Annotated in this window: 127 protein-coding genes, 4 tRNA genes and 1 pseudogene (1 of these 132 running past the window's edge); 80 read left to right on the top strand and 52 right to left on the bottom strand. The window is 43.6% G+C overall.

Annotation, left to right across the window (positions count from 1 at the left end; translation table 11 throughout):
* The first annotated feature begins 55 nt into the window (after window positions 1–55).
* From MsAc7_RS08900 to MsAc7_RS08880, 5 genes are all read left to right on the top strand, one after another.
* Window positions 56–337 (top strand): ferredoxin-thioredoxin reductase catalytic domain-containing protein, encoded by a 282-nt coding sequence (locus MsAc7_RS08900; RefSeq protein ID WP_338102559.1) that lies wholly within the window; start codon window positions 56–58, stop codon window positions 335–337.
* Window positions 338–452: 115 nt separating this feature from the next.
* Entirely contained in the window at window positions 453–650 is a 198-nt protein-coding gene (locus MsAc7_RS08895; protein ID WP_338102558.1) for a hypothetical protein, read from the top strand.
* Window positions 651–826: 176 nt separating this feature from the next.
* Window positions 827–898: transfer RNA gene (locus MsAc7_RS08890), tRNA-His, on the top strand.
* 342 nt (window positions 899–1,240) lie between these two features.
* Window positions 1,241–1,696 (top strand): universal stress protein, encoded by a 456-nt coding sequence (locus MsAc7_RS08885; protein WP_338102557.1) that lies wholly within the window; start codon window positions 1,241–1,243, stop codon window positions 1,694–1,696.
* Window positions 1,697–2,185: 489 nt separating this feature from the next.
* A complete protein-coding gene (locus MsAc7_RS08880; RefSeq protein ID WP_338102556.1) occupies window positions 2,186–2,443 on the top strand; it encodes a TfoX/Sxy family protein in 258 nt (85 codons plus the stop codon).
* A gap of 137 nt (window positions 2,444–2,580) precedes the next feature.
* On the opposite strand, the gene MsAc7_RS08875 is transcribed toward MsAc7_RS08880, so the two are convergent.
* The 5 genes from MsAc7_RS08875 to MsAc7_RS08855 all read right to left on the bottom strand — a co-directional run bounded on the left by MsAc7_RS08875 (window position 2,581) and on the right by MsAc7_RS08855 (window position 9,806).
* Window positions 2,581–4,962, bottom strand: coding sequence for an arylsulfatase (locus tag MsAc7_RS08875; RefSeq protein WP_338102555.1), 2,382 nt, complete (start codon window positions 4,960–4,962; stop codon window positions 2,581–2,583).
* 430 nt (window positions 4,963–5,392) lie between these two features.
* Complete coding sequence (locus tag MsAc7_RS08870) at window positions 5,393–7,141, bottom strand: ABC transporter ATP-binding protein (RefSeq protein WP_338102554.1); 1,749 nt, start codon at window positions 7,139–7,141, stop codon at window positions 5,393–5,395.
* The gene (locus tag MsAc7_RS08865; protein WP_338102553.1) at window positions 7,141–8,988 is read right to left on the bottom strand and encodes an ABC transporter ATP-binding protein; all 1,848 of its coding nucleotides are present in this window, start codon (window positions 8,986–8,988) and stop codon (window positions 7,141–7,143) included. Before MsAc7_RS08865 ends, MsAc7_RS08870 begins: the two co-directional genes overlap by 1 nt.
* 226 nt (window positions 8,989–9,214) lie before the next feature.
* Window positions 9,215–9,286: transfer RNA gene (locus tag MsAc7_RS08860), tRNA-Thr, on the bottom strand.
* A gap of 202 nt (window positions 9,287–9,488) precedes the next feature.
* Entirely contained in the window at window positions 9,489–9,806 is a 318-nt protein-coding gene (locus tag MsAc7_RS08855; RefSeq protein WP_338102552.1) for a DUF5611 family protein, read from the bottom strand.
* Between the two features lie 295 nt (window positions 9,807–10,101).
* Between MsAc7_RS08855 and MsAc7_RS08850 the strand changes: the two genes are divergently transcribed.
* From MsAc7_RS08850 to MsAc7_RS08830, 5 genes are all read left to right on the top strand, one after another.
* On the top strand, window positions 10,102–10,920 hold the full coding sequence (locus tag MsAc7_RS08850) for a hypothetical protein (RefSeq protein ID WP_338102551.1): 819 nt from the start codon (window positions 10,102–10,104) through the stop codon (window positions 10,918–10,920).
* A gap of 293 nt (window positions 10,921–11,213) precedes the next feature.
* Entirely contained in the window at window positions 11,214–12,506 is a 1,293-nt protein-coding gene (locus MsAc7_RS08845; protein WP_338102550.1) for an amidohydrolase family protein, read from the top strand.
* Between the two features lie 440 nt (window positions 12,507–12,946).
* Entirely contained in the window at window positions 12,947–14,401 is a 1,455-nt protein-coding gene (locus MsAc7_RS08840; protein ID WP_338102549.1) for a TIGR00297 family protein, read from the top strand.
* Between the two features lie 136 nt (window positions 14,402–14,537).
* A tRNA-Leu gene (locus tag MsAc7_RS08835) sits at window positions 14,538–14,620 on the top strand.
* A gap of 345 nt (window positions 14,621–14,965) precedes the next feature.
* Complete coding sequence (locus MsAc7_RS08830) at window positions 14,966–15,478, top strand: Panacea domain-containing protein (protein WP_338102548.1); 513 nt, start codon at window positions 14,966–14,968, stop codon at window positions 15,476–15,478.
* A gap of 724 nt (window positions 15,479–16,202) precedes the next feature.
* Here the strand turns inward: MsAc7_RS08830 and MsAc7_RS08825 are convergent.
* Window positions 16,203–17,246, bottom strand: coding sequence for a tyrosine-type recombinase/integrase (locus tag MsAc7_RS08825; RefSeq protein ID WP_338102547.1), 1,044 nt, complete (start codon window positions 17,244–17,246; stop codon window positions 16,203–16,205).
* A gap of 395 nt (window positions 17,247–17,641) precedes the next feature.
* On the opposite strand from MsAc7_RS08825, the gene MsAc7_RS08820 reads away from it, so the two are divergent.
* The 16 genes and pseudogenes from MsAc7_RS08820 (at window position 17,642) to MsAc7_RS08745 (ending at window position 28,229) form a co-directional block, all read left to right on the top strand.
* The gene (locus MsAc7_RS08820) at window positions 17,642–18,163 is read left to right on the top strand and encodes a hypothetical protein (RefSeq protein WP_338102546.1); all 522 of its coding nucleotides are present in this window, start codon (window positions 17,642–17,644) and stop codon (window positions 18,161–18,163) included.
* A gap of 12 nt (window positions 18,164–18,175) precedes the next feature.
* The gene (locus tag MsAc7_RS08815) at window positions 18,176–18,574 is read left to right on the top strand and encodes an AAA family ATPase (protein WP_338102545.1); all 399 of its coding nucleotides are present in this window, start codon (window positions 18,176–18,178) and stop codon (window positions 18,572–18,574) included.
* A gap of 300 nt (window positions 18,575–18,874) precedes the next feature.
* Window positions 18,875–19,243: a hypothetical protein gene (locus MsAc7_RS08810; RefSeq protein WP_338102544.1), complete on the top strand. Its 369-nt coding sequence runs from the start codon at window positions 18,875–18,877 to the stop codon at window positions 19,241–19,243.
* Entirely contained in the window at window positions 19,183–19,428 is a 246-nt protein-coding gene (locus MsAc7_RS08805) for a hypothetical protein (RefSeq protein ID WP_338102543.1), read from the top strand. Before MsAc7_RS08810 ends, MsAc7_RS08805 begins: the two co-directional genes overlap by 61 nt.
* A gap of 3 nt (window positions 19,429–19,431) precedes the next feature.
* The gene (locus tag MsAc7_RS08800) at window positions 19,432–19,734 is read left to right on the top strand and encodes a hypothetical protein (RefSeq protein WP_338102542.1); all 303 of its coding nucleotides are present in this window, start codon (window positions 19,432–19,434) and stop codon (window positions 19,732–19,734) included.
* Window positions 19,735–19,766: 32 nt separating this feature from the next.
* On the top strand, window positions 19,767–20,051 hold the full coding sequence (locus MsAc7_RS08795) for a hypothetical protein (RefSeq protein WP_338102541.1): 285 nt from the start codon (window positions 19,767–19,769) through the stop codon (window positions 20,049–20,051).
* A complete protein-coding gene (locus tag MsAc7_RS08790; protein ID WP_338102540.1) occupies window positions 20,035–20,586 on the top strand; it encodes a hypothetical protein in 552 nt (183 codons plus the stop codon). Before MsAc7_RS08795 ends, MsAc7_RS08790 begins: the two co-directional genes overlap by 17 nt.
* Window positions 20,587–20,671: 85 nt before the next feature.
* A complete protein-coding gene (locus tag MsAc7_RS08785; protein ID WP_338102539.1) occupies window positions 20,672–21,241 on the top strand; it encodes a hypothetical protein in 570 nt (189 codons plus the stop codon).
* Window positions 21,225–21,683 carry a hypothetical protein gene (locus MsAc7_RS08780; protein ID WP_338102538.1) on the top strand — a complete coding sequence of 153 codons (459 nt, stop codon included), beginning with the start codon at window positions 21,225–21,227 and terminating at the stop codon, window positions 21,681–21,683. The genes MsAc7_RS08785 and MsAc7_RS08780 overlap by 17 nt, the downstream gene beginning before the upstream one ends.
* 103 nt (window positions 21,684–21,786) lie before the next feature.
* Window positions 21,787–22,074: a hypothetical protein gene (locus tag MsAc7_RS08775; RefSeq protein ID WP_338102537.1), complete on the top strand. Its 288-nt coding sequence runs from the start codon at window positions 21,787–21,789 to the stop codon at window positions 22,072–22,074.
* Between the two features lie 241 nt (window positions 22,075–22,315).
* On the top strand, window positions 22,316–22,855 hold the full coding sequence (locus MsAc7_RS08770; protein ID WP_338102536.1) for a terminase small subunit: 540 nt from the start codon (window positions 22,316–22,318) through the stop codon (window positions 22,853–22,855).
* Between the two features lie 6 nt (window positions 22,856–22,861).
* Window positions 22,862–24,196: pseudogene (locus MsAc7_RS08765) on the top strand (PBSX family phage terminase large subunit).
* A 66-nt stretch (window positions 24,197–24,262) separates the two neighbouring features.
* A complete protein-coding gene (locus MsAc7_RS08760) occupies window positions 24,263–24,547 on the top strand; it encodes a hypothetical protein (RefSeq protein ID WP_338102535.1) in 285 nt (94 codons plus the stop codon).
* Between the two features lie 81 nt (window positions 24,548–24,628).
* A complete protein-coding gene (locus MsAc7_RS08755; RefSeq protein WP_338102534.1) occupies window positions 24,629–26,080 on the top strand; it encodes a phage portal protein in 1,452 nt (483 codons plus the stop codon).
* 14 nt (window positions 26,081–26,094) lie between these two features.
* On the top strand, window positions 26,095–28,029 hold the full coding sequence (locus tag MsAc7_RS08750; RefSeq protein ID WP_338102533.1) for a minor capsid protein: 1,935 nt from the start codon (window positions 26,095–26,097) through the stop codon (window positions 28,027–28,029).
* Window positions 28,026–28,229, top strand: coding sequence for a hypothetical protein (locus tag MsAc7_RS08745; RefSeq protein WP_338102532.1), 204 nt, complete (start codon window positions 28,026–28,028; stop codon window positions 28,227–28,229). The genes MsAc7_RS08750 and MsAc7_RS08745 overlap by 4 nt, the downstream gene beginning before the upstream one ends.
* Window positions 28,230–28,259: 30 nt before the next feature.
* Here MsAc7_RS08745 and MsAc7_RS08740 read toward each other — a convergent pair whose 3' ends face one another.
* Genes MsAc7_RS08740 through MsAc7_RS08730 form a run of 3 tightly spaced genes read right to left on the bottom strand, consistent with a single transcriptional unit; the run spans window position 28,260 to window position 30,237 of the window.
* Window positions 28,260–29,309 carry a tyrosine-type recombinase/integrase gene (locus MsAc7_RS08740; protein WP_338102531.1) on the bottom strand — a complete coding sequence of 350 codons (1,050 nt, stop codon included), beginning with the start codon at window positions 29,307–29,309 and terminating at the stop codon, window positions 28,260–28,262.
* A 50-nt stretch (window positions 29,310–29,359) separates the two neighbouring features.
* On the bottom strand, window positions 29,360–29,764 hold the full coding sequence (locus MsAc7_RS08735; RefSeq protein ID WP_338102530.1) for a hypothetical protein: 405 nt from the start codon (window positions 29,762–29,764) through the stop codon (window positions 29,360–29,362).
* A gap of 29 nt (window positions 29,765–29,793) precedes the next feature.
* The gene (locus tag MsAc7_RS08730; protein ID WP_338102529.1) at window positions 29,794–30,237 is read right to left on the bottom strand and encodes a hypothetical protein; all 444 of its coding nucleotides are present in this window, start codon (window positions 30,235–30,237) and stop codon (window positions 29,794–29,796) included.
* A gap of 291 nt (window positions 30,238–30,528) precedes the next feature.
* Here MsAc7_RS08730 and MsAc7_RS08725 point away from each other — a divergent pair, with 291 nt between their 5' ends.
* The 22 genes from MsAc7_RS08725 (at window position 30,529) to MsAc7_RS08620 (ending at window position 48,197) form a co-directional block, all read left to right on the top strand.
* Window positions 30,529–31,143, top strand: a complete 615-nt coding sequence (locus tag MsAc7_RS08725; RefSeq protein WP_338102528.1) for a phage scaffolding protein — start codon at window positions 30,529–30,531, stop codon at window positions 31,141–31,143.
* Window positions 31,144–31,183: 40 nt separating this feature from the next.
* A complete protein-coding gene (locus MsAc7_RS08720) occupies window positions 31,184–31,552 on the top strand; it encodes a hypothetical protein (protein WP_338102527.1) in 369 nt (122 codons plus the stop codon).
* A 16-nt stretch (window positions 31,553–31,568) separates the two neighbouring features.
* Complete coding sequence (locus tag MsAc7_RS08715) at window positions 31,569–32,921, top strand: major capsid protein (protein ID WP_338102526.1); 1,353 nt, start codon at window positions 31,569–31,571, stop codon at window positions 32,919–32,921.
* Window positions 32,922–32,991: 70 nt separating this feature from the next.
* Window positions 32,992–33,405, top strand: a complete 414-nt coding sequence (locus MsAc7_RS08710) for a hypothetical protein (RefSeq protein ID WP_338102525.1) — start codon at window positions 32,992–32,994, stop codon at window positions 33,403–33,405.
* A complete protein-coding gene (locus MsAc7_RS08705) occupies window positions 33,390–33,767 on the top strand; it encodes a hypothetical protein (protein ID WP_338102524.1) in 378 nt (125 codons plus the stop codon). The genes MsAc7_RS08710 and MsAc7_RS08705 overlap by 16 nt, the downstream gene beginning before the upstream one ends.
* Before the next feature lie 5 nt (window positions 33,768–33,772).
* Complete coding sequence (locus tag MsAc7_RS08700; protein WP_338102523.1) at window positions 33,773–34,279, top strand: HK97 gp10 family phage protein; 507 nt, start codon at window positions 33,773–33,775, stop codon at window positions 34,277–34,279.
* 21 nt (window positions 34,280–34,300) lie between these two features.
* Entirely contained in the window at window positions 34,301–34,843 is a 543-nt protein-coding gene (locus MsAc7_RS08695) for a phage tail terminator family protein (protein ID WP_338102522.1), read from the top strand.
* 4 nt (window positions 34,844–34,847) lie between these two features.
* Window positions 34,848–35,060, top strand: coding sequence for a hypothetical protein (locus MsAc7_RS08690; RefSeq protein ID WP_338102521.1), 213 nt, complete (start codon window positions 34,848–34,850; stop codon window positions 35,058–35,060).
* Between the two features lie 107 nt (window positions 35,061–35,167).
* The gene (locus tag MsAc7_RS08685; RefSeq protein WP_338102520.1) at window positions 35,168–36,577 is read left to right on the top strand and encodes a phage tail sheath subtilisin-like domain-containing protein; all 1,410 of its coding nucleotides are present in this window, start codon (window positions 35,168–35,170) and stop codon (window positions 36,575–36,577) included.
* Between the two features lie 14 nt (window positions 36,578–36,591).
* Window positions 36,592–37,056 carry a phage tail tube protein gene (locus MsAc7_RS08680; RefSeq protein ID WP_338102519.1) on the top strand — a complete coding sequence of 155 codons (465 nt, stop codon included), beginning with the start codon at window positions 36,592–36,594 and terminating at the stop codon, window positions 37,054–37,056.
* A gap of 56 nt (window positions 37,057–37,112) precedes the next feature.
* Entirely contained in the window at window positions 37,113–37,529 is a 417-nt protein-coding gene (locus tag MsAc7_RS08675; RefSeq protein WP_338103487.1) for a phage tail assembly chaperone, read from the top strand.
* A 193-nt stretch (window positions 37,530–37,722) separates the two neighbouring features.
* A complete protein-coding gene (locus tag MsAc7_RS08670) occupies window positions 37,723–40,020 on the top strand; it encodes a tape measure protein (protein WP_338102518.1) in 2,298 nt (765 codons plus the stop codon).
* Window position 40,021: 1 nt separating this feature from the next.
* Window positions 40,022–40,705: a LysM peptidoglycan-binding domain-containing protein gene (locus MsAc7_RS08665; RefSeq protein WP_338102517.1), complete on the top strand. Its 684-nt coding sequence runs from the start codon at window positions 40,022–40,024 to the stop codon at window positions 40,703–40,705.
* Window positions 40,706–41,674 (top strand): XkdQ/YqbQ family protein, encoded by a 969-nt coding sequence (locus MsAc7_RS08660; RefSeq protein WP_338102516.1) that lies wholly within the window; start codon window positions 40,706–40,708, stop codon window positions 41,672–41,674.
* Window positions 41,671–42,051: a DUF2577 domain-containing protein gene (locus tag MsAc7_RS08655; RefSeq protein WP_338102515.1), complete on the top strand. Its 381-nt coding sequence runs from the start codon at window positions 41,671–41,673 to the stop codon at window positions 42,049–42,051. Before MsAc7_RS08660 ends, MsAc7_RS08655 begins: the two co-directional genes overlap by 4 nt.
* On the top strand, window positions 42,048–42,458 hold the full coding sequence (locus tag MsAc7_RS08650) for a DUF2634 domain-containing protein (RefSeq protein WP_338102514.1): 411 nt from the start codon (window positions 42,048–42,050) through the stop codon (window positions 42,456–42,458). The genes MsAc7_RS08655 and MsAc7_RS08650 overlap by 4 nt, the downstream gene beginning before the upstream one ends.
* Window positions 42,455–43,552, top strand: a complete 1,098-nt coding sequence (locus MsAc7_RS08645; RefSeq protein ID WP_338102513.1) for a baseplate J/gp47 family protein — start codon at window positions 42,455–42,457, stop codon at window positions 43,550–43,552. Before MsAc7_RS08650 ends, MsAc7_RS08645 begins: the two co-directional genes overlap by 4 nt.
* Before the next feature lie 11 nt (window positions 43,553–43,563).
* Window positions 43,564–44,118 (top strand): putative phage tail protein, encoded by a 555-nt coding sequence (locus MsAc7_RS08640; RefSeq protein WP_338102512.1) that lies wholly within the window; start codon window positions 43,564–43,566, stop codon window positions 44,116–44,118.
* Window positions 44,119–44,146: 28 nt separating this feature from the next.
* Complete coding sequence (locus MsAc7_RS08635; protein WP_338102511.1) at window positions 44,147–45,349, top strand: hypothetical protein; 1,203 nt, start codon at window positions 44,147–44,149, stop codon at window positions 45,347–45,349.
* A 4-nt stretch (window positions 45,350–45,353) separates the two neighbouring features.
* The gene (locus MsAc7_RS08630) at window positions 45,354–47,312 is read left to right on the top strand and encodes a hypothetical protein (RefSeq protein ID WP_338102510.1); all 1,959 of its coding nucleotides are present in this window, start codon (window positions 45,354–45,356) and stop codon (window positions 47,310–47,312) included.
* 112 nt (window positions 47,313–47,424) lie between these two features.
* On the top strand, window positions 47,425–47,868 hold the full coding sequence (locus tag MsAc7_RS08625) for a phage holin family protein (protein ID WP_338102509.1): 444 nt from the start codon (window positions 47,425–47,427) through the stop codon (window positions 47,866–47,868).
* Entirely contained in the window at window positions 47,865–48,197 is a 333-nt protein-coding gene (locus tag MsAc7_RS08620) for a hypothetical protein (protein WP_338102508.1), read from the top strand. Before MsAc7_RS08625 ends, MsAc7_RS08620 begins: the two co-directional genes overlap by 4 nt.
* A 720-nt stretch (window positions 48,198–48,917) precedes the next feature.
* On the opposite strand, the gene MsAc7_RS08615 is transcribed toward MsAc7_RS08620, so the two are convergent.
* The 27 genes from MsAc7_RS08615 to MsAc7_RS08485 form a co-directional block, all read right to left on the bottom strand.
* Window positions 48,918–49,520: a hypothetical protein gene (locus tag MsAc7_RS08615; protein ID WP_338102507.1), complete on the bottom strand. Its 603-nt coding sequence runs from the start codon at window positions 49,518–49,520 to the stop codon at window positions 48,918–48,920.
* A 267-nt stretch (window positions 49,521–49,787) separates the two neighbouring features.
* The gene (locus tag MsAc7_RS08610) at window positions 49,788–50,003 is read right to left on the bottom strand and encodes a hypothetical protein (protein ID WP_338102506.1); all 216 of its coding nucleotides are present in this window, start codon (window positions 50,001–50,003) and stop codon (window positions 49,788–49,790) included.
* Between the two features lie 41 nt (window positions 50,004–50,044).
* Window positions 50,045–50,443 carry a hypothetical protein gene (locus tag MsAc7_RS08605; RefSeq protein WP_338102505.1) on the bottom strand — a complete coding sequence of 133 codons (399 nt, stop codon included), beginning with the start codon at window positions 50,441–50,443 and terminating at the stop codon, window positions 50,045–50,047.
* A 170-nt stretch (window positions 50,444–50,613) separates the two neighbouring features.
* Window positions 50,614–50,937: a hypothetical protein gene (locus MsAc7_RS08600; protein ID WP_338102504.1), complete on the bottom strand. Its 324-nt coding sequence runs from the start codon at window positions 50,935–50,937 to the stop codon at window positions 50,614–50,616.
* A 17-nt stretch (window positions 50,938–50,954) separates the two neighbouring features.
* A complete protein-coding gene (locus MsAc7_RS08595; RefSeq protein ID WP_338102503.1) occupies window positions 50,955–51,182 on the bottom strand; it encodes a hypothetical protein in 228 nt (75 codons plus the stop codon).
* Window positions 51,183–51,203: 21 nt separating this feature from the next.
* Window positions 51,204–51,401 carry a hypothetical protein gene (locus MsAc7_RS08590; protein WP_338102502.1) on the bottom strand — a complete coding sequence of 66 codons (198 nt, stop codon included), beginning with the start codon at window positions 51,399–51,401 and terminating at the stop codon, window positions 51,204–51,206.
* Between the two features lie 194 nt (window positions 51,402–51,595).
* Window positions 51,596–51,808 (bottom strand): hypothetical protein, encoded by a 213-nt coding sequence (locus MsAc7_RS08585; RefSeq protein WP_338102501.1) that lies wholly within the window; start codon window positions 51,806–51,808, stop codon window positions 51,596–51,598.
* Between the two features lie 5 nt (window positions 51,809–51,813).
* A complete protein-coding gene (locus MsAc7_RS08580) occupies window positions 51,814–52,149 on the bottom strand; it encodes a hypothetical protein (RefSeq protein WP_338102500.1) in 336 nt (111 codons plus the stop codon).
* A gap of 140 nt (window positions 52,150–52,289) precedes the next feature.
* Window positions 52,290–52,511, bottom strand: a complete 222-nt coding sequence (locus MsAc7_RS08575) for a hypothetical protein (RefSeq protein WP_338102499.1) — start codon at window positions 52,509–52,511, stop codon at window positions 52,290–52,292.
* A complete protein-coding gene (locus MsAc7_RS08570; protein WP_338102498.1) occupies window positions 52,511–53,590 on the bottom strand; it encodes a hypothetical protein in 1,080 nt (359 codons plus the stop codon). Before MsAc7_RS08570 ends, MsAc7_RS08575 begins: the two co-directional genes overlap by 1 nt.
* Window positions 53,568–54,392, bottom strand: coding sequence for a hypothetical protein (locus MsAc7_RS08565; RefSeq protein WP_338102497.1), 825 nt, complete (start codon window positions 54,390–54,392; stop codon window positions 53,568–53,570). Before MsAc7_RS08565 ends, MsAc7_RS08570 begins: the two co-directional genes overlap by 23 nt.
* Window positions 54,389–54,961 carry a pentapeptide repeat-containing protein gene (locus MsAc7_RS08560; protein ID WP_338102496.1) on the bottom strand — a complete coding sequence of 191 codons (573 nt, stop codon included), beginning with the start codon at window positions 54,959–54,961 and terminating at the stop codon, window positions 54,389–54,391. The genes MsAc7_RS08565 and MsAc7_RS08560 overlap by 4 nt, the downstream gene beginning before the upstream one ends.
* 50 nt (window positions 54,962–55,011) lie before the next feature.
* Window positions 55,012–56,226, bottom strand: coding sequence for a DNA cytosine methyltransferase (locus MsAc7_RS08555; protein ID WP_338102495.1), 1,215 nt, complete (start codon window positions 56,224–56,226; stop codon window positions 55,012–55,014).
* A 30-nt stretch (window positions 56,227–56,256) separates the two neighbouring features.
* A complete protein-coding gene (locus MsAc7_RS08550; protein ID WP_338102494.1) occupies window positions 56,257–56,505 on the bottom strand; it encodes a DUF7736 domain-containing protein in 249 nt (82 codons plus the stop codon).
* A gap of 13 nt (window positions 56,506–56,518) precedes the next feature.
* Window positions 56,519–57,373 carry a DNA adenine methylase gene (locus tag MsAc7_RS08545; RefSeq protein WP_338102493.1) on the bottom strand — a complete coding sequence of 285 codons (855 nt, stop codon included), beginning with the start codon at window positions 57,371–57,373 and terminating at the stop codon, window positions 56,519–56,521.
* Complete coding sequence (locus MsAc7_RS08540) at window positions 57,331–57,936, bottom strand: hypothetical protein (RefSeq protein WP_338102492.1); 606 nt, start codon at window positions 57,934–57,936, stop codon at window positions 57,331–57,333. The genes MsAc7_RS08545 and MsAc7_RS08540 overlap by 43 nt, the downstream gene beginning before the upstream one ends.
* An 11-nt stretch (window positions 57,937–57,947) precedes the next feature.
* Window positions 57,948–58,187, bottom strand: coding sequence for a hypothetical protein (locus MsAc7_RS08535; protein ID WP_338102491.1), 240 nt, complete (start codon window positions 58,185–58,187; stop codon window positions 57,948–57,950).
* A gap of 4 nt (window positions 58,188–58,191) precedes the next feature.
* Window positions 58,192–58,671, bottom strand: a complete 480-nt coding sequence (locus MsAc7_RS08530) for a hypothetical protein (RefSeq protein ID WP_338102490.1) — start codon at window positions 58,669–58,671, stop codon at window positions 58,192–58,194.
* Window positions 58,668–58,850, bottom strand: coding sequence for a hypothetical protein (locus tag MsAc7_RS08525; RefSeq protein WP_338102489.1), 183 nt, complete (start codon window positions 58,848–58,850; stop codon window positions 58,668–58,670). Before MsAc7_RS08525 ends, MsAc7_RS08530 begins: the two co-directional genes overlap by 4 nt.
* Before the next feature lie 3 nt (window positions 58,851–58,853).
* A complete protein-coding gene (locus MsAc7_RS08520; RefSeq protein WP_338102488.1) occupies window positions 58,854–59,453 on the bottom strand; it encodes a Sak single strand annealing protein in 600 nt (199 codons plus the stop codon).
* 79 nt (window positions 59,454–59,532) lie between these two features.
* Window positions 59,533–60,339: an N-6 DNA methylase gene (locus MsAc7_RS08515; RefSeq protein WP_338102487.1), complete on the bottom strand. Its 807-nt coding sequence runs from the start codon at window positions 60,337–60,339 to the stop codon at window positions 59,533–59,535.
* 400 nt (window positions 60,340–60,739) lie between these two features.
* Complete coding sequence (locus tag MsAc7_RS08510; RefSeq protein WP_338102486.1) at window positions 60,740–61,399, bottom strand: hypothetical protein; 660 nt, start codon at window positions 61,397–61,399, stop codon at window positions 60,740–60,742.
* Complete coding sequence (locus MsAc7_RS08505; protein ID WP_338102485.1) at window positions 61,396–61,689, bottom strand: hypothetical protein; 294 nt, start codon at window positions 61,687–61,689, stop codon at window positions 61,396–61,398. Before MsAc7_RS08505 ends, MsAc7_RS08510 begins: the two co-directional genes overlap by 4 nt.
* Window positions 61,682–62,173 carry a hypothetical protein gene (locus MsAc7_RS08500; protein WP_338102484.1) on the bottom strand — a complete coding sequence of 164 codons (492 nt, stop codon included), beginning with the start codon at window positions 62,171–62,173 and terminating at the stop codon, window positions 61,682–61,684. Before MsAc7_RS08500 ends, MsAc7_RS08505 begins: the two co-directional genes overlap by 8 nt.
* On the bottom strand, window positions 62,174–62,674 hold the full coding sequence (locus tag MsAc7_RS08495; protein WP_338102483.1) for a hypothetical protein: 501 nt from the start codon (window positions 62,672–62,674) through the stop codon (window positions 62,174–62,176).
* A 394-nt stretch (window positions 62,675–63,068) separates the two neighbouring features.
* Window positions 63,069–64,283 (bottom strand): hypothetical protein, encoded by a 1,215-nt coding sequence (locus tag MsAc7_RS08490; protein WP_338102482.1) that lies wholly within the window; start codon window positions 64,281–64,283, stop codon window positions 63,069–63,071.
* Window positions 64,267–64,755 carry a hypothetical protein gene (locus tag MsAc7_RS08485; RefSeq protein ID WP_338102481.1) on the bottom strand — a complete coding sequence of 163 codons (489 nt, stop codon included), beginning with the start codon at window positions 64,753–64,755 and terminating at the stop codon, window positions 64,267–64,269. Before MsAc7_RS08485 ends, MsAc7_RS08490 begins: the two co-directional genes overlap by 17 nt.
* Before the next feature lie 194 nt (window positions 64,756–64,949).
* Here MsAc7_RS08485 and MsAc7_RS08480 point away from each other — a divergent pair, with 194 nt between their 5' ends.
* The 4 genes from MsAc7_RS08480 (at window position 64,950) to MsAc7_RS08470 (ending at window position 67,093) form a co-directional block, all read left to right on the top strand.
* Window positions 64,950–65,654, top strand: coding sequence for an SHOCT domain-containing protein (locus MsAc7_RS08480; protein WP_338102480.1), 705 nt, complete (start codon window positions 64,950–64,952; stop codon window positions 65,652–65,654).
* Window positions 65,655–66,176: 522 nt separating this feature from the next.
* The gene (locus tag MsAc7_RS08475; protein ID WP_338102479.1) at window positions 66,177–66,509 is read left to right on the top strand and encodes a hypothetical protein; all 333 of its coding nucleotides are present in this window, start codon (window positions 66,177–66,179) and stop codon (window positions 66,507–66,509) included.
* Complete coding sequence (locus MsAc7_RS08980; RefSeq protein WP_420847453.1) at window positions 66,484–66,801, top strand: type II toxin-antitoxin system HicA family toxin; 318 nt, start codon at window positions 66,484–66,486, stop codon at window positions 66,799–66,801. Before MsAc7_RS08475 ends, MsAc7_RS08980 begins: the two co-directional genes overlap by 26 nt.
* 61 nt (window positions 66,802–66,862) lie before the next feature.
* Window positions 66,863–67,093, top strand: coding sequence for a hypothetical protein (locus MsAc7_RS08470; RefSeq protein ID WP_338102478.1), 231 nt, complete (start codon window positions 66,863–66,865; stop codon window positions 67,091–67,093).
* A gap of 63 nt (window positions 67,094–67,156) precedes the next feature.
* Here the strand turns inward: MsAc7_RS08470 and MsAc7_RS08465 are convergent, their stop codons facing one another.
* The 5 genes from MsAc7_RS08465 to MsAc7_RS08445 form a co-directional block, all read right to left on the bottom strand.
* Window positions 67,157–68,032 (bottom strand): beta/alpha barrel domain-containing protein, encoded by an 876-nt coding sequence (locus tag MsAc7_RS08465; RefSeq protein ID WP_338102477.1) that lies wholly within the window; start codon window positions 68,030–68,032, stop codon window positions 67,157–67,159.
* Between the two features lie 218 nt (window positions 68,033–68,250).
* The gene (gene gyrA, locus MsAc7_RS08460) at window positions 68,251–71,082 is read right to left on the bottom strand and encodes a DNA gyrase subunit A (protein WP_338102476.1); all 2,832 of its coding nucleotides are present in this window, start codon (window positions 71,080–71,082) and stop codon (window positions 68,251–68,253) included.
* Between the two features lie 10 nt (window positions 71,083–71,092).
* Complete coding sequence (gyrB, locus tag MsAc7_RS08455) at window positions 71,093–73,159, bottom strand: DNA topoisomerase (ATP-hydrolyzing) subunit B (protein ID WP_338102475.1); 2,067 nt, start codon at window positions 73,157–73,159, stop codon at window positions 71,093–71,095.
* Window positions 73,160–73,625: 466 nt separating this feature from the next.
* The gene (locus MsAc7_RS08450; protein ID WP_338102474.1) at window positions 73,626–75,281 is read right to left on the bottom strand and encodes a SulP family inorganic anion transporter; all 1,656 of its coding nucleotides are present in this window, start codon (window positions 75,279–75,281) and stop codon (window positions 73,626–73,628) included.
* A gap of 132 nt (window positions 75,282–75,413) precedes the next feature.
* Window positions 75,414–75,980: a DUF4256 domain-containing protein gene (locus tag MsAc7_RS08445; RefSeq protein WP_338102473.1), complete on the bottom strand. Its 567-nt coding sequence runs from the start codon at window positions 75,978–75,980 to the stop codon at window positions 75,414–75,416.
* 193 nt (window positions 75,981–76,173) lie between these two features.
* Between MsAc7_RS08445 and MsAc7_RS08440 the strand changes: the two genes are divergently transcribed.
* Window positions 76,174–76,323: a hypothetical protein gene (locus MsAc7_RS08440; protein ID WP_338102472.1), complete on the top strand. Its 150-nt coding sequence runs from the start codon at window positions 76,174–76,176 to the stop codon at window positions 76,321–76,323.
* Between the two features lie 195 nt (window positions 76,324–76,518).
* Complete coding sequence (locus MsAc7_RS08435; protein ID WP_338102471.1) at window positions 76,519–76,917, top strand: hypothetical protein; 399 nt, start codon at window positions 76,519–76,521, stop codon at window positions 76,915–76,917.
* A 157-nt stretch (window positions 76,918–77,074) separates the two neighbouring features.
* Here MsAc7_RS08435 and MsAc7_RS08430 read toward each other — a convergent pair whose 3' ends face one another.
* A complete protein-coding gene (locus MsAc7_RS08430; RefSeq protein ID WP_338102470.1) occupies window positions 77,075–78,085 on the bottom strand; it encodes a hypothetical protein in 1,011 nt (336 codons plus the stop codon).
* 44 nt (window positions 78,086–78,129) lie between these two features.
* Window positions 78,130–78,201 (bottom strand) — tRNA-Thr (locus tag MsAc7_RS08425).
* Between the two features lie 190 nt (window positions 78,202–78,391).
* Here MsAc7_RS08425 and MsAc7_RS08420 point away from each other — a divergent pair.
* From MsAc7_RS08420 to hisC, 3 genes are all read left to right on the top strand, one after another.
* Window positions 78,392–79,072 (top strand): flavin reductase family protein, encoded by a 681-nt coding sequence (locus MsAc7_RS08420; protein ID WP_338102469.1) that lies wholly within the window; start codon window positions 78,392–78,394, stop codon window positions 79,070–79,072.
* A gap of 117 nt (window positions 79,073–79,189) precedes the next feature.
* A complete protein-coding gene (locus MsAc7_RS08415) occupies window positions 79,190–80,365 on the top strand; it encodes an aspartate aminotransferase family protein (RefSeq protein ID WP_338102468.1) in 1,176 nt (391 codons plus the stop codon).
* A 17-nt stretch (window positions 80,366–80,382) separates the two neighbouring features.
* On the top strand, window positions 80,383–81,486 hold the full coding sequence (gene hisC / locus MsAc7_RS08410; RefSeq protein WP_338102467.1) for a histidinol-phosphate transaminase: 1,104 nt from the start codon (window positions 80,383–80,385) through the stop codon (window positions 81,484–81,486).
* A gap of 176 nt (window positions 81,487–81,662) precedes the next feature.
* Here hisC and MsAc7_RS08405 read toward each other — a convergent pair whose 3' ends face one another.
* From MsAc7_RS08405 to MsAc7_RS08395, 3 genes are read right to left on the bottom strand one after another with little or no spacing between them, the layout of a single operon-like run.
* Complete coding sequence (locus tag MsAc7_RS08405; RefSeq protein ID WP_338102466.1) at window positions 81,663–82,046, bottom strand: dihydroneopterin aldolase family protein; 384 nt, start codon at window positions 82,044–82,046, stop codon at window positions 81,663–81,665.
* Window positions 82,047–82,064: 18 nt separating this feature from the next.
* Complete coding sequence (gene pssA, locus MsAc7_RS08400; RefSeq protein ID WP_338102465.1) at window positions 82,065–82,781, bottom strand: CDP-diacylglycerol--serine O-phosphatidyltransferase; 717 nt, start codon at window positions 82,779–82,781, stop codon at window positions 82,065–82,067.
* A gap of 34 nt (window positions 82,782–82,815) precedes the next feature.
* A complete protein-coding gene (locus tag MsAc7_RS08395; protein WP_338102464.1) occupies window positions 82,816–83,469 on the bottom strand; it encodes a phosphatidylserine decarboxylase in 654 nt (217 codons plus the stop codon).
* 163 nt (window positions 83,470–83,632) lie between these two features.
* Between MsAc7_RS08395 and MsAc7_RS08390 the strand changes: the two genes are divergently transcribed.
* Window positions 83,633–84,205: a hypothetical protein gene (locus tag MsAc7_RS08390; RefSeq protein ID WP_338102463.1), complete on the top strand. Its 573-nt coding sequence runs from the start codon at window positions 83,633–83,635 to the stop codon at window positions 84,203–84,205.
* Between the two features lie 363 nt (window positions 84,206–84,568).
* Window positions 84,569–85,033: a hypothetical protein gene (locus tag MsAc7_RS08385; protein WP_338102462.1), complete on the top strand. Its 465-nt coding sequence runs from the start codon at window positions 84,569–84,571 to the stop codon at window positions 85,031–85,033.
* 133 nt (window positions 85,034–85,166) lie between these two features.
* On the opposite strand, the gene MsAc7_RS08380 is transcribed toward MsAc7_RS08385, so the two are convergent.
* Window positions 85,167–85,895, bottom strand: a complete 729-nt coding sequence (locus MsAc7_RS08380) for a bifunctional nuclease domain-containing protein (protein WP_338102461.1) — start codon at window positions 85,893–85,895, stop codon at window positions 85,167–85,169.
* Between the two features lie 189 nt (window positions 85,896–86,084).
* On the opposite strand from MsAc7_RS08380, the gene rnhB reads away from it, so the two are divergent.
* A complete protein-coding gene (gene rnhB, locus MsAc7_RS08375) occupies window positions 86,085–86,747 on the top strand; it encodes a ribonuclease HII (RefSeq protein ID WP_338102460.1) in 663 nt (220 codons plus the stop codon).
* Between the two features lie 25 nt (window positions 86,748–86,772).
* On the opposite strand, the gene MsAc7_RS08370 is transcribed toward rnhB, so the two are convergent.
* On the bottom strand, window positions 86,773–87,300 hold the full coding sequence (locus MsAc7_RS08370; RefSeq protein WP_338102459.1) for a GNAT family N-acetyltransferase: 528 nt from the start codon (window positions 87,298–87,300) through the stop codon (window positions 86,773–86,775).
* Between the two features lie 362 nt (window positions 87,301–87,662).
* Between MsAc7_RS08370 and MsAc7_RS08365 the strand changes: the two genes are divergently transcribed.
* The 5 genes from MsAc7_RS08365 (at window position 87,663) to MsAc7_RS08345 (ending at window position 94,658) form a co-directional block, all read left to right on the top strand.
* Window positions 87,663–89,003, top strand: coding sequence for a COG1361 S-layer family protein (locus MsAc7_RS08365; protein WP_338102458.1), 1,341 nt, complete (start codon window positions 87,663–87,665; stop codon window positions 89,001–89,003).
* A 136-nt stretch (window positions 89,004–89,139) separates the two neighbouring features.
* Window positions 89,140–90,333 (top strand): ABC transporter permease, encoded by a 1,194-nt coding sequence (locus MsAc7_RS08360; protein ID WP_338102457.1) that lies wholly within the window; start codon window positions 89,140–89,142, stop codon window positions 90,331–90,333.
* Between the two features lie 11 nt (window positions 90,334–90,344).
* A complete protein-coding gene (locus MsAc7_RS08355; RefSeq protein ID WP_338102456.1) occupies window positions 90,345–91,571 on the top strand; it encodes an ABC transporter permease in 1,227 nt (408 codons plus the stop codon).
* Between the two features lie 316 nt (window positions 91,572–91,887).
* Window positions 91,888–93,405: a COG1361 S-layer family protein gene (locus MsAc7_RS08350; RefSeq protein ID WP_338102455.1), complete on the top strand. Its 1,518-nt coding sequence runs from the start codon at window positions 91,888–91,890 to the stop codon at window positions 93,403–93,405.
* Between the two features lie 14 nt (window positions 93,406–93,419).
* Window positions 93,420–94,658: an ABC transporter permease gene (locus MsAc7_RS08345; protein ID WP_338102454.1), complete on the top strand. Its 1,239-nt coding sequence runs from the start codon at window positions 93,420–93,422 to the stop codon at window positions 94,656–94,658.
* Between the two features lie 137 nt (window positions 94,659–94,795).
* On the opposite strand, the gene MsAc7_RS08340 is transcribed toward MsAc7_RS08345, so the two are convergent.
* On the bottom strand, window positions 94,796–95,605 hold the full coding sequence (locus MsAc7_RS08340; protein ID WP_420847452.1) for an ABC transporter ATP-binding protein: 810 nt from the start codon (window positions 95,603–95,605) through the stop codon (window positions 94,796–94,798).
* A 259-nt stretch (window positions 95,606–95,864) separates the two neighbouring features.
* On the opposite strand from MsAc7_RS08340, the gene MsAc7_RS08335 reads away from it, so the two are divergent.
* The 3 genes from MsAc7_RS08335 to MsAc7_RS08325 all read left to right on the top strand — a co-directional run bounded on the left by MsAc7_RS08335 (window position 95,865) and on the right by MsAc7_RS08325 (window position 99,467).
* Window positions 95,865–97,493 (top strand): COG1361 S-layer family protein, encoded by a 1,629-nt coding sequence (locus MsAc7_RS08335; RefSeq protein WP_338102453.1) that lies wholly within the window; start codon window positions 95,865–95,867, stop codon window positions 97,491–97,493.
* A gap of 15 nt (window positions 97,494–97,508) precedes the next feature.
* Window positions 97,509–98,762 carry an ABC transporter permease gene (locus MsAc7_RS08330; RefSeq protein WP_338102452.1) on the top strand — a complete coding sequence of 418 codons (1,254 nt, stop codon included), beginning with the start codon at window positions 97,509–97,511 and terminating at the stop codon, window positions 98,760–98,762.
* Between the two features lie 213 nt (window positions 98,763–98,975).
* Window positions 98,976–99,467 carry a ferritin gene (locus MsAc7_RS08325; protein WP_338102451.1) on the top strand — a complete coding sequence of 164 codons (492 nt, stop codon included), beginning with the start codon at window positions 98,976–98,978 and terminating at the stop codon, window positions 99,465–99,467.
* Window positions 99,468–99,569: 102 nt separating this feature from the next.
* Here MsAc7_RS08325 and MsAc7_RS08320 read toward each other — a convergent pair whose 3' ends face one another.
* Window positions 99,570–100,133 carry a nitroreductase family protein gene (locus MsAc7_RS08320; RefSeq protein WP_338102450.1) on the bottom strand — a complete coding sequence of 188 codons (564 nt, stop codon included), beginning with the start codon at window positions 100,131–100,133 and terminating at the stop codon, window positions 99,570–99,572.
* A 202-nt stretch (window positions 100,134–100,335) separates the two neighbouring features.
* On the opposite strand from MsAc7_RS08320, the gene MsAc7_RS08315 reads away from it, so the two are divergent.
* Window positions 100,336–100,935, top strand: a complete 600-nt coding sequence (locus tag MsAc7_RS08315) for a zinc-ribbon domain-containing protein (protein WP_338102449.1) — start codon at window positions 100,336–100,338, stop codon at window positions 100,933–100,935.
* Window positions 100,936–101,016: 81 nt separating this feature from the next.
* On the top strand, window positions 101,017–101,529 hold the full coding sequence (locus tag MsAc7_RS08310; RefSeq protein ID WP_338102448.1) for a zinc-ribbon domain-containing protein: 513 nt from the start codon (window positions 101,017–101,019) through the stop codon (window positions 101,527–101,529).
* Window positions 101,530–101,763: 234 nt separating this feature from the next.
* Here MsAc7_RS08310 and MsAc7_RS08305 read toward each other — a convergent pair whose 3' ends face one another.
* Window positions 101,764–102,537: a phosphoglycolate phosphatase gene (locus tag MsAc7_RS08305; protein WP_338102447.1), complete on the bottom strand. Its 774-nt coding sequence runs from the start codon at window positions 102,535–102,537 to the stop codon at window positions 101,764–101,766.
* Window positions 102,538–102,764: 227 nt separating this feature from the next.
* Between MsAc7_RS08305 and cobD the strand changes: the two genes are divergently transcribed.
* The 6 genes from cobD (at window position 102,765) to thpR (ending at window position 108,149) form a co-directional block, all read left to right on the top strand.
* Window positions 102,765–104,342, top strand: coding sequence for a threonine-phosphate decarboxylase CobD (gene cobD / locus MsAc7_RS08300; RefSeq protein ID WP_338102446.1), 1,578 nt, complete (start codon window positions 102,765–102,767; stop codon window positions 104,340–104,342).
* 106 nt (window positions 104,343–104,448) lie between these two features.
* Window positions 104,449–105,477, top strand: a complete 1,029-nt coding sequence (locus MsAc7_RS08295; protein ID WP_338102445.1) for a cobalamin biosynthesis protein — start codon at window positions 104,449–104,451, stop codon at window positions 105,475–105,477.
* 42 nt (window positions 105,478–105,519) lie between these two features.
* On the top strand, window positions 105,520–106,095 hold the full coding sequence (locus MsAc7_RS08290) for a phosphatidylglycerophosphatase A family protein (RefSeq protein ID WP_338102444.1): 576 nt from the start codon (window positions 105,520–105,522) through the stop codon (window positions 106,093–106,095).
* Window positions 106,092–106,991: an adenosylcobinamide-GDP ribazoletransferase gene (locus tag MsAc7_RS08285; RefSeq protein WP_338102443.1), complete on the top strand. Its 900-nt coding sequence runs from the start codon at window positions 106,092–106,094 to the stop codon at window positions 106,989–106,991. The genes MsAc7_RS08290 and MsAc7_RS08285 overlap by 4 nt, the downstream gene beginning before the upstream one ends.
* The gene (locus MsAc7_RS08280) at window positions 106,979–107,632 is read left to right on the top strand and encodes an NTP transferase domain-containing protein (protein WP_338102442.1); all 654 of its coding nucleotides are present in this window, start codon (window positions 106,979–106,981) and stop codon (window positions 107,630–107,632) included. The genes MsAc7_RS08285 and MsAc7_RS08280 overlap by 13 nt, the downstream gene beginning before the upstream one ends.
* Window positions 107,598–108,149 (top strand): RNA 2',3'-cyclic phosphodiesterase, encoded by a 552-nt coding sequence (gene thpR, locus MsAc7_RS08275; protein WP_338102441.1) that lies wholly within the window; start codon window positions 107,598–107,600, stop codon window positions 108,147–108,149. The genes MsAc7_RS08280 and thpR overlap by 35 nt, the downstream gene beginning before the upstream one ends.
* Before the next feature lie 179 nt (window positions 108,150–108,328).
* Here thpR and MsAc7_RS08270 read toward each other — a convergent pair whose 3' ends face one another.
* Window positions 108,329–109,015: a helix-turn-helix transcriptional regulator gene (locus tag MsAc7_RS08270; protein WP_338102440.1), complete on the bottom strand. Its 687-nt coding sequence runs from the start codon at window positions 109,013–109,015 to the stop codon at window positions 108,329–108,331.
* 817 nt (window positions 109,016–109,832) lie between these two features.
* Here MsAc7_RS08270 and dapA point away from each other — a divergent pair.
* The 4 genes from dapA to MsAc7_RS08250 form a co-directional block, all read left to right on the top strand.
* The gene (gene dapA / locus MsAc7_RS08265; RefSeq protein WP_338102439.1) at window positions 109,833–110,714 is read left to right on the top strand and encodes a 4-hydroxy-tetrahydrodipicolinate synthase; all 882 of its coding nucleotides are present in this window, start codon (window positions 109,833–109,835) and stop codon (window positions 110,712–110,714) included.
* Window positions 110,715–111,518, top strand: a complete 804-nt coding sequence (gene dapB / locus MsAc7_RS08260) for a 4-hydroxy-tetrahydrodipicolinate reductase (protein ID WP_338102438.1) — start codon at window positions 110,715–110,717, stop codon at window positions 111,516–111,518.
* Between the two features lie 117 nt (window positions 111,519–111,635).
* Entirely contained in the window at window positions 111,636–112,532 is an 897-nt protein-coding gene (gene pheA / locus MsAc7_RS08255) for a prephenate dehydratase (RefSeq protein ID WP_338102437.1), read from the top strand.
* A 94-nt stretch (window positions 112,533–112,626) separates the two neighbouring features.
* On the top strand, window positions 112,627–113,165 hold the beginning of the coding sequence (locus MsAc7_RS08250) for a phosphoglycerate kinase (RefSeq protein WP_338102436.1). 685 nt of this gene lie beyond the right edge of the window; only the first 539 of its 1,224 coding nucleotides appear in the window; it begins with the start codon at window positions 112,627–112,629; its stop codon lies beyond the right edge, outside the window.

The raw sequence follows: 113,165 nt of genomic DNA, 5'->3' as shown, positions 1-113,165 counted from the left end.
TTTAAATAAAACAAACCCAATGAAGGCTTAATTAATTTTTCAAAAAGGTGGAAAAATGACTCTTGAAGAAACGAAAGAAAAAGTCAGGTCCTACGCCGAAAAATATGCGGCGAAAAGAGGTTTTCGTTTGAACCCGGATCCGGACGAATTGGATTTGGTCATTGAGGGATTGGCCAAACGGCGGGAACAATACGGCGTTCAATACTGTCCGTGCCGGATCATTTACGGAGACAAAACGGAAGACCGAAAAATCATCTGCCCGTGTATTTACCATGAAGATGAAATTAAAAATGATGGTGCATGCCACTGTGCTCTGTTTTTTAAAGGCGACGAATAATTTTCGAAATCTTCATTATTATTTTACCTATTTTTCCTGATTGTAAAACAATGAAACGGCGGGAAGATTCAAATAATTCAAAACCATTATCAGAAACAATTTGTGAGGGGAAAAAATGGACGAAAAAGAAAAACACTTGCTTTTACTTCAAGACAAAATGGAAAAAATGAATGAAGACGACCTCTATAAATTTGTATCCGAGAACTACCCGGAAGCCGGATGGTGCGGAAAAAAGAAATTGGTTGTCCGAAAAATATTGACATTTGAGCGGGCGCGCATTTACGGCGACAAAAGTCCGTTGTCACCGGAATAAATATCTGTTTTTGAAATATTTTTGCAGAATCCTTTGTTTTGTATTGAGTCGGTTGATTCATTCATACAAAACAAATGCGGATTTGTCGAAACATTTATATGAAAAAAACGGATTTATGGCATGCTTTAAGAAACAAAACCGCTTTTTTGACCGTTTCTTGGCGTTATTACATCGTGGCCGGGGTGGGGTAAAGGTTATCCTGAAGCCCTGTGGAGGCTTTGACCCGAGTTCGATTCTCGGTCCCGGCCCTTAAAAATAAAAACAAATAATAAATAAAAACAGATAAATGTTCGGAGAGATTCTCTCCAAACACCCCTCCCAACTCATTTTCGGTACATTCTGATTTGATCGGAAAACTCAGCCGCCGTATTTTTCGGAGCATTCAACAAATGAAAATTTGTCTTTTTGCCGTCTTTTGTTGTAATATGAATGCAGGCGCCCGGAACAGCGAAATAGCGGTAGAGGAAATCAAATGCAAAGCGTTTCGTTAAAGCGCATGTTGATGAGATGCTTATTTAAATCATGAATCCAATATTTATTTGATTTTTAAATTTGAAGTCAGTGATAAATCGAAATGGATGTGTCATGAAATGGACGAGAAGCTTTACCAAAAAATTATTGTGGCAACTGATGGAACAGACTATGTCAAAAAGGCAATCAATACCGCCATTTCCTTGTCAAAATTAACCGGCGCCGAACTGTACGCCGTTTACGTGGCCGATGTGTCAAACATCACGCCAACCAGTGCCGAATGGGTTTTAGTTTCTGAAAACATCAAAAAAGAATCGGATGCCGCTCTCGAATATTTCAAAATGGAAGCGGAAAAGGCCGGCGTCAAATATCAAACGATCAGCCTTTCCGGGTCCGCGCCGGGCGAAATTGTCCAATATGCCAACCAAATTAACGCAGACCTCATTATCGTGGGCGCTACCGGTAAAAAGACGCTGGAGAGAATTCTTCTCGGAAGTGTTTCGGAAAAGATTGTCCGAACCGCCAAGCAGCAGGTTCTTATTGTCCGGTATGACACGGCGGAAAACAAAAACTGATTTTCATCTTTTCTTTTTTCCCTTTTCTATTTTTGCGGCGAGCGGTTGCGCGCGCGTTATGGTGACACATTTTCTTTTGGATTCAACAAAAAGGGCGGTTTTTTGAAAACTCAAGTAAAGACAGCATCGATTTTATAATTGATGTCAAGCAAACCGTCCCGATTCAATCAGACGCAAGTTGCGTCTGATTGAATCGGATTTCATTCGAAAGATTGGGTACAGCAGTGGCAGATGCAATCTGAAACTGTAAATAGCAGGTGCAATCTGAAACTGTAACCGGCAGATGCAATCTGAAACTATAAACAGCAGGTGCAATCTGAAACTGTAACCGGCAGATGCAATCTGAAACTGTAACAGGTACAATCTGAAACTGTCAGCAGCAGGTGCAAATCGGAACAGTTAATAGCAGATGCAAATCCGAAATAAAAACTAAAATGGATCGGTACAAACAATAAAATAGAAAAGTGTCCAGATTTAAGTGTGGTCAATATGAGTCAGTCGGATTTGGAAAAATTACCGAACATCGGAAAAGTCGTTGCTGAAAAGTTGGTTGACGCCGGCATCAATACGCCGGAGGAGCTTCGAAAAACAGGAGCCAAGAACGCGTTTTTAAAACTTCGTCTTCGAGATCCGACGGCTTGCTTGAGCATGCTTTACGGATTGGAAGGCGCTGTCGAAGGAATCCGATGGCATTCTTTGAGCGATGAAAAAAAGAAGCAATTGAAAGAGTTTTATCAATCTCTTTGAAATATGTTTTTAAAAATTAAGAACGGAAATGAAAATTAAAAAAGGAAATGAAAAACCATGCCGGTTTTTCAATCCTTGTCTTTTATTTTTTCATTTGTTGTTGATTTGCGTATTCATTTTGTTTTTATTAATTATTTTTATTTCTTTTGTTTGCTCTGGTTCTTATCCGGTTTGGCGGTTTTATCCGTCTTCTGATCCTGATTCTTGCCGTCATCAATCAATTTGATATTGACAGAGTAGATTTTTCCTTTAAACATGCTGTCGGCAACGGTGTACTCTTCCGTGACCGGCGTTGCACGCTGGCAACCGACGTTTGCGGTTTCATCAAAAGAATAGAAGTAACCCATGGTGTTCTCAACCCGTCCTTCCCCTACTTTTTCATTGTTGACGTAAATCGTCGCCGTTCCGCCTTTTCCGACTCCGCCGTCATATTTGAAATCCAATTTGATTTGGTTTCTTCCATCGGCAAGCGGTTTATTGGAACGGGCATAGTAATGCTCCATGCTCACGAAGTTGTAACAGAAATTCGGCTTTCCGTCTTTGACATATAATGAATATCCTCCGAAACGGCCGCCCTGACTGAAAATCACACCATCCGTGAATCCTTTTTTCGTTTCAACTTCGGCGGTGATTGTATAGGATGTATTTTTCATGTTGAGGAAACAATTTTCCTTCAGGCCACCCATGCCGGGGCCCAAGGTGATTTCTTTTCGATCGCCCATTAAGGTCGGACGGTTGGCAAATTTGGCATTGAGAAGGCTTTGTCCACGATCATCCAATGGCAAAACGTTGTATTTTTCGGCTTCTTCAAAGTAGACCTTTTGCATTTCTTTTAATTTTTCCGGATACTTTTTGGCGATGTTGTTTGAGCAGCTGTAATCTTTTTCAATGTCGTAAAGTTCCCACTCGATATTTTCCATCCATTTCTTCAGGTCGAAACCACGTTCCCAAGGCGCGTTTGAAATCACGCCCGCAAACCATCCTTCATGGTAAACGCCGTAGTGCAGATCGATCGTGAAATATTGTGTTTTTCTTTGGTCCTTTGCCTTTTTGTCTTTTAAAGCGTAAACCATACTGACGCCTTCGATCGGTTTTTGCTCAACGCCATCCACTATTTTCGGCTGCGGAATTCCGCAAATGTCCAAAATTGTCGGTGCGACGTCAATCACATGGTGGAATTGGGAACGAACTTCCGTGTTGTCTTTGAATTTTTTCGGGTAATGGAAGATGAATCCGTTTCTGGTTCCGCCGAAGTTGGAAGCGATTGTTTTCGTCCACGTAAACGGTGTGTCCAGAGCAACGGCCCAACCGGCAGCATAGTGGTTGTTGGACATATCTGTTCCGAGTTCGTCTTTCCGGCTTAACACATAATCAAATGATTCCGGCACCATGTTCATTGTTGAAATCTCATTAAAAACGCCATGCAAATCGCCTTCCGGACTGGCGCCGTTGTCTCCCAAAATGTAGATGATAACGGTATTGTCCATGATGCCCAATTCTTCGACGGTGTCAATGACGCGGCCGATTTGGTCATCAACGTGGCGGGCATATCCCGCATAAATTTCCATCTGGCGGCGGTAGAGTTCCTTTTCTTTTTGAGGAAGGTCTGCCCACGTTTGGATGCCGCGCGGTTTGGGCGCCAGTTTCGTTCCTTTCGGAATAATACCCATTTCAATCATTCTGTCGTGTGTTTTTTCACGCAAAACGTCCCAGCCTTCATCGAATTGGCCTTTGAACATGTTTCGGTATTTTTCAGGCGCTTGGTGCGGCGCGTGTGTGGCGCCCGGCGCCAAATAAATGAAGAACGGTTTGTCGGGCGTCAACGTTTTTTGGAATTTCATCCATTCCAAACATTTGTCCGCCAAATCTTCGGATAAATGGTAATCCGGATCAGTCGGCGTATCAACCAATACAGTTCCATCAATAAGCTCGGGATTGAATTGGTTTGTTTCCGCGGATAAGAATCCGTAGAATTTGTCAAAACCGGAATATATCGGCCAGTGGTCAAACGGTCCGGAGATGCTGGTTTCCCAGGTCGGTGTTTCATGGCATTTTCCGAATTGAGCGGTGGAATAACCGTTGTCGCGCAGGACTCTGGCCAGCGGTGTGACGGATTTCGGACGCGTGCTGGTATTTCCGGGATAAGCAGTTCCGACTTCCGTAATTTGTCCCATGTTGCAGGAGTGATGGTTGTAACCGGAAAGGAGTGCGGCGCGGGTGGGCGCGCAGATGGATGTGGTGTGGAACCGGTTGAATTTAATTCCTTTTTTGGCCAGCCGCTCGGCGGTCGGCATCGGAATCGGTCCGCCAAAAGCGGACGAGGCGCCAAATCCCATGTCATCGAGAAGAACGAGAAGCACGTTTGGCGCGCCTTTGGGCGGCGTCACCGTAAAACGCGGCGGCGCTTCGGGAGCGTCTTCAAGGTATTTTGCTTTGATCGGTTTATATTTCGGCTCATGAATCGGTAAAACCGTTCTGTCTGGAATGAATGGCTCTTTCGGGTCTTGATATTTTGCCAATATGATTCCTCCTGGAATAATATAAAAATCATGGAATACAACGAATCAAACTTATTTATAAATTTCTATTTTATTATTTTTCATTTATATTTTAAACTTAATGAATATCATTTGAAATTGGAATGATGGTTGTAGCGATTTCAAAAAATAATCCGTGGTTTTTCCAGACTCGGATCCAAAACCGAATGCTGTAACATGTGCGTCGGCGACATCGCAAAAAAAGAAAAAAGAAAATGAAAAGAATGAATGCAAAATGAAACAAAGCTAAAATTAGAATAGTTGGAATTGGAATAAAGCTAAAATTAGAATAGTTGGAATTGGAATAAAGTTTAAATGAATAAAATGCAGGATTCCTGCATTTTATTGTTTTAAATCAATAGGTGTTCATTGATTTAATATCCGTTTTTCATATTTTATCTTCATTTCGTTTTCAATGATTTCCGGCTGACCACCCCAAACTTTCCTGCTGAATCCGGTACAGTTTTGAAAACAGACCGTTTTCAGCCAGCAGCTTTTCTCCTGTTCCTTCCTCTAAAATTCGTCCGTTATCCAAAACAATAATCTTGTCGGCGTCCAAAACGGTTCGAAGGCGGTGGGCGATGACGATGACCGTTTTATTTTGGATCAAGGCCGAAATCGCTTCCTGAATTTGCATTTCATTCTCGGGGTCAAGCGACGCGGTCGCTTCGTCCAAAAGAACGATCGGCGCGTCTTTTAAAAGCGCTCGGGCAATGGAAATTCTTTGGCGTTCACCGCCGGAAAGTGTATTTCCGTTTTCACCGATAACCGTGTTGTATCCGTCCGGCATGGCCCGGATAAACTCCTCACAGCGGGCTGCTTTTGCAGCCGCTACCACTTCGTCATCTGTCGCACCTTGTCGTCCGATCTTGATGTTGTTCATCACGGTGTCGTTGAACAAAACCACATCCTGAAAGACGAAACTCATATAATTCATCAGTCTCTCCGGATCGATTTCCCGAATGTTTTTACCGCCGACATAAATAGCGCCGCCGTTCACATCCCAAAACCGGGCGATCAGCCGGGAAATTGTACTTTTCCCGCTTCCGGACGGACCGACCAAGGCGGTTACACCATTTTCGGGAATTTCCAGATTTATATTTTTGAAAACGGCTTCCTCGTTATAGGCAAACGTGACGTCTTTAAATTGGATGTCATAGTTCGTCAAAACCGTATTTTCATCTCCGTCCATGAGCGGCTCTTTTCGAAGGGTTTGCATCCGCTTTGTTGAAACCATCATGTAAAGAAGTTCCGGCCAAAGCGTCAAAATCACGACAAGCGGCGTGTAAATTTTTGCGCTGATCATGACGAACGTCAAAAATGTCATCGCATCCAAGCTTCCAGCGGTGATTAAATTCACACCGACCCATACCACCAGTCCGATTCCGACTTGCAGCACCATGATTGCAAGCACAATGAAAACGCCGACGGCGCCTTCGAAAATAATAGCTTCTTTCATCATTGTCCGAAGTGATTTCTCAAGGGCTATTGATTTTTCGCCGGCAAGTCCGAACGCTTTAACGACTTTGATGCCGTCCAAATACTCTTGAACTTGTCCGGAAACGTTTAATTTTGCTTTAACATGCCGTTCTCCGTATTTTTTCTGAATTCCAAGGCTTAATGCGACAATTCCGATGGAAATCGGAAGGATGCAAAACATAGCGAGGGACATGCGCCAATCATAAAATGACAGCATAATACAGGCGATGACGACTGTAATGACAGTGGCAATCATATCCGGAACGACGTGGCTCATGACATGTTCGATGGACGCGCAGTCCGCCATCATATTGGTGGTGAGTTCCGATAAGTCCTTTTTATTGAAAAAGCTCAGCGGGAGGCGGCGGATATGTTCCGCAACGTCCAGCCGGATATTTTCCGATTCTGCATAGGCGACTGTAAATGTTTTTTGGTATTCGTATTTGTAAGCCAAAGCATAAAGAATGGCCGAAAAAATACCGCCGGCCAGAAGCATCCACAGTCGATTTGTATCCAAATCTCTGCCGGTCACAAGTGGGATGATTAAAGTCGTTATGACTTGAATGATGACCACAAACGGAAGCAGCAACGTCAAATTTGCAATCACGCAGGCAAAAACGGCTTTTTTCAAATCTTTGTAACCCTGATCGGAAAGGCCCAATCTCTCTTGAATGTACGGCATTAGTTCACCTCCGGTTTAGAGGCCAGCGTCCAACGCAGGGACCTTGTGTATTGTCCCCACATGCGGCTGTATCGTCCGCCGGCTTTGACAAGCGTTTCATGAACGCCTTCTTCCGCGACCTTTCCGCTGTCGATCACAACGATTTTGTCGGCGCCTCGGACGGTTGAAAGCCGGTGGGCGATGATAATCACGGTTTTGTCTTTCATGAGTTCTTCAAAGGCGCGCTGGATCTTGTATTCATTTTCAGGATCTGCAAATGCCGTCGCTTCGTCAAGCACGATAATCGGCGCGTCTTTTAAAATCGCACGCGCAATCACAATTCGTTGCCGTTCTCCGCCGGACAAATGAATGTTTTGGGTTCCGATGACGGTATCGTATCCGTTCGGCAATTTTTCAATGAATTCATGGCATTGGGCAGCTTTTGCGGCGCGAATGATGTCTTCTTTGGTTGCCTCTTTGTTGCCAATGAGAATGTTGTCGTAAACGCTTTGTTTAAACAAAAAGACGTCTTGGAACACGAAACTGACGATTGACATCAGATAATCGTCCGACATGTCCCGAATGTCAACGCCGCCGATTTTGACAGCGCCCGAATTGACGTCGTAAAAACGCGGAATCAAATGGGCAAGTGTACTTTTTCCGCTGCCGGACGGCCCGACCAAAGCGGTAATTTCCCCCTGCTTCGCGGTAAAAGACACATCAGAAAGGGCCATATTTTTTCCGTCTCTTTCTTTCCCGTTTCCTTCGTAGGAAAAAACGACATGTTCATAAGAAATATCGTAATTTTTCGTGGTTTTCGGGTTTGCGGTTTGGGGAAGGGTCGGTACATCCAGTATTTTGTCCATCCGTCCGATTCCGTCGGCGATTTGCCGTCCTGTTTGAGAAACGTACATGAGTTTCGTAAACGATGCCGGAATAGCAAGGGAGAAGATTAAGTAAAAGATGCAGGCCAACGTGAAATCTGAATAGTTCGTTACATTTCCGGAAAGCAGAATGATGACCGGAATCAAAAACAGGTAAATGTTGTTGATCATGACCATGAACAGCGTCATAATATTTTCAAAGGCTTCCGTGTATGAAAAAACGAATTTGCCGTAGTTTTTGATGGCGGCGTGAAATTTTCGAAATGAAAAGACGGTTTGATTGAACGCTTTGACAACTGATATTCCGCGGACATATTCAACGGCGGCGTTGTTCATTTCTTCCAGCGAATCTTGATAGGTTTTGAGGAAATATTGCGCGTCTTTTCCGGAAAATCCGGCCATTTGAACGCCGTAAGCCAAAACAACCGGCACAAGGCTGGCCAGTCCGAGACGCCAATCGAAAACGAACAAAATGACCAGAACCACGATCGGCGCCGCAAACGACCCGGCGATATCGGGAAGCTGATGGGCGATGAACCCTTCCAGTTTTTCGATGTTTTCATCGACGATTTTTCGGAGTTTTCCGGTGGAGTTTTCCGTATGAAATCCGAGCGGAAGGGACGCAATGTGTTCCGTAAATTCCAATTTCAGACGGTACATTGTTTTAAAAGCCGCGACGTGGGAACACATGAGTGCGCAAAAGTTCAAAAAGAGCGCCAACAGAGCCCCGCCGCCAGCAATCCAACCCAATCGGATCATGTATTCGGAATCCAGTCCGCTGAGGTTGGTAATGTGAGCCAAAAGCTCCTGAATAATGTAATAAATGGCAATGAAGGGTGAAAATGAAATAATGATGCTGATCACGGCCAGAATACAGGCGGCGATGACGAGTCCTTTTTGCATGAAGGCTAGTTCCCACAGGCGTTTCATACCTTTTTTTCGGACCGGTTGGTTGGTGTTTGAAAAGTCAGATTGATGATTCATTCAGCGTTTTCTCCTTTATTTTTAAGATAAACGCTTGTGTTATTAATTTTCATATATTTAAAATTATTCGGATAAACGAAATATATTTTATATAGCGAAATATAGATTTGTGAACTGATGTTGGAGTTATGTAGAAATTAGAACCGTAATGAACCGTCAGAAACAGTACCGTCTGCGGAACAGCAACAGAATCGGAACAGATTATCAAAATAGTTAATAAGAAAAAAGCCTTGACCGGGATTTGAACCCGGGACCTCTTCCTTACCAAGGAAGTGCTATACCGCTAAGCCATCAAGGCAAACAACCAATAAAACCGCTCAAAACGGCTGAGTAAAAACGTTTAGCTTTGGAAAGCAGACTCCAAAAAGGAATACTTCAAATATTAATCTTTTGGTGTTTTTTCGATTCCGGAGTCTTTAATTTATAAAAATGAAAACTTTTGAAAAACAAGGATAATTTTGTTGATTCTTTGTTTCATCTTTTTTATTTTATTCTTTGGATTAATCTTCGCCGCCAACTTCTTTTTTGGCGTTTTTCACGCGGTCTTTGGAAGAGTAACCGGTGGCTTTGTCCAAAAAGGTTCGAAAACGTTTATTGGTGTCTAAAACAGAATTGTCAGACGCGCCGGCGTTATCGGAAACGGTGTCCACGCAGAGTTTTTTGTTGTCAATCCAAACGGTGATTTTTTTCAAAACGCCGTAAGACGTCACTAATTTTTTGTTTTCCTCTTTGATTTCAGACCCGAAACATTCGGTGAGTAAACTTCTCATGCGTTCGATGTCCGGCGTAAATCCGCGTTTTAATTTGTATTCTTGCATAAATTTTCCCCAATGATTTGAAAAAGAGTGGATTCTCATTTGTTGTCTTTCATAAATATAGTTTTCCGAATCAAAAAATCAGGTCAAAAACGAATCAAACCCAGTCAAAACCAATCAACAAATCAAAAACCAAAAAAGGTCCGAATAGCCTTTAAAAATGTTTCGATTTTCCCAAAATCAGAACGTATATGAACATTCATGTTTGATGGTTTTGTTGCTCCCTTCTCATTTGCCGTTATATAGTCGATATTTCACAAAAATCAATTATCACAGACAGATAACAGGAGCGAATAGTATGCGTGAAAATCATTGTTTTAAAAAATCGGTTAAGTCCGTTCATCTTTTTTTGTTATTGACAATCATCAGCTGCGCCGTTTTTATATGCGGCGCCGCTGCGGCTGAAAATGAAATTGTGGTTCAAGACTCCGTTTCGCCGCTCAAACTCGATCTTCAGCTGGATTATTCAAACTCAACCGGCAGTACAACCGGCAGCACAATCGGAAATACGGTTTCAAAAACCGTTTATATCCGAAATACAGGCGATACGTCTTTAAATTACATTTTTTATCTGGATCAATCCGAAAAAACAGGAGTTTTGCCGCTGTTTTCATTGTCCGAATCTTCTGTCTCATTAGAGCCCGGGCAGAGTTATTCGTTGACGGTTTCTGTTCAAACGAATCCGGTAAAATCAGAATCGGATTTCTCGGACGTGAAATTAAAAATCATTCGAAATCCGGAATCAACAACGCCGGTCGGATATGTCGTTCCGATTCATATCACCACAACCGAGGAGAACAGTACCGGAAACGGTTCCGGCAACAGTGGAAGCGGCAGCAACAGCACAAACAGGACAAACAGTAATAACAACACAAAAAATACAAGCAGTAACAGCACTAATAGCACCAACAGCAACATTATCCATAACAGCAGTGGCAGTTCAAACAACACAGACAGTATAAACATGGCAAACGGCCATGATTCGACGGAGTCATCCGATATATTCCAAAATCCCAAAAGATCGGTGATGATCTTCTCGATATCGCTTATTTTATCTTTTTTGATTTCCGCTTGTTTTATGTTTATCGTTTACAGGAGGTATTTCCCGAAAAAGTAAACCTTTGGAAATGTAATCGGCAATCCAAATAAACAAAATGGTTAATATCAAAATTAAGTGCTGTCGCCCTTCACTAACGCCAAAGAATCATTCTTTCCGGTGATCCTTAGAGTCTTCTTCGGTTTCCCTCGTAAAGGGCAGTTGCGCACGGTTTTGTACCGCATTGGGGTTGTCTGAATCAATCACAGACGGATAATTCCGATTCTCATGCCAGGACCTATACAATGCGACGGGATAAATCTTGGGTAAAGGAATAAATAATTTGTCCTCCCTTTTAAAGGCGGAGACTCCAAATGTCCGGGTTTAATGAATCCGATTTTGACCGTGTCAACCGGCTGATTGAAAAAAATAAAAATCTTTCAAAAAGCGGCGGCTTTGGATCTTTGAATTCTTCGGATTGTTTTTCTTCTTCCGTTTCGTCTCCAAATTCCGTTTCCTCAGATTTGTCTTTGCGAAAAGATTTTGTTTATGACCGCGTCGTTTCCGGAACCATATTTTTAGGCGAAAATCCGGACATTATTTCCGGAAACATCTATATTGAAAACGGAATCATCGTTGATATTGAAGAGCGTCCGGTGAAATCCGATAATTGGATTGCGCCCCGGTTTGTGAATACGCATACGCACATCGGCGATTCTCTTCTGAAAGATCCGCCGCTTGGAAACGAACACGGATTTTGTATTGAAAAGGATTTGGACGCGCTTGTTAAGCCGCCAAACGGACTCAAACACAAATTTTTGTCTCAGATTGGCTTTGACGAATCCGTCGATGCGATGGAATCGGCCGTTTGGGAACTCTTTTTAAACGGTGTCGGGGTTTTTGCCGATTTTCGGGAAGGCGGGCTTGAGGGAACCGTCGCGCTTTTGAAAGCCGTTTCAAACACCGGTAAAGATATTTTTCCGTTTGTCTTCGGACGTCCCGGACATGTTTACGGAATCGGTTCGAATGATCATCCGAATATGGATTTTTTGGAAGAAGTGCGTGACATTTTAGAAGTTGCCGACGGAATCGGGCTCAGCGGCGCAAACGATTTAGATGATTATGTTCTGACCAAAATCACATCCAAGACCCACCTCAAACGGAAAAAGTTGGCGATTCATGCCGGTGAAAAAGATCGAAGCGACATAAAAGAAGCGCTTGCACTTTCTCCGGATCTTTTAATTCACATGACACATGCGAATGATTTGGATTTAAAAAAAGCAGCTGATCTGCAGATCCCGGTGAGTGTTTGCGTTCGTTCCAATTTAACCACCGGTGTCGGTCTCCCTCCGGTTTTGAAAATGCTGAAAAGCGGCATTTCCGTCAGCATCGGGACCGATAATATGATGCTCAATTCGCCGGATATGTTTGAGGAGATGCATTTCATTTCCCGTTTATATGGGCTTTCCGATCATCATGTTTTTAAAATGGCGACATCAAACGGCGCAAAAACGCTTGGTTGCGGATTTACAGGGTCGATTGATATCGGAAAAAAAGCCGACTTGATTGTTTTGAATTCCAAATCTTTGAATTTGAAAAATGTCCAAGATCCGCTGGCCGGTTTTGTCAGAAGGGCTTGCAAAGATGACATTTTGGGAATCGTATAAGTCTTTCAATTATGAATTCCGATTGGCGGTTGATGCATTCTATTTTCAGTTTCCGATTTGCACCTGCTGTTTACAGTTTCAGATTGCACCTGCTGTTTACAGTTTCAGATTGCATCTGCCACTGCTGTACCCAATCTTTCGAATGAAATCCGATTCAATCAGACGCAACTTGCGTCTGATTGAATCGGGACGGTTTGCTTGACATCAATGATAAAATCGCTGCTATCTTTACTTGAGTTTTCAAAAAACTGATTTTTGTGTTTATGGATTCCAAAAGAAAATGTGTCGCCATAACGCGCGCGCAACCGCTCGCCGCAAAAACCGAATCAAAAAAATAACCGAAAAACTTCAAATTCTTGGCAACACTATAAATAGGAAAAACGGAATGTGAATATCTTATTTAACAAAACGATAAACAGAAAAATCAAAATTCGGGTCAAATGATGAATGAAGCCAATGTTTCCGGCAGCGACATTGCCGCATGCAAACTATTTTATTTGACCAAATATGCGCTCGGTATTTTTGTGATCTTTTTGGCGCCGTTTTTAAACATGGGAAGCTTTGTTCTTCTATTTGTTTTGCTCTCGGTTTTGTCGCTCACGCCGGTCATGGAATTTGTGTCCAAAGCATTCGGTTTGACCAATGAAGCGAAAATCAAAAAAATTCGAAGCGATTTTCAATCCGCTGTCATCGTTCTAACGTTTGCATTTTTAGCGGTGGCCCTTCTGAATTATTTCAACTTTGTCTTTGAAAATTATATTTTGTTTCAAGGATTTGCCGTGATGATGTTTAGTTCTTACTCTTTGTATTCCATCACCCACAAAGTCACTCTTTTTGACGACTTAAACGACAAAGCGTCGTTTCAAAATGCGTCCCTGATTCATGAATTTATTTTGGTAGCTCTCCGAACCGCCGCCGCCTTTTTGACCGGCTGGTGGATCCTCTATATGACGCAAAGCACCGGAACTGAAAACTGGATGCTTGCGCCCGATCTTTTGAATCAATTAATTTTCATTTCGCTCATCGGCGCTTTCATCGGCAGCCTGTTTGAATCCATCCCGTCCGCCACCGACAAAAACATCTCCGTCTTTTTAGGATCCGCGCTTTCCATGTGGCTTTTGTATTTGTTCGGTTACCAAACGCCTTGGAACCAAACGCTGATCGCCGCCGCTTTTTCCATCTTTTTGGCCTTTTTGGCGTACCGTTATAAGATTGCGGACCTCTCCGCCCTTTTCAGCGCGGCCGTTCTCGGAATCTTAATCATTCTGTTCAGCGGTATCGAATGGTACATCCTTCTTGTTGCGTTTTTTATTCTCGGCGGCGGTTTTACGAAATATAAAATCAAATACAAGGCATCGATCGGTCTTGCCGAATCTAAAAACGGAATCCGCAGTTATGAAAATGTATTTGCGAACAGCATTTTCGCCATGGCACTTGCCGTCATGTTCGGCATCACTACCCAATATACAAATTATGCCTGGCTTTCCGTCCCGATTACTTTTGCATACGTCGGCGCGGTCGCCACCGCCACCGGAGATACAATGGCGAGCGAAATCGGAACCACCGCTAAAGGACCAACCTTTATGATTACCACATTCAAACGCGCAAAACCGGGACAAGACGGCGGTGTAAGCCTTCTCGGCGAATGCGCGGCGCTGCTCGGCTCCATCATCATCGGCCTGATGGCATTCTTTTTCGGCATGATTGATTCGCTGCCGTTGTCTTTGTTGATTGCGATTGCCGGCGGATTTTTAGGAACCAATATTGACAGTCTTCTCGGCGCAACACTTCAAAAGAAAGGTATTTTGACAAACAGCAGCGTCAATCTGGTTTCAACCATCATTGGCGGACTGATTTCAGGAATTTTGTATTTCATCATCCGGTTTTTGATATAAACCAAGGACAAAACAAGAGGAAAGAAGAATAGCTTGAAAAAGCCGATAGTTCATCATAACTTATTTATATTAAAAATCGGTTTTTAACCTGCAATTGGGTTGCCTTTTCTAAAAAATAAAATTAGATTCTTCATTTGCGGGGGTAACCAAGTGGTCAACGGTGATAGACTCAAGATCTATTCGCGTAGGCGTTCAGGGGTTCGACTCCCTTCCCCCGCACTGTTTTTCAAAGAAGAATAATGTTTAGAAGTTCGGTCTTGCTCCACTCGTCCTTACTTTTTTTAAATAAGAGCTTTGAGCGATTGAAACGCACATCATTTTCGTGACGTCACGAAAATGATTTTAAATCAGACCTTTCAGATATTGAAATTTTTATAAAATATAGAATATAGTCAGAACTCTATCCAAAATAAGAGTCAGCAAACTCTGTCAAAACTGCGGGACACTGATAAACTTCATATATTAATCAAACCTATTACAAATTGTATCAAAAGAGAAACTCTTTTATATTAGTTCTGTTTTTGGACACGAAAAACGGCATCAAAACACACTTGGAGTGATTAAATGACGCCACACGGAGAAGAAATTGTCCCGGTGCAAGCAAGAGCCGGTTCAGATTTAGATGTTGACATTTTCGATGTCGCTAACTGGTTTTTGAGCAAAGACTCGTTGCAACACAAAAAGCTTCAAAAGCTTTGCTATTATGCTGTGGCTTGGAGTTATGCTTTACTTGAAAGACCTGTTTGTAAAAACGATTTATTTGAAGCATGGGTTCATGGACCCGTTAATTCGGATTTGTTTACAAAATATAGAACCAATGGGTGGCTTCCAATACAAAAACTATCACAAGCGGCAGCCTCAAAATTCGATCCATTGTCTGAAGAGGTGTTGGAATTTGTATGGGAATCATATGGAGACTTGACTCAATTTCAATTGGAGAATCTATCTCATTCGGAAATACCTTGGCAGAAGGCAAGAGGTGGCATTCCGGAAACAGAACGTTCAAATGAGATTATAAACCCAGAAGATATGAAGAGATTCTACCGTGAGCTCTTCGAAGAAAATCAGAACGACTGATTAAAATGACATCCACGGGGAGAAAATTTAATCCTGGGAAGAATTCATCGCCGTTGTCCGGTGGTACCCAGGACGTCTCAAAAAAAGCTCCAAAACTTGCCCCGAATCAACATCTTTTGGTCAAAGAGATTGATGATAAGCGTTATATCCAATTCAGATTTCACGACATCGGAAGTTGTTGTATTGCTCACGAATGTGTTTGTAAACAAGAAAAAAGCTTAAAGATTGCATTAGATGATTTCTTTTCCAGGTCGTTCGGTTGTCCGGTTCTAGAATTTAAAAAAATGTAGCTTAATGACAGTTCAGGGAGAAAATCCGAATCTTTCATTGATCCTGAACATCCGGACCGTGGTAGATTCGATATAGAACATGTAAGAGTCAATGATTTATACAGAATACATGGATACTATACTGGAAACATATTCAACATAGTTTCTCTTGATCCATATCACATGGTTAATAAAACACAAAAATCTTAAAAACGGTTTACAATTATCGATTTTCTGTCTTTTCACTATACAATTCGTTGAAACGATTGTGACAACGATTTTCTGTCTTTTCACTATACAATTCGTTGAAACGATTGTGACAACGATTTTCTGTCTTTTCACTATACAATTCGTTGAAACGATTGTGACAACGATTTTCTGTCTTTTCACTATACAATTCGTTTTCGGGGGAAACGTTCATTCTGAACGTTTCCCCCGAAAACGGTTTTTCTCACTTAAACCCTCAACTCCGGAACCGCAACGGAATGCGCCTCACAAAGCCGGTATGTCGGAATGTGGTGATACCGGCCTTTCGACCCGGACCTTTTATCGCCGCGCAGCTCTTCCACATAAGAGTCCTTAATTGGGGATTCCTCTATTTCTGTTGTAAACCAGTGCCGGAGACAATGTGGGGAAAAGCGCTCATTCAACCGGCCTCCGGGTTTGTGAATTCCCATCGGAACCGCGCATTTTTGAAGATATTGACGAATCCGCTCTCCGTTGATCCGCTCCTTAAATCCCCCGCCCAAAAACGCCGGCGAATCCAATGTCAGGACTTCCCCCCGACGAACACGAATTTTCCAATACTCGAGAACCAATACAACCATCTGTTTATCAAGGGGGACTCTGCAATTCGTCCGCTTGGCATGAGAATTAATATTTAAAACTCCTCCGGAAAATTCAAACGTCGAAATATCCAAATCCTTCAAATTATCAAGCTTGAACCCGACGATATCAAAATTTGAGATATTCAGAGCCGGCAGCTCTTCGCGGCGCATTCCGCTTTTCGAATAATAGACAAAAACACATTTCCAAAGCGCACTTTTGTCGGCGTCATACTTCCCATTCCGACGGTCGACAAACGTCCCGGCCCAAGTAATGATATCCTCAAGAGTTGGCGTGTCAACAATTTGGCGTTCCTCCTGGACAATTTTGTAGGGGCAACGGTACCTTTTCTGAAATGTCACTACCGGATTCTCTGAGACGATGCCTTCTTCCATGAGGTACAAGAAAAAGGAATTCAGACCACCGAGGTATTTTCCCCAGGTTTGGGCTGAAATTTTGCAAACGTTTTTGCATATGTCGAGATACCTAAGCAGATGCGGCCTATAATCTTGATATTTCCATTCATACTCCGTTTTTGAAACGCTTAATACCCATACCCAAAGCCGGGCCATCCGAACATATTTGTGCGCCGTTTTTGGATTACACATTGCAGAACAATCATCTTCAAACCCATTAAGAACTTGATAATCCGATGGTAGCGTTTCCGTAATCATTTTTATGAGGAGGTCTCTCTACTCCGGATTATTTTTAAGAGACGGGATACACTTCAACTCTTCAAGTCTGTCATTCATTTTGTCTTCTAAAATCATTGAAATTTCTCCTTTCTTTAATAAAAATATTAAGATTGTCGTGTGTGGTTTTTGAGCCTATTCTAAATGATTATAAACATTTTATATTTTCTCAAATAGCGCTATTTTAAGATTGTCAATTTTAACAAGATAGTCAAAATATTTCTTTTTTTTGGTTTACATTATATTTTATTAAAATAAAAGAAGAAAGAATAAATATTAATATTACCTTTTAAAATTGACAACTTTAAAAGAGGTCAGAAGATATGGAAAATAAAGAAACCCAAGAATTTGAATGGAGCGCTGGATTCATTCCTGGAATGGAAGGGACACCTGATTGGCTAATGGACGCATTCCTCGGCGGAATGATCAACGTCGACATCGAAGGTACCGGCTTCAAAGAAAAATCAAAGCGTGCAACAATCCGGGACATCGGGGGCATTAATTGTGGGCTTGAATGGCCCATTTGTGAAAGGGATACACTCCGAAATTATGAAAAATACATTTTACTCGTCGGGTACGATCCTCGCCGACTTGGAGTTTTTTTTAAACACGGGGCATCACTCGAATTACTGAATCATGACGATATCACTGCACTAAAAAAGCTCCCCGACGAGCAATGCAGAGGACTTAAAGAAAAATTGGAAACCACAGACAACTGGGCTGGCCGCAAAACAGGAATGGTCTGCAAAACGTGCGTCTTTTACGTTCCGAAAAAAGATTCTCAAGGAACCGAAAAACTTGGTCGCTGCCGCGCATCGCCGCCGACGATGAGGGGATTTCCGGTCGTTTATCCGACAGATTGGTGTGGCGGACACCGAATCGACGAAAACAAAATTTGAGGGGTTGAAACAATGATCATTACAATCAGCGGTTTACCCGGCACCGGGACAACAACAATCTCAAAAAAACTTCTCAAAAGCAAAACATGCACTCAAATGATCTCCGCCGGCGAAATTTTCAGAAATATGGCAAAAGAGAGGAATATGTCACTTGAGGATTTCGGAAAGACCGCCGATTTCGACCTGTCGATTGACCAAGAACTGGAAGAACGGATGAAACAATCCGCAAAATGTCACTCTGATGACAATTTTATTCTTCTTGAAGGACGCCTTGCGGCAATGGCGGTAGAACATTTCCCACATGGAGACGTTCTGAGAGTAAAATTGACAGCCGAGGACATGACCCGTTATAAAAGAATTCAACACCGAGAAGGCGGAATATTAGAAGTTCTGATTTTAACTATAAATTGAGGAGTGAGCGGAATGACTAAAACAACATATGAAGGATGTCAAAACTGCGGATGTGAATCCGAAATTTTAATAGACCGTGTCGGAATTTGTGAGCATTGTGGAGAAGAAATCTTTCCGTGTTCGGAATGCCCAGATATGGAAAATAAATCAAGCCCTTATTGTTCTTGGGACTCTGAAACGTTTGCTTGCTTACATTTTTGTCATTCAGACGAACATGTGAAAAATCAAAAAAGGTCTATTAAATGAGGAGTGAGAGGAATGAGTGGAATGATATTTCAATATCTCTAAGGGATTGACACAATGACAGAATATTTGCCTTTATACAGTCTTTGCAGCAGTGATGAAGAGCTTTTAAAAAACGATACTCGTTTTTACGGGCATGTTTCTGCGGAAAAATTCTCGGAAGAAACCGGAATTAGTCAAAAAAAAGTTATCGAAATAATGGACAGAATCAATTCAGAAACAGGTTCATCATATCATTACGTTGTTTGGAATGGCGTTCCGCATCTTTTTTACTGCACGGAATGTGAACTCCAAAAACACGAAATTCCGGGAAGTGATGAGGAGTTCTGGAAATCCCGAGCGGAAGAGGAAATTATGATGGCCAAATGGCACAAAAAGAATGGGACGTTGCAGTACGACTCAATTTCCAAGAATGGGGGCAGATGATTATGTCGGATTTAAGTAAACTGTCAACAGAACGGATCTTGGAGTTAAAAAACTCAAGGACACGAAGAATTGCCGAGATGAAAAAACAAGATCCATGCGGGTGGTCCTCTCAAAACAGAATTCGTTCTTATGAAGACCACATCAAATCTTATGACGAAGAACTGGCCAGAAGAGGAGTTGTTTAAAAAATGGAAAACTCAATGCGGTCTCAAAAAGAAATATGGGATGAACTTAAAGACTTGGAGATAGAACAGAGGGTTCGGAATAGCACAATCCAGTCTAGTCAAAACGTTGCTAATGGGATCGAAATGGTTATTGGTATTCTGGGTTCCGAACTATCTGATCATAAAAGAACTGCGAAAGAATCCGCAGAGCGGTCAATAGAACTCGACAAACAAATTCAAGCCCTTATGAAAGAAGGTGCTGAGGCAGAAAAAAGAGAAGTTCTTGAGGGGAAACGGTTCAATATGGCGACCGGAGAATACGAGTGAATTAAGGAGGGATAAAAATTCATAGTTTAAACATGCAGGTCGATTTAAGAGAAAAACTCACAAAATCTATTGAAAAGGCAACAGAAGACGCCCATGATTATGTTCTTGAAAATGTTTTCACGCCGGGAGACGCGATTGAAATGTTGGCCTACGCAAAATTTCTCATGTTTTCCGGCATGAAAATTTTAGAGGACACAGGAATGGGGAAAGATTCAATAAAAGAGATTTCAGACAAAATGGATGAAACTATTGAACCAATCGCGAGGGACTTGATTGAGTTTGAAATAAGGGGCGTTAAAAATGGATCAACAGTTTGAATTCAAAATCGATGGAATAAGATTCAAAAAGGGAATGAATCTGCCACATCTTTATGCTGTTCTCGAACTCGAACCTCTCTTAGATTTCATGGCCGGCGATTATTTCCAAGACGACCGAGATTTTATCCAAGTCTACCCGCCAACAGCAATAAGAGGTGCGTTTGAAATGTGTAAATTCGAAGGTGAAACAAAACAATATTTCGAAGAAATTCTGTTCGCGGACCCGGAAAATCCCTACACAATTGGCCGAGATATAACCGAATCCGAATATTTCGACATGCTCGAAGAGTGGGGAATATTCGAGAAAAATATCAAAAAAGCAGTCATCAACCAACTGAAATGCAGGATAAACGGGGCGTGTGAAATGCTTCTGGACAACATTGGAGTTCTTATTTTAAAAGAACTCGAATTGGATGGAATGAAATGCGAAATGTACGGAGCCGAATATGATGTAGATGTTGAGATCATCGAAGCACCTAAACTCCGTATAAGGTTCAATCGCTCTCCAAGACGACTGAATACGATTGATTCATAAATTATTTATATCATCGACCACTTTTAAAATTGACAATCTTATTTAGGAGGAGTTAAAAATAGACACTGATTTTTTATTTGATAAGATGAAGGAACACGGAGACACAGTCGATAGTCTCGGCGAGGTTTTTGACATCGGCCCAAAAACCGTCCGGCTGAAGCTGGGCGGCCACATTTCATTCAGTCCGGCGGAGTTAGACTATCTCATCACGAAGTACAAATTGTCTGACGAGGAGATTAAACGCGCGTTTATCGGAGATTCTGACGAGTTCCTCTTAAAAAAAATGAAGGAACACGGAGATACAGTCAAATCAGTCTCGGACGAACTGAACATGACGGAAGAAAAATTCAAAAACAAACTCTCCCATAAAGAAAAGTTTACAGAGGACGAAGTTTACTTTTTGATAAATAAGTATCATCTCAGCGTCAAAGATAGCAGACGCGCCTTCTCAAGTCATATCAAAATGCTCCGGACTCAAAAGCGGATTTACGCGAAAAATGAAAAAACCGGCGAAGAAAAGATTTTTGTAACGGTCGCTGCAGCCGCAGATTTTTTTATGATATCGCCCACAATAATTCCGACGTATATCAAAAACAGCAAACGACTCCCCGGAAAAGGAAAAGACTGGGAGGTTCGGTATGGCGAAGAAGACTAATTTAGCAAGTCAAAATCCGCCTGAAAAAAACGAAAAGAAAAAAACAAAACGGGAAGGACGAAAAGAGCTTCAGAGCGAAATCGAACTAATGAGTTCAAGAGACATTTCCTCTGAAGATAAAATAAAAATCTCTCTTCTTGTAAACGAAATAAAATATCTCCGCGATGAAAAAAATGCAATAATGAAAGCGGAAAACGAAAAGAAAAGAGAATTAATGGAACTTTTCAAGAGAAACAATCTAAAACAGTATGGTAAAGGAACGATTGAGGTCGAGTATGTCGAATCTACGATTGAAGCGGTCATCGACTCCGAAGCTTTGCAACAAGAGGCACCGGATTTGTTCTTGGCATACATGAAAACAATTCAGAGAAGAGAACATTTCGTTATCCGCGACCTTCCGGAATCTGACGACAAAGAAGCAAAATATTGGTTTGGATTGTGAAGTCAACTAAATTTGAAAAACGAGCGTAAAAATTGACGTTTCTCCCGTTCAATTTTTGCAAGTGGATAACTCAACTAAAATTTATAAGAAGGGAAAATAGAAAATGACAAATGAACGAATATCCGAACTGATTAATGATTTGCAGATGATCGTCCGGGAAAAGAACGATTTGGAAGAGTCTGAAAAGGCAATCCGATCTGAACTGTTCGACCTGTTCGGCGAGAATCAAATTGAAAAAATGACCGCCCACGGGGCGACTGTCAGTGTCATTCCGGAAAAAATCTACCGGAAAGTGGATTCGAATAGGCTTAAAGAGGAGTTGCCGGACGTTTATGAAAAATACTCTTATGAGGCGACGACGGCGGCGCATTTGAACGTTCGGGTTAAGTGAAAAGGTGAAAACGTATGTGTGAAAAATCAAAACGGGAGCAAGTGGAGTTAGAATGGATACGGGAGATGCAAGACCGCCACTCAAAAAGATACCCCATCGAGTATATGGGCAAATGGGGGGACAACGACACGAAAAAGAACGAAGAAGAAGCTCCGCCAAAAAAGTGAAGATATGTGTGAACAATGCGAAGCAGTTCGTAGGAAGTGCACTGGCTTAAGTAACGACTTGACGGAGCAAATCGTTGAGGCTGACAGCCAAAGAATTCACCGGAAAGAACTCAATATACCCGCCGGCACTTACCTACCCACTGGGTGGGAAATATACTACTCAAGCTTATAATTTACTATTTTTAAAAAACGGCTCCACACCACAGGAGCAGGAGTTGACCTTCATGGCCAACGTGGGAGAAAAAATAACGGAAAAACAAAAAAAATTTGCAGAGTATTACGTCAAAGATGGAAACGCTACGCAGGCCTACAAAATGGCTGGTTACCGTTCCAAAAATGACCAAACTGCGGGTAGTTGTGCTGCAAAATTGCTTAAAAAACCCCTAATTTTGCATGAAATTGACAAAATTCGTCAGGAAATTCGCAAAAACAGGATAGCAACCGCAATCGAGCTACAGGAATTTTGGACGGAAAAAATGAAATATGCTGAAGACCCACGGGATCAGCTCAAAGCGTCTGAACTGCTAGCCAAAGCTCTCGGAATGTTCCGCGACAACGAACCCCACGCATCGCCCCCGATCATCGTCATCGACGTTGGCAATATGAAAGAATAATCCTGAATGCGGATATTAGCTCTCCGGATTTTACTTTTTTTAGTAATGGTCGTGAGAGCGCATGCTCCGTCCGCAAATAGTGTGGTTACGGCCAGCGCAACGAAACTTTCTGAAATCGTCGGCGGTGGGTATAAGGACTTCTGGGAGTTCAAGGGCAGGTATAGAGTCGTCAAGGGGTCGCGTGCATCTAAGAAGAGCAAAACGACCGCTCTCTATTACATTTCAATGATGATGCTCTATCCGGACGCCAACCTCCTCGTCGTCCGGCAAGTGTTCGAAACACTCCGAGACAGCTGCTATGCAGACCTGTAGTGGGCCATTAACCGCCTCCACGTCGCACCGTACTGGCACTGCGGCAAATCCCCGTTAGAGATGCAGTACAAACCAACCGGCCAGAAAATCCTTTTCCGCGGGTTTAACAATCCCCTTGGGATTACATCCATCTCCGTGACCGTGGGCGTCCTCTGTTGGGTCTGGATTGAAGAGGCGTACCAAATCACCAAAGAAGCGGATTTCAACGTCCTGGATGAGTCTATACGAGGCGTCGTGCCGCCGGGACTTTGGAAACAGATCACACTCATCTTCAACCCGTGGTCGGACCAGATTTGGATTAAACCACGTTTTTTTGATGCACCGCCGGACCCGGACGTTTTCACAAAAACGGTCACATATCACTGTAACGAGTGGCTGGATGAGTCTGACAAACGAATGTTTGAGCGGATGCGCATCAACAACCCAAGACGGTATCAGGTTGCCGGCATGGGGGAATGGGGAGTCATCGACGGGCTGGTTTTCGAGAACTGGGAAGTCAAAGAGTTCGACGTCGATGAAATCCGGAAAAAGAAAGGAATTAAAGCGCTGTTCGGGCTTGACTTCGGTTATACGGTTCACCCATCCGCGTTCGTTGCCCTTTTTGTTGACGAAATCAATTACATAATTTACGTTTTTGACGGATTTTATGAACACGGGCTATCCAACAAACGCATCGCAGAGATTCTTCACGAGAAAGGATATCAGAAAGAGCGGATCCGTGCGGACAGTGCTGAGCCGAAAAGCATTGACAATCTCCGCGACGATTTTGGAATTCGAAGGATCGTACCGGCGGATAAGGGCCCAGATTCTGTGAGGCACGGTATTGACAAAATGCAGGATTTTCACATTGTAATTCATCCACGATGTCCCGGATTTATTCAAGAAATTTCGCTTTATCAGTGGGCGGAAGACAAATTTGGAAAAAAGACCGGGAAGCCAATTGATGAGCATAACCATGCCATCGACGCCACCCGGTATGCCTTGGAGGATTTGGGCAAGGGACGGCGTTTCGGGTGGAAGAAAAAATAACGCGCCGAGGTTTCATTTATATAGTTATATCAAACAGATTACAAAAACACAATTGAGCGATACAAAATGACTCTTGTTTTAGCAATACGTGACCCAGAGACAAAATCCTGCTGGGTGGGAACAGATAGCAGGATTTTGTATCAAAACTGGTTTGTCGAAACGACTACAAGGTCTACTGAAAAAATAATGAAAAGAGATTCTTGTATTATTGGCCATTCCGGTCATCTCCGCGATGGAAATCTCATAGATGAGAACTGGTTCCCCCCACTAGAAATTCTTTTAAAACACCGGGGCGAAGTTCAAGATTTTTTACAAAATCAACTAAATTTGAAAAACGAATGTAAAAATTGACGGTTCGCCTGTTCAATTTTTACGAATGGACAACTCAACTAAAATTTACTTTAAAAACCAAAAACGGAATAGTGAAAAGCGATGGTACAGTTAGACGCGACGTCAAACGACTACACAAACGAAGAATTTATCAGAAACCAAATCACATCGTGGAAAAGCAGCCAAAGGCGCCATGACATGGTCGAATCGCAGGAATATTTTGCCGGGAATCAAAAAATTCTCACCAAAGCGAGAACCATGTCCGGCGAAAACGGCAAACAAATGCCGCTTCCGAATCTGCCGAACAACATCCTAACAGATAACATGTACGGGCGCCTTGTCCGACAAAAAACAAATTATCTTGTCGGAAAACCAATTTCATTCAAATCCGACAACAAAAAATATGAACAAGAACTCACGCGAACGTTCGACCGCAAATTCAAGAAAACACTTTCCGGAATCACAAACGACGCGTGGAATTGTGGAATCGGTTGGTTGTTTCTTTATTATGACGATATCGACAAGAGTGTCAAATTCAAACGCTTAAACCCGGTCGAAATCATTCCGTTTTGGGCCGACGACGAACACACCGAACTCGAATTCGCAATCCGCGTTTATGAAACAAACATAATCGAAAACAACTTCATCAAAGTGATTGAACGCGTCGAGGTGTACTCGCCAAACGGGGTCACCACATACGATTACACAAACTCGTCGTTGGTAAATAAAAAATCAGTCGGATATGCGAATCTCACCACCGCTGATGGAATCATTCCGTACACATGGCGAAATAAAATACCTCTCCTTGCATTCAAATCAAACTCTTCCGAAAACACGCTTTTGAGCCGCGTCAAATGTTTCCAGGATGCGCTGAACCACTTGTATTCCATTTGGAAAGACAACATGGACGAGGATGCTTGGACCACAATGCTTGTTTTGAAAAATTATGAAGGAGAAGACTTCGCAACGTTCAGAAACACGCTCCGGAATTACGGCGTCATTCCGGTGGCATCGGTGGACGGTGTTGAGGGTGGCGTTGAAAAGCTTACGCTAGAGGTCAATGCGTCAAATTACGACATCCTCCTCCGCGCAATGAAATTGACAATCCTTGAAAACGGCGGCGGGTACGATGCGAAGAGCGCAAACTCAGGATCCGACCCGAATGAAATGAATTTGAAATCCATGTATGTTGACATCGATTTGGATGCCGACGACATGGAAACGGAATACCAATCGTCACTTGTTGACGTTATGGATTTCGTAAACTCGACGATTCCAGGAATTACCGATGACGTAAAAACGGATTTGAAAATCATCTTCAACCGAGACACTGTCGTCAACACTGCTGAAATAATGTCATATCTCATCGCGTCCGGTGTCAAAATCTCAAACGAGACGCTTCTGTCGCAGGTTCCGTTTGTCGATGACGTAAAGGCGGAAATGGAACGGATCGGAAAAGAGGAAGAGGAATTAAGAAAACTCAATGATCCATACGCCGGCGTTTTCGACGAGGATGAACACGACCACACCGTCGATGACGAAACAGAAGAATGAGGAGGTAACCGCAAATGGCCATCTCCTCGCAAAGCGAAGAATATTGGACTCGCCGATTTGAAAATCTCGAAAAAGCGCAACAGAAGAAGGGCGCCCAATATTATCGTCGTCTTGAAACCGAATATCAGAAAGCGGATAGAGCCCTCCAAGCCGAAATTTCAGATTGGTACGCCCGGTTTGCAAAGAACAACAACATGACTATTCAGGAAGCACGAAAGCTCCTCAACGCCGGCGAGCTTGCGGAATTTAAATGGACCGTGGACGATTACATCAAATACGGCCAGGAAAACGCACTCGATCAGAAATGGATGAAAGAGTTGGAGAACGCCTCGGCAAAGGTTCACATATCGCGTCTTGAAGCGCTGCAACTGTCCATGCAGCAAGAAGTCGAGAAGCTCTATAAAAGCGAACTGGACGGGATGACGCGTCTTCTTGGGGACGAATATGTCGACGGAAAATATCAAAATGCGTGGATCGTTCAGACCGGGACGGGTGTCGGCTCTCCATTCCCAAAGGTCAAAAAATCAGAAGTCGAGAAAGTTCTGTCCAGGCCGTGGACAGCAGACGGAAAAACATTCAGTGACAGGGTTTGGGCTGACCAAAATAAGCTGGTAAATGAGCTCCAATCCGAAATGTCGCAGATGATTCAGCGCGGCGCCGCGCCGGACGAGGCAATCAAAAATATATCTGAAAGAATGAATGTTTCAAAATCTTCCGCCGGCCGGTTGGTCATGACCGAATCGGCGTATTTTTCATCAGAATCACAAAAAGAGACATTCAAAGAACTCGGCGTGCAGGAATACGAATTTATCGCCACGCTAGATGAAAAGACATGTAAAAGATGCGGGCCTCTTGACAAAAAGGTCGCTCCGATGTCATTCTTCAAAGCCGGCGGGACGGCACCCCCAGTTCACCCGAATTGCAGGTGCACCACCATCCCACATTTTGACGATATGGGTGATTGGGGCGCCACGCGGGCCGCACGGGACCAAGAAGGCAAGTATTACGAAGTCCCGTCCGGTATGTCTTTTGAAGAGTGGAAGAAAGAGTTTGTCGAGAAAAAAGAACCGGACAAAACGTTTAAGCACGTCGATTTGTCGAAAGCAGAGAAAGACGTTCCTGAATACGTTTCCAATATTAGGAGAATATATCAAGAGTGGGATGGGGAATACATATCCGAATATGCCATGCCGGCAATGAAAGAACTCGGAATTGAAGCGCCTCTCTTTGTTCGGGAAATCGAAGACATATCTTCCACGCAAGCAGTCTCAGGCAGGAGTAATTTCGAAGACATTGACTCAACGCATCAAAAAATTCAACTTGTTGAACTAAACCCCGCAGATCCACGTTCGGCGGCCCAGAGGGCAGAAGTAGCAAACCACGAATTTTTTCATGCAAAATCATCCATGCTTGAGCATGATATGCTTGAAATGGGGGTTGATGAATGGACGGAGGTCGAAGAGACGATGTGTGAAACAGCGGCATTATATACTTCGCGGGCCGCAGGGTTCGGGGAATTATATCCCTCTTACAACGGATTTATTAACAAAAACGTTCCCTTAATCGTTTCGTCTATTCCGGAATTTGCCGGCTGCAAAACAATAACGGATTTTGGAAAAATAGCAGCAGAATATCGTTTCGGAAGTGCCGCCACAGCAAAGTGGTTGCCATTCAAAAAAATACTTTCTGCCAATTTCGATTACAAAGAATATTATAAAAATTATATTCCATACTTAAATAATAATAAAGATTATATCATAAGTGTTCTCGAAAAAGAAAATCCGAGAACATCGCGGGCACGGATTGTGTCCTTGCTGGATTCGGTGTTGGACGATTTCAAAGGTGGAGCGGTTCCGGCCAGGTCGTTCACACCTTCCGAAGAATACATTTTACAAAAAACGCTTTCGATAGCCATTCAAAATGAAGGAATTAAAAAGGTGACGCTATGATGATGTTAATCCCCGACTCGCTTTTCGTTGATTTAAAAAACGAGAATCGGGTCTATGAGATTTTAGATGAATCTCCTTGCACAGATATGGTTTTTGAGAGAGACAGAGAAAAAAACAAAGAGCGGGCAGAAAAACAGAAAAAAGAACTCACAGATCTCGGAGAGTATAAAATCAGAGATTACTTTTTTGGAAAAGAGTAATTGCAGAGCATGTAAGACTTACTTACATGCTCAAACGTTTTTACAAAACAAGCACTCGCCGTCGAACTTTGGAATCATTTTCTTACATTTATCACACTCTCGGATTGTATAGTTCATAATATTTTCTTCCGGGATTGGAATTCCGTGTATTTTAAACATTGTCATGTCAATATTTCGCATGCACAAATGAACATATGTTGCAGCCATGGGAGACCTTTTCGACCATCCGAAAAAATCGCGCATTTGCGATTCGGTCATGACTGCCGCAACGTGGGTGCACCGGCTGTGACGGAATAGATGGCAATGGATTTTTTTCTGCAGTCCTACTGCGGCTTTCGCCTTTCGGACGATTTTTACAAAATCTCCGTACATGAGTTGCCGACCGGTTCGGTCTACCCACAACGGCGCCTCCGATTGGCCGGCGAACGGATGAAGTCTCAGATATGCACTCAAATACATTTTCGAAACAATCAGCCTGACCCATCTGACGCCTGTTTTTCCATCAACTGGCAGAACAGCGCCGACCGCAACGTCATGATATGCCATCAGCTTCCACATTCCAATTTCTCCGACGCGGAACCCGCCCTCATACAAAGACGAAAGGAACGCCATGTCCCGATATTTTTCAAAATCGTTTTCATTGGATGTTTTCGAAGACAGAATTAAATTAATGACTTCAGATTCCTCTAAAATTTCCTCCGGCATTTTCTGTTTTGATTTTGTGCGGACGGGTGCCACCAATTTCATTTGTTTCTTCCGCGCGGTGAACTCCAAAAGTCGTTTCAATGCTATTTGGTATTTGTACTTCGTATTTTGGCAATTATCCATGCCATTGATAAATTGCAATATCACTCGCACATCCGATTTTTTCATTTTTGAAAAGTCGCATAGGTTATTTCTTGCAAGAACGTACGAATTACACATATAATTGCAAACTGTACTGGTAGATACTTGTGACGCCTCAATATGTTTTTGGAAATCAAAAAGTATTGCCTTCGTCGACTCGGAGAGATTTGGATTGTTCGTGATGTTTCTCATCACGGTTTCCAAATCGCCTTCGATGTTGTGTATTTTTTTCATAGTGTCCACTATCCGATTTAAAAAATGGAACTTTTTAGTATGAAATGACTTTAATCATCATCAAAAAAATCATCCCAATTAATCGGTTCATGAATGTAACCGATATCAAAACCAGCCAGGATGGCTTTTTTTGGATTTGCAAATCTTTCTTTTCTCAATCTTTTTTTCTTTTCATGTCCGTTGTTTCTATTTTCATACCATCCGTCGCAGTGACATTTGTAGAAACTTTTGTCACCACAATATTTACAAGAGAAAAAATCTCCCGTCCTGGCTTTTTCGAATGAAACTCTTTTAACAGTCTCATTAAACATTTTTATACTTTTTCTCAACAATAGAGGAGCAGGAGTGTGTAATACTTCCGCCCCTTTCCGATACTCAATTAAATCATAATAGGAAGGGTTGTATGCCACTTCCAAAGATCGGTCTTTTAAAAAATTGGTTAATTTATTGCTCATATTTCTTCCTCCCATTTATATTAAAAAATTTAATAATTGTGGCTCCATTTCGTTTCGACATTGCCGGCTGCATCGATATAAGTTTCAAACGAGACTATATCTCCCTCACCGTCTCCCGCCAACGGTGACATGTTTTCGGGCATGCTACCGCGGTTAATCAACTGCGGTTTTCCAGTTTCAACGGCTTTCTGAATAGCGGACGCGTATCCGATTTTTCTTTTGTCAGCATGAACGTCTTTCAGAACGGAATCCGGCAATCGAAATCCGGAAATTTTCGCGCTGTTAAAGTTTACATCGTTCTCGAATTCGAAAATCCAAAATTCTTTGTTGATTTTCTTTCCGTCCGTATCCGGCATAATTCGGATAATCGGAATGATTTGTCCGTCGGGGAAAACTATACTTCCCTTTTTCCCGTCAGGGACAATTTCGAATTCATAATCAGTGCCGTTTATCTTTTTTGTAAATTTAGTCATGCTCATTTCTCCGCTCTAATTAAGGTTGTCAATTTTAACAATACATTCAAATTATAAATAGTATTCGGTTTACAATATATTCAATTCCACCAAGGCAGAATTAAAAAATAAAGTCATCCGATTATGTTTTTATTTTCAAATGTCGAGGCGAACCAAAGTCGGTCGACGGTATATTTATATATCACTCTTTCAGAAAAATTACCATTCTGCTAATTCTGAACTCCAGATGGCGAAATCGCCGCTTTCGCGGACGTCACCCGCGATAAAAAACGCAAGCGGAGAGGAAAAACGATGTTCAAAAAAACGAAATTGATTGAATTGGGGGCCGATGAGGCCGTTGCTGAAAAAATCGAAAAAGCTCTTGATGAAGAAGTCAAGCAGTGGATTCCGAAACACAGATTTGACGAAATTGCTGAAGAGAAAAAGAAACTCGAAGCAAGCGTGAAAGAACGCGACTCTCAACTTGAACAACTCAAAAAAACGAGCGGTTCAAACGAGGAGTTAAAAAAGCAAATCGAAACGCTTCAGGAAGAAAACAAAACGAAAACAGAACAGCACAAAAAAGAAATCGCTGCGAAAGAAGCCGAAGCGCGAAAGCTCCGTCGGCAACACATCGATGAAAATGTGCTTCGTGATGCGAAAGCCAAAAATGTGACTGCTACACGCGCGCTTCTCGAAACTATCGACGACGATGAACTCGACGATGAAAAATACGAGAAAAAACGCGTTGATGCTGTCAAAAAACTAGCCGAAGCAGAAGATACAAAATTCCTGTTTGGCGACGGCTCTTCCCCAAAAATCGATCCATTCGTTCCAGGCGGCGGCAAAGCTCCGCCGAACCCGACACTCGGGCAATCATATGCCGCGGAACTGAACAAACAAAACGGATTCATGCCGCCGAAATAACGGCACAAAATTACACTTTTTAAAAACGGAAGTGACAAACGTGTCTTCTTATCCAGAAACCAAAAAAACGTCTGTCAGACCCAATTTCCTCTCCAGTGAAACAGGTCTGATTCAAAAAACATACACCATTCCAAAACCCGATCCTGCAACCCCCGATGAAAACGGCCGCATTATCGTTGCCGGTGGCTCTCTCTACAAGGACGAGGGCGGAAGCCCCATCGGAATCGTCTTCGAAGATGTCGACGTGACGCTCGGCGACGATATGGGAAGCGTCATTGTCCAAGGCCGGGTCCTCATTGATCGCCTCGACTCTGCTGTTTACACGACAGAGGTTCAGGCGGCGCTGAACAAAACAGGAATTTACTTCGACAACCAGCCCGAAGTCGTCAGACCGTCTCAGGTTGTCTAAAAACGGAAGTGAAAAAATGGATATTACTGAACTTATCTCTGACGCAGAGCTTCTTGCGTTTAACCAAACACTCCAAATCAAACAACAACCCCTCTCAGGACGGCTTTTCCCAGGACGTAAAACGAAAACTCTCGAAGCAGAATTCTACCGCATGTCTGAGGGTTACAACGTCCCGACAATGGCTCTTGTCCACGCATTCGACACGGAAACCCACATCGGTACCAGAAAACCGCTCGAGAAAATCAAGTTCGAGAAATTCCTTGTCAAGGAAAAACTTGACCAATCGGAACGGATTCAACAGTGGCAAAACTCCGGTGCCGGAGACGACACACTTGTGAAGTGGGCGTTTGACGACTTTTACCACCTTTCCCAAAATGTCCAAACCCGCATCGACGTTGAGAACTTCGAAGTCCTCACCACAGGTGCTCTCACAATCAAGGAAAACAACGTCGACATCACAATCGACTATGGCGTTCCGGCCGCAAACAAACCGACGTACGACTGGTCAAACCCGGACCATGACATCCTTGCTGATATTGATGCGATGTACAAAATCGCGCAACTTTCCGGCCACGACGTGACAAAAGTATACACATCTCCGCAAATGCTTTCCCTCCTTCAAAAGAACAACGGTATCAAAACCGCATTGAACGGAAATTCAAATGCCGGGATGTTCGTATCCCAGTCCCGGATTAACGAAATGTTGGGAACACAGTATGGTTTCACCATCGAGACTGTCACAGGCGTTTACAACTACCCGACCCCGGGCGGCGCAATGGCACAAGCGAATTTTTTTGATCCGACCAAATTCGTCATGACCTCCGCAAGTCCGAGCGGTGCAATCGGTACCGGACTTTGGGGTGTAACTCCGGACGAGCTCGCGAAGAAAGTTGATTGGAACACCGCGCAGAACATGTTCATTTTCATGTCTCAATGGTGGGAAAACGACCCTGTCGCTAAATGGTCCCGCGCAAGCGGCGTTTACGTTCCGGTTCTCCCAGATCCGTCCGGACTCGTCATCGGTACCATTGCCGGCGTGACCGGTGGTGCCGGCGTGACCGGTAGTGCCGGCGTGACCGGTACTCTTGGAACTTTGACCGTTGGCTCCGTACAGGGCGCAAACAGTGGCGAAACCGACATTTCGGTTTCCGGAAATACCGGCGCTTTGAAATACAAAACTGCTGCCACGCCTACACCTGTCACCTATGGGCAGACAATTTCAAACGGATATACTGACCTTACCGGCACGTCTCCGTTCACTTTGACCGAACAAGCTGCCGCCAACGGAAAGAAAATCTACGTCGTTGAAATCGATTCGAACAGCAAAGCCGTGAAGGCCGGACAAGCCGTCCTTGATGTGAAACCGTAATCTCTTAAATTGATATGCAGGTGCCTGACCTCACACCTGCTTATCTTTTTCTAAAAAACGTGTGGATGAAATGACAATAATTGACGACGTCAAAATGAGACTCAAGCAGTTTGGTTACGCCGCTGATGATTCCGATAACGATGAAATCACGTGGTGTAAAAACAAAATCGAACGAAAGATTCTCGACTTCTGTCACATTCCAAAAGTCCCTTCCGGACTTTATTATGTTGAAGTCGACATGATCTGCGGTGAGTTCTTATTCGAAAAGAAATCGACCGGCGATGTGAGCAAGTTTGAGAATATCGACTTGAAAAAACCCATTACGCAATCAATCACGGAAGGGAACACAAGCGTCGTTTTCACAACTCCGACGTCAACCCCATCGTCTCGATTGGATTCGTTTATCCAAGCATTACGAAATGGCGGCCCGGGCGCAATGTCTCAATTAGTCAGACACAGGCGCCTTGCGTGGAAGGGACAATAATGCCGATTTACCCGAACGTGAAAGAGGAACTCGAACTTCTTTACGATGGGCGCTGCACCGTTTATTCTTCTGAATCCGTTCCGGACAAGAATGGAGGAGAAACGTTTACGGAAAAACTTCTGTATGAAAATATAGCATGCAGGCGCTCCTCAAGAAGTGTCGTTCAAGCCGGCGACGGGACAACCGCGTCCGTTCAGCAGGTTATTCTCTTGCTGATCGGGGCGGAATATAACATTCCACCGGGTTCAAAAATCGTCATTACACAATTTGGAAAAACAGAAACGTTTACGAATTCGGGAGAGCCGGATTTCCATCAGTCTCATCAGGAAATTGTCTTACAACTGATTGATACGAAGGCGTGATTACCATGTCAAAAGATGTCGAAATCAATATTGACGATTTGATTGAGTTCCGAGACGAACTCAAAAAACTCGTCGATGTTGAACTGAAAGAGTTTTTCGAAGCCGTCGCGAAGGAGCTCGCCGCACGGTTTCTGGCCTTGGTAGTCCCTGCGACGCCGACCGGAATATACCCAAACGGATCCGGAAAAGTCGGAGGAACTCTAAAACGCGGATGGACGGCAGGGGAAGAAAAAAACGCATATGCTTTTGCAAAATCCATTGATATAAAAAATACAGGGGATAAGTATTCAATCGTCATTTCAAACCCGGTCGAATATGCATCATATGTCGAATATGGACATCGAACGGTGACGGCGTCGCGGTTGGATTTGACAAAAGAAGAGGCACAGGACAAAAAAATGTGGGTAAGAGGCAAGTTCATGATGACACGAACGGAGCTGATCTTGAATCAGAAATCACCTGAGGTTATTGAACGATATCTAACGGAATTTCTGATGTACATATTCGGATAAATGAAGCGGAAGGCAAAAAAAATGGCAGATGATTGGCTGAATGCGATTATAGGGGATTACTCAAAAGAGGTTCTCGACGAATATTATTCAGACGACACTCCGGAAAACCCGAAACCGAAACTCGGGATTGCCGGCCGGATCCGCGAAACATTTCCGGATACGGATGAAAAGAAATACAAGATTTATTTCCGTGACGATGTCACCCAGGGACTCGAAGAACCGTGTTTCTTTATCATGCGCCTGTTAAGCGCCACGCGTGAAGTCGTTTACCCCCGATTCAGTCTCAACACGTCGTTTGATGTTCATTATTTCCCAACGCCGAATACAAAAACACGATTCACAGAAACCGCAACAGTAGAGATGATGTTGCAGGACATTCTTGAATTTATCATAGTTATTGACCCCGAAACAATGCAAACGTTTCAGATACATGGTACCGGAATCAGGGCCGAGATGCATGATGACGTTTTACACTGTTTCGTTAATTACAACACCCACTTCATAAAGCCCGTTCCGAAAGAGCCGGCGATGGAGGAGGTTGAACTTACACAAAAAGTGAAGTGACAACATGGCAAAATCAAAAACGGTTACAGATGAGGAAGCCCCCCCGGCTAAATTCACACCACCTGAACAGAGCTTTTCAAAAGAACAGTTTTTGAAAAGCCCAAAATATCGTTCAAAGCGAGACGTTTTGAACGCCATTCTTGAAAACGACAAAAAATACACAAAAACAGAAGTTGAGAATGCGATCAAAAGATTCTCTTCGCAGAAAATCAACTAAACTTGAAAACAGAACGTAAAAATTGACAGTTCGCCTGTTCAATTTTTATGTGTGGACAACTCAACCAAAATTTACTATCTGATTAAAACAAAAACGGAGATAAAATAATGGCAGCAGGCGGAGGAACATTCCTCACACAAAACAAAAAACTGCCGGGCGCATACATCAACTTTGTATCTGCCCAAGCTGTTTCTCAGGCGCTTTCCGACCGTGGAATTGTCGCTTTCGCAACCAACCTCGATTGGGGACCCGAACACGTTGTCATGAATGTGACAAACACGGACTTCCAACGTGATTGCATGAAAATCTTCGGCTATCCCGCGACCAGCCCGAAAATGAAAGGACTTGCCGACCTTTTCCAAAACGCAATTCGAGGCTACATCTTCCGTCTTAATCCGCCGACCGGAACAAAGGCGGCCATCGAATACATCACCGATGACAGCGAAACCATCCTTGTCGGGACGGCACGGTACACCGGCGCACGCGGGAATGACATTTCCGTCAGGATCGAATTAAACATCGATTCCCCGGACACACCAACCCCGGAAGAGCCGGCTCTTTACGATGTGACGACTTACGTCGGAGACACCGTCGTTGACAGCCAGACAAAAATCACAGCGATGTCTCAGATCATCGACAAGGAGTTCGTCGTCTGGAACAAAGCCGGAACGATCATGGAGCTCATCGCAACAGCAACCGGCGGGACAACCGCGCAATCCACCAACGCCGACATCGAAGATGCGATGGCCAAGTTCGAACCCTACCAATACAACATCTTCTCGACAGACGTTGTGCCGTCCGCCTCCTTGGTTGCATATATCAAATCGTATGTGACACGAGTCCGCGAACAGACGGGTGCCAAAATGCAGGCGGTCATCTATGCCCCGACTGACATCGGCACGTCCGTCGACTATGAGGGAATCATCTCCGTTCAGAACAACGCAATCGTCGATGCGACCACGTTGAAAACGGAAGATGGGTTCTCCAAAGCAGCTCCCTGCTTTTGGATTGCGGGGGCGGAGGCCGGGTGCGCTGTTAACAAATCGCTTACAAACGCGGTTTACAATGGATCGTTCCTTGTCAACCTCGATTTCTCTCAAGACGATTTGGTGTCATTTATCGACAACGGCCGCTTTGTCCTTTACAGGGATGGAGACGACGTCCGCGTTTTGACTGATATCAACGGTCTTACCACCTACACGCTTGAGAAAAACGCCGATTTCAGCAACAACCAAACAATCCGTGTCCTCGACCAAATTGCCATCGAAACGGGAATTCTATTTTCGGAAACGTTCCTCGGCAAAGTTCCGAACGACGAAGACGGCCGCATTTCGTTCAAAGATCAGCTGGCTGACATTTTCAATCAGCTGCAGGATTTGCGCGCGATTCAAAATTTTGATTACGACGAGGACATCAGCGTTTGGAAGGGTATCACAAAAACGTCCGTCGTCGTCGACACGGCGGTTGAACCGACGAACGTCATGGAGAAACTCTACATGACTGTCCGTGTCGGATGAGGAGGTGAAAAACAATGACAATGAAATCAGAAGACGCAATTTCCGGATCACTCGGAAAATGTTACATTGTTCTTGACGGAAACCGCTACGACTGCATCAATTTGATTAAAATCGAAGCGAAGAGCGAAAAAAAGAAAGTCGAAGTTCCGATTCTCGGGAAGCCGGGTAAAGGAAACAAAGCCGCTGGATGGAACGGTACAGGTTCCCTGTCGTTCCACTACAACAGTTCGATGTTCCGCGAACAAGTCCATGAGTATATCAAGACCGGGAAGGATTTTTACTTCGACATCGAAGTCCTGAACGAAGACCCCACGTCCTCCGTCGGCCGCCAGTATGCAATTCTCAAGAACTGCAACCTCGACAACGCAACACTCGCGTTGATCGACTCCACTGCGGAATACCTTGAGGACCCGTACGATTTCACGTTCGACGACTACGAGTTGCCGGAGAAATTCACAACGCTTGAAGGAATGCTCTGATTTAATCAGAGCTTTTCTATTTTTAAAAATTTTTAAAATTATAAGGAGGAGTAACAATTACCGGATTAAAATCATTTTTCAAAAACAAATCATCGCCCGAACCTGTAGAGTATGCCGCATCAAATCGCTTCACGGACGAAGAAGGAAATCCACTGAAATGGGTTATTCGACCCCTTAACTCTGAAGATTATGACAATATTATTGAAGGGTCTACAAAAGCAATCGGAAAAGGGCGAGAACGCGCCATGAAGACTGACATCAATGCATTCAGCAAAGGCGTCGTGACACGTGGCGTGATTCATCCAAATTTGCTCGACGCCGAGTTACAAAACAGCTATGGCGTTCATACACCCGGAGATTTACTCAACAAAATGCTCACCGCGGGCGAGTTCATAAAACTCCAACAGAAAATTTTGGAAATTTCAGGATTGGATACCACTATCGAAGATGATATCGAAGAAGCGGAAAACTGATTCGGTCGGATGGAATTTCTGCATATGCGCACGTTGCGCTTCAGAAACTCCACATCCGACCACTTGAATTTTTAAAAATGGAACAAAAAGAGCAGGCTTTTGTCATTGCATCAATCAACATCCGGCAAAAGGATGAAGAAGCGGAAGCAAAGAAGCTCAAAAGTAAAACTAAAAAATAAAAACGGATGAGAGAATGGGAACTATAGAAACGTCTATCGTAATGAACGATTACGTGTCAAACACGATTGCAGGAATCCTCCGCACAGTTGACATGGCAATCCGGTCATTTGAAATGGCGGATGCCGCCACCAATAAGATGGCAGAAGCCGCCGTTCGGTCAGCCCATGATTACGATTTAGTTACCCAATCAATCGATAACACAGCAGCAGCTCTTGAAGCAGTTGAATCTGCTGCCGGTGCGGTAGAGTTGAACAATTTGGTGGCAGATACCGCTCAAGCGGCGCAGAACGTGAATGACCTCGCCAACAATGCTCAAAAAACGGTTGGTCTTAACCAGCGGATGGCGGAGATGTTCCAGAGGGTCAAGGGCGGAATTAACGAGTCCGCCCGCGCCCAATCCCAACTGAATGATCAGATCCGGCGGGGAGAACAAGACGCCAACAATCTGATTGGGACTGTAAAACGTCTTGCTGTAACTCTTGGAAGCATTTACACTCTTAAACAAAGTCTCGCCTTATCGGACTACATCGTCGGGTCGAACGTCCGTCTCGGATTAATCAACGACGGGAATCAGTCCGTTCGGGAATTGCAAGACATGATTTACAATTCTGCAAACTCGGCCCGCGCAGGCTATAGTCAAACCATTGAGTATGTTTTTGATTTGGGGATAAATGCCGGCAACCAGTTCGAAACAAATTCCGAGATGATCGGCTTCATTGAAATTTTAAGCAAACAATTCGATTTAGCGGAAGCGAGCGCGTCCGAAGCCGACATGGCCATGCGAACGTTGACGCAGGCGATGGCAAACGGACAGTTGCAAGGAGAATTCAAATCAATTGCCAAAAACGCTCCTCTGCTTGCCAATGCGCTTGAAGAATCGCTTGGCGTGTCACGTGAACAACTCAAAGAAATGGCAACGGAAGGAAGAATCACTGCAGAGATGATTAAAAGCGCCGTCTTCTCAATTGAAGATTCTTTGAATGCTCAATTAGCTAACAATCCGAAAAAGTGGTCGGATTACTGGAAGACGTTTAAAAATGACGCTCTTCATTCATTCCAGCGTGTTTCTTCTCAGTTGTCATATCTCGCAAACACCGACGCAATCAAAAAAATGGTTCAGACTACAACCGACATGGTTGACCGCCTCCTCAACCAGATTGCGCACGGCATACAGAACATCACGGCGATCGCCGAGACTCTTTCACAGAAAGCGGGTTTTGACCAATTCATTTCCGACGTGACGGCGGGGATTTCTCTTGTTACCGAACTTGTTTTGATTTCGTTTGATTTGATTGGGCGCGGGGCAATGTGGGTTGCGGATAATTGGGAATGGTTACGGTATGTCGTTTTTGGAGTTGCAGGGGCGTTTCTTGTTTATAAAACAGCGGCGCTTGGTGTTTGGGCTGTGCAAAAAACTCTTGCTATTGGAACAACTATGTTAACTATACTGAAATCAATTGATACAACGGTCACATATGCACTAGCAACGGCCGAGGAGAGAGAAGCAATGGCAGCAGGTATTGCTGCATTAAGTAACTTATTGTTAGCAGGCTCCATCTATCTTATTTTAGGTGCTATTATTCTCATCATTGCTATCATCTACGCGGTCGTCTATGCGTTTAACAAGTGGACAGACTCAACAGTCTCCGCAACAGGAATCATAGCCGGTGCAATAAACGTCATGGTGACGGCGATTACGAATAACATCAAGTACCTCTACAACATCTTCCAATCCTTCGCCGAATTCTTTGAAAACGTATTCAAACACCCCGTTTATTCAGTTCAGCGCTTGTTTGTTAATTTGTTCTTGAACATTTTCGATTACATCCTCTCTTTCGACCCAACAGGAATGCTCCAAAAAACGTTCGGCGGAATGAGGGACATGATTGAAAACAACATGAACACGATGATGCCTGACGATTACATCGTTCGCACAAGAGCGGAATATGCAAACGTAGCAGACTCGTACAATTCCGGTTACGCTTGGGGGCAGGGCGCCGAAGAATCACTGATGATGGCGATGGACGGGCAGATGTTAGCCCTCAATGCGGAAGAACAGGTTTCCTTGTTAAACAACATCAACAAGAACACCGCATCTTCCGCAAACTCTCTCAAATTGGATGACAACACACACGCGAAACTCCGCGAATTCGCCAAGAACGAATTCGTAAACAGATTCACGACTGCTGAAATAGTCATCCAAATGGAGAATAATAACACATTCAACAATCAAACTGATGTCGACGGTTTCATGTCTGCACTGACAGCGGCCGTGAAAGAATCCGTCGATACCACAAAAGAGGGGGTGTGAGATGGCCGGCTACACAGGCTATGATTTCTATCTCGACGGGGTCCTCCTACCCGTTACCCCCTCCTCTCTCACAATCAAAACACCGGGTCAGAGCACAACGTTTGACGTCATCAACTACTCTGAAATCAGCGAGCTCAAGAGTCCCGGACTTCGAGAAATCTCATTTGAATTTTCGCTTCCGAACAATCCGGAAAACCTCCCGTTTGCAAAAAGCGGCGCGCAGCCTCCGAGATACTATATTGAGAAAATTGAACAACTCAACCACGGGAAACGGACATTCCAATTTATCATCAATCGGAAAACACCGCAGGGGGTGCGTTTGGACGATACGAACATCACAGTGTCAATATGGGATTTCCAAACAAAAGAGGATGCAGAAGACGGAAACGATTTCAAGGCATCAATCGTTCTAAAAGAATTTCCCAAACACACGACGCAATTTATTACCGTCACGAACGGAACGACATCCGTCAAAAAAACGACGGATGACAACAGATGGGCAACAACCGGCGTCCCGAAAACATATACAATCAAAACCGGGGATACGCTCTACAATATCGGTAGGACGTATTACAACAACGGAAACGCATGGAAAAAAATCGCGCAGATGAACGGTATTACCGACCAATACAACATAAAAGTCGGAACCGTCCTCTCAATGCCTGAATATTTCGGGGTGCTTTAAATGGTTACAATCGACCTGAAAATTGCGTCGGGGAATAAAATCTACACCCCGATTGTCGAAAACAACGTCGAGGTGCATCTTGAGAAGAGGGGCGCACCGGGGACGCTCACATTCGTTTGCCTGAATGACGGGTCTGCCGTGTTTGACCTTGGGTCTGCCGTCACGCTGAGAATCAACGGCGTAAACATGTTTTACGGATTCATTTTTACAAAAACGAGTGATAAAAGCAATCACGTATCCGTTACGGCATACAACCAACTCCGTTACTTAAAAAACAAATTCACATACGTTTTCGAAGACAAGCGCGCGGATGAGATCCTAAAAATGATTGCAGACGACTACGGCCTCCAAACGGGAGTTCTCGCCAACACAGAGTACATGCTTCCGTCCTACGTCTGTGAAGGAAAAACGCTGTTTGACATCATCGAAACGGCTCTCGACTACACATTTGACGAGACCGGAACGGAATGGGTGCTGTACGACGATTTCGGAAAAATGACGCTTGGAAATCCGGGGACGATGAATTACGGACTGTTAATCAATTCTGAAACGGCAGAGGATTTCGGGTACGAAACAACAATCGAGGACATGTATAACGACATTTTCCTCGCAAAAATCGACAAAAACAAAAACGTTGTCGAAACCGTTCAAAAAACGGATGCAGAGAATGTCCGGAAATATGGTTTGTTGAGATATTATGAAAACGTGACAGACGAAACGAAAACACTCCAAACAAGAGCGGACGCTCTTTTGGAAATCTACAACCGAGTTACAAAAAACCTGTCAATTGCGGACGCAGTCGGAGACCCGCGCGTTATTCCGGGAAGTCTCGTATATTGCAGTCTGCAACTCGAAGATTCAGTTTTAATCCTCAACAAAGCTCTCAAAGTCAACACTGTAACCCACAAATTCACAAATGAGAGTCACAAAATGGATTTGATTCTCGAAGGCGGTGAGTTCACAGCATGACCGGGTCCGCAAACGCATTGACGGCTCTTGTAAAACAAGCGGCAGTTGAAGCCGTTGCCGCCGGCAATCCGGCGGAAATCCGAAAAGGAGAGGTTATCTCTGTCAATCCGCTGCAAATCAAAACAGACGAGTTTCTGACTCTCTCGGAAAAGCAGCTGATTCTCACGGAGGCGATCAAAGATACGATCGTTGAGGTGTCAATCCAATGGACGACCGAAGAGGCCGCCTTGCATACGCATGGCGTTCGGGGGAAGAAAGGAATGGTCGTTTACAGAGCACTTGAAGTCGGAGATATTGTCCTTCTTTTAAGAATGCAGGGCGGACAGCAATTCATCGTCATCGATGCAATCAAAAGAATCAGGGAGCGGACGTTATGAGCAATTTACTTCCGACGCCGGAAATCGACATCAACGATTTTGAGGTCGTCGATGAGCCCTCAAAAACATATCGGATGCTTATCCATCAAAACCGCGTTGTCGGGTTCACAGACGGCCGTGAAGCAGTTGAACAGATGGTCTACAAGCGCTTGTTGACTGAAAAATACATTTATGCAATTTATGACTGGGATTGGGGTCTTCAGACGAACGATTTGTACGGCAGACAAGTCGATTATGTGGCCTCCGAACTCAAACGGCGGATTCCGGACGAACTCTACAAAGACGAACGGATTACGAATGTTTACAATTTCAAATTTGAAAATACAAAAACGAATGTGCACGTCACGTTTAACGTAGATTCAATTTACGGAGAATTTGAAGCACAGCTGGACGTGATTTACGCATGACTGAGCAAGCACTTACAGTAAAATATACTTTCCAAAACCTTCTTGATTCATACACCTCCGGATTTCCGGCCGTCGACAAACGGCAGGGCTCAATCGTCTATGATTCCGGCTCTGCGTTTCTTTTAGAGCTTACACAGTATTACATCGAGCTTGAAAAAATTGAAAACAATCAATATCCGGACACGGCTGACCGGGAAAGCCTCCTCAAAATGGCAAGAGAGCAAGGGATTGTCATTGAGACCGCAACGCCGTGTATTTCCCGCGGCGTTTTCAACCTGAATGTCCCGATCGGCTCTCGGTGGAATCAAGGGGATATGAATTTCACGGCGCGGGCACAACTGAACGATACGGACGGTAATCCGATTTACGGAAATTTCGAAATGGTCTGCGACACGGCCGGAACAATCGGAAATGCCTATCTCGGACCATTAATCCCGATTTCGCAATCTATTCCCGGACTCGCACGCGCCGACTTGACAGAAGTTCTCATTCCCGGACGGGATGACGAAGACACTGAAAGCATTCGCGAAAAGGTGATTGCATCTTATTTCACGATGAGTTACGGTTTCAACCGCGCCCAATACATTTCCGTCACGGAAAGCCTCCCGGGTGTCGGCGGCGCAAAAGCCCAGCGCGCACCGACCGGCGGCGGAACGGTTTCCGTTCAAATCATCAACTCCGAATTTAAAGCGCCGTCCGACATTCTCATCACTGAGATTCAAACAGCACTTGACCCGGTCGTAAATGCCGGCGAAGGATACGGCCTGGTCCCGATCGGGCACCGGTGTACCGTCACCGGCGTTCGGAATGTTACAATTGATGTCGGCCTATCAGTGACTCTTCGGGAAGGGTGGACGTGGGATGACGTGTTGCCGCAGATCGAGGATAGGTTAGACAATTACTTCCTCACGATGGCAAAAGCGTGGGCGGATGAGCCGAATCTTGTTGTCCGCGGCGCGCTTATTATCACGAATCTGATTACCGTCACCGGACTCCTTGATATTCTAGAAGTGCAGCTGAACGGCGCCGATGTAAACGTTCCCCTCGAATTCGACGAAATCCCGATTCTCGGGGCCGTAACACAAATCGTATGAGGTGAATCTGAATGGTCGAAGAATTGATTACCCGTTATCCGCCGTTTCTGCAGGCGTATCAGGAGTACAACCAAATATCAAACGGTGCGACGCCGCTGCTCCGGATTGCATACGCCGAAGCGCAGCGGGTTGCACGAGACCGTTATATCGACACGGCGTCGAAATACGCAATCGAGCGATGGGAAAAAATACTGCACATCACGCCGTACGGGACCGACACGCTCGACATTCGCCGGTTCCGCGTCAAGGCACGAAAAAACGAACGGTTACCGTACACAGAACGGTTCCTGGGGCAACAATTGGCGTCTCTTTGCGGCCCCACTGGATATTCAATGACAATTGAACCGGCCGAGTGCACGATGCATGTCAAAATTACGGTCGGAAATATTCGGAACTTTGAAACAGTTCAAGACTTCCTCGAACGGACAGTCCCGCTGAATATAGATATTACGCTGACGCAACTTTACAACAAACACGGCGAAATTAGAAATAAAGGATTTACGCATGGCGATTTGTCAGCGTATACTCACAAGGAAATCAGAGAATCTGAAACATTGTTACAATAATCTCAATTAAAAAACGGAAGAGAGAGACATGCAATTTACACCGAACTATACTCTGAAAAAACCGGAACCTGATGACGATTACAACGTTCAGGATTTCAATGACAACGAAGACATCACCGACGCGACGATGAAGGGTTTTGACACAAACATCAAAACAATCAACGAAAAACTCGCCGCCGGCGTGGGGGATTACACCGAGCCGACAATTAAGGCCGCTCCAACGGAATCCTCCATTCTTGATGGAGATGCGTTTGTGAAAATCGCCGCAAGCGACGGGAAGATGAAGAGAACAACGTGGACTTACATCAAATCCGCTCTTAAAACGTTCTTTGATACCGTTTATTCTCCAAAATCTCACGCGTCCGCGGGAACTGATTACGGAACAGGAACGACAACTCAATACGGCCACGTGATGGTTATTGACAATATAAACGAGGGGACTTTGATTGCGGGACATGTCCTATCGGCGAAGCAAGGTAAATTGTTGAATGACAGCATTTCAGGACTTCAGTACGAGATGGGCAATTTATTGCCAAACGCGTTTGGAACATACGTTTCACTCAGCCGCGATGATGACGAGTTCTTAATCAGAGGGACATCAGGGGAAGATAGAGTTATCGGGGCAACAACATATTCATCGCTGGTGTCTCGATTGCAAAATTCGTTTTCGCCGAGATCTCACCAATCCGCTGACAACCGATACGGTCTCGGAACAAAAACAATGTTCGGACACGTCAAAACCATTGACGCAGTGACATCGTCGTCATACACGGACGGCGAAGCACTCTCGGCGAAACAAGGATATGACCTTAATCAAAAAATCGAAAATAACAAAATGAGTGCGGTCATTTCAGCCGCATCTCGAAAATCCACGCCAGCGACAACTGACAGATTCCCGTATCAGGACGTCGCAAGTGGAAATGTTGTCTACGCGACCATCGATGATTTCAAATCAGCAATAGGTGGTGGCAGTGTCGGGATGATTGCAACAATTCCGGCAGCTGCATGGACGGGGTCTGCTGCCCCATATTCTGCAAATGTGTCCGTTCCGGGAATGACGGCATCGAAAAACTACATTGTTTCGCAAGCCCCAGATACGGTGAACGAATACAACGAATTTTCCACATGTGGACTCAATTCATATGCACAAGACATTGACCAAATTACAATCAGGGCATACCGGTCGAAACCGACGATTGATTTGAAAATAAAAGTAATCATTCTCGGGTGATTTTATGGTAGGAGTGGATGATTTCTGTATAGGCGGTGAATGGTTCCGTCTAGAGAAGCTATACAATTTGGCCAAAAGCAAAAACACAACAGTCGCCGCCATAAAGCGCGGCGATGATGGTTTAATCGTTGCAATCGGATACAGAGGATTCATTGCGACCGCAACCGACCTTTTCGGAGAATGGACCGCAAACGAATCGTTTGCGGCCATGTTTGGGACCGGCAGCATAAATACAAGTCTGCGTGACATTGAATACGGGGGAGGATATTGGGTCGTCTGCGGTACAGGAAGCCCTACGAAAGGATATGTTTTTTATGCAGCAGACCCACGAGGAACATGGACGAAATCAACAATAACTACAGCATCGACCACTTCATCAGTAATTTTTATGAACCGTATTAAATACGGCGGCGGCAGATGGGTACTCGGAAGTAGTAACCAGGGAACTACCACAGACCCTGGGTTGAGATACTCTACATCTACACCACCCACATCTTTTACAAATGTAACCACGTCTTCGGACATGGAAGGTAGTATAATCGACTATGATGGCACATATTGGATAGCTGCTGGAGGTGACCCTGCGTCGTATTCATACATGGTTTCAACAAACGCGTCGTCGTGGACGAAAAAAACAGGGCCGTATGAGTCTGGAAGTTCAACATGGGCAGTCGGTGCGGCAGTTACGAAATATAAAAATGCCGTCTATTACGCCGGGAAAGGTGGGAGTTTGTTCACAGCTCCAAACTATAATTCCTCATGGACGTTTGTTGTGAATGGACTAAATCCAAAGGCAGAAACATCAGGTGCGAATTTCCTCAACGGTGACGGGGCATTGTATCTCGGCTCACGAGAATCTGTACAATACTCGAATGATCCGTCGGCTGGGTCATTTGAGTATGATGTAGAGTTAACATCTATCATGGAATCAGAAACTACCGGCGTTTTCAACAGGTCGTCATTTAAGGGCGGATTCACCTATTCTGACTACACGGCCGCGCTTATTACAGAAGGCGGCGCCTATTACAAAAAAACAGGCAATCCTCTAAAAACAGCCATCATTACAGCTCCTATCGCATCTTCTTCGAATTATCAAACAACAATTTGGATAAACAAGAGCGAGTTGCCAGCCGGTACTCAATATTTGGACTTCGAATTCAACGGTCAAAAAGTTCCGCATATGCTGGATTGGCAGGACAGCACCGGTTTCATGTACACCCTGAAATTACAACTTGCCGCCGGCGCAAACAACATATCAATATCAAAATCAGATACAGATAAAAGCGCACCCGCAAACTGCGGATTCACCCGCTTTGATGATTTCAGAACCGGCGTGCCGGCCGGTTGGTATGAAGGCGCCGCCGCAACGACGACGACTTGGACTGGGTCCAGATTCGCGTATTCCGCGACATACGGAGGCGTTGTCACAGGCGCGTATTTCTCCCGCGTTGCAGGCATAACGGCGGGCTATAATGGATTCATGCTTCCGAATGCGAGCGCGCTTCCGGATTACACAGACAAGACGGTTGAAGTGTTTGCCACTCTCAACAGAATTACAGGTGGCAGCGGAGACGGTGACAACAAAGGGTTGTATTTCAGCATCACGTCCGGGAATACAACAGGCTCCGCATCAACGACGGTAGACGGCATAAATGCAAGAGCATCGTATTATGTTCAAGTCATGAACATCGCGTTAAGCACCGTAAGCAATTTTGTTAACTACAGCTCGCCTACTGCAATCCCATATCCCTGCCCGGCAATTCTTGGTTGGGAATCCGGTGCCACTACAACGAAAGCGCACTGGTACGATTTAACAACGCACCAAAAATACGAATCAAATGAAGTTACAAGAACCCGCCCATCTGTGAAAAATATTATATTTTACACAGGCGGGGAAGCGAAAGTTTTCCATTGGTTCAGAATCCGGGAAAAATCTATCGGCGAAACATACGTCATCGTGTGACGAGGATAACAATAAATACAAAAATATCTTAACTAAATTAAAATAAAAATCGGCGGCATCCGATTTTTATTTTTCGAATATTCTAAAAAACGAACATGATAGGCGTTATTTGATGGACGACATGAAATTAACAATTTTAGCGGCAGGAGCGGCAGTCGGTGCATTCATCGGGGGGTGTCTCGGTGGGTGGGATTTTGCGCTCATGACGCTTTGTATCTTTGCAACCGCCGATTTTATTACCGGCACCGGTTTGGCAGCTTTGGGCCTATCAACAAAAACAGAAACGGGCTTTCTGTCATCGGTTGCGATGGGCAGGGGATTGATGCAGAAGTTCTTCATTTTATTTCTTGTTCTCGCGGCATACCGACTGGATGAGCTGATGAATACGAGTTACTTGCGCGAAGCTGTTATTTTCGCATTCATTTTCAATGAATTGCTGTCTTTGACAGAACACGCAATCGTATTAGGGCTGCCGATTCCGGCACCTCTCAAAAACGTGATACAAACGTATCACGCTCCGAAACAAAAAAACGAAAAAACGGATGATAAAAAATGACTATCGAACAGATGATTTACATCGCATTGATGATCGGAGCGATCGTTATCACTTCTATCGTGATTAACTATTACTCCAAAAAGACCGGACGCAACGTCCGCGAAGACATGGACAAAATTTACGATTCATGCCTTGTGATTAAAAAGGCGGCAGATGACGGAAAATTCACAGAAGAAGAGAAGAAACAAGTTCTTGAAGCTATTGAACTGATCGGAGATTCTATCTATCCTTACATCGATTTTATTGAAAAATCCGGTATACTTGATGTAATTTGGATTAAAATTAAATCAGGAATCGCCGGATTTTGGTCAAAAGTTCAGAAAAATTAAAATCAGGGTGTGCAATCGGGGCGAGGGTAGGGCATCTACCCGGCGTTATATTGCCCCGACCGCAAATCAATCAATATGACTGATTTATATAAAAATATATTTACTCCATTTTGGTAATTGAAAGTGGAGGCTTACGCCTCCTTTAAATTCGCAGCCGCCATTTTAAAGGCAGCCTACTAGACTACTCCGGTGCCTGCAGAAGCTGGTTCCGGGACTCCGAGCGAGATCAAAACTGATCCAACAAAGATACCGACCAAACCGGCACCTATTTCGACTAGAAATTGTGATATGTTCATTTTTTCACCTCCAGACGCCCTTTAGGGCGACATGAGGATCAAAGCCCATATCGAATAGGGTTTTAAAAAAGTCTGCTTCTTAAAGAAACATTAGCATCAAAACATCTCAAAAATATATAATATTTATGGAGGATATTATAATTTTCAAAAAAAGAAATATCGTTGAAGGCGAATTCGTTTTTGTTCTTAAATGGTTGTCAACGGGGTATGAAGCAACACAAATGGCAAGCGCGGAATTCGTTTTTGGGTTCGTTTTTTATTCCGAGATTCTCGCCTTCAACAATTATATTTTAAGAATATGATTATATAAATGTTGTCTTTTGCACTCGTTTTTGGCTTACACAAACGACACAGAAGATAATACAAAAACCATCCTCTCAGTATTCTTTTTAAACAGAGAAATGTTAAATCTGCCTTGGCAGATTTACATCTCTGTCCGGTACGGGATCCACGTGTTCGTTTTGAGACCCCATGTTCCGTTGGTCTGGGGTTCGATGAATAGGATCTCCTCTTCTGTTGTCACGATGTAGTCGAATGCGTGCGCCGACACGCCGTTTTTGTCTTGCCGGCTCCCTTCAACCTTCCCGACTGCGAGGAAGCCGTCAAGTTCTCCTGCACGGCCTTTGAACAGCGTTGCGAAATCCTCGCAATCAAAGTTTTTCTTTGCCTTCAGTTCTTTGATTGTAGCGTCCTTTTCTTCCCCCGATTTTCCGGAACTTTCGATTTTCGCGATTTCTTCCGCAAAATTTATGTCGGATTTGTATACAAGTTCCTTCACACCAAATGTTTCTGCTTGTGCCATGAACCATTTTTTGTCGACAAGCATTTTATATTGGTCATTGACAACAATGTCATCGCATTTCAACTCCCGTCGAAGGAAATTAATCATTTCCGTCTTGGTCCAATATATCTGCTTCTCTTGCTTCGGGTAACTGCTAAATCCGTTTTCCGGATTTCCGATCGGAATTGGAATGAAATCCGTTTTTAAAAAAGAAAAGATCGTTTCAAATATCGTTTTTAAGGTCACCGTTTCACTTCACAATCATACGTTTTTTAATCGGGACAGTTTGTGCTCCCGGATTTTTTTTCTCTTCGCGGTATCTGTAAATTTCAATATACATTCTGGAAAAATACAATGCGGTTCTTTTTTCAAGAAATCTGGCTCTCTATTTTCTTTTCTCGATCCCCCCCGCAAAACGCTTCCCAGTATGTTTTATCTTTGCAGTTACACTACAAATCCGTTTAATCCCATTTTTGCCCGGTGTGGGACTACAATCAATAACAACATCAAACATCACTTTTCACCCTTCGGGAAATCTGCTTCTAATTCCTCAATTCTTTTTTTTCGTCGTCTACCGTTAACGTGCTCGATGAGTATGCTAACGAGTGCCCACAAGAACAACAAAATCAATATCAATAAGAATATTACAACACAAACGACCAAAACGCCTGTCGTAAGCCCGGCACCTATCACACAATACTCAATAAAATGTTCAATCATTCCACTCATTCCTTTCACTCCTCAATAAAATGTTCAATCATATCTCTTCCTCATTTAGTTTGTATAGTCTGTGAAACCCAACATTTCTGGCACAGAACTCCAGAGCCGACTTTAAATAATTCATTTGTATTTTTACCGCATTTTTGGCACTTCCAATCGTGTTTGGAAGGAAAACCACAATCTTCTTTAATCCATTCTTCGACTTGTTGAACCAGGTCGTCATCTTCTTCAGAACCGGTGACGTAAGTTTCAGTTCTTTTTGATTTTGATCTCCTCTTCATGTTTTTTACACCGCATGCATTATGGACCATTCTGCCCCCATATTGCAAAACAGTATAGACATTTTCCATCCTCCATCCATCCATGCTGATAAATCCCGCCGCACTCATCGCAGACGACAGCGTCGTGCTCCCCGTCTGCCAGTTCGGACATGAGAGTTCGTAGGGCAAAATAACCATCCGCGTGAATTTGGGCCCCTATGTATTTTTCCAACACATCGACTGCTGCTTCTCTACTTACCTCAACAGTTTCGTTCGATCTTTTTCTCGATCCTTTTTGCAACCATCCTGCTCGCGGCATCGTGCGAACACGCATAATTGTGTGTAATATTTCATCGGTTTTAGTCATAATTCACACATCCAAAATCAGAGGGGGTGCCGTATTTTTTTAAATGTTCGATTAGGTTCTTTTCGAGAGTGTGGCGGTCCAGTTTCCGTTTTCCGCTATACCGTTTTATTCCATGTTTGTCGCAAGCGTCCTCAATGTCTCCAATCATATAATTCACATAAATCATATTTTCGATGGAATCCGTCATCGTTTCTTGACATTTTTGACAATTTTGATTTCGGAGAGTTGCGCGTTCGGCAACTCTCCTTTTTGTGGTTTTGATAAATATTTCATGCTCAACAACGTGTCCGCATTTGTGCGTTATTATAAAATCCATTCCTCTCACTCCTCATTTTATATTCTCAAATATGCTTCTTTTAAAGGCTCAAAATCCGAAAGGTCTGCTAATGAAAGTTCAACGGTTTCCCCCTCTGCTGTTTCAATGTTTAAAACAGGGTCTGAACTTTGACCGATTGCATTTTTATTATCATCAACCCAAAGCTGATGTAATAAAAGTTCAAGAGCTTTCGCCGCTTCTGAAATCTCTTTCAATTGTTCTTTTTTTTGTTTGTTTATTCTCATAATCGTTACTCCGTAAACTCCTCAATTTGAGGCTTCTTTGTCCGGATTCAAAAACTTTCCACAAATCGGACAATAAGTGCAGACATAATTGTGAAATTTGGTTTTTCTCGAAGTTCCGTCGGATTTTCTGATAGTTCCGACAAGAGGAAGCGCAACTGTCGTATAAGTCGCCGTTTCGCCGAATAAAATAGCCTCACCATCAAAATATACTCTTTCCAATTTTTCATCTTTTTTAACTTTGAATAATTCCGGTCTTTTTTTGAATATTTCATTTATTTCTTTTAAACAATTACAAGTCATTTTCATCACTCCTCATTTCATACATTTTGAACAATACAGGCACCTGTACTCGTTTGAATGGAATACAAAAATGTAAAAATGCAATCCAAGACGACATTTTGTTTCTCTCGATATCATTTAATCTCCACTCCTCTCTTTTCTGTGAGCTTCGTATACTCTTTTGCTTTCGCTTCGTCTTTTTTTGTTTTCGGGACACACGAATATGATTCGCAGTCGAGGCATAAAGCTCCCAATCCCTTTTTCGCCCAACGGATTACTTCATCTTCTGTTGCCCATATTTCGTCTTTGCACTTTTTGCACATGAAAATAACAATGTCACTTCCCATTCCTCTCACATCCGAAATGCCCGCGTTCCGAGAATTTTCCCGTCCGGCCCGCAAACGGCGTTCAGAGGGTCCGTAGCCGGACAGATTAAATCGATTCTGTCACGTCTGGAATTCTTGACAACCCAAGAGACGATCAAATATGTATTCGGTTCCTTTTCCGGAAGCCCGTCGATCTCTCCGAAATCCGAGGAAATTGTCCGAACGCCGTCGATCGGCGGCCGTTCAACAAACTCTTTTTTGATTCGGGCGGTTCCTTCGCTTGCATACGTTTTAATCAGTCTGTTTTCATTGTCAAAAATCAATATTGGGTGTGCTGTAAAATTTCTTACTTTAATTTCCATGATGTCTCTTCCTTTTATTTTTTTGATTAGATTCATTTTTAGACAATCTGCTTTAACGGCTCTATGAGTTTATTTTCAAGCCCTCTCATTTTCTTGGGCTTAACACGGTGTCTTCCAATCTCGTTGAACAAAATATCAATCTAAACGATGTCAACTGCAACAATAATCCCGGAAAACATTTCCATTAGATTTCGTCCCCTCGTCTCGGCGCCTTTGAATGACCTATAGCGCCGGGACCGTTTGGAAATACATCTCTCAGCAAGCCGTTTCGTTCTACCGTCTCGAAGGCGGATTGTATCCACGTAATACCCGGCAGGAACATCCGAAATGGAGCCCGCTTCGTAGAGGTGCAAAACGAACATTAAAAATCCACTCCATATTCATTTTCAAGTTCTTTTCGGGCAACATCGGCGTCAATAACTTCTGTGAGCTCTTTACACTCCGGACAAACGAGGCAATTGAGTTCGTATTTTTCAAAGAACAAAATGTCAGAATCGGTGTACTGAAACTCACGTTCGCACTGATAGCAACGGCACGTCCTTCTTTCGCCGCCGCCAGTCGATTTTATGGAGTACTCATAAACAATCTGACTGAGTGCCTTTTTCTCGTAATCCTCTCTTGCCTTCTGATCTTTCCACTGAGGCCAATCGATATACTCTTCGATTTCATCTGTGATTAAACCGGCAATCACGTTAGGGGACAATGCGTCGAGTTCCCAGCATTCATGTCCAAATTTCCGGACATAATCTGACGAACGCGAATCTGTCAATTTTGTCGGGTTTGGAGGCGGTGTGTATTCGAGAATTTGGTCCCAATTCAGCGCAATTCGTTTGAATACGACATCAGCGCCGAACATATTCAAACGGTCTTCAATATCTCTGCTCATATCAATCCCGGACGGGTCGTGGTCCCCGAGGTGAATGACAACGATTCCACGTCCTTGCTCTTCAGCGCTCCTGAATCGCTGTGCTGCTTGCCACATTTCCGATTGAGACGTATATCCCCTGCAAGAAAAGTGCGGAACATCGTACACTTCACATGCATTTGCGACAATGTCAATCAACGCGTCTTTTTCGACCCATACCTCGACATGTGCCGGTTGGTTTTCCCACATGTCGACTTTATATTGGTTGGCGGCCGCGCGAAGCAAATCTTCGGGGGTGTCCCAACTTGGAAACTTACGGAGTGTGCGTGTTCTATCCACAATTGCTTCCCAGTCAATCAATCCTGCCAACCGGCCGTCGTTGACGAGATATTTGATGCGATTATAGGATTTCTCATTGTTCCGAATAAAATCTCTTGAGACAAGCTGGTAGTAAACCTGCCTCAGCGTCAAAGTGTATCCCTGATTGGTGAAATCATCGACTATTTCATTGATTTCATCAATCAAGTCGAGGGAATCTTGCTTGAACCCCTTTTCATTGTAGGCGATTTTGGGCATAGCGAAGGTCACCTCTCATCTTTTCAGTGATTTTTTTACACACGGAGCACACGGGATAAGGTTTTACATCCGGCGGGAATGGGTCAAAATTCGTGGCGTACGGGGCAAATTCGGCCTTGCACACCGGTTCAGCAGTTCCGGGGTGGTACGCATGCGTTTGCTGGTCCCGATATCGTCTCCATTTAATTTCAGATCCGTTTCTTGATATTTTTTTGTCAGAAATCATTTTTTCTTGGACGGCAGAGTAGTTTTTTTCATCGCATTCGATGCAGATTATAACATCTTTCCCGAATTCTGTGTGTATTCGGACACGGTCGGCCATATGTTTTTGTTTCGATTTACAATAATAGCATGAACCATCCTCTTTTTTGACAACGACCGGCCGTTTTATAGGGGATTTCAACGGCTTTGTTTCCACAACTACTTTTTTCGAAAGCCTGATTTTTTTCCCACATGTCCCGCAAAATTGCCGGCGCGGGAGGATATACTCAATGTCAGGTCCGAGCTCATACGACTCGTCTTTGAGGAGCAGCCCGCAAATTGTCCCCGTGTCGCCGACAACCCGTGCGTGAAAGCTCCCAGCTCTTGTTTTCAAAAGGCGGACGCATTCTATATTTTTGAGGTCGCTGACAACGTTTTTATCGGAGCGCAACAGTAAGCGCACATAATATGGATTCTCATTACACTTCTTACAGAGCGGTACCGACCCTGCCGGAATTTTAAAATCTGTTTTTTCCTCAACTGGAAATGTGTTTCGGCATGAGTAACACTTATAAAAATCAGAGGTGGCAGAGTTAATCATTTGTCACCTCTGCAGATATTTCCGGTTTCGTCAACGCGGAGACTCCCACATTCCCCAACACGGTGGAACTTATTAGCAAATCCAATTAAATCTTTTTGGATTTGTTTAATGTCATCCGATTCCACTTTTGCGGTACATATGTGGTATATAAGTTGATAAATGAGCCCGTCACTGCATGTTATCCCGATAGACCCGCAGTGCAGTGGAAATGCGGAAAAATCTAATGAAATTTTATCGAAATTTAGGCATTTGTTAATATTCACATTAACTAAAATCGCCCCGTACAAGTCCGCCCTGGACAAGTTCGCCCCGGACAAGTTCGCCCCGGACAAGTTCGCCCTGGACAAGTTCGCCCTGGACAAGTCCGCCCCGTACAAGTTCGCCCCGGACAAGTTCGCCCCGGACAAGTTCGCCCCGGACAAGTTCGCCCTGGACAAGTTCGCCCCGGACAAGTTCGCCCCGGACAAGTTCGCCCTGCGCGAGTCAGAATAATCCGCATTTCCACGACGATAATCGTCCAGCCATTCTTTGTGTTTTCTTAATTTTTCTGAAAGCTCTTCTTTGTTCATTCGTATTCCTGCTTTTTAAGATTGTCAATTTTAAAAGGTAATATTATTATTTATATTTTTTTAAAAATCGGATAATTATTCTCAATAACTAACGTTTCAGACCCGCCCCCGAATGTCCCGCCACTTGCTTTCAGCGTAGCTGATCGCTCTTGTTCTTTATATTCATAATAATGAACTTCTCTCACGGCCGGGACGAGTACATCGTAACTTACAAACGCGTCGTTGCTCTTGTAAAGCTCTCTCGCGACGCCTTCAATCACATATAAAACACACGGAAGCGCAACACTGTTTCCCCACATTTTGTACTCAACCTTTTCAGTGAACGGCCCATCAACATCTGCCGTCCACCACGACGGCATTCCCATTAACATAGCACATTCGACCGGACTCATTCTTCTAACTCTACCCGCGTCAGGGATTTTCGGGACGCTATTACCTTCCCCCGTGTACAGATTTATAGTCCGATAAACGCTTTCGTTTATGGTCACTGTCCCGGTCTCTTCGTTTACCTCTATCAGCGCTTCGCTTGCTCCGACAGGACCGTCATCAAACGGTCCGGTATCTTCTTCCCATGCTCTTCGGATTGACGCAAAATTCCTCGACAGGCCCTCTCGGACAAATAATACTCGTCCGGCACAATCGTTATCCATTCGGCCAAAATCTGCGACAACGAAAACTCTTCGGCGTGCCTGGGGGACTCCCCAAAATTGAGCATCGAGCACGCGCCATGCGACAGAGAAACCGTCTCCCAGAATTTGTCCGGCAGTCGGCCATTTTTGGCGATTTCCGGATTTGATCGGAGATTCAGGAACAGAACAATTCCGGTCGCCGATTTTTGCGAGTTCTTCGAGGACTGTTCTGAAATCGTCTCCGTCGTTTGATTGGAGCGCTCCCGGGACGTTTTCCCACACCACAAATCTAGGTTGCTCTGCATCAGTATTTTCCCTCATTTCTTTAATTATTCGGATTGCTTCAAAAAACAGACTTGAGCGCGTTCCATCTCGGAGGCCATCCATTTTGCCAGCAACGGAAACATCCTGGCACGGTGAACCAAACGTGATGACGTCGACGGGCTCAATCCCAGCACCGTTTATTTTTGTCACATCCCCTAAGTGGTTCATATTCGGGAACCGCTTTTTTGTGACGGCGATTGGGAACGGCTCGATTTCGCTTGCCCAAACTGGATTGAGCCCGCACATATTTGCAGCAAGGGGGAAAACACCGGCGCCGTCGAACAGGCTCCCCAATTTGGAATAAGTTACCATAATCTCACTCCTTTCACTCGTTCTTTTAGATTAATCACTCTGAACCGCCTTCGGATCAAAATTGTATTTTTTCTCAAATTCCGTCCTCAGCGAATCCGAAAATGCGAATTCGTGAGAGAACACCGGTCTTTCCAATACAGTTTCAACGGCTTCGTGAAAATCTTGGAACTGCATACACAGTCGTGGCTCATACAGCTGAAACTTTACAATACATTCAGCTGACACAGATTTCCACCAATTTAATTCTGATAATTTAATGGCAAGCTCTTTCGTAATCATTTCCCCCCCCTCCTCAAATATCATAATTTCTAAACAAAATTTCACTTTCTTTTCTTCCTTTCGAACTCGACGGCAGCCGTTTCTCCTGACCTATGATTTTTATCCAATTTTTCAATTCGGAATCATACAAATCGTTCTGATACGTAGAAACGAGCGCCCCCCCCTCCATGGAGTTTAACATGTCGAGCAATTCGATATGTTGTTCTCGATTCATCTCAAATTCATACAAATCCCGTTTTGCGCGGGATTCGTGCGGATACGGTGGGTCCACATAAAAGAAAGAAGTTTCTGAATCGTATCTCTTAATGATTTTCCTGAAATCGGCGCATTCAATCTGAACGTTTTTGAGCCGATCAGAAACCGCCGGCAACATTTTGATTTTCGAATGGTATTTCGAAACCGCTGAACTCGTGCCGCCGGCAACGTCATTAATGCACACCTTCCAACTTCCGGTTCCCAAACAGGAAACGTTTTGATGGAAGCTCTGATTGGCAACAGTGAAAAACGCTCGCGCTTTCTCAATTTCGGGGCTGGACGGATTCTTGAGAATGCGAATGCAGTTCTCAAACTCGCGACGCGAATAGGGCGTGAGCTGAATCCGTCTCGAAAGCTCATCCGGACGATCTCGCATCATCCGAAAGTATGACACAAGATTTTCGTTGATGTCATTGTACGTTTCGATTTGAGACGGTTGTTTATTCAGGAGAACGGCACCGGAGCCGCCGAACACATCAATGAAATGGAGGTGTTCGGACGGAAAATTGGAAAAAATAAAATCCAAGTGAGAAGATTTTCCGCCAATCCAATTCAGAGGAGAGAGACGTTTCAATTCCAAATCCCCCATTCTTGTTTGCAGATATGCAACCACGCTTCATCTCCTGCAACAAAATTCAAAGAGTGGAGTTTTTGGCCATCTGTCACTAATACAACAAAAACGGCATTCTCAACAGTACCGTGTTCAGATTCATCCAGAATTTCGATAACTTTCAACAACTTCTTTGTATTGTTTTCTTTTGAAAACCAAACAATTCCCCCGTATCTTTTCAGCTCTTCAATTTTCTGTTTTGTATCCAATCCAATTTTTATAAATTCAGAAACACGCGCGTATCTGCGCCTGTATGTTTTATCCTCTCTAAAATCCGTTATGGTCTTCATGCACGGATCGTTGCAGATTTTAAAATCCTCATAATTGGCGTTTGCGCGAATCCAACAATTCGTTTTATCCACTTCGCATGCTTCTTCGTCTGCAAACCTTGTCCGAATGCCGAGAATACGGTATTTGACCTTCACGGCGTTTTCGCGGAAAAAAATCCCTTGAACCTTGCTTCTCGCCTCCTGAAGGTTCAGTTTCTCCCACGACTCTTCGAAATACAGGATTTCATTTCCGAGGGGAGATTTCTCGGCCCATTCTGTTTTAAGCATTACTTTCATTCAAAACACCTTCATGATGTAAGTTCCTGACGCAAAACGCAATCCAGTTCGTTTTGCCTGAATCCTCTCACACTGTTGGGAGTACATTTGTTATCAATAACCGCCGTACAGATTTTTTCATTGCCGAGATAGATACAAATTTCACTTCGTTTCCAATAGTCTTCTCCGCGTTCGTCTTCGCACAAATCGTCATCGATTGATTCAAATTTCGCACTGAGCATATCTCTAAATTTTTCAAAAATTTTGTTCATTCTTTCACCCAAACCTTTTCCCGAAAACGGAACTTTCAAACGGCGCTTTTCCGGTCGCGTTATAATTGACCTCCATCGAAATGTACATCGCCTTCCAAACACGGTCTTTCAACTTTCCGATTTTGGAAATGAGCTCGTTCCGTTCCAAATCTGCCAAATTATAATCTTCTGAATTCAGTTTTTGAATCATGAAATCAAGGATTTCGGTTTTCCGAGCAGGGATATTTCTCTCAAGCGTCGACATGACGCCGGCAGCTTTTTCCTTCCCTTTCGATTCCTCAATTTTATTCATGTTCCGCTGTGTCCCGTGAATGATTATGTTGAGATTCTTCGTTTCGTCATACAGATATTGAATGACGGAATCCTGCCCGATTTGAGTAATCTGAACAGAAAAAATATAATCCAAAATCTCAACTGCTTCCTTGAATCCGATTTCTCGGATGTAATCCACCCGCTGGTCGGAATATCCGAATTCCTCGTTCACGGTTTATCACACCGAAGGATTTTGCCGTCTTCTGTTTTGAATCCTTTAACGCCGGCTTTTGAAATCTTTCTGGCAGGAATGCCTGTTTCCTTTTCGCATTCTTTTAAAGAATCGTATTTGCGGACAACAGATTCCCGCATCAACGGCTCTTCCCTCTTGATTTCAAAAACCGGCCGCATAAATTAAGCAACTCCTTCTGTCTGTGCTTTTCCTTCATGCTTCACTCTTTTTTCCTCAATCCGGCGGTTTCTCTCCGCAATTTCCGGAGATTCTGCGGTCGTTTTCGGTGCGGCTTTCGGAGCCTGCACACTTTGTTTTTGACCGCCGGGCATGTCCTCTCCTTCATAAACAGAAAGCCCGAGTCCGTGACGTGCAATCGCCTTTGTCAGTGCGCGTTGAATTGCCGTATTAAAATCGCTGGAAGTGATTTTGTCCGCAGGAATCGGCTGGTGCGAATAATCCATAATCGGAAGGATTTCCTTGTGTTTCAGAAACTCCGCGTCCGGCGTCGGTCGGATCGACACGGAAACTTTTACCCAACCGAATCGTCCGTCTGTGAAATACGGGACACTGTTTTCAGTTTCGTAAACTTTGTATTTCGCTTCCGGATGCAACTTTTTAAGTTCGCCCCACGCAAACGACCAAGAGAGGTAAGAAAGAGTTCTTTTCGTTCCCTTCTTTTCGTTTTCAATTGTTTTCTTCTCAATTTTGTCAGAGACGCCGATTGAGTACAATCGTGTAAAATAATTCTCTGCGTTTTTGCAATTTTCTTCATTTATCATTCATATTCCTCACGCTGTTTTTTCTTGCTTAATAAGATTGTCAATTTAAAAATGTAATATTATTATTTATATTTTTCTATCATTGAAAATCAAAAATTGATTTGATAATGAGTCGATGCGATTCTTGTTTGATTTCAACAGGCAACGGCGGCTCCGAAATGGATTTTGGTTCCAAAACGGGGGTTTCAAAATCAGGTTTCGAATTGCAGTCATCAAGAATGCCGGTAACGAACCGCCGGAAATGCCAATGGTTCGTAAAAATCATTGGCGTAAACCATTTCTCATAGACTTCTTTGGATAATGTATTGCCAACCACCACGATTCCGGTCATTCCCAAAAGCGACATTTGAATGTAGCACATCATCGCCACCGTTTTGTCGATGTCCCACGCCTCAAAGAAAACGGCGTCCTGGTAATTGATTCCTTTTTCTCGGACTGCGTTTGCAAACGCAATAATCATCCCGCCCGCGCCGGCGGCCGGCTCAAGAACGGAAATCGGGACGCGTTCGTTTTCAATACCTTTGGTGTTCAGCTTCGCGGCAAGTTCGCAGATATGGTACGGTGTGAAGAACTGACCGGTCTGAACATTTGAGAGCTCCAGTTGCATGTACAGAGCGCCTAAGAAATCCTGATTCGGATCTGATTCAAAGGCCAACACAGTAATTGCAAAGAGCTCGGCAAACCGGTTCAGGTCCTCCGCAGAATACTGCTTGACAATCCGCATGTATTCTGTCTCTCTCTTTCCGGATTGTTCGGAATCAACTCTGTTTGAGATTGCAATTGCCGACATCGTGACAAAATCATCCCAGATTTTCCAACCGGAATTTCTGTCCCGGAGTTTGTTGAAAATCTTCTCAAATTCCTTTGTTTTTTGAAAGTCTTCCATTTTAACCTTCGTTTCAGATGGAGTTCAAGAACAGGAGGGACTTTTTTATTTGGCGTGGCATAGTTCATTTGCCGTGGCAGCCACGCCACGCTTCTGCAAGCGTGGGGCGGGTGATTAAAATCAGTTTGATTAAAATTTATTGAAATATTATCTACTAATTGTATATAATATCTATAATATAATATTAAAATGAATATTATATTATTGACTTGATTTTTCTAAACCAAGATTTTTTAATCAGTTCGGATTTTATTTTGTCCTTAAAAATCCCGTTCTTTATATACTCACATCAAATTTCTCTCCAATTTACAGCTTTACTTTTGGTTTTGCGTGGCGTGGCTGCCACGGATCGCGTGGCATGGTGCCACGGCGTGGCAATATCGTGGCATTTGCCACGGAGTTACCTCCGCAACACGATTATTGATTCTCCTCTCTTGTTCTTGTCAAGGTACACAAGATGCCCATATTTTTCAACAGTTTTGTTGAATAATCGTTGCGCCGCTTTCCGATCATCACCAAACCGGAAATGTTTTCTTGCGTCTGAGGAGGTTATAAATTTCTGCTCAAATTCGTTCGGTTTTGCCTTGTAGACCATTTCCAACAACTGTTCAGCCGAATGCGAAACCTCAGATTTATCAATGAGGCCGTATTTTTTCAAACCGAATTCGATTTCTTCAGGTGACCATCCGTCCAATTCGGTCACACCGGTTGCATATCCTGTCATGACGGCGCGCTGATGGTCGTCTTTCCGGGCAGCCCACAGGTCGCCAACTTCCGTGTTCAATCGTACGACCATTTTTCGCAGCGTCTCATTTTCTTGTTTCAGAGACACGATCTCTTTGACAAGGACATCAATGCCGGCGCCACCAACAGTGGCTGACACACCGGCCGCCATGAGGGTTAATTCAGAGAGTTCGCCTTTCAGGTCGACGGCGTTGTTCTCAAAATTTCCGAGTTTGTTCATGAGTTCAACTGTTTCGGTGTCAACTGTAATGTTTTTCTCATCAAGCGACAATTTCGAAAACATCCGTCTTGTTTCCGGGTTCGAGAGTTCCATCATTGAGCCGCCTCCGTTTCACATAAGCTCCTCCGGATAATCAGCACATCAACGTTGACTTTCATCCCCACTCCCGTCAATTCGATTTCAGTGTGGACTGCATCATTTTCATGTTTTATCAAAAACGATTCGAGGAAGTCAGCCGCCGTAATCCAGTCTGTGCAAATCATCTTCGAGACACCAGTGACCGGAACAAAAACGCACCCGAATTCGGAATCCTTTTTGGAGAGCGATTCAAGGAACAGTTTCTCACAAAAATCGTAATCATATCCGGGAAGTTCAATTTCAGTCAAAGAACTCACCCCCGATTACGAACACTTCGCCTTCATGGGCTACAAAATGTCCGAGAATATGACCGCCAGCTTCTTTTTTGATAAACTCTTTTGCCTTCTCTTCGGAAATGCAAAGAGCGGAGGCAATATTTTTTATCAAAACATATTTGCACCCATAGGCGGTTGGTTCTGCACGGCCTTCGGCAAGGAATGTTTTTCGCCGGAGTTCGTTGAATGAAATGAGCTCATTAGCCGAAACCCGGTTGGTCTGTTCATTAGCATTAACATTAATGCAGAGTATGCACCCGATCGACTCGCCACCATGTGCAATATATGCCGACGGATAATTCACTACGGTACCGTTAAACGCGGCGGGAACATCATATTTGTTTTTATTAAACTTTTCACAAAATTCCTTCTCTGTCACCGCTTTAATTCCGGAGCGATTCGGCTCTTTCGATTCAAGGTATTCAAAAAGAGCATGCACATCGTCTTTACATATCATTCATACTGCCCCCGCCATCATTTTCTCAGCATTGAGTTTCTGTCTCGTAGCAACAGATTTCTCAATTCCGTTTCGGGAGGTTTTGGCTCGGTAATACAAATCCACTCCGGCCTCGCCGCCCAAAAACCGCGCGTTGAAGATTTGGAGTACCGTTCCTCCGTCTTTTTCGCCGCGGATCAGTTCCGAAGCAACGACGATCCGTTCTGCATTTTGCAAGTCGGATCCGTCCGGAAAAAACGGGAAAACGTCTTCAATCAAATAACATACGGTTTTTCCATCTCTGCTTCTTTCGTAAAATGCAACATCGCCGGCTTTCAAGTCGTTTATGTCCCGCTTTCGGTTTCGGACGAACTCGTATTCGGGTAGTTGCAGATCATTTGAAGAAGATTGATTGACGCCCGCTTCTGAAAATGGGCGGAGATCGGCGGCGGTACCGGAGAAGAGGGTGTGCATCTTCTCAAAGTTTTGAGCGTAGCTAACGCTGTCTGATTTAGATGTCATTTTATCATGCCTGACTTTTTGTTAGATTATATTCGACAGCGACGAAGCTGTGAATACTGAGTATATGCTCACATCATATAAATAATCTTTTAAAAAAAGAGAAAAGAAAAAAAAGGAAGGGAGTCGAACCCCTGAATTCCGCTTGAACCTGTTTTTACAGGTTTCTGTTTTGCCATTGAAAAGAATAATGTTTAGAAGTTCGGCCTCAGAGTCTGTCTGATTATCAGAAAGGCCCGGTACGAAGAAAACCTTCTTTTACAGACCCTTTTAGTGTTTGACGCCACTCGACCGAACTTGCTGATGTATAACAGAACATAATACTATTTATACTATACTGATTTGTGGGTTGGGACGTAAACTGTTTTCTGAAAAGGGTTTAATAAATACCGTCGCATCAAATTTCCTGAAAACTTTTCAGATATTTTTTTTCTTTCCCGTTAGTATCAAAAGAGATTTCCAAATTTATTGAATATATTTTGTCGAATTTTATCTGAATTAGCGGTTCCTTATTTGTACCTCCATAACGCCCATCAACAACATCATTTTCGTCTTCGCTGTTGATAAATGCAAAACTGCCTGTTTTTACATCCAACATTCTAAAACGCCCGGTCTTTGAGATTTCGCGTGGCGGTTTTGTTTTATATGAGACAACGTTTTGAATGATCATATCTGCATCTTGTTTCAAGATCTTGTCTATTTTTCGATAACCTGTATTTGAATTGTACCATACAAAATCAAGATCGTATTGATTAGTTTTTATAAATCGTGCCAATGACAAGTATTTATCCAAGATGTCTGTGTTGTATAACTTTTCAAAATGTTCGAAAACTTCAATATTGTTATGAAGGCCCGACGCCATGAGCATTAACATCTCATTTGCAAACTCGTCCGTGTATTCTTTAGAACCGCTCTGAAGTTGTATTTGCTTCGATTGTGGTTTGAGATAAATCTTAAATGAACCGGATTTTTCCACAAAAATATCAAATGAAGATTTTTGTTGCAACAGTTGCCGCTCAAACGAATTAAGTTTAGAGCTAAAAAACATCGACTCAACGTAGTCCACAAAATCGTTCGTTAGTCCATTAAAGATAGTTTTTAGTCTGTCAAGCGCGTCGGAGTAGTTAGAGAATTTCATTTCGGCTCTTTTGATGTCACCCCCGGAAATTTTAATTTCTAAAACGCCCGATTCATTCTTTTTTGACAGATATGTTATGCTTGAATAATCTCTTACTTCAAAATCGTGATAACAATCGTCGTCTGGAAGATAATCTGGATCTATTGTATCAATATAAAACGCGAAGACATTTCTATAATCTAAATATTTATTAACTTCCACAGAAAAAGAAATTCCGTTCGTCGCTTTCAATATGATCTCTTTTAACGAAATTTGTTTTTCGAGATACGAATCTATCAAATATTCGTTTGTAGGGATTACAATCCACTTCTCAAACTCAACAGTTTCACACACGTCCGCCCAATAGAAAAGATAATCCGTTTTATCAGGAGACATGAAATGAGACAACAGAGGTCCTTCGAACCACTCCAAATCTCCGATTTTTATCAAATTTTTGAAATCGGGGATTTTAGCATTCTCAATTCGTTCCATCATTGAAGTCACCAGTCGGGCTTATTATTTCTAAAAATTTAAATTTAGAATACATGTCGCAACAGGCCTTCTGATAAAAATCAAAATGAGTAAACTCATCTAATTCAGAGATATACCCGTCACCGATAGCAAGAACGCCATGTAATAAACCATTTCCTATTTTTAATTGGCGTTTTTTGTGTCTTTTCATTATACTTTTTAATCTAAGTTCCGCAGACTCTTTCGATGCATAACATGAAAGTGCACAGCAATATAAAATATCAGCAGGATACGGTTTTGAACTGTTTTGATATTCCCGTTCGTATGTTGTTTCGTGGTTCTTAAAACCAGCGCTGTTTACATCATGACCAAATCTGTATACTTCAATATTGTGTGAGATTTCAAAAAATTCATTGAACGGAAATTTAAATCCTTGACTAACAAGACCCAATATTGTGTCGCGCATTTTTAAACTATCTATGTCTTTATGTTCCATTAACAGCACCCATGAGATGATAAGACTCATATCGTTTTTGTGTGTTTTTGGAGCCTACAATCATTTTCTATATTTAATGAAGTTAATTTATTTGAATTATATTAAATAATTTGCCCTCGTTTTTAATTTTATATTTCAAGCGTTTAATATTTATTCTCATAAGTTTATGTATTTTTATTTTAGAAGGTGATCAGATGGCGGGAACATGTGATGTGTGCGGAAACAAATTGGGGCTATTTAACACATTTTCAATATCTGGCGGGTATGCCTGCAAAGATTGCGCTAATGTTTGTATAAGTTATGCGACTACCGATGCAGAAACATTAAAAAAATACAAAGAAGAATTCGACTCAAGAATTTCAAGATTTAAAAAAACAAATCAATTAATTTCATTAATTGGCGATTCTGTCACAATAGATGATACGAATAGATTTTTTTACTTTGACCCTTCTAAAGTTCCTAGTAAAAACACATTCATATATTCATTCGATGAAGTATATAGCTATGAAATCAAAGAAACCGATGGAACTACTGTTACCAAAACGAAAGGTGGCATAACAAGAGCGGCGGTTGGTGGTTTGGTCTTCGGTGGCGCCGGTGCTGTTGTTGGAGCAGCAACTGCAAAAACTGAAACGACGAAGAAAAATGTAGAGACTTATATGATAATCAGTTTCAATACATATTCAGGAAAAAAACAAAAGATGTTTAAGAATCAAGCCATTTTGGTGCACGTCCGTTCTTTTTTAGACAAATGTATTGACGAATCCACTCCGAAGGTCATCCCGTCGGCCGGAACTTCCACCGCCGACGAAATCCTGAAATTCAAAAACCTCATGGATGCGGGAGTGATCACGCCGGAGGAATTTGAAGCGAAAAAGAAGCAGCTCTTAAACTTATGAGTTTTACTTTTCGACCTCAAAAAGTGAAACTCATTCGACAAAAACGTTAAAAACGACCCTCTTTTCTTCCGAACTTGCAAATCAGTATAGTATAAATAGTATTATGTTCTGTTATATATCAGTAAGTTCGGTCGAGTGGGACGAAACGCTAAAAGAGTCTTAACGCTTTGTGAGATTCTTATCATGCCCTCATAAGGTGTTATCTCTGAGGCCGAACTTCTAAACATTATTCTTTTCAATGGCAAAACAGAAACCTGTAAAAACAGGTTCAAGCGGAATTCAGGGGTTCGACTCCCTTCCCCCGCACTTTTTTAAATACCTTTGGACCAACGCTTTCAAAACAAAATAAAAACGGTCCCTACAAACCTGTCGTTGCAGTTATTTATTTTATTTTTCGAAAAGTTTTGATGTTCTCATAAAATTATTCGCTAATTATGAATATTATAATATTTTATAATAATCCGAAACAAAATCAGAAAGTATAAATAAAATACATATTTTCTCTGATTTATGACACTGACCATGACTCGAACCAATTTTGAAGCGCTTAAAATCAAACCGACACCGTTCACGTTTGAATTGGAAGATTTTTCCGACCCGGAAATTCCACTCAAATTAATCCGACCGCTTAAACTGAATGTGACATTTGAGAACGGAAAATATTTTGTTGAAAGCGAAGAGTTGAATATGTTTACATTCAATCATGATTTGGAAAAAGTAATTTCGGATCTGGAGTGGTACTTTTTTGCTCTTTGGGAAAATTATGTTTTGGAAAAAGATGAGAAATTAGCATCAAGCGGTCTTCGATTCAAAAAATTAATTCAAACGTATGCGGAGGAAAAACATGTCCTATAAAACAAAAGACATAGAATCCGCATTGAAAAAGAAAGGATTTTCCGAAAAAAGAAGCAGACGGCATAAGCATTATTTTTACATTGATCCGTTCGGAAACAAAACGGAAATTCAAACGTTGACAAGCCATAATAACCAAGAATGCGATGAAAGGCTATTGTCATCCATGAGAAAACAATTACATCTTGATAAATATCAATTTAAAGATTTGATCGAATGTCCGCTGACAAAAGAAAAATTAGCACAAATATACAAAAGAAACAATTTTTTTGAAGATAATAAAGGAAGAACATAACATATTATTATAATCAAATGACTTAAAGATTTTAAAATAAAAACTCAATCCAAAAGATTATATGATTAAAGTAACGATTCAAAACATAATCAAATATGAATTCAGGACCCATAAAACCATGCCGACCATGCGCGTCAAAGGAAAAAAAGTGAAAGTTGCTCCCATCTACTGGGCGATTTTTCTCTCCACCAAAATCATTATCGTGATATTGTTCATCATTTTTGTTTTAAAAGAGTTTACACACGTCCTTGACCCTTATTTTGTCAAAATGCTGCTGATGCTTCTGATTTAAACGGAACCAATTCCGATTCAGAAGAGGATTTTGAAGGCCGGGTTATGCGCGCAACCACCCGTTTTATTTTTTCACATCCGGACCGGGTTCCGCGCCACGCATTCCGCTTCCGATTCCTTTGGAGATTTTGGCTAACCATTCCGGTTTATCATAATTTTTAACGGCGTCCACCATGGCTTTACCCATCAGTTCAGGATGTTCCGCCTTAAAAATGCCGGAACCGACAAAAACCCCATCGCAGCCGAGTTTCATCATCAAAGCTGCGTCTGCCGGCGTCGCAATCCCGCCGGCCGCATAATTGAGAACAGGAAGACGTTTCATGTCAATGGCTTGCGCAAGCAAATCTTCAGAAACTTTCTTGGTCTTGGCATACTCCGCGCATTCCTCATCTGACTTCTCCAAAAGTTCGGCAAGCCGCTTCATAATTTGTATTTGACTTTGAACAACCCCGGAGACATTTCCGCTGCCGACTTGCCCGGAAACTCGAATCATCATCGTGCCGGTCGATACTGACCGGAGCGCTTCACCCAAGTTGGTGGCACCCGTGATGAACGGCACATTAAATTTGGTTTTATCGATCACGGAATCCAAACTCGCCGGCGACAACGCTTCCGACTCGTCAATCATCGCAATTCCAAGAGCCTGCAAAATTTCAGCTTCGACAAAATGTCCGAGACGGACTTTTCCCATAACGGGAATGGAGACCGACGCCAAAATCGCTTCGATTGTTTCCACATTCGCCATCCGCATGACGCCGCTTCGGGCACGGGAATCAACGGATAACGAGTCGGTGACCATGACGGCAACCGCTCCGCAATCTTCAGCAAGTTCCGCTTGTTCCGGCGTACTGACATCGCAAATGACGCCGCCCTTTCCCAATTTTTCAAAACCGCGGGCAATAAGCTCGTTTCCGAACCGGAGTGTGGATAAGTCAACCATAATGATTCCCGAAAAAATGAATAAAAATATGAGCAAAAGATAACAGAATAAATAAAAATATCTGCAAATTGATATAAATTTTGTTATATAATTTCGTTACAGAGTAACATGTAAAACTCTGTCAATTAAACCCGAAGGCCTTTTTAATCGTTAAAAAACGTGTTGCTATAACGCGCGCGATGCAATTCGCAAAAAACAAAATGAAAATTGAGAGATTCTCAATTTTCCATTTGTTCTTCTTCGTCCTCAATGATTGAATATTCGGCATCATCAGCATCGTATATTTCAATAACATCAATCGAATCGTTTGTGTTTTCATGTATGCTTTCATTTTTGTTTTCGCCGGAAACAGCCGCCGAATCGGAGGATTCGTCTTGGGTTGCCGGTTTGACGCAAGCCATACCGACGACCTTGTCCCCTTCGGAAAGCTTCATAATCCGGACGCCTTGCGTATTTCTGCCTTGCTCCCGAATGGTTCCCGCGCCGACGCGAATAATGATTCCCTCGGCGCTTGTAATGATCAGTTCGTCATTTTTGCCGACTGATTTCACGGCGACGACCGGACCGTTTCTCTGATTGGTCACAATCGTCATCACACCTTGAATGCCGCGATGCTTAGTCGCGTATTCTTCAAAGCGGCTGATTTTTCCGTAACCGTTTTCCGTAATCGTGAGAAGCGCTTCTTCCGGATTGACGACATCCATGCTGACAACGCAATCGTTTTCCTTGGACAGGCGCATACCAATGACGCCACGAGCGGACCGTCCCATCGGACGCACTTCTTCTTCATAGAAGCGGACCGATTTTCCGGCGCGCGACACCATCACAATGTCTTCTTTTCCGGTCGTTAAAACCACATTCACAAGTTCATCGTTAGCGGCAAGCGTTGTCGCGATAATTCCGGTCTTTCTCGGGTTGGAAAATTCCGAAAGCGGCGTCTTTTTGACAATGCCTTCTTTTGTCGCCATCATGAGATATTGATCGTCGCCGAATTTCGCTACCGGAATGGAAGCGGTCACCGATTCTTCGTCCTTTAAATCCAGGAAATTGACAATGGATTTGCCTTTGGAAGTTCGGCTTCCTTCCGGAATTTCATAGCCTTTCTTCCAATAAACGCGTCCCTTGTTGGTGAAAAAGAGAATATAGTTGTGCGTTGACGAAACAAACAGGTTTTCCACAATATCTTCTTCTTTCGTTTCCATACCGATAATACCTTTTCCGCCGCGGTTTTGCCGGGAATAGGTGCTGAGCGGAATCCGCTTAATATAACCGTGATTCGTCATCGTGATGACCACATCTTCACGCTGGATCAAATCTTCGTTGTCGACGTCAAAGCCGCCATGAATGATTTTAGACCGGCGTTCGTCGCCGTATTTTTCTTTAATCGCCAACAATTCGGCGCGGATGATTCCGTATTTGATGTCATCGCTTTCAATGATTTTACCCAAATCCAAGATCTTTTGGCGGAGCTCATCCAGTTCGTCCAAAATCTTTTGGATTTCAAGACCCGTCAAGCGCTGAAGGCGCATTTCCAAAATCGCTTTCGCTTGAATGTCGTCAAGCCCATAACGGCTCACAAGACCTTCGCGGGCGATTTGAGCGTCTTTGGACGCTTTAATCAGTTCAATCACTTCATCAATATTGTCAATCGCAATCTTCAGCCCGTTTAAGATATGTTCGCGCTCCTTGGCCATTTTTAAATCGTAAAGCGTCCGGCGTTGAATCACTTCCATCCGGTGTTTCAGATAAACTCTCAGGAGCTGGCGAAGACCCATGACGCGCGGAACGCCGTCCACAATCGCCAAATTGATGATTCCAAAACTCGTTTGAAGCTGCGTGTGTTTGTAAAGCTGGTTGAGAAGGACATCGGCGTTTGTGCCGCGCGACAGTTCCAAAACAACACGGATACCATCACGGTCGGATTCGTCGCGCATGTCGGAAATGCCGGTCACTTTTTTGTCGCGGACCAGTTCGGCAATATTTTCAATCAGCCGGGATTTGTTCACCTGATACGGAAGTTCGGTAATGACGATTTTTTGGCGGTCGCCTTTCATTTCCTCAATGTGCGAAACCGCCTGAATCCGGACGCTTCCGCGGCCGGTTTTGTACGCCGAAATGATTCCTTCCGTCCCCAAAATGTGGGCGGCGGTCGGGAAATCCGGACCCTTGATGACCGTCATCAGTTCCGGCGCGTCAGCGTCGGGATTGTCAATGAGCATCACAGTTGCGTCCACCACTTCCGATAAGTTATGCGGCGGCATGTTGGTGGCCATTCCGACGGCAATGCCGGTCGATCCGTTAATCAGCAAATTCGGAAGCTTTGACGGCAGCACTTCCGGCTCTTTAAGCGACTCGTCGTAGTTGGGCCGGAAATTAACGGTATCCTTGTCGATATCGTCCAGCATTTCTCCCGAAATTTTGTCCATTCGGACTTCGGTGTAACGCATGGCGGCCGCAAAGTCGCCGTCAATGGACCCGAAGTTTCCCTGCCCGTCAATAAGCGGGTAGCGCAGCGAGAATTCCTGAACCATGCGGACGATCGCGTCATAAACGGACGAATCGCCGTGCGGATGGTATTTACCGAGAACATCTCCGACGACACGCGCGGATTTCCGGTATGGTTTATCCGACGTAATGCCGGTTTCATTCATTGAAAAAAGAATGCGGCGGTGAACCGGTTTGAGGCCGTCCCGAGCATCCGGAAGCGCGCGGCCGATGATCACGCTCATTGCGTATTGAATATAAGACGATTTCATTTCGTCGCTGATGAAAACCGGACGGACCGAAACGCGCTCTTCGTCTTCGATAAAGACACCGCCGTCATCGCCGCCGTCATCGCCGCCGTCATTTCCACCGCTTCCATCATTGCCGTTGTCATTTCCACCGTTTCCATCATTACCGCTGTTTCCGACAATTGCGGTTTTGGAATCATTGTTTTCCGCTGCATAGAGTTCTGAAGACTTCTCTTCAATATTTTCGACATCATCGTCGGGAAGTTGCGAACGGCGGACATATTCGTCCAAAGTCGGTTGTTGTGATTTTTCGTCCATTTTACTCACCTCAGATGTCCAAATTCACCACTTCTTTGGCGTGTTCCTGAATGAACATTTTTCTCGGAAGCACTTCATCGCCCATCAAAATCGTAAAAATTTGGTCGGCGACAATCGCGTCTTCAATCGTCACCTGAAGCAAAGTCCGGGTTTCCGGGTTCATCGTGGTTGACCAAAGCTGTTCCGGATTCATTTCTCCAAGACCTTTGTACCGCTGAACAGCCGTTCCTTTGTCACCGATTTCGTCTAATTTTGCTTTCATTTGCTTATCGGAATAGACATAATACTCCGCTTTTCCTTTCTTAATTTTATAAAGCGGCGGCTGCGCGATATAAACGTGTCCGGAGGCGACTAAATCCGGCATGTACCGGAAGAAGAATGTCAAGATAAGCGTTCGGATGTGCGCGCCGTCCACATCAGCATCAGTCATGATGATGACTTTGTGGTAACGGAGTCTTTCAAGATCCATATCTTCTCCAAGACCCGCGCCAAGCGCCGTAATGAGAGAAATGATCTCGTTATTTTTAAGCGCCTTGTCCATCCGGGTTTTTTCGACATTGAGAATTTTTCCGCGGAACGGCAAAACCGCCTGAAACGCGCGGTTTCGTCCTTGTTTGGCGGAGCCGCCGGCTGAATCTCCTTCGACCAGATAAAGTTCGCAAAGGCTCGCGTCTTTTTCGGAACAGTCGGCCAATTTTCCGGGGAGCGTGCTGACTTCAAGCGCGCTTTTCCGGCGCGTGAGTTCGCGCGCCTTTTTGGCGGCCTCACGGGCTTTTTTGGCGAGCAGCGCTTTTTCAAAAATCGCAACAGCCACTTTCGGATTTTCTTCAAAGAATTCGGAAAGGCCGTCCGACACCAAAGAGTCCACAATTCCTTTGACTTCGCTGTTTCCAAGCTTGGTTTTGGTTTGACCTTCAAATTGCGGTTCTAAGAGTTTGACACTGATAATCGCTGTCAATCCCTCTCGGATATCTTCGCCGCTTAAGCCCGACCCGTCTTTTTCAAGACCGTTCTTTTTGATGTAATCGTTGGCGGCGCGGGTGAGTGCGGATTTGAACCCGACCATGTGGGTTCCGCCTTCGGTGGTGTTGATGTTGTTGGCGAAAGAATAAACGTTTGAGTTGTAGTTTTCAGTATACTGCATCGAAATTTCAACATCAATACCGTCTTTTTGCTTTTCAAAGTAAATCGGATTTTCATGAAGCACCGCTTTTCCCAGGTTGAGGTATTTGACAAACTCAATGATGCCGCCTTCATAAAATAAGTCGTGTTTCTTTTCCCGGGAAACGACGTGTTGCGGAAGCACGGATCCTTTTTTAGATTTTTTGCCGCTGTTGCCCCCTTCTTCGTCCGCGTCTGCAAAGTCAAATTCATCCAAATTGTCTTCGACAGCATCGGCGCCGGAGATGCTTTCAAGTTCTTTTTGAAGTTCATCTTCACTCTCTCGAACGCGCTTATCCTCGGTCACAATGTGAATGCCCTTGTTTAAAAACGCAAGCTCACGCAACCGGTTGAGCAAAATATCGTACTTGAAGTCAACGGTTTCAAAAATGGTTTTATCCGGCATGAATTTGATGATGGTGCCGGTATGTTCCGATTCCCCGACCACTTCGACGCCGGATGTCGGAATGCCGTAAGCAAAAGTTTGGCGGTAAAGTTTTCCGTCGCGGCGGACTTCCGCGATGAGCCACTCGGACAGGGCGTTCACAACGGAAACACCGACGCCGTGAAGGCCGCCGGACACTTTATACGTGTTTTTGTCGAATTTTCCGCCGGCGTGAAGAATGGTTAAAACAACTTCAAGCGCCGATTTGTTATATTTGGGTTGATTATCGACCGGAATTCCGCGGCCGTCATCGATCACGGTAATACTTCCGTTTTCCTCAATCGTCATTTGGATGTTTTGACAGTAACCGGCAAGCGCTTCGTCAATACTGTTGTCCACCACTTCATATACCAGATGGTGAAGCCCGCGCGCATCGGTGCTGCCGATGTACATGCTGGGTCTTTTTCGGACGGCTTCCAACCCTTCTAAGACTTGGATGTTGCTGCCGTCATATTTTTTGTCGTCAGTCATGGTAAATTCCTGATTTTTCAGATATAAGTATTTTAAAATGATATGAATAAAATGAAATTATGCGCAATAACAAATATTTGTGAAATAAAATATAATGAAATGAAAACGCAAACGTACGTGATAATTTTGAACTTGAAACGATCATTTCAAAACGTGATTTATTTTTAAAAAATATTTTTTCAAAAAATCGAAGCAAACATAAAATAATCGACATCAATCAACGTTTTATTTTAATGACAATGATGGTGTTTGGAACGTATACTTAAACGGTTAAAAAAGGGTTTGAATATATATAAAATTTCCTCTTGGAATCGTGATTTGTATACGGAATTGAGAAGCAGAGAAAACAGATATTTTTTTAAAATATAAATTGGAAAAAATGGAAATAGTTTACAAACAAACAAATGGTTTGAAGATAATACGAACGAATCGTCACCTATCGCAACGATGGTTAATCCGGACCCATTTAATCCGCTTCAATCGCCAACAACGCTTCTTCAATTGTTTTTGTTGTGTGACCGCTGTCAATAAGCGATCCCAAATCGTTGTTCCGAAGATCTTGTTCCACATCCGACCGAATATGCGCGAAATAAAACTCAATACCGTCTTCCTGTAAAGACTTGATCAGAACTTCAAGTGAATCCGATGCCGTCACATCAATATTGTTGATGCCGGACGCGTCAACGATAACTGCTTTCGGCTTAGGGGTGAGTGCTTTTTCGATGCCTTTACTGAAGAGATCAATGTTTCCGAAAAAGAGGCGGGCGCTGAATCGATAGATGACGATTCCGTCAATCGGTTTCGCGTCTTTGTGAGATTTTAAATCATAAACCCCTTTTTTCCCCTCGATTTTTCCCAAATAAGCTTCTGTCGGCGCCGTAATTCCGCGGATAACATCAACAAACGACAAAATAACGCCGACCAGAACACCGAACAAAACCCCGACAAACAAAACGCCGCCTAAGGAAATGACCCAAATCCAGAACTCACTCCGGCTTTCTTTAAAAAGCGATTTCGCCAGCCTGACGTCCACAACGCCCGCGACCGCCGCGATAATAATTCCGGCAAGAACCGGCTGCGGCATGTAGTAAAGAAGTCCGCTGAAAACGGCAACAACGACCGCAATGACACCGGCCGCAACCAACGAAACAGCTTGCGTATTGCCATGGTATTGGTCGTTTGACGCCGTACAGGATGTGCTGGCGCTGACCGGCGACGCTCCTGAAAAAGCGGACAAGAAGTTGGCGGCGGAAAACGCGAAAAGTTCCCGATTTTCATCAATATCATACCGGTTTTTAAGCGCAAAACTTTTGGCGGTCATGATGGAGTCCGAAAAAACAACAACCGCAATGATCAGTCCCGACAAAATACCCATCGGTAAGTTCGGAAAACTCAGAAGATCAGGAATCATCAAAGACGGAAGACCTTTTGGAATTTCACCGACGATGGAGACGCCGAGTTGGTCCAGGCCAAAAACATAAGTCACAACAGTTCCGAGAATAAGAACCACCAGCGCCATCGGAAGTTTCGGCAAGAATTTTTTCCCGAAAAAGACGATAAGAACAGTTCCTACAGCCAGCAATAACGCATAAATGTTCAGCACCGGAATTTCGGATAAAATGCCCCACAGTTGAGAAAAAACGCTTCCATCCGGGATTGCAACACCCATTGCTTTGGGAATTTGCCTGAGAATCACGGACAAACTGATGCCGGACAAAAATCCGCTGACAACAGGCGTTGAAATGTAGCTTGCAAACCGCCCGGCCTTTAAAACCGCAAAGAGAAGCAAAAAAACCGCCGCAAAAAATGTCAAAACCGGTGCAATCGATAAAACGTCGTCCGACCCCAGAGCAATGCCGAGACTCACAACAACGGAACCGGTAATCGCGCTGGCAGCGGAATCCGGACCCATCACCAACTGTTTGGATGTCGCCAAAAAGGCGTATCCGATCATCGGCAAAATCGCGGCGTAAAGCCCGTAAATGGCGGGAAGGCCGGCAATTTGAGCGTAACCCATAGCAACCGGAATCGTCAAAGCGGCAACCACAATCCCCGCAATGAGATCGTTTTTGAGATAGGATTTTTTGTACCCTTTCAGCGTGATGAAAATGTGGTTGAACATGAAAAACAGCCTGTTAATAATTGATTAAATCCAAACATGGGAAACGAAGGAATTTAATATCGGATATATTTTAATAATTATAATTAAATAAATTTTTCCATGATACATTTATGATGGTCAACTTTTGAAACTTTACACCCGCAGAACGCCGCGAAATCCGCGGGCGCTATAATAAGACTGTGCTGTGTTGTGGTACACAAAAACATGATTGTAACGTCGGTCAGCAAAAATGGCGCCGCCGAGTTTTCGGATATCGTCCGGCGTTTTCAGCCAACTCGATGTTTTCGTATCAAAACTTCCCAGTTTCTGCAACTCTTTGTATTGTTCTTCGGTTAAAATTTCAATACCCATGGACGACGACATATCCATCGCGTTGTTTTCCGGCGGATGTTCTTTTCTTGACGTTTGCGCTTCTCGGTCGTAACAAGCATTCCGGCGGCCGTCAGGCGTTTCGGCCGAGCAGTCGTAAAAAACGTATTCACCGGTTTTCTTGTCAAAATCAACGACATCGGGTTCACCGCCTGTCTTCTCCATTTCATGAAGCGACCACAACTTTCCGGCGCTTTTTTCCAGCTTTGTTTGAAGATCGGACCACTTCAAACCTTTGTGGCGGCCACTGTTATTCTCAAAACGGGCTTTCAATTTTTTGAACAGTTCATCACGTTGCGCAGGGGATAATTCTTTTTGATTGAGTTTCATGTTGTTCGTTCCGGTAAAATCAGAGGGGATAAATAAATATATTATAATAAAATTTGAAATATATAAATTCTCTTTTTAACCATAGAAGAACAACCCAAATGCAACGTTTATATAGAAAAAACATGCAAAGTAGTAACTGATATAAGTAAACATAAATGTAAAGCCATCAATTTGTGAAAGAAGAGGTGTAAAAATGGCAACATCGTCAATAACGGATATTATCATTGTCGACAGCGACAAGTTGCAAAAAGCCTTGGATGAATTTGATAAAGAAAAATTTACAATGGACTGGGAGCCGGTAAACATTCAAGAATTACTTGAAGCCGGGAAAAAATTATTATAATTGTTGTGTGAATAGCACAATATGTCCTTAAAAATTCTTGAATTAAGATCTTATCTTGAACTTTATCCGTCGAATTCTATTTTATCTGATCTTAATTCATTTAGTTGCTCCTCGGATGAAGATTTGCAAAATTTTATCCGAAGCGGTGAGTTTATTAATTTTGAAAAGACGCACCGCTGCCGAGTTTATTTTGTATTGTCCGAAGCAGAAGATGAAGACGAAAGATGTGTTTTAAAATTGAAAACCGGAAATTACTCTGTTCTTGGCTATTTTACAATTGCTGTTAAAACTGTTTTTGAGGGGAAAATATATCCGGATCAAAGAGGCGATATTCTTGGCGGACAGAAGAACGATGTCACCTATTTAATCGGGCATTTGTGTAAAAATGATTCATATAAATGGAAAGATGGCGGTGCGTTTATGCTGAAAAGATGCATCGAAATAATTAAATCGGTCCATAACCGAGTCGGAATCAGTCTCATACTTATTGAATGTAATAATGAAAAATTGGTTAAATATTATTCAAAACATCAGTTTAAAAATGTCGGAATCAGCAAAAACGGCCTTTATCAGATGATTATAAAATTTGATTAATGGGAAAAGGGGTAAAATGCCAACATCATCAATTACAGATACCATTATTGTCGATAGAAAATAGTTGAAAAGAGTGTTAGAAAAATATGATAATGATGATTTAACTATCGGCCGATTTCGTGTCAACGCACTTGAACAGTTAGAAGCCGGAAGAAAATTACTTTGATTGTTCTTTGATTTCTTTTAAATATTTTAATTTTGACACAATTTGATTATTAATCTGAAATATTGTTCGATCAAGTTTTTCGATTACAATACTGATGTCATTCAAACATGTTTTGAAAGCTTCCATAGGAGTAATAGCTTCATCAAAACCATCAAAATGCTTATCAAATTCATTCTCAATAAAACTGTAATAATTACTCTCTGCGGGGAGTAATTTTCTAAATAGATCTTTATAATGCATCTTCCGCTCATTTTTACTTAAATTGCTTTCGGTTCGAATCGAGTCATAAAATATAAAATCCAAAATGAATTTTGCAGAGTCTTGTGCAACCGCTTCAGAACCTAAATATGCATATTGACGAATTAATGCATTAAGATCCATTATTTTGGAATTAATTTTCATAGCTACATTGTGTTCAGTCTCTTCATCTACAGTATCCCAATCAAGTGTTCCGACCTCGATTAAAAAAGTATAAAAAATAGTATGAAGAGGAATAAAATAACAATCTAATTGACTTTTTAGAAATCCAATATCTGAATTAATATTTTTTTCCTTGAGTTCATTTTGAGATTTTTTATTTATAGTGAACAAATTGTAGCCGGTAAATGCCACCAAAACAATATTTACAAGAAGAAGGAAGAAATTGAATATTGATTCAGTAGATGTTACTTCGGAATATTTCTCAGACCCAAATATCGCAATCATCATATATGCATAAAAACAAAAAAGTGATACAACTGCCATTAAAACTATGAATACAGAATAAATATTAATTGCTGATGGATTTGAATTCATTCTTTTCGCTTTAAAGAACACAAGACCATAGATAAATACTTCAAAAATAGCAGCACCGATCATGAGCAGTAATAACTTAAACAAGTAATCTGCATCATGGGAAGAAGCCTCTTTTAAAAAAAAGAGTGCAAGAAAAACAAAAACAATAGAAGTTAGAAGGAAAAGAAGAAATAAAATGGATATTAACCATTTGCTTTTATCAGCCATACTTCCCAATACCCAAAGTTTTACTTTTATTTTAATTTTAAAAAAGCCGCTGGGGGGACTTGAACCCCCGACCTGCTGATTACGAATCAGCCGCTATACCGCTAAGCCACAACGGCGCTTTTTTGATGTTAAAGAAGAAGAGGATTGTGTAAGTGTCGTTTAAAATATTTAAACTATTCTTTTGAAACGGCCAAAATCGGGTTTTTTTCGAATTTTGAAAAGAATCATTAAATAATTCAAACTCTAATAGTGTCTTGTTTTTATAAATGACAAATTATTAAGAAACATTTTACCGGAGAAATGAAAATGCCCGCCAAAAAAACCGAAACGCACAAAATTGATGTTCAAACGGAATGTACGCCGACCGACGCTAAAACAGCCGGACCGGATGATTTCAAATCCCTCGGCGCCGCCACAATTGCGCACACAACGCCGGTTTGGGTCATTGCGACCTACGACAAAACCGGACGTGCAGACGCGATGACCGCGGCTTGGGCAGGTATTGCCAATTCCACGCCGGCTTCCGTCTTTGTCGCCATCCGGCCGGGGCGCTACACCTACGAAAACATTCTGGAGCGCCGGGAATTTACGGTTTGCATTCCGTCCGAAGAATACGCAACGCACGCCGACTATTTCGGAATTGAAAGCGGACGCGAGACCGACAAATTTGAAGCGGCGGGACTGACGCCGGTCCGCGCGGGAAAAGTTAACGCGCCGTATGTTGCGGAATTTCCGATGTATCTCTCCTGCAAACTCAAAGACCGGATGAATCTCGGCTCTCACTTTGTGATTATCGGTGAAATTATCGATGTCCGCGTTCAGGAAAAAATGCTTGACAGCGACGGCAAAATTGATTTGAAGAAATTAAAACCGCTCGTTTACGCCCCGGACAGCATGAAATATTTCGGCGTCGGCGACGAAATCGGACAAGCCTTTAAGATCGGAAAAGAATTCAAAAAGCAAAAGGGCGACGGCGAACAAAAATAAAAATGAGAAAATAATTGAGAACAATCAAGAATAAGATTTAAATCAACCGATGAAATAAAACCAACAAAATAACATAAATGTCTCAACCACTTAAAACATTCATTTGAAGGAAAAAACATGGATGCCGATTCTATTTACAAATCCGTCGTCGAAAAAGACGAAAAATATGTGATGCAAACGTATGGCCGAAAGCCGCTTCTCTTTGTGAAAGGAGAAGGAACGAATTTGATTGACGTTTACGGGAAGCGCTACATCGACTGCGTTTCCGGAATTGCCGTGAACGCCACCGGCTACTCCAACCAAAGATTGGTAAAAGCCATTCAGACGCAAGCGGAGAATTTGATCCATGTCTCCAACTATTACTATAACATTCCGCAGGCGAATTTGGCGGAAAAAATCATTCAAATCACAGGCATGTCCCGCGTCTTTTTCTGCAACTCCGGCGCGGAAGCCAATGACGGCGCCTTAAAACTCGCGAAAATTCACACTAAAAAAGACAATTTCATTTCGACGCTGCACGCTTTCCACGGACGAACGATCGGATCTTTGGGAACGACCGCGAATCAAAAATACCGCGACCCGTTCGTTCCGATGGTCAAACCGGCTACATTTGTCGACTACGGAAACGCCGGTGCGATTGAAAAAGCAATCGACAAAACAATTGCCGCCGTCATACTGGAACCGGTTCAAGGCGAAGGCGGCGTTCATGTCCCGAAAAACGAGTACTTTAAAGAAGTCCGTGAAATCTGTGACAAAAAAGGCATCTTGATGATTATTGATGAAGTTCAAACCGGATTCGGTCGAACCGGAAAATGGTTCTGCAAAGACCATTACGGCGTTCAGCCGGATATTTTGACCATGTCAAAAGCGATTGCCGGCGGAATCCCGATGGGCGCTTTTGCCGCGCGGGAAGGACTCTCCTTCGGAAAAGGCGAACATGGAACCACATTCGGTGGCGGGCCGTTGGCATCGGCCGCGGCTCTTGCGGTCATTGAAACGATTGAAGAAGAAAAGCTGCTCGACAACGCCGCCAAAATGGGTGACTATTTCATGAAAAAATTGGCCGGCATGAAACGAAAAGATGTCGTTGCCATCCGCGGAAAAGGACTCATCATCGGCGTTGAATTCAACCACGAATGCGCGTATCTCATGGACGAAGCCCTTAAAATGGGTGTTTTGGTCAACGTCATTTCCGGAAACGTTCTCCGGTTGATCCCGCCATTGAATATCACAAAAGAAGACATAGACCGGGTGGTGGAAGTTATTGATTCCATCCAAAAACCGGTCCAATAAACAAATATTTGACCGATATGTCCCCCAAATATCAAAATCTGATGAACAAATCCGTGGAGGCTGTTCCCGAATATGTCCCGGGAAAATCCACCGCCCAAGTGGCTGCCGAATACGGACTGAATACGAAAAAAATCATCAAATTAAATTCCAATGAAAACCCGCTCGGGCCCTCAAAAAAAGTCCGAAAGGCGATTCGGAAAAACGCAAGTGCCGCCTCCCTCTATCCGATTGCGGACGCTTCCGATTTAAGAGAGGCACTTTTTGAATACACCGGCTTTCCGAAAGAAAATATTATGGCGGCCGGCCCCGGAATGGACAGCATCATCGATGGGATGAACAAAATATTTGTGTCGCCCGGCGACAACGTGGTGATTCCGGTTCCGACCTTTACCTATTACGGCATTTCAGCGTCCGCAGCGGGCGGCATTCCCGTGAACGTGACGCGGGAAGCCGACTTTTCCGTCAATGTTTCCAAAATAAAAGAAGCTGTGACGGAAAAAACCAAAATCATTTACGTTTGCACGCCGAACAATCCGACCGGAAATATTGTAACAGAAGCGCAAGTTCGGGAACTGGCCGGACTGAATTGCATTCTGTTCCTGGATGAAGCGTACGTTGAATTTTCGGATGCGGACAGTCTCATGAATTTGGTGCGTGAATACGACAACATTGTGATCGGACGAACTTTTTCAAAAGCGTTCGGACTTGCCGGCATGCGAATCGGTTATGTCATCGCGCCCGAATGGATTGTGAAAAAATTATTGTCCGTGATTCCGCCATTTTCCGTCAGCACACTTTCAGAAGTTGCCGCCGTTGCCGCGCTTTCCGACAAAAAACACCTCCAAAAGAGTATTGAGCTTGCCAAAGAAGGACGGAAATTTTTGATAGAAACGATTGCGGCAAAGACGCCTTACAAACCCTACCCATCAAACGGTAATTTTATCATTGTGGACATCTCTCCAAAAACGTCAAAAGAAGCCGTGGATTTTTTGCTTAGAAACGAGATCATCGTGCGCAGCTGCGACTCTTTTGAAGGCATCGGCAAAAACACAGTTCGAATCACCATCGGAACCCGGAAAATGAATCAAAAGGTGGTTGAGGCTTTGAAGAAATTCAAATAAGCCGTTGCTTTTTTTATTTTTGTTTTACTTTCTTTCATTTCTTTCTATTTTCCAATTTTTCTCTTTTTTGATTATCGGGCAGCAACGCGCGCGTTATGGCGACACATTTTCATTTAGATTCTTAAAAAAATAGAAGAAGGGAATTTAAAAAAGAGCCAAAATGAAAGCCGGAATCATCATTCTTCAACTTGATCCACTTTCATCAGCGGATAGTTGAGTTTTTCATCAAATTGAAGGGACGCGAAAACACGAACGGAATTGTACCGAACAACTAATTTGACGTCCAACATTTTTCCACTCAACTCCGTGTACTTGAATGTTGAATTCAGCTCCTCTTCAATCATTTTTTCATTGATTTTAACGGAAACGTTTTCCGCAAAAGGCTGAACAGAAATGCTTTTTTGAATGGCGGATTCAACAGCGATTTTGTTTTCAAGAGACAGCGGCGTTCCGATAAACTGGTGGTAAAGAGCGCCGAGTTTGATACCGGCCTCAAAAAGAGCATTGTCGCGGTCGGTAATATTTCCGTTGATATTTTTGTTGATTTCTTCTCGGACCATTTTTCGCCCCCGTCAAAATCAAATGCTTTTACCGCGGCGGATAAATGCCGGAGACACCAAATAGACCAACAACAAAATGAAAAGAATTCCCGGGAAAAGGAAGGAGAAAGCATTTGTCAAAAACGCTGACAAAACCGCCAGCGTAAAGATTCCAATGAGAATCAGAAACGTCCGAGATTTGGTGACTTTCACATACGGAATGGTGCTGACCATCACAAAGGACAACAACAACATGAAAACAAGCAAAATCGCTGACTCATACGGCATCAAAATCTTTAAAAAATCGAATGGTGACGCCGTGTATTGAATCTTTTCTAAAAAAAGAGCTAAACCGGCTAAAAAAACAGCCGCGCCGGTAATCGGTATTCCCGAATAACCGGGGGTTTTTGACGGAAACGCATTGTAACGGGCTAATCTCAAAACACCGCACAAAACATAAAAAACCGCAACAACAGCCGCAATAGCGCTTCCGGAAATTGAATAAATCAAAACAGCCGGCAAAACGCCGAACGAAACGGTATCAGCTAATGAATCAATATGTTCGCCAAGCGGGCCGGAAGACGTTTTACGCGCGACATATCCGTCCATGCCGTCAGCCACCGCCGCCAGTAAAATGCAAACGGTCGCCAAGCTGAATTCACCGAGAATGGCGAGAAATAGACCGGTCATCCCGAAAAGAATGTTTACCAACGACACATAATCGGGCGGTTTGATCAGTTTGATTAAATTGGACACGAAAATCACGACAAGTCATAAAATAATCATAAACTTATATATTCGTCGGTGTTGGCAAAAGCTCTCGAACTTCTTGAGACGATTCTATTTTGGCGATGACCGTTTCACCGGCTTTGACTTTTTGCCATTTTCTCACCTGAATGCAAAACGAATCCGGAACGGTCACATCAACCCGCGAACCGAACAAAATCGTTCCAACCCGCTGGTTTTGAAAAACGGAATCGCCGCAGGCAACATAAGGACGAATCCGGCGAACGCCGGTTCCCGCGATTTGCGTCAGTTCAACAATCCCGTGCGGCGTTTCAAGAAGCGTGACAAGCCGCTCGTTTCGGTCGGAATCTTTGGAAAACGCCGGCCGATAAGAACCCGCAATGTGCCGGACCGATAACACTTTCCCGGGAAGCGGGGACCGGTTGACGTGAACATCCGTGATGTTCATAAAAATACAAAGCTTTCGTCCCCGGATATCAACAATCCGCCCGTCTGCCGGCGACAACATATGCGCTTCGCAGATTTCGCCGTAACGTTCCGGGTCTCTGAAAAAGAGGAGAAAGAAAATAAAAAGCAAAAACGACGAAACGGACAGGACCGCAAAAGCGGGGTGGTGAAAGACGAAGCCGGCCAAAAAAGAAGCGGCAAATATCATCAAAATGGCCGATAAACATTTTTCACATCCTTTGGCGAGCATAAAATCCATCCTGAAGTTTTGAAACTCATGGAAATCATTTTATTAAAAACTTATTAAATTGAAACGAATAATAAAAGAAATTATATAAAATAAAGGCATAAGGCATGATTAATGTTATTGTTTTTAATCAAAACAAAAACAAAATCCAAAGGGGATAATAATTATGAAAATGAAAACAGTATTATGCGCCATCGTTCTTGTTTTAATTTTAGCGGCCGGCGCTGCCGGATGTCTTTCCGGAAATGACAACAACACAACAAACGCAAGCAATACCACCAATCAAACAAACACCACCAACCAGACAAACACAACAAATACAACAAACACAAGCAACACGACCAATCAAACAAACACCACCGATAACAACACAAGCAATGTGACCAATGTCACATACCAGCAGGCTCAAGTCGATTCTGTCATGATTCGCCTCAACGGGCGCGAAGTTGTCGCAACTTCTAACATAACATTACATAACGGATGCGAAAAGGTAGACGATACTAATATAACCGTCACCGGAAACGTATCAACGGATAAAAGCTGTACCGTTTACGTTCCAATCAAAACTGAAGGAGATGTTTGTACTCAGGAAATCCGGAAGGCTTACGCAGATGCCGATTTAGGGAATTTGGACAAAATGGAAGATGGCGATTATACAGTGACGGTCAATGGTGTTGAAGCCGCTTTCAGAGTGAACACCGATGCCAACAGAATCAAAGGAATTTTGCAAATTAAATAAAATCAAATAATCGGATCAATTTTAAAATCGGTGATAGAAGCACCGATTTATTTTTTTTACTTATTTTTTACTATTTTCATTTTAGTTCTTACTATTTTCATTTAGTTCTTACTATTTTTATTCCGGTTTTCATTCCTGTGGATTTGAATTTTCTTCTAATTTCATATATAAATTTCACTTAACAACGAAACTGAGTTCTGGAATTATATATTTGAAAAAATAATAGACAGAAAACGTAAACTTAAATACAATCAACAAATAATATATTGCAAATATTCTTTAATTCATTTTAGATTAAGATGAATGACAAGAATAATAAAATAAGAATAATATACTCGTTAACAAAAAATCAGGGTGGTCCGAATGATTCCGAAATTTAAATTAGCATTACCCGTTTTTGCCTTATTTGTTTTAATTATTTTTGCCGCCGCCGTCGGCGGATGTTTGGGTTCAGACAATTCGACAAAAGTAACTTATCAACCGGCAGAAATCGAATCCGTGAAAGTGATTCAAGACAACGGCACAATCTACGCCATCACAAATGTGACAATTAATGGCGGATGCCAGAGTTTAGATGAACAAAACATCACTGCGCCGACACCGGGAAGCAAACCGGAAAACAATGAATTTGATATTTACATTCCGGTGAAAGTTCAAGGAGAGACTTGTACCGCCATCATCAGCTGGAAGGAAAAGGATTTCGAACTCGGAAAAGTGTTTGACTTGCCGGATGGAGACTACACGGTCAAAGTCAACGACAAAACCGCGATGTTTAATATTAAAAGCGAATCCAACACAACAAAAGTGTTTACCGTTTACGAACAATAAATAATACGAACCCCAAATTTCAGAAAAATTGAAAAGGGCCGCAAATTTATGGCGGCCGTTTTCAATATTCCCCCTTTTTGACTTACACTTTTTGACTTACACTTTTTGATGTTTTCTTTCAGAAGGAGACTTTTTAAAGCTCAAAATTTGCTCCAAGTCCTTCCATGTCAAAAAAATCAACAAACTTGACGGCAAGCGTTTCTTTGGTCATCCGAATCGGCGTGTGCGTCCGGTAAGCGAGCGCGATTCCGTCTCCCGGACTGATGTCAAAATGAGACAGAAATTTGGAACGGGTGACCAGAACGCAGCACAATTTGCCGTCGCAAATTTCAAGTTCAATGGCTTCTAAAAGAATATTAAATTCCGAAAAAATCGCGAGCAACACATCATACATCGTCGCCGACGGAAACGATTTTCTTTCCATCATATACTTGATGAAAAGATATTCAAAATAGCCGACAAAAACCGGCAGCACGTTTTTGTCCGAATCTTTCAAAAAAATAATCGGAACCGGAAAATTTTCATGGTAAAATAATCCGGCGCGAAGGACTTCAAGCTCCAAATAATCTTTATCCGATTCGACTGTTTTGTCTTTGCCGACGTATTTGGCGTTGGACCCGAAAATTCCGCTCCGGCTTGTGTACCCGCGTTTACGTTCGCCGTCTCGGTTGTTTTCAAACCGGTCTTGCCGGCTTTGCGGTTCGTTTTGACGGATTCTTTCGTTCGAATGACTTGGCTCGGGCTCATTTGAACCGGGCGCGTTATTGCCGCCGGAACCTGAAGTGCCGCATTGTGTTTCTCGATTTTCGTTTCTGTAATTACTCCGAATTTCACGGATGATAAATTCACGATCTGCTTTCATTTTTAAACCTCCTGAAGAGTCAAGAGAAGAAAAAACAAAAAGCAGAAAAAGGTTTTTAAATAAATACGGGGACGATAGATTTAATTTTTATAAAAAATTCATTTTGAAATCAATAAAAATCTGCAAAATAATTCCCAAACCATTTAAAACGGTATTTATAGAATGAAAATCATGTTAAGTTCGACAGTTATGCCAAATCAGATCAAGTTAGGGGCGGACGAAGCCGGCAAAGGCCCGGTGATCGGACCGATGTGCGTTGCCGGCGTTTGCGTCACCGAAGAACAGGAAAACAAGCTCCGAGCACTTGGTGTCGCGGACTCAAAAAAGCTGACGCCCAAAAAAAGAGAGCAACTGGCTCCGTTAATTCAAAAATATGTCACCTCATGGTATGTATTGGAAGTGGCGCCGACAAAAATCGACGACCTTCGAAACATCATGACCATGAATGAAATTATGGTGGTTTGTTTCTCAAAAACGATTGACGAACTGATTCGAAAAACAACGGTCGATACCGTTATTTTGGACGCCGCCGACGTTAAAGAAGAACGGTTTGGTCTCCGCGTCAAAGAAGAATGCGTGAAGAAAAATCAAAACGCCGAGAAAATCGAATTTATTTCAAAACACAAAGCGGACAGCATCAGCCCGGTTGTTTCGGCCGCGTCGATTTTAGCAAAAGTGAAACGAGACGAATTGATCGAAAACATTCAGAAAACAGAAGGTGTTGACTTTGGAAGCGGATACCCTTCCGACCCGAAAACCATTGCGTTTTTGGAAAAATGGGCCGGCGAAAAGAAAGAATTTCCGGATTATGTCCGAAAATCCTGGGAAACCGCCAAAAAATATCAACTGTAACGGATTTTTATATCAATTTTATTTTTTAAATCCGGATGGGACAAGTCATCACATAATCGTCCATCACAAAACCGTTACCGATGTCCGTGACAACTTCACCGGAAATCTCAAACCCTAATTTTTTGTAGGCTTCGATGGATGTGTTGTTCTTGTTCACCGTCAACCAAAAACAAGGTGCTTCAATCGTTTGATGAACCGGGTTTCTCGGAATTAATCGCCGGGACTCAATGTGCGCTTGTTTGAAAAACATCTTGCCGATACCTTTGCCGCGCATATCCTTTCGGACATAAAATTTGCTGATAAAAATTCCTTTGCTGTCCGGACAAAGACCCATGTACCCGACAAAACGCCCGCCATCGCAGGCCGCGTAATAAACATAGCCGTTTAAAATGTCGGAATAAATCTTTTCAGCGGACTGGAACTTGTCAAGCATGTATTCCACCTGTTTTGCCCCGATAATCGGCGTATAATGTTCCGTCCAAATCTCCCGCGCAAGTGCTGAAATCTCGGCGCATTGGTCTTTCATTTTTATTTTGGTCAGCTTGACAGGCATTTTTATTCCTCGCATGGATTTGGTTTGTTGATGACCATAATACCATTCATTTAACATGAAAAGCATATTTTATTTAAACTTTTATTTAGGCAAGCCGAAATATTTTAAAAAGGGTAGCGAGTACCTTATTGTAAACCGAGGACTCAGAAAGGGTTAACTATTTATAAGCTTTTAACCATCTGCGTCATCTGCGTTCCGCTTAAAACGATTTTCAAAATAATATATATAGGAGAAAACCGTAGGGTTTCAAATATTATCTCGAAAAGGATTTATAAAAAAATAAATATAATAAAATCGAAAAGAACATGTTGAATATTCGTGTTGACAAACATTTAGAAACAAGATGTGCAGGAGTTTTTTACGTGGTACAACAATATGAACAAGCCCTCAGCCGAAGTAAGACGATTGAAAAAACGTCAAAATCAACCATGACCGTTTTTAAAATTTCAATTTTAGCCCTTATCGCCGTTTTAATTTTACTTCATGGCGCATCGGCGGCACCCAACGGCATTAAAGTGACCGTGATCGATCAAGACCCGTATCCGGCGCAGCCCGGACAACAATTCCGTTTGTGGGTTCAAGCCGAAAACGTCGGTTCCGGAACCATTAACAACATCACGCTTCAAGTCAATGCAAGTTATCCGTTCTCCATCAGTTCCGGGAACGCGACAAAAACATACAGTGACCTTTATTCCGGGTCCAAAGTTTATAACGAATTCTTCTTATACGTCGACCAAAACGCAACCAACGGGCCGCAAAATTTATCCATCCGCTACCAAGTGGACGGCGGCAACTGGATTGTCACCAACTTTACGGTTTATATCGGCGGCATCATCAATATGGATAACCAAGGAACACTCATCATTGAAAACGTCACATCAAACCCCGAAGCGTTCATGCCGGGAGATGAAGGAATCATTTGGGTGACTCTTAAAAACAACGCGACGCCACAGCAATCCGCCACCGGCAACAAAACGAATATTTCAAATGCCCGGATTCAATCCGCCGACTTATATTCGCCGGAGGAGTTGGTTGTGACCAGCACCGCTCTTTACGATTTGGGAATTATCGCGCCCGGCGACACCATCCGTTTGCCGTTTAGAGTAACCATTCCCGAAGGAACACCGGATGGGACATACCTTCTGACGCTGAATGTCACCGGCAGTTCCTACGAATACAATATTAAAAGAAACATTGAAGTGACGGTGGATTCAACCGGCATCAAAGCGATCCCTTCCAAAGAACCCAAAATGAACGGAACCGATGTGGTCGTTGAAATTGATATTGTGAACTATCATCAAGGAACCATCCGCGGCGTCGTTGTCATACCGGAACTTGAAGGCGTGGATTTCTACCCGGCCGAATACTTCATCGGTGAAATGAAACCGGATGATTTGTACACCGCCAAATTCACCGTGAAACAAAACGGAAGCAAAATTAATGAAACGGCTGCGATCACCTCTGTGTATTACAACGGAAACAACCTTCATGAAGATGAAACGAATGTCAAGATTAATGCGAGCGCCGCCTCCGGCCTGACCGGCGGGGTCTCCTGGACAACATATCTGATTATCGCGGTCGCGATCATCATCGTCGCCGCCGTCGGTGCGCATCTTTATTTGAAGAAAAAGAAAGAGATCGGACTCGTTGATTATTTAAAACAAAAGAAAGAAGAAAAATTCCCGAAAAAGAAATCGGAATAATGAAAACGAAAGAAGAACAAACTCCTGACTGAAATCAAGCATCAGTAAACCGAAAATCAGTAACTTGAAAAACAACTGTGAATCAGAAGAGCAAAGGACCGGAGATTAAATGATAAGCCTCTCGCATTGTATAAAAATGGCCATTGAAAGCCTTAAAAGCTCCAAAATGCGCTCCGGTCTAACCGCTCTTGGAATTATTATCGGAATTGCCGCCGTTATTGCGACTTTTACACTGGGCAGCAGCTTTGCCAACTATTTTACGGAAGAATTCGATACGACAGGATCAAATTATGTCATGATCGCCGCCGCAAAAGACAATATTTTTTACGATCAGCAGTTGACCATCGTAAATAACACGCCGGGCGTGACCGGTGTGTCCGGGGAACTCTATCAAACAGGGGTCATCAACTATGCCGGAGAATCCAAAAATAAATCGGTTCTCGGGTGGGACGAAAGTGTTCAGGAAATATTGTCCATCCCGGTTTATGAAGGGAACTTTATTTCCGATAATGACTTGTATTCCGCCGTCGTCGGAAAAACAATTGCTCAAGAAGATTTCAGAAATGAAATGGGGCTTCGAAGCACAATTGAAGTGACGCTTTACAACAGCCAAACAAAAGAATATGTCACCGAAACGTTCAAAGTAAAGGGCATTTTGGGATCGGAAGAAACAAACCTGCTGACTCAAAACCAGGAAAACGAATTCGTCGTTATCCCAATCGAAACCATGAAAAGAATGACCGGGGAAAGCGATTATCAAACTATTTACGCGATGACGGACTCCCGGGAAGACCTCAACGAAACCGATGACGAAATCACACTCCGCCTCGCGCGCAACTTGGGCGTGTCGGACCGCGACATTTACGAAAATAACACGGACAAGATTCCGTTTTTAACGACCAACCAAGCGGAGATTTTGGATGAGGTCAGCACATTGACCAACACCCTTCAACTCTTCTTACTCGGCATCGGCGGCATTTCATTGATTGTCGGCGCTGTCGGCATTATGAACATTATGCTGGTGACGGTCACGGAGCGGACCAAAGAAATCGGAACGCTTAAAGCGCTCGGTTACTCGTCCCGGGATGTTTTAATGATGTTCGTCGTCGAATCCATAATTATCAGCGCGATCGGCGGCCTGATTGGAACGATTTTCGGTTTGATCGTCGCCTACATTGGCGTGAGTTACCTGGATTTGACAATGGCTGTCCCGTACTCAAGCGTATTATTCGGTGTCGGACTTTCAATTATTATCGGCGTTTTGGCCGGTGCCCAACCCTCTTACAAAGCCGCCCGAATGAACCCGGTGGATGCTTTGCGGAGTGATTAAGGAGTGAGAACATGATTGGGTTGCATCACGGCATCAGTATGGGTCTGGCCAGTTTGAAAAGCGCCAAAATGCGCTCGGGCCTGACGGCGCTCGGCATTATCATCGGCATTGCGGCCGTTGTCGCCACCTTTACATTGGGCAGCAGCTTTGGCGCTTACTTTTCGGATCAAATCAGTTCAAGCGGTTCCAATTATATTATGATTATTTCCCAAAAGGAAAACTTATTTTTTGACCAGCAGGTTCAAGTCGTCCGAAACACGCCCGGTGTCACGGGAGCGTCCCCGGTCTCTTTTGCCGGCGGCGTCGCCACATTTATGGGAGAAGAGAAAAACATCTCGGCGATATACGGGGTGACGGAAGATTATGCCGACATCGCATCGGTCCCGATGCAGTCGGGAAGCTTCATAACCGATAAAGATACGTCCGCAATCGTCATCGGTAAAAAACTCGCGCAGGAAGAATTCAAAAACGAAATCACCACGAGAAGCACGGTAACGTTGACGGTTTTGAATACGGATACGAATGAATACATCACGGAAACATTCAAAGTAAAAGGCATTGCCGGCTATAATGAAACCAACATTATTTCGGGAAGCGAAATCGACAGCGCTATTTATATTCCGTTGGATGTGGCCAAAAAATTATCCGGAAAAGATGATTATTACATGATTTTCGCCATGACTGAATCTGCAGACGATGTCCAAGAAGTCGCCGACGACGTGGAAACAAATTTGGCCCGAAACCTTGGCGTCTCCGAGCGGTATTTGAACAACCCCGAATATGAGGATTTAATTCCCTTTATGGTGATGAACCAGGCGGAATTCTTAGAACAAGTCCAAGAAATCACTCAAATTCTTCAAACCTTTTTGGCCGGAATCGGCAGTATTTCGCTGGTTGTCGGATCAGTCGGCATTATGAATATTATGCTGGTGACAGTGACGGAACGGACCAAAGAAATCGGGACGCTTAAAGCACTCGGTTATTCGTCCAAGGATGTTCTGCTGTTGTTCGTCACCGAAGCGATTATGATCAGTTCGGTCGGCGGCACCATTGGCGTTTTTCTTGGCCTTTTGATCGGATATATCGGCGCGGCCGTGATGGGCTTTTCCATAGGATTGTCTGTACCGGTGATTATCGGCGGCATTGTCTTGTCCATGATAATCGGCGTGATTGCGGGCGTTTACCCGGCCAACAAAGCGGCGAAGATGAATCCGGTCGATGCGCTCAGAAGCGAATAACTTGAAGATGGCATTTGCCTTTTCGAACAAAACCCTTTTTTGAAAAGGGAATTGTTTTTTGAAAAGACCTTTTTTGAAACACGGTTCTTGAATGAAAACATTCATTTTTTATGAACAGATTGCATATTATCAATTATATATAAATAGGCCTGCCTTTTTTATTTATTTTTGGTTGTTGCGACTCTCAATTGAAACGCAAACAATTGAAAAACCATCGGTTTTAGAAAAACATTTAAAAAACGAATAGAAAAACAAAAACAATCCGAGAGGATGAATCAAGAGCCGTGAAAACATGTTTAAAAAACAATTTCTAAAAATGAAAACAAATCAAGCGGAACGAAAAAAAAGCAACTGTTTCTTAAAAACTGAACACGGTAAAAATAAAAAAGCTGCCTTTGCGATTTTGGCATTGGTTTTGGCAATTTACATCGCAGGATTCGCGGGGACGGCCGCCGCTGCTGCTGCCCCGGCGCTAAAAATAACAATGATCGAACAAGACCCATATCCGGCGCAGCCCGGTGAACAACTCCGCGTGTGGATTCAAGCGGAAAACATCGGCGTCGGAACACTTGAAAATGTGACAATCCGAATCGCTCAAAACACGCCGTTCTCAATCAGCTCGGGAGACGCCTCCAAAACTTACGACTACATTTATTCCGGCTCTAAAGTGTACAACGAGTTCTTTTTATCTGTGGCGAACGACGCGACAAAAGGCCCGCGGGATTTAAAAGTTCAATACCGGATTGGCGACGGCAATTGGATTGAAACGACATTTTCAATTAATGTCGGCGGAATCATTGATTCGGAGAGTAAAGGAACATTGATTGTTGAAAAAGTAACAAGTGATCCTTCAATTTTCATGCCGGGAGATTCCGGAATCGTTTGGGTGACACTCAAAAATAACGCGACAAATTCAACCGTCACCATCGGTAACAAAACATACGAAACAACAGCGCGTATTCAATCCGCCGATTTGTATTCGGCCGACGACATTGTCGTCACCAGCATTGCGGTCGATGATTTGGGAGTCATTGCGCCCGGGGACAATATCACCATTCCGTTCCGCGTAAAGATTCCCGAAAATTTAAAAGACGGAACATATACGCTCACTCTGAACGTGACGGCCGGCTCTTACCAATACAACATCAAACGAAATGTCGAAATTAAAGTGGATTCAAACGGGATCAAATCAATTCAGTCGGAAGAGCCCAAACCAAACGGCACCAATACAACCGTTGAAATAGATATCATAAACAGCCACCAAGGCGCTTTTCGCGGCGTGACCGTTATCCCGGAAGCGGAAGGAATGGTTTTTTACCCGTCGGAATATTTTATCGGCGGAATGGACCCGGACGACTTGTACACCGCACGGTTTAACGTGAAAAACGTAAACTTCGGATATGGAGGCGGTGCTGCCGAAAACGACAGCATTGTGACCAGCACCACCGGCGCATCGTCATCAACGTCGATTATGTTGACCGGTATGCTGCCGGTTGCCGATGCGGCGGAATCGAACGGAAGTAAGAATCCGTATGCCGGTCAAACCATTACGCTTCGGACTGTCTATTACAATGGCGATAATAAGCATGAAGACGTTTCAACGGTTTTGCTGAATTCTTTTATGACGACAAGTTCCACGCAAAAGCCAAAGAGCGGATTGTTTTCCATCGGAAATGCAATCATTGCAGTTGTCCTCATATTGATTGCGGCAATCGTTTCGAATTATTATCTCAAAAAGAAAAAAGACACAACGCTTGCCGAATATTCAAAAGATAAATTCCGCCGGGTAAAAGACAAATTCGAACACCGAAAGCAAGATGAAACGAAAAAATAACCGGAGGAGCCGATATGATCAGTGTGGCACACAGTTCAAAGATGGCATTGGAAAGCTTAAAAAGTTCAAAAATGAGATCATTGCTAACGGCTCTGGGAATAATTATCGGAATCGCCGCCGTTGTGACAACGTTTACATTCGGGTCCAGTTTTGGAACGTATATGAACGACCAAATCAGCAGTGATGGATCCAATTATTTGACAATTACGGCGACAAAGGATAATATTTTTCATGACCAGCAAGTCGGTATTGTGGCGAACACCTCCGGCGTTTCGTCAGCAACACCGACTTTAAATCGGGAAGCCACTCTTAAATTTATGGGAGAATCCAAAAACTATTCGGTCATGGGGACAAAAGAAGATTATGTGAAAAATGCTCAACTTCCCATCTATGAGGGAAATTACTTCACCGACAAAGACAGCAACGCTATCGTCATTGGAAAGGATATCGCGAACGATGGATTTAGAAACAAGATCAGCACAAGAAGCACAATTGAACTGACATTTTACGATAACGAAACACAGAAGAATGTGACCAAAAAGTTCAAAGTCGTCGGAATTATCGGCGAAGATAATTCTTCTTTGGTCGGCAACGCAATCAACTCAAATATGGTTGTGATTCCGATTGAAACCCTTCAAGAGTTAACCGGTAAGGATTATTACCAAACGATTTACACCGTCACCGACTCGAAAGATGATGTGAATAAAGTATCAGATGATGTGAAAGAACGGCTGGCAAAAAGCGTGGGTGTTTCGGACCGGGAATTAAAAGAGGAGAACAATTCAAAAAGATTAGGCGGTGACAAAATTCCGTTTTATATCTTCAACCAGGCCGATTTGTTAGAGCAGGTTGGGAAGATGTCAAAATCGTTGGAGTTGTTCATCAGCGCCATCGGCGGTATTTCTCTGGTGGTCGGATCAATCGGTATTATGAATATCATGTTGGTGACGGTCACAGAGCGAACCAAAGAAATCGGAACTTTAAAAGCACTCGGCTACTCATACCGGGACATTTTATCACTTTTCATTGTGGAATCGGTCATCATCAGCGCAGTTGGCGGTGCCATCGGCACCGTTGCCGGGTTGTCGATCGCAAACATTGGAGCCAATTTTCTCGGATATCCGATTGTTGTTCCGATATCGACCGTTGTTATTGGAATATTAGTATCGGTTGCGATCGGTATTTTTGCCGGTGTTTACCCGGCCAACAAAGCCGCTAAAATGAACCCTGTGGACGCTTTGAGACAAGAATAAATCCGGCTCAGGTAAAAAACAAAATCAAAAAATAAAATCAAAAAAAATCAAAACCAAAAATAATTAAAAATTTTAAGCCGAATCTGACGGCTTAAATTTTAATTTTATGGAACTTAAATTTTAATTTTATATTGAATTCAAATTTTAATTTCACTGAGAAGAGACGCTTCAAGGGCCTCTTTCATGTGAATGGCGTGTTCTTCCACACTTTCATCGCTTGTGATCAGACCGTCTCGAATCGTGACGACGCGGTCGGTCCGAAGTGCCAGTTCATTGTTGTGCGTAATCATGATAATCGTCACGCCTTTGCCGTTGAGTTCGCGGAAAAACGCCATCACTTCTTCGCTTGTTTTGGAATCCAAGTTTCCGGTCGGCTCATCCGCCAAGATGATGGTCGGGTCGTTGATGAGCGCACGCGCAATCGCAACACGTTGGCACTGACCGCCCGAAAGTTCCGATGGCTTATGTTTCATCCGTTCTTCAAGACCGACCATTTTCAAAAGCTCCTTCGCTTTTTTCGGATAATCGATGCCCGATTTCTTGCTCGCGTACGTCGGAAGCATCACATTTTCATAAGCGGTTAATCTCGGGACAAGGTTAAATTGCTGGAAAATGAATCCGATTTCCTTGCCGCGCAGATAAGCCAGCTGGTTGTCATCCAAAAGATTGACATCCTCGCCGTTGACCAAAACGGCACCGGAGGACGGGCGGTCAAGACATCCGAGCATGTTCATGAGCGTACTTTTCCCTGAACCGGACGGGCCGACGATGGCTAAAAACTCGCCGTCATAAACATTAAAATTGATTCCCTTTAAAATCGGGACTTCTTCTTTGCCCAAAAAATAACTTTTACGGAGATCTTTCACTTCGACCACCGCTCTTTTGGAGACAGATTTCGAGACTTTCGGGGATAAACCCGGATTTGCTGTTTCAGTTTCGTTTGTCAAAAGGACACCTCACTTAATGAAATGAATTATTTAATGCTATTTAAATTCGAGGATTAAAACATAAAAATAAGACACATGATATTTTTATTTACATTTTTTTATTGAGAAGCGGCCGAACAGTTTTTTCAAACAGGCAATATATTTACCGTTACAAATAAATAGGGTGTGTGTATTGTTCACCATAATATTCCAATTGGTTAACAATTCATGACATTGATTGCAAATAAATCTATTGGTAAAACAACCCGGGATTTCAAAAATGAATACGAACCAATTGATCGGAAATGGTGAGATTATGTTTCCAAAGCATCTGAGTCTGCAAGCAAAAATAAAAAAACAACAAACAAAAACACATCTGACGGCAAAAATAAAAAAACAACAAACAAACACGCATTTGACAGCAAAACAAAAAAGCAACAAACGTTCTATAGTTGCCATTCTTTTGCTGATTGCGGTCATCTGTGCCGGATTTTCAGCGCCGGCCGGTGCGGCAAGTCCGTCTTTGAAGTTGACGATGATTGAACAAGACCCGTATCCGGCGCAGCCCGGCGAACAACTCCGGGTGTGGATTCAAGCGGAAAATATCGGATCGGGAACGCTTGAAAACGTAACCATTCGGGTTGTTCAAAATTCTCCGTTTTCCATCAGTTCAGGGGATTCTTCCAAAACGTACGGCTACATTTATTCCGGAACCAAGGTGTACAACGAATTCTTTTTATCGGTTGCCGGCGACGCGACCAAAGGTCCGCGGGATTTGAAAGTTCAATACCGCATCGATGACGGCAACTGGATCGAAACGACATTTTCAATCAATATTGGCGGCGTTATTGACGCCGACAGCAAAGGCACGCTCATTGTGGAAAATGTCACCAGCGACCCGGATGTTTTCATGCCGGGAGACTCGGGAATTGTGTGGGTGACACTTAAAAACAACGCCACAAGTCCGACCGTCGCCATCGCGAACAAAACGTACGAAACAACAGCGCGCATTCAATCCATTGATCTTTACTCGACGGATGACATTATCGTGACCAGTCCGGCGATGGACGATTTGGGTATCATTGCGGCCGGCGACACCATCAAAGTTCCGTTCCGGGTCAGCATTCCCGAAAATTTGACGGATGGGACATATCTTCTGACGTTGAATGTGACCGCCGGTTCGTACCAATACAATATCAAGCGCAGCGTTGAAATCAAAGTGGATTCGGACGGGATCCGGTCGATTCAATCCGCCGAACCGAAAATGAACGGTACCAACACAACGGTTGAAATCGATATTGTCAATTACCATCAAGGCGTTGTCCGCGGCGTCACCGTGATTCCGGAAGCGGAAGGTATGACGTTTTACCCGTCGGAATATTTCATCGGCGAAATGGATCCGGATGACCTTTACACGGCTAAATTCAACGTCAAAAGCGCAAATGCCGGATTCGGCGCCGGAAACGGCACAACCGCAACCGGAGGGGGCAGCGGGGGCAGTATGGGAACGCGGCCGCCCGGCACCATGATGGTACGGCTTTTGAATATGCTTCCGGTTGCCGACGCGGCGGATCCGAACAACAGCAACAAGAGCGGCCAATCTGGTCAAACCATTACGCTTCGGACGGTTTATTACAACGGCGACAACAAACATGAAGATGTATCGACAGTTACTCTTTCGTCTTTCGGCGGCATGCAAACCGTTCAAAAACAAAGCAGCTTGTTTTCGGTTAAAAACATGATTATCGCGATTGTTGTTATTTTAATTGCGGCGGTTGGCGCGAATTATTATCTGAAAAAGAAGAAAAACACGACGCTTGTGAATTACTCGAAAGAAAAATTCCAAGACGGAAAGAAAAAGTTGAATGATTGGAAACAAAAGCGAGCAGATTCCAAGCAAAAGAAATAAGCGGCGAGGTCTGAAATGATCAGCATCGTACACAGCGCGAAGATGGCGGTCGAGAGCTTAAAAAGCTCAAAAATGCGATCGGCTCTGACGGCTCTTGGAATTATCATCGGGATTGCGGCAGTTGTCGCCACGTTTACATTCGGGTCCAGTTTCGGGACGTATATGGAAAGCCAGATCAGCAGCAGCGGATCCAACTACATTACGATAACGGCGACTCAGGAAAATATTTTCCATGACCAGCAAATCGAAATTGTTGCGGATACGCCGGGTGTTGCCTCGGCGACGCCGCTTCTCAGTAAATCGGGAACGCTTGAATTTATGGGGGAATCACGAAATTACACCATCAGCGGAACGACGGAAAGTTATAAGGAAGCGGCGGCGCTTCCGATATATGAAGGCAATTTCATCACGGACAAAGACGTTTATACGGCGGTCATCGGAAAAAGTATCGCACAAGACGCTTTTAAAAATGAAATCAGTTCGAGAAGCACGATTGAACTGATCGTATTTAATGAGCGGACCCGCGAATATGTGACGAAAAAATTCAAAATTTCGGGCATCATCGGCGAGGATGACACGGCTTTGGTTGGCCGTTCCAGCGGGTCGAATACGATTATTATTCCGGTGAATACGCTCAAAGAAATGAGCGGGCGGGATGACTACCAATCGATTTATGTCGTTACGGAATCGGAGGACAACATTTCGGATGTTTCAGACGACATTGAAGACCGGCTGGCGCGCAGCGTAGGCGTTTCGGACCGGGACCTTCGAAACACCAGCGAATATGATTCAGCCGGTGGTTTTGGCGGCGGCAGCAGTAAAATTCCGTTTAGGATTTTCAACCAGGCGGAAATGCTGGAACAAGTCGGGAGCATTACGGATACGTTGGAATTGTTCCTGATCGGCATCGGCAGTATTTCACTCGTGGTCGGGTCCATCGGCATTATGAATATTATGCTGGTGACGGTCACGGAACGGACGAAAGAAATCGGAACGCTCAAAGCGCTCGGCTATTCGTCCCGGGATGTGTTGTCGCTCTTTATGGTGGAATCGGTGATCATCAGTGTTTTGGGTGGTGCCGCGGGTGTTGCGCTTGGCCTTGCGGTCGCCTATGTCGGCGCGGATTACCTCGGATTTCCGGCCGTCATTCCAATGTCAACGGTTGTTCTTGGAATTTTGGTGTCCGCCGTTATCGGTGTTTTTGCCGGCGTTTATCCGGCCAACAAAGCGGCCAAAATGGACCCGGTCGAGGCTTTAAGAAAAGACTAACAAGGGATGAAAAACAGAAAAAGAATGAGTCGGGAAATAAAAACAAAAAGATAGAAAATATAAAAGATAGAAAACAAAAAAATAGAAAATAAAAAAAATAAAGGGAAATAAAAATAAAAAAAGAATTAAATTATTTTGATACGAATCAGATTTATATAAGAGTAAATATAATATATTCTGGTGTTAATTCTGCGTCATGCAGGAGGAATAAAAATGATCAAAAAAACCGTTTTGAAAGAACTCAACGATCAACTCAACAGAGAATTGTACGCAGCTTATCTTTATTTGGGAATGGCATCCAAATGTACCGAAATGAACCGCCTCGGCTACGCTCACTGGTTAAAAGAACAAGCCGAAGAGGAAATCGAACACGCCATGAAATTTTACAACTATATCCACGACCAATGCGAAGTTGTGGAATTGGCGGCTGTCGACAAACCGGCTCTCAAAGGAAAGACGCTTCTTGACTTCTTCAAGCAGGCTCACGAACATGAAAAGTTGGTGACCGACTACATCAACAAAATCATGGACCTTTCGATTAAAGAGAAAGATTACGCAACCCAAGTCTTCCTTCAATGGTTCATCACGGAACAAATCGAAGAAGAAGCTCAAACGGAAGCCATCGTTGAAGCGCTTCAAGTCTGTGGCGATGACGCTGCCGCTCTTTATTTGCTCGGCAAGCACTTGGCCAAAAGAGAAGACTGATTTGTTGAAATTTATTTTTAAAAACGAAGCCGGCGTTCATCTGAATGCCGGCTGCTAACCCATTTTTTGATATTTATCTTGGTTTTTTGTTTGTTTTTGAATTTATTTTTCCGAATATTTTTCCCAAAAGACAATGTCATCTAAACTTTTCCGGTCGTTTCTTTCATTCTGCCGGCTCAACCGGATGGAGTCCTCTGCCGGATGCCCGACGGCAATGACAGCCATCAATTCATAATTCTTCGGGACGCTGAGAATTTCCGCGACCGCGTCTTTGTTTTTCAGAATTTCGCCCAACCAAACGGCACCGAGATTCATCGAATGCGCGGCCAGCAAAATATTTTCAAAACCGGCCCCGATTGCTGCAATATCTTTTTCACGGTTGTAAGAAGCGGCCGCGTCTAAAAATCCGGCGACCAGAAGCGGCGCGGTTTTGACGATTTCCGAATAATGCGTGAGTTTTGAAAGTTTTTGTTTCGTTTCGTTGTTTTGAATCAAAACATACCGCCACGGTTGATTATTCAGTCCCGACGGCGCAAACCGCGCGCACTCCATCAAGGTTAAGATTTCGTCGCCGGAAACAGGCTCCTGTGTGTATTTTCGAACGCTGTGCCGCGTCAGAATCGCGCGAACGGTTTCATTTTCAATTATTGTTGAATCATTTGTCATAAAACGGCATCCCATTATGAATTTTTCAGATAGTATTGTGAATTAGATTTATATGCAAACGGGCTTTTATATTTAATGAATTACTGTGGGTTCATTCAGAGAAAAGATCATGAGATTCATGAAATAAGAGATTGAAAATTAATATATGTTCATTTTTTAAAAAGTGAGTGAGAAAGAATAAATCATTATTGAGAGGATTATTATGTCTGCGAATTATTGTCCCAACTGCGGCAACAAAATCGATGAGTCAAACGCCGTTATTTGTACGAACTGCGGCATGCCGCTTAAGAAAACACCGTACGGCAATCCGCCCGAGCCGCCGAAATCCGACGAGCCGTCCGCGGAAAAGCCGCCGGCGGTTGACGCGGAACTCGTGAGCGAGCCGAAACATTCCAACGACAGCAATACAAATGCCGGCGGGTCTTCGTCTTCATCGTCGTCGTCAGCATCATCGTCGGTTCCGCCGAAAAAGAGTGAAAAGATTTCGTTTTTATCCGTGATTTTGTCCTTCTTTTGGCCGGGACTCGGACAACTTTACAACGGCCAATTCTGGAAAGGAATTGCGATTTATATTTTGACGCCGATAGGACTCATGTTTTTAATTGTTCCGGGAATTGCGATCTGGATTTACGGCATGTATGACGCCTACACGCAATCCGAAAAGATGAACAAGGGCGAAATTCCATATACGGAAGCGAAACTTTGGGAAATATTAGTCTTCGTTCTCTTCCCGTTCATCATTGCCGCCATATTCATCGTTTTAATGTCCCTCTTTATGGTTCCGTTTATAACCGGGATGTAATTGAAAGGAATATTTGAAATAAATGAAGGAAACTGATTTGTAAAATAATAAAGTCAAATAAAAGAGACAGGAAAAACCGGTATGCCAAAATATTGCGCCAACTGCGGAAACGCGATGGATTCGGATGACAACTTTTGTCAAAATTGCGGCGCCGGCGTCGGCGCCGCCGCGGGCCCCGAGGAAAAGAAATCGTTCTCGGAATCTATCAAAGAGTCTTGGGACAATTTCATTTCTCAAAAAGAACCGTTTGTCGCCGCCATTTTTTCCGTCTTTATGTCGGGACTCGGGCAACTTTATAACGGTGAGTTCGCGAAAGCCGTCTGCGTTCAAGTGGCGTCGATCGTTTTGTCCATCATCGGTATTTTCATTTGGCCGATTCTTTTGGCGGCGCTTGCCGTTTGGATTTGGAGCGTTTATGACGCCTACAAAATCGCCGAAAAAATGAAAATCGGAAAAATGCCGGTCAAAATCCCGAAGTGGACGGAAATCGTCATTTATTTCCTTTGGCCGTTTTTGGTCATCGGTTTTATTGTCATCATCGCGTTTGTCGTCGCTCTCATGATCGGCGCGGCAAGCATAGCGGCGTTTATTTAAGTTCCCGGATGAAATCCGGCTTTATTTTTTGTTTTTATTTTTTGTGATGAAAAAATAACCGAAAACAAAAAAGCGGAATAAATTTAAAAAATGAGTTGCCGGTGAAAGAAAAAACTTTTGCTGGCCTTTTTATTTTAAAAAACAAAAATTCACCCTCGTTCTTGTTGAAATTTGAAGGAAATGTGTGCCGTAACGCGCGCGGCGGCGGCTCCAAAAAACAAAAGCAAAAAAAAGTCATTTCCTGAATTTCAAAACCCCGGCCTCATCAAGAGCCAAAACCGCGTCTGAAAAACCGTCCCCAAACTTTTTGGAGAGAACAATGTCGGCCTCTTTTTTCACAAAATCGGGCGCGTTGGCAACCGCAAAGGAAAGGCCGGCCTCGTGAAACATTTCAATATCGTTGGCGGAATCGCCGATCGCGACAATATTTTCGGGAGAAATCCCGTAAAAATCCGCGACTTGTTTGAGTGCGGTGCCTTTGTTGATGCGCTTTCCAACCAAATGGGCGGCGTATTTCGCGTCCACAATCGACAACTCCGAAAAGCCGGAAATAATATGGCGGGCCTTTTCGACGTCAAACGTTTTGGAAAAAGCGATGTCCGTCTGACGGTCATAGGAATCAAAGACCACAAATTCAAAATGCTCTTGAAGAACCGATAACGCCTTTCGCATTTCCGGCAAATACGAGTCGTTGACGACCGGATTTCCATCGTACTCTTCAAGAACGATGCCGCCATTTTCGGCAATCACCGGCGCGTTGGTCCGAAGAACCTTCGCGACGGCCCGGGTAAAACAAAGCGTGTTGCCGGAAGCCAACACAATCGGAATTTTTCCGGCATATTCCTGGACGGTTTTTGCGGCGGACAACGAAAGACTGCGGTCGTCTTCGGTAATCGTTCCGTCAATATCGGTGACAATGACCGAAAATGAGCCCGGAAGCGCACGGGAACGAATCTCCAAAACCAAATCATCCAAATCAGACATACGAAGTAAAGAACGGAAAAACATAAAAACATTTCATAGAACAAAAAAGAAATAAAGAAAAAATGCTTATGAAAAGTATATTAAAAATTAAAATAAAACAAAAGTGAAAAAAACAAAAATGAAAAAAAGAATGGACTAAAAAAATGTTGAATATCGAAATCAGCCGTCAAAAAAACAATTAAAATGAATCAAAAGGAAACAAAATACGAACAGCTTAATATAGGTTCAAAAACAATACACAAGAGATTTTTGTGACCAAAAAAGCATCGCATCCGCTCAAAGAAAACATCCGGAATTTGAAAGGTTGTCTTCACGGCGGGCTCATTAAAGAGAGTTCTGAAAAATACGGTATTCCCGAAAAAGACATTTTGGATTTTTCCGCGAATTTAAATCCGTTTGGAACACCGTTTGACCATCCGGAATATGGTTTGGATTATACGAAACTGGCAGCGGATGCTCTCAAGGAATCTGTCAATTATCCCGACAATCGTTATTTGGAATTGAGAAACGCGGCGGCAAAGTTTCTGAATCAAAAAAACATCACAGCCGAAAACATCATCCCCGGAAACGGCTCCACCGAAATCATCCGGCTGTTTTGCCAATGTGTTTTAAACGAAGGCGACAAAGTCATCATTCCGTATCCGACGTTCGGCGAATATGAAATCCAGTGCCGGCTTCAAAACGCCGACATTGTCTACATCCCGACCGAATCCGTTTACGATCTGACGGAAGAGGAACTTTCCGCCGCCAAAATCATTTTTATTTGCAACCCGAACAACCCGACCGCCGTTCTCAGAAAACGCAGCGATCTCTTAAAACTCGCCGAAAAATGCGCGCGCGCAAAAACCGTTCTTTTTATGGACGAAGCGTTCATTGAACTTTCCAATCCCGAAGAAAGCTTATGCGACATGGCGGCGGAAAACGATTATGTTTTTGTCATGCGGTCGTTGACCAAATGTTTCGCGCTCCCCGGCATCCGTCTCGGATTCGGCGTCGCGTCCAAAAACATTGCGGACGCCCTCAACCAGGCGCGGCTTTCCTGGAATTTAAGCCCGCTTCAAGAAAAGACCGGCGCCGCCTTTTTATCAATGCCGGGCGGCGTGAACTCCGATTATCTTCAAAACTCTCGAAAAATGATTCTCAGAGAGGCAATCTACTTAAAAGATGAGCTGTCCAAAATCTGGGGATTTGAACCGGGCGTTGTCACCACCAATTATCTGCTGATTGATATCAGCAAGCGAACACTGAATTCGTCGGAGCTGGCCGAGCGTTTTGCCCGACACGGCATTTTAATCCGAGATTGCATTTCCTTTAAAGGGTTGGACACCGATTTCATCCGAATCGCCGTCCGAACCCGCGATGAAAACCGCCGGTTCGTTCAAACCGTCTCCAAAGTCTTTGACGAGTGGGCAAAAGAGTTTGCCGAAAACGAACTTCAAAACACGCTCGCCAAACACAAAAAAGGCAGCCGGCAAAACGAACGCGAAACCTGCGAATACTACCCGTGCCACTTTGACGGGCAAGATTGCACCTTCTGCTACTGCCCATTTTACCCGTGCATCGACGAGCGGACCGGCGGCACCTACGTCCACAGCACCAAGCGCAACGGAAAAATCTGGAGCTGCACCGACTGCTACATTCCGCACATGACAGAAGTTGTTGAAAAAATGCTGGACGGCCTGATGGAAGACGGCGACACGGAAGGCTTGCTCAAAAAAGAGTGGCTGGAAATTATTGTCCCGATCTTAGAAGAAAGGGACAGCAATAAGATTCTGATGTGCTGCCGGAAAATCCGAACGGAAAAAATAAAATCGGCCGACAAAAATTGAAATGAAAACTTGAACCGTTCATTATTCATTTACCGTATTCATTTACCGGTTACCCCTGAGAGACCCCCAAAACGGAGGAACGACTATACTTTCGTATTCAACCACAATGGCCATCACGGAAATCACAACGTATTTGCACAACATGTTTTCCTATTCGTTTTCGGAACTGATTTGCATTTTGCTGCTGGCCGTTCTCATCGATTTGGTTCTCGGAGAACCGCCCGAAAAAATCCATCCGGTCGTCTGGATCGGAACAGTCATTCAATTCTTTAAGAACCGGATTCCGAAAAACCATCAAAAACTCTACGGAGTCCTGATGGCGCTTCTGACGATTTTATTTGCCGCGCTGATCGCGTTTGTCGTGGTGTGGTTTTCCCATTTGTACTTCCTGCCGGCATTTGTCGGCGTAATCATCCAAGCGTGGTTCCTCAAAGCTACCTTTGCCATCAAATGCATGGTGTCGCCCGCAAAAGAAATGAAGAAAAAATTAAATCATGATGACTTGGAAGTTGTCCGGGACGAACTCAAAACATACGTCAGCCGCGATACATCCAAATTAACAAAGCCGCAAATCATGTCGGCCATCATAGAATCGATTTCGGAGAATTATGTGGATTCCATTCTGTCGCCGATGTTGTTCTTTGCGGTTTTCGGGCCGCTCGGCCTGATTGCCGCCTACATCTTCAAAGCCGCCAGCACACTGGATTCCATGGTCGGCTACAAGACTGAAAAATACATCCATGTCGGCTGGTTTTCCGCCCGGTTTGACGATGTGACCAATTGGATTCCGGCCCGCGTTTCTCCGGTTTTTATCGCCGGTGGCGCCGTTTTATCCAATTTAATGATTGGAAGCGGAAAAAGTATGGAGAAACTGTACGCAAAAGACGGATTTAAACTGGCGCTTTCGGAAAACAAAGCGACGCCGTCACCAAACTCCGGCTGGCCGATGGCCGCCGCCGCCGGATCTTTGCATGTCCGATTTGAAAAGCCGAACACTTACGTGATCGGCGACCAATACCGTGAACCGGTTTTAAGAGACATTGACCGGGTTTCGGTTTTGATTACAATCACGGCCGTTCTGTCCGGAGCAGCAGCCTGTGTCTTGATTTACATTTTATACGGAATTTTGTTCTGATAAAAGAGAACAAACCGGTTTTAATATCAGGGAGAGGGAACGATGAAACGATCAAACATTGAAGACGGGTTTTTAAAGAAACAACCCGCAACAATCGAAACGAAATCATCTAAAAACATTATGGACGAGCTTATTGAGCGGGGGATTTCCTATGCAGATTTGGAAGCGACCGCCATGGAGTTTTACGTCCCGCATCCGGGAATTGAAACACCCGACAAAGCCAAAACCGTATTTGAGCGGGAATTTCAGTTTGCTGTTGCCGACCCGAACCTTCAAATGCTGATTTACGCGGCCATTCTTCTGGAACAGGAAGGGGAAATGGGAAACCTTCCGGGAATCAGCCGCGCGTCTTTTGAAAAAGATTTGTCGTTTATCATCGCCGATGAAATTTTGGGGGAAGCCGTCGCGGAATATATTGCCGGCAGCAAAGGCCGTTTTGAATTTGTGCGTTTTGACAAAAACAAACCGGGAATTTTAAAAACATTGGGACCGTTTATGGACGACATCATCGGCGGCCTTTTGGGCGGCGTTTCCGCAAATATGTATTCCAGAGCCATGTTCGAGTTTGAGGAAGAGCAAAAGAAAAACCGGAAAAACGAAACGGGAGGAAAAAAATGACGCTTTGGTCGGCACTCAAAGCCGGATTCGGATTTTTATCGATTTTACCGGTTGGTATCACGATGGAAGGCATCGAAGAGCTCATGAACCGGTTGTATTTTTATCCGGTGACCGGGTTCCTTCTCGGCATTCTCATCGGTATTGGCGCTTTTGTATTTGAACTGATTTTGCCGTCGCCGCTCTCCGTGATGGCCGTCATTTTGGCGATTTACGGACTGACTTGGTTTAATCATTTGGATGGAATTGCTGATATGGGCGACGGGATGACCGCGCACGGATCGCTTGAAAAGAAAAGAAAGGCGTTAAAAGACATGGCGCTCGGCATCGGCGGCGTTGCATCAACCGTTTTATTGATTCTCTCGCTTTACGCGTCCGTTTCCGCTCTGGAATCCGCCGCTCAACTTTTCGGCGCTTTTGCGGCGGAATCAAATATTTACATATTCGGGCTGCTGTCCGTTTTGACCGACCTGCTTTCAAAAACCGGTGGAAATGCCGCACTTATTGCCGCCGTCTCGGCAGCGCTGACCGTTGCGCTGACCGCCGTTGTCGCGGAAACGCTGTCCAAACAATCGATGCTCACCATCGCCGCTTTCGGAAAACCGTTCTCGGAAGGACTCGGATCTATGACCATCAAAGGCGGGACAAAAAAGAACTTGACCATCGGAATTGTATTTTCAACCATTGTGTCCGTCCTGTTGCTCGGGCTTTTGGGATTTTTGTGCGTGATTGTCACCACGTTGGCCGCGGGCGTTATTCTTCGAACCAGCAAGCGCCACTTTGAAGGACTCAACGGCGACGGCATTGGAACAGCGAATGAAGTCGGACGGATGCTCTCTTTTGCAACTGTCGCAACGGCCATTTGGATTTTGGGAGGCGCAGTCGCATGGATGCTTTAATTATGGCGGGCGGTCTTGCGCAGCGTCTCGGACGCGTCGAAAAGTCGTGCATCGACTTAAACGGGCGTCCGCTGATTTCATACATCATCGAAGCGCTGGCCGGCGCGAAAGGAATCGGCCGGATTTTTGTGTCCGTCACCGAAGCGACGCCCAAAACCAAAGATTTAATTGAAAACACCTACGACAACATTTCCGTCATCGTCGCCAAGGAAGGCAATTATGTCCAAGATATGATCATGTCGATCATCGACGCCAAAATAACGGGACCGGTCATGGTTGTCATGTGCGATATTCCGCTTGTTGAATCCGATATCATTGACGACGTGATTGAAAAATACAATGTGTGCGAAGAGCCGGCTCTTTCTGTTTATGTCCCGATTGCGATTTGCAAAAAAATCGGAATTCGTCCGGATACCGTCTTTCACAAAAATACGAAACTGATTGTGCCGACCGGCATCAATATTTTGGACGCGACCGACATTTATAACGAACAGCCGGATTACAATTACATTGTGGATGACCCGCGCTTGGCGATGAACGTCAATACCGCGGAAGATTTGGAAAAATGCCGGAAAATGGTTGAAGCCGGAACGTTCATGCCGGAAAATGAGAAACATGACGCGTTTGTTTGTCGCGATTAATTTTCCACCGGCTGTCCGGGAACAGCTGACCGAAATAATCGCCGGCGCCAAGAAAAAAGCGCGCGAGGGAAATTTTACGCGGGATGAAAATCTTCATCTGACGCTTGCTTTTATCGGAGAAACGGAGCGTTTGGAGGACGCGAAACACGCCGTTGAACAGATTTCAGCCTCTTGTTTTGATTTAACACTCAGCGGTTTTGGCACATTCAAACGCCGTGACGGGGATATCTTTTGGATGGGAATGGAGAAGTGCCCACCGCTGTTGGATATTCAAAAACGACTTTGCCGCCATTTAACGGATTGCGGATTTGAAATTGACAAACGTTTTACGCCGCATTTGACATTAGGACGGCATGTTATTTTTCAAAAAGATTTTGATGCGGAGGCGTTTGCCAAAACAGTTCCGCCAATGACCGTTCCGGTCGAACGGATCAGCCTGATGAAATCGGAAAGAGTTAACGGCCGGCTGATATATGTGGAGACGGCTTCAAAAGAACTCCAAAAACAAAGTGAATAAACTGCAATCAAAAACGAAATGAATAAACTGCAATCAAAAACGGAAATGAATGGACTGTAGTTGCGACGTTGGCGTCACAACCCAGTTTTTCGTTTGTCGTCGTAGAAAAGATTGTTTTTGTTTTTGCGCTGAACATAGCGTTAATGTTTGTTTTTGATTACTTTTTTGGCTTTTTCAACTCAACCCTTAACGTCCGTTTCGATATGCCGGGCGTTTCGGCTGAAATATTCATAAAGCTCAAGTCCCCAGATGCGGGAACGTTCGCCGGTGCTGAGAATGTACCGGGAGTCAAACCGTCCGTCGCTGTCAAAAAGACCCAAAAGGACAATATCGTTCGTGACAGAAATTTCCGTAATTTCAAGACCGTCCGGAATCACGAAGAATTTGACGCGTTTCCAATCCAAAAACTTAACGTCGTCGAGTTCCGCTTTGCCGTCGTAAATGTATTCCGAAATAATTCTTTCATAAACGGATTCCGAATACACAAGCGTCAGATTGCAACCATTCTTGAGCATGGTGTTGTACATTTTATTGTATTGCGGCTGGAAAAAGTTTGACAATGTCACGCAAAAATGGGCTTCAATCATCGCTTTTACGACATCGTCGTTGGCGTCAAAGACGTGGGCCAGATCTGATTCCAATAATTTACATGGACCAAGCTCTCCAATCCGGTCAAGCAAATGCGGTGAGATTCCGGATAAATCGTGTGTTGCCAAATATTTGTGATTGTGTTCATAAACACAAAGGATATTCAGGAGCCGTTTGGAATTGTTTGCAATCGCCCGCCCCATATCCGTTAAGTAATAGACACGGTCTTTATTTGTGATAAGGTCCCACTCTTCCAACTTCTTAATCTGAGGGATCATCGCTCCCCAATTGACATTTAACTTATCTTTGATTTCGTCAGATGTCTGCGGACCCTCAAGAAGCAGGAGGAGTAAGTTTTTTCGCTTATCAGAAAGAAAAATCGTATCAATCAGACATGATTTCATATTGATGTAACCTCCAAAAACATCATCTGTGAAACAGTCACTCATCTTGAAACGAAAAAACGCACGCGCGTACGCACCGTCAACCGACTCATGACATGAATGAAAATTCCACGCATTTTTTGTTTTTTATTCGCTTTGCAACGAATATTTTTAATTCAGGTATCATTTAACAAAAATAAAATGATTTACATATTTATTTTTTATCAAACGTCAAAAAATATCCTAATGATATTTTAATTTTATACCCGCGTTGTATATTGGAGAAAATATGATTTTAATGTTTCGTTTATAATTTGTAAAAATGAGAGTAAAAAACAGAGCGAATAATGACAAAACGTGACAAATCGGACGCCAACCGAGGGCCGGCAGAACGTTCAAGATTCAATCAACAGAGCAAATAAATTAAATTCAGACAAAAACGACAAGATGGCTTTTCGTTTAAGCAATAATTTTAATTACATCTACCGTCAATTTTCAAAAAACGTTTTAATTCATTTCAATAAAAAATAACGAACATATTTGAATGTATTTTCAAATATATTTTCGAATGTTAAGACGAGAACGAGTAAACACCGCCTTTTCCGGTTTGCCGTTCACTCAAAATGATCATTCGAAAACGGAGCATATTTCAAAAACGAGAGGTTCTTAATTGGAATAAATATTATTTAAATAAAACAGGTGGGTTTTTAATATGAATCAAAGATTCCAAGGTGTTATCCCGGCATTAATTACGCCGTTTACGACCGATAACCGAATTGATGTGGACGGGTTGAGAAGAAATATCGAATTCGTGGAAAAAGGCGGCGTCAGCGCAATTGTCCCCTGCGGAACAACCGGGGAGTCGGCCACAATGACGGCTGAGGAACATATGAAAGTCGTCGATGCCGCTATTGAAACCGCAAAAGTTCCGGTGATTGCCGGAACCGGGTCCAACAGCACGGAAGAAGCTGTTTTATTCACAAAACACGCCAAAGACGCCGGCGCCGCCGCGGCTTTGATCATTACGCCTTATTACAACAAACCGACTCAGGCCGGTTTAAAAGCCCACTTTGAAAAAATCGCAAACAGTGTTGACATTCCGATCATCCTTTACAACGTGCCGTCCCGGACCAGCGTGGACATGGCGGTCTCCACCATCGCCGAATTGGCAAAACATGAAAACATTATCGGAATCAAGGAAGCAACCGGCGACATGGGAAAAGCCTCCGAAATCCTTCACAAAACAAAAGACGAAGACTTTGTTTTGCTTTCCGGAGACGACATCGCGACACTTCCGTTGATGTCCATTGGCGCAACCGGCGTCATTTCTGTTGCCGCCAACATTGTTCCGCAAAAAATGTGTCAGATGGTTTCAGCCTTTGAAAGCGGAAAAATGAAAGAAGCGGCCAAAATTCATGATGAGTTAACACCGCTTATGAAAGTGTTGTTTATCGAAACAAACCCGATTCCGATTAAAACCGCCATGCGGCTTTCCGGACATGCCGCCGGACCGTTGCGTTTGCCGCTTGTGGATATGGCGCCCGCCAATTTGGAAATGCTGAAAGCGGAACTCAAAAAGATGGGCGTGATTTAAATGGCCGGCGATGTGCGTGCCGCCGTCATCGGCGCTTGCGGACGGATGGGAACATTAATTATTCAAAAAATTCAAGCGACCGACGGCATTTGCCTTTCCGCCGCGTTTGACGTGGCCAACACCGGCACCGACATTGGGGAAGTCATTCGAATCGGAAAGCTGGGAATTCCGGTGTCTGACCCGAAAGATTTGACCAAAGTCCTGAAAGAATCTAAAACAGATGTCGTTATTGACTTTACAGTTGCTGCCGCCACCGCTGTCAATGCGCCGGCTGCCGCTGCCGCCGGTGCCAACTTGATTATCGGAACAACCGGACTTTCCGCCGAACAAAAAACCAACATTGTTTCGGCCATTACAACAAATAATGTCGCTGCCGTCATTTCATCTAATTATTCAATCGGCGTCAACGTGTTTTTTAAACTTCTCAAAGAAGCGTCGCAATATTTGGGCGATTACGATATTGAAATCATTGAAGCGCACCACAACCAGAAAAAAGACGCGCCGAGCGGAACCGCTGTGACCGCTGCTGAAATCATCAGCAGTTCTCTGGGCGGAAAAGAGTTTGCCTACGGACGGGAAGGACTTTGCCCGCGCGGCAAAGAAATCGGAATCCATGCCGTTCGCGGCGGAGACATTGTCGGGGACCATACGGTGATGTTTATCGGAAATTCCGAACGGATTGAAATCCGGCACCAAGCGCACACGCGCGAAATTTTCGTCGGCGGCGCCGTGATGGCGGCCAAATGGGTTTGCGCTCAAAAGAAAGGAGTTGTTTACGAAATGACCGATGTGTTAAACCTCTGAGGTCATTTATTTTTAATTTTTATTCTTTATTTGAATCAAAGCCTTTTGATCGCTTATTTTTTGAGATTATATTTTTATATTTCATAATATTGGGACTTATTTTGATTGGAAATCATTATGAAAATATCCGTATTGGGCCCGGCCGGCTCCTATTCCGAAAAAGCAGCGCTTCTTTTCTTTTCAAAATGCCGTCCGGACGATGAAAAAGAACTGATGTATTCACCGACGATTGAAAATGCTGTTCTGAATTTATTCAATGAAGAGCAGCCGGCTGATTTTGCCGTGATCCCTCTCGAAAATTCGATTGAAGGCGCCGTCGGCATCAGTATGGATTTGCTCAACGAAAAAGAGGTGACCATCAACGCCGAAATTATTATCCGGATTGAGCACAGCCTGCTCTCTTTAGAAACATCGCTTTTCAATATCGAGACGGTATATTCTCATCCACAAGGGCTCTATCAATGCCGGAATTTTTTAAGAGAAAAACTCAAAAACGCCCGATTGGCTGAAACCGACAGCACGTCAAAAGCCGCTCAAATGGCGGCGGCAAATCCGAAAAGAGCCGCAATCGCCTCGGCCGAAGCCGGCCGAAAATACGGGTTAAACATCCTTGAAACAAATATTCAATCGGTTAAAAATAACCGGACCCGCTTTGTTTTGATTTCAAAAAACGATGCAATTGGCATTTCAAAATCAAAAGAGATGATGGACAGTGTTTCAGACGCCTTTGAAAAGAAAAACGGCAAGATGGATTTGAAAACATCCGTGATTTCATATTTAAAAAACGACCAACCCGGCGCCTTATACCATATCTTGGGCGCGTTTTTTAAACACAACATCAACTTAACAAGGATCGAATCGCGCCCGGCCAAAAAAGAACTGGGCGATTACTGCTTCTATATTGATTTTGAGGGAGACCGGTCGGATGAAGGCGTACAAGACGCCTTGAAAGAGGCGGCGACTCAATCGGACCGCCTGAAAATTCTCGGAACTTACGGACGGCTGTCGGAATGACCGTATCAAATAAGATTATAAATGTTGGAACCTGATAGGAAGAAAATAATAATTGAACTCAAAACAATAAAATCTTGGACAAGGAACGGGGAGATTGAAGTTGACAAAGGATTTTTTGACGATTGATGATTTTGACGTTTTCGGAAAAACGGTTCTTTTGCGTGTGGATTTTAACGCGCCGATGAGTCCGGAGGGTAAAATTTTAGATGACGCGCGCATTAAAAGTCACGTCAAAACAATTACGGATTTAAAGGACGCGAAAGTGGTCATTTTAGCGCACCAAAGCCGTCCCGGAAAATCCGACTTTACCACCACAAAACCGCACGCTGAAATTTTGTCCAAATATCTCGGCAAAGAAGTCCGGTATGTGGATGATATTTTCGGGTCTTACGCGCGGTCCTGCATTTCGGCGATGGTTCCGGGCGATGTCATTATTTTGGAAAATGTGCGCTTCTTTTCGGAAGAATCTTTGGACCGAAGCGTCAAAGAACATTCCGATTCTTTTTTTGTTCAAAAATTACTTCCTTATGTTGATTTTTATTTAAACGACGCTTTTGCTGTTTCCCACCGCTCTCATTTGTCGGTGGTTGGATTTACGGAAAATATTAAAAGCGGTGCCGGCCGGTTGATGGA

It is taken from the genome of Methanolapillus millepedarum, from assembly GCF_032594115.1.
In the GTDB taxonomy this organism is placed as follows: Archaea; Halobacteriota; Methanosarcinia; order Methanosarcinales; family Methanosarcinaceae; genus Methanolapillus; species Methanolapillus millepedarum.
The sequence above is the reverse complement of the archived record's forward strand: the minus strand, read 5'-3'. Positions and strand labels throughout refer to the sequence as shown.

Excerpts from the sequence above, each read along its gene's own strand:
- MsAc7_RS08900 (WP_338102559.1), top strand. The coding sequence starts at position 56 with ATGACTCTTGAAGAAACGAAAGAAAAAGTCAGGTCCTACGCCGAAAAA.
- MsAc7_RS08895 (WP_338102558.1), top strand. The coding sequence starts at position 453 with ATGGACGAAAAAGAAAAACACTTGCTTTTACTTCAAGACAAAATGGAA.
- MsAc7_RS08885 (WP_338102557.1), top strand. The coding sequence starts at position 1,241 with ATGGACGAGAAGCTTTACCAAAAAATTATTGTGGCAACTGATGGAACA.
- MsAc7_RS08880 (WP_338102556.1), top strand. The coding sequence starts at position 2,186 with ATGAGTCAGTCGGATTTGGAAAAATTACCGAACATCGGAAAAGTCGTT.
- MsAc7_RS08870 (WP_338102554.1), bottom strand. The coding sequence starts at position 7,141 with ATGCCGTACATTCAAGAGAGATTGGGCCTTTCCGATCAGGGTTACAAA.
- MsAc7_RS08865 (WP_338102553.1), bottom strand. The coding sequence starts at position 8,988 with ATGAATCATCAATCTGACTTTTCAAACACCAACCAACCGGTCCGAAAA.
- MsAc7_RS08855 (WP_338102552.1), bottom strand. The coding sequence starts at position 9,806 with ATGCAAGAATACAAATTAAAACGCGGATTTACGCCGGACATCGAACGC.
- MsAc7_RS08850 (WP_338102551.1), top strand. The coding sequence starts at position 10,102 with ATGCGTGAAAATCATTGTTTTAAAAAATCGGTTAAGTCCGTTCATCTT.
- MsAc7_RS08845 (WP_338102550.1), top strand. The coding sequence starts at position 11,214 with ATGTCCGGGTTTAATGAATCCGATTTTGACCGTGTCAACCGGCTGATT.
- MsAc7_RS08840 (WP_338102549.1), top strand. The coding sequence starts at position 12,947 with ATGATGAATGAAGCCAATGTTTCCGGCAGCGACATTGCCGCATGCAAA.
- MsAc7_RS08830 (WP_338102548.1), top strand. The coding sequence starts at position 14,966 with ATGACGCCACACGGAGAAGAAATTGTCCCGGTGCAAGCAAGAGCCGGT.
- MsAc7_RS08825 (WP_338102547.1), bottom strand. The coding sequence starts at position 17,246 with ATGATTACGGAAACGCTACCATCGGATTATCAAGTTCTTAATGGGTTT.
- MsAc7_RS08820 (WP_338102546.1), top strand. The coding sequence starts at position 17,642 with ATGGAAGGGACACCTGATTGGCTAATGGACGCATTCCTCGGCGGAATG.
- MsAc7_RS08815 (WP_338102545.1), top strand. The coding sequence starts at position 18,176 with ATGATCATTACAATCAGCGGTTTACCCGGCACCGGGACAACAACAATC.
- MsAc7_RS08810 (WP_338102544.1), top strand. The coding sequence starts at position 18,875 with ATGACAGAATATTTGCCTTTATACAGTCTTTGCAGCAGTGATGAAGAG.
- MsAc7_RS08805 (WP_338102543.1), top strand. The coding sequence starts at position 19,183 with ATGGCACAAAAAGAATGGGACGTTGCAGTACGACTCAATTTCCAAGAA.
- MsAc7_RS08800 (WP_338102542.1), top strand. The coding sequence starts at position 19,432 with ATGGAAAACTCAATGCGGTCTCAAAAAGAAATATGGGATGAACTTAAA.
- MsAc7_RS08795 (WP_338102541.1), top strand. The coding sequence starts at position 19,767 with ATGCAGGTCGATTTAAGAGAAAAACTCACAAAATCTATTGAAAAGGCA.
- MsAc7_RS08790 (WP_338102540.1), top strand. The coding sequence starts at position 20,035 with ATGGATCAACAGTTTGAATTCAAAATCGATGGAATAAGATTCAAAAAG.
- MsAc7_RS08785 (WP_338102539.1), top strand. The coding sequence starts at position 20,672 with ATGAAGGAACACGGAGACACAGTCGATAGTCTCGGCGAGGTTTTTGAC.
- MsAc7_RS08780 (WP_338102538.1), top strand. The coding sequence starts at position 21,225 with ATGGCGAAGAAGACTAATTTAGCAAGTCAAAATCCGCCTGAAAAAAAC.
- MsAc7_RS08775 (WP_338102537.1), top strand. The coding sequence starts at position 21,787 with ATGACAAATGAACGAATATCCGAACTGATTAATGATTTGCAGATGATC.
- MsAc7_RS08760 (WP_338102535.1), top strand. The coding sequence starts at position 24,263 with ATGACTCTTGTTTTAGCAATACGTGACCCAGAGACAAAATCCTGCTGG.
- MsAc7_RS08755 (WP_338102534.1), top strand. The coding sequence starts at position 24,629 with ATGGTACAGTTAGACGCGACGTCAAACGACTACACAAACGAAGAATTT.
- MsAc7_RS08750 (WP_338102533.1), top strand. The coding sequence starts at position 26,095 with ATGGCCATCTCCTCGCAAAGCGAAGAATATTGGACTCGCCGATTTGAA.
- MsAc7_RS08745 (WP_338102532.1), top strand. The coding sequence starts at position 28,026 with ATGATGATGTTAATCCCCGACTCGCTTTTCGTTGATTTAAAAAACGAG.
- MsAc7_RS08740 (WP_338102531.1), bottom strand. The coding sequence starts at position 29,309 with ATGAAAAAAATACACAACATCGAAGGCGATTTGGAAACCGTGATGAGA.
- MsAc7_RS08735 (WP_338102530.1), bottom strand. The coding sequence starts at position 29,764 with ATGAGCAATAAATTAACCAATTTTTTAAAAGACCGATCTTTGGAAGTG.
- MsAc7_RS08730 (WP_338102529.1), bottom strand. The coding sequence starts at position 30,237 with ATGACTAAATTTACAAAAAAGATAAACGGCACTGATTATGAATTCGAA.
- MsAc7_RS08725 (WP_338102528.1), top strand. The coding sequence starts at position 30,529 with ATGTTCAAAAAAACGAAATTGATTGAATTGGGGGCCGATGAGGCCGTT.
- MsAc7_RS08715 (WP_338102526.1), top strand. The coding sequence starts at position 31,569 with ATGGATATTACTGAACTTATCTCTGACGCAGAGCTTCTTGCGTTTAAC.
- MsAc7_RS08710 (WP_338102525.1), top strand. The coding sequence starts at position 32,992 with ATGACAATAATTGACGACGTCAAAATGAGACTCAAGCAGTTTGGTTAC.
- MsAc7_RS08700 (WP_338102523.1), top strand. The coding sequence starts at position 33,773 with ATGTCAAAAGATGTCGAAATCAATATTGACGATTTGATTGAGTTCCGA.
- MsAc7_RS08695 (WP_338102522.1), top strand. The coding sequence starts at position 34,301 with ATGGCAGATGATTGGCTGAATGCGATTATAGGGGATTACTCAAAAGAG.
- MsAc7_RS08690 (WP_338102521.1), top strand. The coding sequence starts at position 34,848 with ATGGCAAAATCAAAAACGGTTACAGATGAGGAAGCCCCCCCGGCTAAA.
- MsAc7_RS08685 (WP_338102520.1), top strand. The coding sequence starts at position 35,168 with ATGGCAGCAGGCGGAGGAACATTCCTCACACAAAACAAAAAACTGCCG.
- MsAc7_RS08680 (WP_338102519.1), top strand. The coding sequence starts at position 36,592 with ATGACAATGAAATCAGAAGACGCAATTTCCGGATCACTCGGAAAATGT.
- MsAc7_RS08670 (WP_338102518.1), top strand. The coding sequence starts at position 37,723 with ATGGGAACTATAGAAACGTCTATCGTAATGAACGATTACGTGTCAAAC.
- MsAc7_RS08665 (WP_338102517.1), top strand. The coding sequence starts at position 40,022 with ATGGCCGGCTACACAGGCTATGATTTCTATCTCGACGGGGTCCTCCTA.
- MsAc7_RS08660 (WP_338102516.1), top strand. The coding sequence starts at position 40,706 with ATGGTTACAATCGACCTGAAAATTGCGTCGGGGAATAAAATCTACACC.
- MsAc7_RS08655 (WP_338102515.1), top strand. The coding sequence starts at position 41,671 with ATGACCGGGTCCGCAAACGCATTGACGGCTCTTGTAAAACAAGCGGCA.
- MsAc7_RS08650 (WP_338102514.1), top strand. The coding sequence starts at position 42,048 with ATGAGCAATTTACTTCCGACGCCGGAAATCGACATCAACGATTTTGAG.
- MsAc7_RS08645 (WP_338102513.1), top strand. The coding sequence starts at position 42,455 with ATGACTGAGCAAGCACTTACAGTAAAATATACTTTCCAAAACCTTCTT.
- MsAc7_RS08640 (WP_338102512.1), top strand. The coding sequence starts at position 43,564 with ATGGTCGAAGAATTGATTACCCGTTATCCGCCGTTTCTGCAGGCGTAT.
- MsAc7_RS08635 (WP_338102511.1), top strand. The coding sequence starts at position 44,147 with ATGCAATTTACACCGAACTATACTCTGAAAAAACCGGAACCTGATGAC.
- MsAc7_RS08630 (WP_338102510.1), top strand. The coding sequence starts at position 45,354 with ATGGTAGGAGTGGATGATTTCTGTATAGGCGGTGAATGGTTCCGTCTA.
- MsAc7_RS08625 (WP_338102509.1), top strand. The coding sequence starts at position 47,425 with ATGGACGACATGAAATTAACAATTTTAGCGGCAGGAGCGGCAGTCGGT.
- MsAc7_RS08620 (WP_338102508.1), top strand. The coding sequence starts at position 47,865 with ATGACTATCGAACAGATGATTTACATCGCATTGATGATCGGAGCGATC.
- MsAc7_RS08610 (WP_338102506.1), bottom strand. The coding sequence starts at position 50,003 with ATGAGTGGAATGATTGAACATTTTATTGAGTATTGTGTGATAGGTGCC.
- MsAc7_RS08600 (WP_338102504.1), bottom strand. The coding sequence starts at position 50,937 with ATGGATTTTATAATAACGCACAAATGCGGACACGTTGTTGAGCATGAA.
- MsAc7_RS08595 (WP_338102503.1), bottom strand. The coding sequence starts at position 51,182 with ATGAGAATAAACAAACAAAAAAAAGAACAATTGAAAGAGATTTCAGAA.
- MsAc7_RS08585 (WP_338102501.1), bottom strand. The coding sequence starts at position 51,808 with ATGGGAAGTGACATTGTTATTTTCATGTGCAAAAAGTGCAAAGACGAA.
- MsAc7_RS08580 (WP_338102500.1), bottom strand. The coding sequence starts at position 52,149 with ATGGAAATTAAAGTAAGAAATTTTACAGCACACCCAATATTGATTTTT.
- MsAc7_RS08575 (WP_338102499.1), bottom strand. The coding sequence starts at position 52,511 with ATGTTCGTTTTGCACCTCTACGAAGCGGGCTCCATTTCGGATGTTCCT.
- MsAc7_RS08570 (WP_338102498.1), bottom strand. The coding sequence starts at position 53,590 with ATGCCCAAAATCGCCTACAATGAAAAGGGGTTCAAGCAAGATTCCCTC.
- MsAc7_RS08565 (WP_338102497.1), bottom strand. The coding sequence starts at position 54,392 with ATGATTAACTCTGCCACCTCTGATTTTTATAAGTGTTACTCATGCCGA.
- MsAc7_RS08560 (WP_338102496.1), bottom strand. The coding sequence starts at position 54,961 with ATGAACAAAGAAGAGCTTTCAGAAAAATTAAGAAAACACAAAGAATGG.
- MsAc7_RS08555 (WP_338102495.1), bottom strand. The coding sequence starts at position 56,226 with ATGGTAACTTATTCCAAATTGGGGAGCCTGTTCGACGGCGCCGGTGTT.
- MsAc7_RS08550 (WP_338102494.1), bottom strand. The coding sequence starts at position 56,505 with ATGATTACGAAAGAGCTTGCCATTAAATTATCAGAATTAAATTGGTGG.
- MsAc7_RS08540 (WP_338102492.1), bottom strand. The coding sequence starts at position 57,936 with ATGAAAGTAATGCTTAAAACAGAATGGGCCGAGAAATCTCCCCTCGGA.
- MsAc7_RS08535 (WP_338102491.1), bottom strand. The coding sequence starts at position 58,187 with ATGAACAAAATTTTTGAAAAATTTAGAGATATGCTCAGTGCGAAATTT.
- MsAc7_RS08525 (WP_338102489.1), bottom strand. The coding sequence starts at position 58,850 with ATGCGGCCGGTTTTTGAAATCAAGAGGGAAGAGCCGTTGATGCGGGAA.
- MsAc7_RS08520 (WP_338102488.1), bottom strand. The coding sequence starts at position 59,453 with ATGATAAATGAAGAAAATTGCAAAAACGCAGAGAATTATTTTACACGA.
- MsAc7_RS08515 (WP_338102487.1), bottom strand. The coding sequence starts at position 60,339 with ATGGAAGACTTTCAAAAAACAAAGGAATTTGAGAAGATTTTCAACAAA.
- MsAc7_RS08510 (WP_338102486.1), bottom strand. The coding sequence starts at position 61,399 with ATGATGGAACTCTCGAACCCGGAAACAAGACGGATGTTTTCGAAATTG.
- MsAc7_RS08500 (WP_338102484.1), bottom strand. The coding sequence starts at position 62,173 with ATGATATGTAAAGACGATGTGCATGCTCTTTTTGAATACCTTGAATCG.
- MsAc7_RS08495 (WP_338102483.1), bottom strand. The coding sequence starts at position 62,674 with ATGACATCTAAATCAGACAGCGTTAGCTACGCTCAAAACTTTGAGAAG.
- MsAc7_RS08490 (WP_338102482.1), bottom strand. The coding sequence starts at position 64,283 with ATGATGGAACGAATTGAGAATGCTAAAATCCCCGATTTCAAAAATTTG.
- MsAc7_RS08485 (WP_338102481.1), bottom strand. The coding sequence starts at position 64,755 with ATGGAACATAAAGACATAGATAGTTTAAAAATGCGCGACACAATATTG.
- MsAc7_RS08480 (WP_338102480.1), top strand. The coding sequence starts at position 64,950 with ATGGCGGGAACATGTGATGTGTGCGGAAACAAATTGGGGCTATTTAAC.
- MsAc7_RS08475 (WP_338102479.1), top strand. The coding sequence starts at position 66,177 with ATGACTCGAACCAATTTTGAAGCGCTTAAAATCAAACCGACACCGTTC.
- MsAc7_RS08980 (WP_420847453.1), top strand. The coding sequence starts at position 66,484 with ATGCGGAGGAAAAACATGTCCTATAAAACAAAAGACATAGAATCCGCA.
- MsAc7_RS08470 (WP_338102478.1), top strand. The coding sequence starts at position 66,863 with ATGATTAAAGTAACGATTCAAAACATAATCAAATATGAATTCAGGACC.
- MsAc7_RS08465 (WP_338102477.1), bottom strand. The coding sequence starts at position 68,032 with ATGGTTGACTTATCCACACTCCGGTTCGGAAACGAGCTTATTGCCCGC.
- gyrA (WP_338102476.1), bottom strand. The coding sequence starts at position 71,082 with ATGGACGAAAAATCACAACAACCGACTTTGGACGAATATGTCCGCCGT.
- gyrB (WP_338102475.1), bottom strand. The coding sequence starts at position 73,159 with ATGACTGACGACAAAAAATATGACGGCAGCAACATCCAAGTCTTAGAA.
- MsAc7_RS08450 (WP_338102474.1), bottom strand. The coding sequence starts at position 75,281 with ATGTTCAACCACATTTTCATCACGCTGAAAGGGTACAAAAAATCCTAT.
- MsAc7_RS08445 (WP_338102473.1), bottom strand. The coding sequence starts at position 75,980 with ATGAAACTCAATCAAAAAGAATTATCCCCTGCGCAACGTGATGAACTG.
- MsAc7_RS08440 (WP_338102472.1), top strand. The coding sequence starts at position 76,174 with ATGGCAACATCGTCAATAACGGATATTATCATTGTCGACAGCGACAAG.
- MsAc7_RS08430 (WP_338102470.1), bottom strand. The coding sequence starts at position 78,085 with ATGGCTGATAAAAGCAAATGGTTAATATCCATTTTATTTCTTCTTTTC.
- MsAc7_RS08420 (WP_338102469.1), top strand. The coding sequence starts at position 78,392 with ATGCCCGCCAAAAAAACCGAAACGCACAAAATTGATGTTCAAACGGAA.
- MsAc7_RS08415 (WP_338102468.1), top strand. The coding sequence starts at position 79,190 with ATGGATGCCGATTCTATTTACAAATCCGTCGTCGAAAAAGACGAAAAA.
- hisC (WP_338102467.1), top strand. The coding sequence starts at position 80,383 with ATGTCCCCCAAATATCAAAATCTGATGAACAAATCCGTGGAGGCTGTT.
- MsAc7_RS08405 (WP_338102466.1), bottom strand. The coding sequence starts at position 82,046 with ATGGTCCGAGAAGAAATCAACAAAAATATCAACGGAAATATTACCGAC.
- MsAc7_RS08395 (WP_338102464.1), bottom strand. The coding sequence starts at position 83,469 with ATGCTCGCCAAAGGATGTGAAAAATGTTTATCGGCCATTTTGATGATA.
- MsAc7_RS08390 (WP_338102463.1), top strand. The coding sequence starts at position 83,633 with ATGAAAATGAAAACAGTATTATGCGCCATCGTTCTTGTTTTAATTTTA.
- MsAc7_RS08385 (WP_338102462.1), top strand. The coding sequence starts at position 84,569 with ATGATTCCGAAATTTAAATTAGCATTACCCGTTTTTGCCTTATTTGTT.
- MsAc7_RS08380 (WP_338102461.1), bottom strand. The coding sequence starts at position 85,895 with ATGAAAGCAGATCGTGAATTTATCATCCGTGAAATTCGGAGTAATTAC.
- rnhB (WP_338102460.1), top strand. The coding sequence starts at position 86,085 with ATGCCAAATCAGATCAAGTTAGGGGCGGACGAAGCCGGCAAAGGCCCG.
- MsAc7_RS08370 (WP_338102459.1), bottom strand. The coding sequence starts at position 87,300 with ATGCCTGTCAAGCTGACCAAAATAAAAATGAAAGACCAATGCGCCGAG.
- MsAc7_RS08360 (WP_338102457.1), top strand. The coding sequence starts at position 89,140 with ATGGCCATTGAAAGCCTTAAAAGCTCCAAAATGCGCTCCGGTCTAACC.
- MsAc7_RS08355 (WP_338102456.1), top strand. The coding sequence starts at position 90,345 with ATGATTGGGTTGCATCACGGCATCAGTATGGGTCTGGCCAGTTTGAAA.
- MsAc7_RS08350 (WP_338102455.1), top strand. The coding sequence starts at position 91,888 with ATGAAAACAAATCAAGCGGAACGAAAAAAAAGCAACTGTTTCTTAAAA.
- MsAc7_RS08345 (WP_338102454.1), top strand. The coding sequence starts at position 93,420 with ATGATCAGTGTGGCACACAGTTCAAAGATGGCATTGGAAAGCTTAAAA.
- MsAc7_RS08335 (WP_338102453.1), top strand. The coding sequence starts at position 95,865 with ATGAATACGAACCAATTGATCGGAAATGGTGAGATTATGTTTCCAAAG.
- MsAc7_RS08330 (WP_338102452.1), top strand. The coding sequence starts at position 97,509 with ATGATCAGCATCGTACACAGCGCGAAGATGGCGGTCGAGAGCTTAAAA.
- MsAc7_RS08325 (WP_338102451.1), top strand. The coding sequence starts at position 98,976 with ATGATCAAAAAAACCGTTTTGAAAGAACTCAACGATCAACTCAACAGA.
- MsAc7_RS08320 (WP_338102450.1), bottom strand. The coding sequence starts at position 100,133 with ATGACAAATGATTCAACAATAATTGAAAATGAAACCGTTCGCGCGATT.
- MsAc7_RS08315 (WP_338102449.1), top strand. The coding sequence starts at position 100,336 with ATGTCTGCGAATTATTGTCCCAACTGCGGCAACAAAATCGATGAGTCA.
- MsAc7_RS08310 (WP_338102448.1), top strand. The coding sequence starts at position 101,017 with ATGCCAAAATATTGCGCCAACTGCGGAAACGCGATGGATTCGGATGAC.
- MsAc7_RS08305 (WP_338102447.1), bottom strand. The coding sequence starts at position 102,537 with ATGTTTTTCCGTTCTTTACTTCGTATGTCTGATTTGGATGATTTGGTT.
- MsAc7_RS08295 (WP_338102445.1), top strand. The coding sequence starts at position 104,449 with ATGGCCATCACGGAAATCACAACGTATTTGCACAACATGTTTTCCTAT.
- MsAc7_RS08290 (WP_338102444.1), top strand. The coding sequence starts at position 105,520 with ATGAAACGATCAAACATTGAAGACGGGTTTTTAAAGAAACAACCCGCA.
- MsAc7_RS08285 (WP_338102443.1), top strand. The coding sequence starts at position 106,092 with ATGACGCTTTGGTCGGCACTCAAAGCCGGATTCGGATTTTTATCGATT.
- MsAc7_RS08280 (WP_338102442.1), top strand. The coding sequence starts at position 106,979 with ATGGATGCTTTAATTATGGCGGGCGGTCTTGCGCAGCGTCTCGGACGC.
- thpR (WP_338102441.1), top strand. The coding sequence starts at position 107,598 with ATGAGAAACATGACGCGTTTGTTTGTCGCGATTAATTTTCCACCGGCT.
- MsAc7_RS08270 (WP_338102440.1), bottom strand. The coding sequence starts at position 109,015 with ATGATCCCTCAGATTAAGAAGTTGGAAGAGTGGGACCTTATCACAAAT.
- dapA (WP_338102439.1), top strand. The coding sequence starts at position 109,833 with ATGAATCAAAGATTCCAAGGTGTTATCCCGGCATTAATTACGCCGTTT.
- dapB (WP_338102438.1), top strand. The coding sequence starts at position 110,715 with ATGGCCGGCGATGTGCGTGCCGCCGTCATCGGCGCTTGCGGACGGATG.
- pheA (WP_338102437.1), top strand. The coding sequence starts at position 111,636 with ATGAAAATATCCGTATTGGGCCCGGCCGGCTCCTATTCCGAAAAAGCA.